Annotated in this window: 97 protein-coding genes and 15 pseudogenes; 65 read left to right on the plus strand and 47 right to left on the minus strand. The window is 61.8% G+C overall.

Annotated features, from left to right (window positions below):
• Window positions 1–70: 70 nt before the first annotated feature.
• The 12 genes from HALKA_RS0106265 (at window position 71) to HALKA_RS0106325 (ending at window position 11,728) form a co-directional block, all read left to right on the plus strand.
• The gene (locus HALKA_RS0106265; protein WP_018257174.1) at window positions 71–1,246 is read left to right on the plus strand and encodes an ABC transporter substrate-binding protein; all 1,176 of its coding nucleotides are present in this window, start codon (window positions 71–73) and stop codon (window positions 1,244–1,246) included.
• 2 nt (window positions 1,247–1,248) lie between these two features.
• On the plus strand, window positions 1,249–2,181 hold the full coding sequence (locus HALKA_RS0106270; protein ID WP_018257175.1) for an NAD(P)/FAD-dependent oxidoreductase: 933 nt from the start codon (window positions 1,249–1,251) through the stop codon (window positions 2,179–2,181).
• 1 nt (window position 2,182) lies between these two features.
• Entirely contained in the window at window positions 2,183–3,415 is a 1,233-nt protein-coding gene (locus HALKA_RS0106275) for an ABC transporter substrate-binding protein (protein ID WP_018257176.1), read from the plus strand.
• A gap of 2 nt (window positions 3,416–3,417) precedes the next feature.
• Window positions 3,418–4,635 (plus strand): ABC transporter substrate-binding protein, encoded by a 1,218-nt coding sequence (locus tag HALKA_RS0106280; protein ID WP_026190185.1) that lies wholly within the window; start codon window positions 3,418–3,420, stop codon window positions 4,633–4,635.
• A 2-nt stretch (window positions 4,636–4,637) separates the two neighbouring features.
• Window positions 4,638–5,894, plus strand: a complete 1,257-nt coding sequence (locus HALKA_RS0106285; RefSeq protein ID WP_018257178.1) for an ABC transporter substrate-binding protein — start codon at window positions 4,638–4,640, stop codon at window positions 5,892–5,894.
• Between the two features lie 2 nt (window positions 5,895–5,896).
• Window positions 5,897–7,102, plus strand: a complete 1,206-nt coding sequence (locus HALKA_RS0106290) for an ABC transporter substrate-binding protein (protein ID WP_018257179.1) — start codon at window positions 5,897–5,899, stop codon at window positions 7,100–7,102.
• Complete coding sequence (locus HALKA_RS19190; protein ID WP_018257180.1) at window positions 7,089–8,018, plus strand: NAD(P)/FAD-dependent oxidoreductase; 930 nt, start codon at window positions 7,089–7,091, stop codon at window positions 8,016–8,018. Before HALKA_RS0106290 ends, HALKA_RS19190 begins: the two co-directional genes overlap by 14 nt.
• The gene (locus HALKA_RS0106300) at window positions 8,008–8,739 is read left to right on the plus strand and encodes an NAD(P)/FAD-dependent oxidoreductase (RefSeq protein ID WP_018257181.1); all 732 of its coding nucleotides are present in this window, start codon (window positions 8,008–8,010) and stop codon (window positions 8,737–8,739) included. The genes HALKA_RS19190 and HALKA_RS0106300 overlap by 11 nt, the downstream gene beginning before the upstream one ends.
• A gap of 167 nt (window positions 8,740–8,906) precedes the next feature.
• Complete coding sequence (locus HALKA_RS0106305; protein WP_018257182.1) at window positions 8,907–9,854, plus strand: DUF7551 domain-containing protein; 948 nt, start codon at window positions 8,907–8,909, stop codon at window positions 9,852–9,854.
• A gap of 1 nt (window position 9,855) precedes the next feature.
• On the plus strand, window positions 9,856–10,656 hold the full coding sequence (locus HALKA_RS0106310; protein ID WP_018257183.1) for a DUF7260 family protein: 801 nt from the start codon (window positions 9,856–9,858) through the stop codon (window positions 10,654–10,656).
• 155 nt (window positions 10,657–10,811) lie between these two features.
• Window positions 10,812–11,222: a metal-dependent transcriptional regulator gene (locus tag HALKA_RS19195; protein WP_018257184.1), complete on the plus strand. Its 411-nt coding sequence runs from the start codon at window positions 10,812–10,814 to the stop codon at window positions 11,220–11,222.
• Between the two features lie 224 nt (window positions 11,223–11,446).
• Window positions 11,447–11,728 carry an amphi-Trp domain-containing protein gene (locus tag HALKA_RS0106325; protein ID WP_018257186.1) on the plus strand — a complete coding sequence of 94 codons (282 nt, stop codon included), beginning with the start codon at window positions 11,447–11,449 and terminating at the stop codon, window positions 11,726–11,728.
• A 413-nt stretch (window positions 11,729–12,141) separates the two neighbouring features.
• On the opposite strand, the gene HALKA_RS0106330 is transcribed toward HALKA_RS0106325, so the two are convergent.
• A complete protein-coding gene (locus HALKA_RS0106330; RefSeq protein WP_026190186.1) occupies window positions 12,142–13,338 on the minus strand; it encodes an ABC transporter substrate-binding protein in 1,197 nt (398 codons plus the stop codon).
• Window positions 13,339–13,535: 197 nt separating this feature from the next.
• Between HALKA_RS0106330 and HALKA_RS19200 the strand changes: the two are divergent.
• The 4 genes and pseudogenes from HALKA_RS19200 to HALKA_RS20815 form a co-directional block, all read left to right on the plus strand.
• Window positions 13,536–14,212, plus strand: a pseudogene (locus HALKA_RS19200) (transposase); the annotation flags it as partial.
• Between the two features lie 81 nt (window positions 14,213–14,293).
• The gene (locus tag HALKA_RS0106335; protein ID WP_018257189.1) at window positions 14,294–15,241 is read left to right on the plus strand and encodes an IS1595 family transposase; all 948 of its coding nucleotides are present in this window, start codon (window positions 14,294–14,296) and stop codon (window positions 15,239–15,241) included.
• A 7-nt stretch (window positions 15,242–15,248) separates the two neighbouring features.
• A pseudogene (locus tag HALKA_RS20240) lies at window positions 15,249–15,413 on the plus strand (IS5/IS1182 family transposase); the annotation flags it as partial.
• 29 nt (window positions 15,414–15,442) lie between these two features.
• Window positions 15,443–15,652: pseudogene (locus tag HALKA_RS20815) on the plus strand (IS701 family transposase); the annotation flags it as partial.
• Between the two features lie 76 nt (window positions 15,653–15,728).
• On the opposite strand, the gene HALKA_RS0106345 reads toward HALKA_RS20815, so the two are convergent.
• Genes HALKA_RS0106345 through HALKA_RS0106360 form a run of 4 tightly spaced genes read right to left on the minus strand, consistent with a single transcriptional unit; the run spans window position 15,729 to window position 17,879 of the window.
• Window positions 15,729–16,154, minus strand: coding sequence for an arsenate-mycothiol transferase ArsC (locus HALKA_RS0106345; RefSeq protein WP_018257191.1), 426 nt, complete (start codon window positions 16,152–16,154; stop codon window positions 15,729–15,731).
• The gene (locus HALKA_RS20820; protein WP_018257192.1) at window positions 16,151–16,294 is read right to left on the minus strand and encodes a hypothetical protein; all 144 of its coding nucleotides are present in this window, start codon (window positions 16,292–16,294) and stop codon (window positions 16,151–16,153) included. Before HALKA_RS20820 ends, HALKA_RS0106345 begins: the two co-directional genes overlap by 4 nt.
• A gap of 3 nt (window positions 16,295–16,297) precedes the next feature.
• Entirely contained in the window at window positions 16,298–17,485 is a 1,188-nt protein-coding gene (gene arsB / locus HALKA_RS0106355; protein WP_018257193.1) for an ACR3 family arsenite efflux transporter, read from the minus strand.
• Complete coding sequence (locus HALKA_RS0106360; RefSeq protein WP_018257194.1) at window positions 17,478–17,879, minus strand: ArsR/SmtB family transcription factor; 402 nt, start codon at window positions 17,877–17,879, stop codon at window positions 17,478–17,480. The genes arsB and HALKA_RS0106360 overlap by 8 nt, the downstream gene beginning before the upstream one ends.
• Window positions 17,880–18,105: 226 nt before the next feature.
• Here HALKA_RS0106360 and arsD point away from each other — a divergent pair, with 226 nt between their 5' ends.
• From arsD to HALKA_RS0106395, 6 genes are all read left to right on the plus strand, one after another.
• Window positions 18,106–18,435, plus strand: a complete 330-nt coding sequence (gene arsD, locus HALKA_RS0106365) for an arsenite efflux transporter metallochaperone ArsD (RefSeq protein ID WP_018257195.1) — start codon at window positions 18,106–18,108, stop codon at window positions 18,433–18,435.
• 3 nt (window positions 18,436–18,438) lie between these two features.
• Window positions 18,439–20,361, plus strand: coding sequence for an arsenical pump-driving ATPase (gene arsA / locus HALKA_RS0106370; protein WP_018257196.1), 1,923 nt, complete (start codon window positions 18,439–18,441; stop codon window positions 20,359–20,361).
• The gene (gene hcsL / locus HALKA_RS0106375; protein WP_018257197.1) at window positions 20,358–20,726 is read left to right on the plus strand and encodes a halo-CC-star protein HcsL; all 369 of its coding nucleotides are present in this window, start codon (window positions 20,358–20,360) and stop codon (window positions 20,724–20,726) included. Before arsA ends, hcsL begins: the two co-directional genes overlap by 4 nt.
• Window positions 20,717–20,905, plus strand: a complete 189-nt coding sequence (hcsS, locus tag HALKA_RS0106380) for a halo-CC-star protein HcsS (RefSeq protein WP_026190187.1) — start codon at window positions 20,717–20,719, stop codon at window positions 20,903–20,905. The genes hcsL and hcsS overlap by 10 nt, the downstream gene beginning before the upstream one ends.
• Before the next feature lie 167 nt (window positions 20,906–21,072).
• Entirely contained in the window at window positions 21,073–21,378 is a 306-nt protein-coding gene (locus HALKA_RS0106385; protein ID WP_018257199.1) for a SelT/SelW/SelH family protein, read from the plus strand.
• Window positions 21,379–21,731: 353 nt separating this feature from the next.
• Window positions 21,732–22,109 carry a winged helix-turn-helix transcriptional regulator gene (locus HALKA_RS0106395; RefSeq protein ID WP_018257201.1) on the plus strand — a complete coding sequence of 126 codons (378 nt, stop codon included), beginning with the start codon at window positions 21,732–21,734 and terminating at the stop codon, window positions 22,107–22,109.
• 110 nt (window positions 22,110–22,219) lie between these two features.
• Here the strand turns inward: HALKA_RS0106395 and HALKA_RS19205 are convergent.
• Window positions 22,220–23,064, minus strand: a pseudogene (locus HALKA_RS19205) (arsenite methyltransferase).
• Entirely contained in the window at window positions 23,057–23,416 is a 360-nt protein-coding gene (locus HALKA_RS0106405) for an ArsR/SmtB family transcription factor (protein ID WP_026190188.1), read from the minus strand. The pseudogene HALKA_RS19205 and the gene HALKA_RS0106405 overlap by 8 nt, the downstream one beginning before the upstream one ends.
• 116 nt (window positions 23,417–23,532) lie before the next feature.
• On the opposite strand from HALKA_RS0106405, the pseudogene HALKA_RS19210 reads away from it, so the two are divergent.
• Window positions 23,533–24,457 (plus strand): annotated as a pseudogene (locus tag HALKA_RS19210) (IS1595 family transposase).
• Window positions 24,458–24,470: 13 nt separating this feature from the next.
• Here HALKA_RS19210 and HALKA_RS0106415 read toward each other — a convergent pair.
• Together HALKA_RS0106415 and HALKA_RS21845 are read right to left on the minus strand one after the other, a co-directional pair.
• Window positions 24,471–24,977, minus strand: a complete 507-nt coding sequence (locus HALKA_RS0106415; RefSeq protein WP_245545339.1) for a transposase — start codon at window positions 24,975–24,977, stop codon at window positions 24,471–24,473.
• On the minus strand, window positions 24,910–25,389 hold the full coding sequence (locus tag HALKA_RS21845; RefSeq protein ID WP_245545341.1) for a helix-turn-helix domain-containing protein: 480 nt from the start codon (window positions 25,387–25,389) through the stop codon (window positions 24,910–24,912). Before HALKA_RS21845 ends, HALKA_RS0106415 begins: the two co-directional genes overlap by 68 nt.
• 731 nt (window positions 25,390–26,120) lie before the next feature.
• Between HALKA_RS21845 and HALKA_RS19220 the strand changes: the two are divergent.
• Both HALKA_RS19220 and HALKA_RS0106430 read left to right on the plus strand, forming a co-directional pair.
• A pseudogene (locus tag HALKA_RS19220) lies at window positions 26,121–27,185 on the plus strand (IS701 family transposase); the annotation flags it as partial.
• A 59-nt stretch (window positions 27,186–27,244) separates the two neighbouring features.
• Complete coding sequence (locus HALKA_RS0106430) at window positions 27,245–28,060, plus strand: hypothetical protein (RefSeq protein ID WP_018257208.1); 816 nt, start codon at window positions 27,245–27,247, stop codon at window positions 28,058–28,060.
• 13 nt (window positions 28,061–28,073) lie between these two features.
• On the opposite strand, the gene HALKA_RS0106435 is transcribed toward HALKA_RS0106430, so the two are convergent.
• Together HALKA_RS0106435 and HALKA_RS0106440 are read right to left on the minus strand one after the other, a co-directional pair.
• Complete coding sequence (locus HALKA_RS0106435; protein ID WP_026190190.1) at window positions 28,074–28,877, minus strand: DUF6036 family nucleotidyltransferase; 804 nt, start codon at window positions 28,875–28,877, stop codon at window positions 28,074–28,076.
• Entirely contained in the window at window positions 28,874–29,800 is a 927-nt protein-coding gene (locus tag HALKA_RS0106440; protein ID WP_018257210.1) for a helix-turn-helix transcriptional regulator, read from the minus strand. The genes HALKA_RS0106435 and HALKA_RS0106440 overlap by 4 nt, the downstream gene beginning before the upstream one ends.
• Before the next feature lie 138 nt (window positions 29,801–29,938).
• On the opposite strand from HALKA_RS0106440, the gene HALKA_RS0106445 reads away from it, so the two are divergent.
• Window positions 29,939–30,262, plus strand: coding sequence for a DUF6788 family protein (locus HALKA_RS0106445; RefSeq protein ID WP_026190191.1), 324 nt, complete (start codon window positions 29,939–29,941; stop codon window positions 30,260–30,262).
• A gap of 498 nt (window positions 30,263–30,760) precedes the next feature.
• Here HALKA_RS0106445 and HALKA_RS19225 read toward each other — a convergent pair.
• Window positions 30,761–31,527: pseudogene (locus HALKA_RS19225) on the minus strand (transposase).
• Window positions 31,528–31,637: 110 nt separating this feature from the next.
• Between HALKA_RS19225 and HALKA_RS0106455 the strand changes: the two are divergent.
• Window positions 31,638–31,838, plus strand: coding sequence for a ribbon-helix-helix domain-containing protein (locus tag HALKA_RS0106455; protein WP_018256768.1), 201 nt, complete (start codon window positions 31,638–31,640; stop codon window positions 31,836–31,838).
• A gap of 400 nt (window positions 31,839–32,238) precedes the next feature.
• Here HALKA_RS0106455 and HALKA_RS19230 read toward each other — a convergent pair.
• Window positions 32,239–33,383, minus strand: a pseudogene (locus HALKA_RS19230) (ISH3 family transposase).
• 46 nt (window positions 33,384–33,429) lie between these two features.
• On the opposite strand from HALKA_RS19230, the pseudogene HALKA_RS21850 reads away from it, so the two are divergent.
• Window positions 33,430–33,555, plus strand: a pseudogene (locus HALKA_RS21850) (IS5/IS1182 family transposase); the annotation flags it as partial.
• 545 nt (window positions 33,556–34,100) lie between these two features.
• Here HALKA_RS21850 and HALKA_RS0106465 read toward each other — a convergent pair.
• From HALKA_RS0106465 to alaS, 3 genes are read right to left on the minus strand one after another with little or no spacing between them, the layout of a single operon-like run.
• The gene (locus tag HALKA_RS0106465; protein WP_018257215.1) at window positions 34,101–34,880 is read right to left on the minus strand and encodes an alpha/beta fold hydrolase; all 780 of its coding nucleotides are present in this window, start codon (window positions 34,878–34,880) and stop codon (window positions 34,101–34,103) included.
• Window positions 34,881–34,919: 39 nt separating this feature from the next.
• Window positions 34,920–35,876 (minus strand): DUF4013 domain-containing protein, encoded by a 957-nt coding sequence (locus HALKA_RS0106470; protein WP_018257216.1) that lies wholly within the window; start codon window positions 35,874–35,876, stop codon window positions 34,920–34,922.
• Window positions 35,877–35,927: 51 nt separating this feature from the next.
• Window positions 35,928–38,702, minus strand: coding sequence for an alanine--tRNA ligase (alaS, locus tag HALKA_RS0106475; protein ID WP_018257217.1), 2,775 nt, complete (start codon window positions 38,700–38,702; stop codon window positions 35,928–35,930).
• Between the two features lie 167 nt (window positions 38,703–38,869).
• Here alaS and HALKA_RS0106480 point away from each other — a divergent pair, with 167 nt between their 5' ends.
• Window positions 38,870–39,343 carry a DUF6789 family protein gene (locus tag HALKA_RS0106480; protein WP_018257218.1) on the plus strand — a complete coding sequence of 158 codons (474 nt, stop codon included), beginning with the start codon at window positions 38,870–38,872 and terminating at the stop codon, window positions 39,341–39,343.
• An 83-nt stretch (window positions 39,344–39,426) separates the two neighbouring features.
• Here the strand turns inward: HALKA_RS0106480 and HALKA_RS21855 are convergent, their stop codons facing one another.
• Together HALKA_RS21855 and HALKA_RS0106490 are read right to left on the minus strand one after the other, a co-directional pair.
• Window positions 39,427–42,501: a replication factor C small subunit gene (locus HALKA_RS21855; protein ID WP_018257219.1), complete on the minus strand. Its 3,075-nt coding sequence runs from the start codon at window positions 42,499–42,501 to the stop codon at window positions 39,427–39,429.
• 25 nt (window positions 42,502–42,526) lie between these two features.
• Window positions 42,527–43,297 (minus strand): class I SAM-dependent methyltransferase, encoded by a 771-nt coding sequence (locus HALKA_RS0106490; protein ID WP_018257220.1) that lies wholly within the window; start codon window positions 43,295–43,297, stop codon window positions 42,527–42,529.
• 86 nt (window positions 43,298–43,383) lie between these two features.
• On the opposite strand from HALKA_RS0106490, the gene HALKA_RS0106495 reads away from it, so the two are divergent.
• The 4 genes from HALKA_RS0106495 (at window position 43,384) to HALKA_RS21315 (ending at window position 45,318) form a co-directional block, all read left to right on the plus strand.
• Window positions 43,384–43,818, plus strand: a complete 435-nt coding sequence (locus HALKA_RS0106495) for a DUF7534 family protein (RefSeq protein WP_018257221.1) — start codon at window positions 43,384–43,386, stop codon at window positions 43,816–43,818.
• 48 nt (window positions 43,819–43,866) lie between these two features.
• Window positions 43,867–44,307, plus strand: coding sequence for a DUF2391 family protein (locus tag HALKA_RS0106500; RefSeq protein ID WP_018257222.1), 441 nt, complete (start codon window positions 43,867–43,869; stop codon window positions 44,305–44,307).
• A gap of 95 nt (window positions 44,308–44,402) precedes the next feature.
• On the plus strand, window positions 44,403–44,981 hold the full coding sequence (locus HALKA_RS0106505; RefSeq protein ID WP_018257223.1) for a DUF7090 family protein: 579 nt from the start codon (window positions 44,403–44,405) through the stop codon (window positions 44,979–44,981).
• Between the two features lie 178 nt (window positions 44,982–45,159).
• On the plus strand, window positions 45,160–45,318 hold the full coding sequence (locus tag HALKA_RS21315; RefSeq protein WP_015762103.1) for a DUF7563 family protein: 159 nt from the start codon (window positions 45,160–45,162) through the stop codon (window positions 45,316–45,318).
• 195 nt (window positions 45,319–45,513) lie between these two features.
• Here the strand turns inward: HALKA_RS21315 and glmM are convergent, their stop codons facing one another.
• A complete protein-coding gene (gene glmM / locus HALKA_RS0106510) occupies window positions 45,514–46,827 on the minus strand; it encodes a phosphoglucosamine mutase (protein ID WP_018257224.1) in 1,314 nt (437 codons plus the stop codon).
• A 116-nt stretch (window positions 46,828–46,943) separates the two neighbouring features.
• Between glmM and rpiA the strand changes: the two genes are divergently transcribed.
• Window positions 46,944–47,624 carry a ribose-5-phosphate isomerase RpiA gene (gene rpiA / locus HALKA_RS0106515; protein WP_018257225.1) on the plus strand — a complete coding sequence of 227 codons (681 nt, stop codon included), beginning with the start codon at window positions 46,944–46,946 and terminating at the stop codon, window positions 47,622–47,624.
• A gap of 60 nt (window positions 47,625–47,684) precedes the next feature.
• Here the strand turns inward: rpiA and HALKA_RS0106520 are convergent, their stop codons facing one another.
• Window positions 47,685–47,852 carry a DNA-binding protein gene (locus HALKA_RS0106520; RefSeq protein ID WP_015762108.1) on the minus strand — a complete coding sequence of 56 codons (168 nt, stop codon included), beginning with the start codon at window positions 47,850–47,852 and terminating at the stop codon, window positions 47,685–47,687.
• 245 nt (window positions 47,853–48,097) lie between these two features.
• Here HALKA_RS0106520 and larB point away from each other — a divergent pair, with 245 nt between their 5' ends.
• The 4 genes from larB to HALKA_RS0106535 all read left to right on the plus strand — a co-directional run bounded on the left by larB (window position 48,098) and on the right by HALKA_RS0106535 (window position 51,018).
• Complete coding sequence (larB, locus tag HALKA_RS0106525) at window positions 48,098–48,865, plus strand: nickel pincer cofactor biosynthesis protein LarB (protein ID WP_018257226.1); 768 nt, start codon at window positions 48,098–48,100, stop codon at window positions 48,863–48,865.
• Between the two features lie 83 nt (window positions 48,866–48,948).
• Window positions 48,949–49,098 (plus strand): DUF7563 family protein, encoded by a 150-nt coding sequence (locus HALKA_RS22440; protein ID WP_015762110.1) that lies wholly within the window; start codon window positions 48,949–48,951, stop codon window positions 49,096–49,098.
• A gap of 88 nt (window positions 49,099–49,186) precedes the next feature.
• Entirely contained in the window at window positions 49,187–49,429 is a 243-nt protein-coding gene (locus tag HALKA_RS0106530) for a GIY-YIG nuclease family protein (RefSeq protein WP_018257227.1), read from the plus strand.
• A gap of 140 nt (window positions 49,430–49,569) precedes the next feature.
• A complete protein-coding gene (locus HALKA_RS0106535) occupies window positions 49,570–51,018 on the plus strand; it encodes a phosphoglucomutase/phosphomannomutase family protein (RefSeq protein ID WP_018257228.1) in 1,449 nt (482 codons plus the stop codon).
• Between the two features lie 81 nt (window positions 51,019–51,099).
• Here the strand turns inward: HALKA_RS0106535 and HALKA_RS0106540 are convergent, their stop codons facing one another.
• Genes HALKA_RS0106540 through HALKA_RS0106550 form a run of 3 tightly spaced genes read right to left on the minus strand, consistent with a single transcriptional unit; the run spans window position 51,100 to window position 52,856 of the window.
• Window positions 51,100–51,480 carry a GNAT family N-acetyltransferase gene (locus tag HALKA_RS0106540; RefSeq protein ID WP_018257229.1) on the minus strand — a complete coding sequence of 127 codons (381 nt, stop codon included), beginning with the start codon at window positions 51,478–51,480 and terminating at the stop codon, window positions 51,100–51,102.
• A gap of 57 nt (window positions 51,481–51,537) precedes the next feature.
• Complete coding sequence (samp2, locus tag HALKA_RS0106545; protein ID WP_018257230.1) at window positions 51,538–51,738, minus strand: ubiquitin-like small modifier protein SAMP2; 201 nt, start codon at window positions 51,736–51,738, stop codon at window positions 51,538–51,540.
• Between the two features lie 47 nt (window positions 51,739–51,785).
• Window positions 51,786–52,856 (minus strand): DUF8173 domain-containing protein, encoded by a 1,071-nt coding sequence (locus tag HALKA_RS0106550; RefSeq protein WP_018257231.1) that lies wholly within the window; start codon window positions 52,854–52,856, stop codon window positions 51,786–51,788.
• 124 nt (window positions 52,857–52,980) lie between these two features.
• Between HALKA_RS0106550 and HALKA_RS0106555 the strand changes: the two genes are divergently transcribed.
• Window positions 52,981–53,994 (plus strand): AI-2E family transporter, encoded by a 1,014-nt coding sequence (locus tag HALKA_RS0106555; protein ID WP_018257232.1) that lies wholly within the window; start codon window positions 52,981–52,983, stop codon window positions 53,992–53,994.
• Window positions 53,995–54,013: 19 nt separating this feature from the next.
• Here HALKA_RS0106555 and HALKA_RS0106560 read toward each other — a convergent pair whose 3' ends face one another.
• The gene (locus tag HALKA_RS0106560; RefSeq protein ID WP_018257233.1) at window positions 54,014–54,802 is read right to left on the minus strand and encodes a sulfurtransferase; all 789 of its coding nucleotides are present in this window, start codon (window positions 54,800–54,802) and stop codon (window positions 54,014–54,016) included.
• A gap of 258 nt (window positions 54,803–55,060) precedes the next feature.
• On the opposite strand from HALKA_RS0106560, the gene HALKA_RS0106565 reads away from it, so the two are divergent.
• The gene (locus HALKA_RS0106565) at window positions 55,061–55,921 is read left to right on the plus strand and encodes a sulfurtransferase (RefSeq protein ID WP_018257234.1); all 861 of its coding nucleotides are present in this window, start codon (window positions 55,061–55,063) and stop codon (window positions 55,919–55,921) included.
• Between the two features lie 282 nt (window positions 55,922–56,203).
• Here HALKA_RS0106565 and HALKA_RS0106570 read toward each other — a convergent pair whose 3' ends face one another.
• A complete protein-coding gene (locus tag HALKA_RS0106570) occupies window positions 56,204–56,680 on the minus strand; it encodes a hypothetical protein (protein WP_018257235.1) in 477 nt (158 codons plus the stop codon).
• A gap of 102 nt (window positions 56,681–56,782) precedes the next feature.
• A complete protein-coding gene (locus HALKA_RS0106575) occupies window positions 56,783–57,334 on the minus strand; it encodes an NADPH-dependent FMN reductase (RefSeq protein WP_018257236.1) in 552 nt (183 codons plus the stop codon).
• Window positions 57,335–57,443: 109 nt separating this feature from the next.
• On the opposite strand from HALKA_RS0106575, the gene HALKA_RS0106580 reads away from it, so the two are divergent.
• Together HALKA_RS0106580 and uvrB are read left to right on the plus strand one after the other, a co-directional pair.
• Window positions 57,444–58,034 carry a hypothetical protein gene (locus tag HALKA_RS0106580; protein WP_018257237.1) on the plus strand — a complete coding sequence of 197 codons (591 nt, stop codon included), beginning with the start codon at window positions 57,444–57,446 and terminating at the stop codon, window positions 58,032–58,034.
• A gap of 405 nt (window positions 58,035–58,439) precedes the next feature.
• Window positions 58,440–60,494 (plus strand): excinuclease ABC subunit UvrB, encoded by a 2,055-nt coding sequence (gene uvrB, locus HALKA_RS0106585; RefSeq protein ID WP_018257238.1) that lies wholly within the window; start codon window positions 58,440–58,442, stop codon window positions 60,492–60,494.
• A 329-nt stretch (window positions 60,495–60,823) separates the two neighbouring features.
• On the opposite strand, the gene HALKA_RS0106590 is transcribed toward uvrB, so the two are convergent.
• Window positions 60,824–61,486 carry an HD domain-containing protein gene (locus HALKA_RS0106590; protein ID WP_018257239.1) on the minus strand — a complete coding sequence of 221 codons (663 nt, stop codon included), beginning with the start codon at window positions 61,484–61,486 and terminating at the stop codon, window positions 60,824–60,826.
• 210 nt (window positions 61,487–61,696) lie between these two features.
• Between HALKA_RS0106590 and HALKA_RS0106595 the strand changes: the two genes are divergently transcribed.
• The gene (locus HALKA_RS0106595; RefSeq protein ID WP_018257240.1) at window positions 61,697–62,575 is read left to right on the plus strand and encodes an alpha/beta fold hydrolase; all 879 of its coding nucleotides are present in this window, start codon (window positions 61,697–61,699) and stop codon (window positions 62,573–62,575) included.
• A 723-nt stretch (window positions 62,576–63,298) separates the two neighbouring features.
• On the opposite strand, the pseudogene HALKA_RS20260 reads toward HALKA_RS0106595, so the two are convergent.
• Together HALKA_RS20260 and HALKA_RS0106600 are read right to left on the minus strand one after the other, a co-directional pair.
• Window positions 63,299–63,853 (minus strand): annotated as a pseudogene (locus HALKA_RS20260) (IS6 family transposase); the annotation flags it as partial.
• A 6-nt stretch (window positions 63,854–63,859) separates the two neighbouring features.
• Window positions 63,860–64,807, minus strand: a complete 948-nt coding sequence (locus tag HALKA_RS0106600; RefSeq protein WP_018257189.1) for an IS1595 family transposase — start codon at window positions 64,805–64,807, stop codon at window positions 63,860–63,862.
• Window positions 64,808–64,815: 8 nt separating this feature from the next.
• On the opposite strand from HALKA_RS0106600, the gene HALKA_RS19245 reads away from it, so the two are divergent.
• From HALKA_RS19245 to HALKA_RS0106615, 3 genes are read left to right on the plus strand one after another with little or no spacing between them, the layout of a single operon-like run.
• On the plus strand, window positions 64,816–65,136 hold the full coding sequence (locus tag HALKA_RS19245; protein WP_018257241.1) for a DUF7317 family protein: 321 nt from the start codon (window positions 64,816–64,818) through the stop codon (window positions 65,134–65,136).
• Window positions 65,133–65,639, plus strand: a complete 507-nt coding sequence (locus tag HALKA_RS0106610) for a PIN domain-containing protein (RefSeq protein ID WP_018257242.1) — start codon at window positions 65,133–65,135, stop codon at window positions 65,637–65,639. The genes HALKA_RS19245 and HALKA_RS0106610 overlap by 4 nt, the downstream gene beginning before the upstream one ends.
• 59 nt (window positions 65,640–65,698) lie before the next feature.
• Window positions 65,699–66,607, plus strand: a complete 909-nt coding sequence (locus HALKA_RS0106615; RefSeq protein ID WP_018257243.1) for a hypothetical protein — start codon at window positions 65,699–65,701, stop codon at window positions 66,605–66,607.
• A gap of 15 nt (window positions 66,608–66,622) precedes the next feature.
• Here HALKA_RS0106615 and HALKA_RS0106620 read toward each other — a convergent pair whose 3' ends face one another.
• Window positions 66,623–66,982 carry a hypothetical protein gene (locus tag HALKA_RS0106620; protein WP_018257244.1) on the minus strand — a complete coding sequence of 120 codons (360 nt, stop codon included), beginning with the start codon at window positions 66,980–66,982 and terminating at the stop codon, window positions 66,623–66,625.
• Between the two features lie 108 nt (window positions 66,983–67,090).
• Here HALKA_RS0106620 and HALKA_RS19250 point away from each other — a divergent pair.
• From HALKA_RS19250 to HALKA_RS20270, 9 genes and pseudogenes are all read left to right on the plus strand, one after another.
• A pseudogene (locus tag HALKA_RS19250) lies at window positions 67,091–68,056 on the plus strand (hypothetical protein).
• Window positions 68,057–68,058: 2 nt separating this feature from the next.
• Window positions 68,059–68,244: pseudogene (locus tag HALKA_RS19255) on the plus strand (IS1096 element passenger TnpR family protein); the annotation flags it as partial.
• Between the two features lie 56 nt (window positions 68,245–68,300).
• Window positions 68,301–69,293 carry a transposase gene (locus HALKA_RS0106650; protein WP_018257250.1) on the plus strand — a complete coding sequence of 331 codons (993 nt, stop codon included), beginning with the start codon at window positions 68,301–68,303 and terminating at the stop codon, window positions 69,291–69,293.
• Window positions 69,294–69,316: 23 nt separating this feature from the next.
• Window positions 69,317–70,024, plus strand: a pseudogene (locus HALKA_RS19260) (IS1096 element passenger TnpR family protein); the annotation flags it as partial.
• Window positions 70,025–70,087: 63 nt separating this feature from the next.
• Entirely contained in the window at window positions 70,088–71,764 is a 1,677-nt protein-coding gene (locus HALKA_RS0106660; protein ID WP_018257252.1) for a transposase, read from the plus strand.
• A gap of 492 nt (window positions 71,765–72,256) precedes the next feature.
• A complete protein-coding gene (locus HALKA_RS20265) occupies window positions 72,257–72,766 on the plus strand; it encodes a helix-turn-helix domain-containing protein (RefSeq protein WP_080505802.1) in 510 nt (169 codons plus the stop codon).
• A gap of 50 nt (window positions 72,767–72,816) precedes the next feature.
• Entirely contained in the window at window positions 72,817–73,068 is a 252-nt protein-coding gene (locus HALKA_RS19265) for a transposase (RefSeq protein ID WP_245545347.1), read from the plus strand.
• Window positions 73,069–73,092: 24 nt separating this feature from the next.
• Window positions 73,093–74,238 carry an ISH3 family transposase gene (locus tag HALKA_RS0106675; protein WP_018257255.1) on the plus strand — a complete coding sequence of 382 codons (1,146 nt, stop codon included), beginning with the start codon at window positions 73,093–73,095 and terminating at the stop codon, window positions 74,236–74,238.
• A 258-nt stretch (window positions 74,239–74,496) separates the two neighbouring features.
• Entirely contained in the window at window positions 74,497–74,709 is a 213-nt protein-coding gene (locus tag HALKA_RS20270; protein WP_245545349.1) for a transposase, read from the plus strand.
• 157 nt (window positions 74,710–74,866) lie between these two features.
• Here HALKA_RS20270 and HALKA_RS22245 read toward each other — a convergent pair.
• The 5 genes and pseudogenes from HALKA_RS22245 to HALKA_RS22110 all read right to left on the minus strand — a co-directional run.
• Window positions 74,867–75,033: pseudogene (locus HALKA_RS22245) on the minus strand (AAA family ATPase); the annotation flags it as partial.
• Window positions 75,034–75,245: 212 nt separating this feature from the next.
• Window positions 75,246–76,049 carry an ABC transporter ATP-binding protein gene (locus HALKA_RS0106680; protein WP_018257256.1) on the minus strand — a complete coding sequence of 268 codons (804 nt, stop codon included), beginning with the start codon at window positions 76,047–76,049 and terminating at the stop codon, window positions 75,246–75,248.
• Window positions 76,050–76,053: 4 nt separating this feature from the next.
• A complete protein-coding gene (locus tag HALKA_RS0106685) occupies window positions 76,054–76,851 on the minus strand; it encodes an ABC transporter permease (protein ID WP_018257257.1) in 798 nt (265 codons plus the stop codon).
• Window positions 76,838–77,893: an ABC transporter substrate-binding protein gene (locus HALKA_RS0106690; RefSeq protein ID WP_018257258.1), complete on the minus strand. Its 1,056-nt coding sequence runs from the start codon at window positions 77,891–77,893 to the stop codon at window positions 76,838–76,840. The genes HALKA_RS0106685 and HALKA_RS0106690 overlap by 14 nt, the downstream gene beginning before the upstream one ends.
• 83 nt (window positions 77,894–77,976) lie before the next feature.
• Window positions 77,977–78,102 (minus strand): hypothetical protein, encoded by a 126-nt coding sequence (locus HALKA_RS22110; RefSeq protein WP_018257259.1) that lies wholly within the window; start codon window positions 78,100–78,102, stop codon window positions 77,977–77,979.
• Window positions 78,103–78,280: 178 nt separating this feature from the next.
• Between HALKA_RS22110 and HALKA_RS0106700 the strand changes: the two genes are divergently transcribed.
• From HALKA_RS0106700 to HALKA_RS0106715, 5 genes are all read left to right on the plus strand, one after another.
• The gene (locus tag HALKA_RS0106700; RefSeq protein ID WP_018257260.1) at window positions 78,281–78,541 is read left to right on the plus strand and encodes a hypothetical protein; all 261 of its coding nucleotides are present in this window, start codon (window positions 78,281–78,283) and stop codon (window positions 78,539–78,541) included.
• Between the two features lie 66 nt (window positions 78,542–78,607).
• Complete coding sequence (locus HALKA_RS21860; RefSeq protein WP_245545350.1) at window positions 78,608–78,892, plus strand: hypothetical protein; 285 nt, start codon at window positions 78,608–78,610, stop codon at window positions 78,890–78,892.
• Window positions 78,889–79,230, plus strand: coding sequence for a hypothetical protein (locus HALKA_RS21865; protein WP_245545352.1), 342 nt, complete (start codon window positions 78,889–78,891; stop codon window positions 79,228–79,230). The genes HALKA_RS21860 and HALKA_RS21865 overlap by 4 nt, the downstream gene beginning before the upstream one ends.
• A gap of 86 nt (window positions 79,231–79,316) precedes the next feature.
• On the plus strand, window positions 79,317–79,700 hold the full coding sequence (locus HALKA_RS0106710) for a winged helix-turn-helix transcriptional regulator (RefSeq protein WP_018257261.1): 384 nt from the start codon (window positions 79,317–79,319) through the stop codon (window positions 79,698–79,700).
• Window positions 79,697–81,067 (plus strand): dihydrolipoyl dehydrogenase, encoded by a 1,371-nt coding sequence (locus tag HALKA_RS0106715; RefSeq protein ID WP_018257262.1) that lies wholly within the window; start codon window positions 79,697–79,699, stop codon window positions 81,065–81,067. Before HALKA_RS0106710 ends, HALKA_RS0106715 begins: the two co-directional genes overlap by 4 nt.
• A 16-nt stretch (window positions 81,068–81,083) precedes the next feature.
• Here the strand turns inward: HALKA_RS0106715 and HALKA_RS0106720 are convergent, their stop codons facing one another.
• Both HALKA_RS0106720 and HALKA_RS0106725 read right to left on the minus strand, forming a co-directional pair.
• Window positions 81,084–82,085 carry a patatin-like phospholipase family protein gene (locus HALKA_RS0106720; RefSeq protein WP_018257263.1) on the minus strand — a complete coding sequence of 334 codons (1,002 nt, stop codon included), beginning with the start codon at window positions 82,083–82,085 and terminating at the stop codon, window positions 81,084–81,086.
• A complete protein-coding gene (locus HALKA_RS0106725; protein WP_018257264.1) occupies window positions 82,078–82,941 on the minus strand; it encodes an SDR family oxidoreductase in 864 nt (287 codons plus the stop codon). The genes HALKA_RS0106720 and HALKA_RS0106725 overlap by 8 nt, the downstream gene beginning before the upstream one ends.
• 171 nt (window positions 82,942–83,112) lie before the next feature.
• Between HALKA_RS0106725 and HALKA_RS21320 the strand changes: the two genes are divergently transcribed.
• Window positions 83,113–83,289: a hypothetical protein gene (locus HALKA_RS21320; protein ID WP_018257265.1), complete on the plus strand. Its 177-nt coding sequence runs from the start codon at window positions 83,113–83,115 to the stop codon at window positions 83,287–83,289.
• A gap of 93 nt (window positions 83,290–83,382) precedes the next feature.
• Here the strand turns inward: HALKA_RS21320 and HALKA_RS0106735 are convergent, their stop codons facing one another.
• Window positions 83,383–84,336 carry a DUF3179 domain-containing protein gene (locus HALKA_RS0106735; RefSeq protein ID WP_018257266.1) on the minus strand — a complete coding sequence of 318 codons (954 nt, stop codon included), beginning with the start codon at window positions 84,334–84,336 and terminating at the stop codon, window positions 83,383–83,385.
• A 116-nt stretch (window positions 84,337–84,452) separates the two neighbouring features.
• Between HALKA_RS0106735 and HALKA_RS0106740 the strand changes: the two genes are divergently transcribed.
• Both HALKA_RS0106740 and HALKA_RS0106745 read left to right on the plus strand, forming a co-directional pair.
• Window positions 84,453–84,659 carry a hypothetical protein gene (locus HALKA_RS0106740; RefSeq protein ID WP_018257267.1) on the plus strand — a complete coding sequence of 69 codons (207 nt, stop codon included), beginning with the start codon at window positions 84,453–84,455 and terminating at the stop codon, window positions 84,657–84,659.
• Window positions 84,660–84,663: 4 nt separating this feature from the next.
• Window positions 84,664–85,380, plus strand: coding sequence for an NAD(P)H-hydrate epimerase (locus tag HALKA_RS0106745; protein ID WP_018257268.1), 717 nt, complete (start codon window positions 84,664–84,666; stop codon window positions 85,378–85,380).
• 296 nt (window positions 85,381–85,676) lie between these two features.
• Here HALKA_RS0106745 and HALKA_RS19280 read toward each other — a convergent pair whose 3' ends face one another.
• A complete protein-coding gene (locus tag HALKA_RS19280; RefSeq protein ID WP_018257269.1) occupies window positions 85,677–86,114 on the minus strand; it encodes a DsrE family protein in 438 nt (145 codons plus the stop codon).
• A 184-nt stretch (window positions 86,115–86,298) separates the two neighbouring features.
• On the opposite strand from HALKA_RS19280, the gene HALKA_RS0106755 reads away from it, so the two are divergent.
• Both HALKA_RS0106755 and HALKA_RS0106760 read left to right on the plus strand, forming a co-directional pair.
• Window positions 86,299–86,847, plus strand: coding sequence for a peroxiredoxin family protein (locus tag HALKA_RS0106755; protein ID WP_018257270.1), 549 nt, complete (start codon window positions 86,299–86,301; stop codon window positions 86,845–86,847).
• Window positions 86,848–87,073: 226 nt separating this feature from the next.
• On the plus strand, window positions 87,074–88,096 hold the full coding sequence (locus HALKA_RS0106760) for an NAD(P)/FAD-dependent oxidoreductase (RefSeq protein WP_018257271.1): 1,023 nt from the start codon (window positions 87,074–87,076) through the stop codon (window positions 88,094–88,096).
• Window positions 88,097–88,158: 62 nt separating this feature from the next.
• Here HALKA_RS0106760 and HALKA_RS0106765 read toward each other — a convergent pair whose 3' ends face one another.
• The 8 genes and pseudogenes from HALKA_RS0106765 to HALKA_RS19295 form a co-directional block, all read right to left on the minus strand.
• The gene (locus tag HALKA_RS0106765) at window positions 88,159–88,374 is read right to left on the minus strand and encodes a CDGSH iron-sulfur domain-containing protein (protein ID WP_018257272.1); all 216 of its coding nucleotides are present in this window, start codon (window positions 88,372–88,374) and stop codon (window positions 88,159–88,161) included.
• A 100-nt stretch (window positions 88,375–88,474) separates the two neighbouring features.
• Window positions 88,475–89,158 carry a haloacid dehalogenase type II gene (locus HALKA_RS0106770; protein WP_018257273.1) on the minus strand — a complete coding sequence of 228 codons (684 nt, stop codon included), beginning with the start codon at window positions 89,156–89,158 and terminating at the stop codon, window positions 88,475–88,477.
• Between the two features lie 262 nt (window positions 89,159–89,420).
• Window positions 89,421–90,566, minus strand: coding sequence for an ISH3 family transposase (locus tag HALKA_RS0106775; RefSeq protein WP_018257274.1), 1,146 nt, complete (start codon window positions 90,564–90,566; stop codon window positions 89,421–89,423).
• Window positions 90,567–90,590: 24 nt separating this feature from the next.
• Window positions 90,591–90,842, minus strand: a complete 252-nt coding sequence (locus HALKA_RS19285) for a transposase (RefSeq protein WP_245545347.1) — start codon at window positions 90,840–90,842, stop codon at window positions 90,591–90,593.
• A 50-nt stretch (window positions 90,843–90,892) separates the two neighbouring features.
• Entirely contained in the window at window positions 90,893–91,402 is a 510-nt protein-coding gene (locus HALKA_RS20280; protein ID WP_080505802.1) for a helix-turn-helix domain-containing protein, read from the minus strand.
• A gap of 492 nt (window positions 91,403–91,894) precedes the next feature.
• Complete coding sequence (locus HALKA_RS0106790; protein ID WP_018257252.1) at window positions 91,895–93,571, minus strand: transposase; 1,677 nt, start codon at window positions 93,569–93,571, stop codon at window positions 91,895–91,897.
• 63 nt (window positions 93,572–93,634) lie between these two features.
• Window positions 93,635–94,342: pseudogene (locus tag HALKA_RS19290) on the minus strand (IS1096 element passenger TnpR family protein); the annotation flags it as partial.
• 23 nt (window positions 94,343–94,365) lie between these two features.
• A partial coding sequence (locus HALKA_RS19295) for a transposase (protein WP_018257275.1) occupies window positions 94,366–94,658 on the minus strand: 293 nt, incomplete at its 5' end.

Raw genomic sequence — 94,658 nt, forward strand, 5'->3', positions numbered from 1 at the left:
GATTTGTACTGCGTCTAAACAAGGCCCCGAAAAGACAATACGACACGAGGCACCGACACGCAGAGACTACGTGAAGTACGGCGGGGCGGTCGTCGGCGGCGGGCTGCTCGCTGGATGTACTGGCGACAGCGGAAGCGACGGGTCCGGCGACAATGGAGGCGACGGATCCAGCGACAGTACGACCACCGAAGGGACGGACACTCCCGAGGACACGTCGTACTCGGTGACGATATCACCGATCGGAACCGTCGAATTTGAGGAGGTTCCAAATCGGGTACTCGCGTATAATAATCACTACGTAGACATGGCGGTCGCCTATGGACACGGTGAGGCGATCGAAGCGATGGGAGACAACTTCTATACCGGATACTACGAACAGCTCCCCGGAATCGAGTTCGACCCGTCGACGCGAGTAACAGTCGGCCACGACGACAAGGAAATCATCTACCAGGTCGATCCTGACCTCATCCTCCACGATCCGACGTGGTACTACGTGTATTCAGAGTATTTCGACTTTGGAGAGGATGACGTCGAAGAAATCACCGAAAATGTTGCCCCCTACTTTGGGAACCGGTTTTCGAGAGCACACACTGATACGGGTATCGAGGATTATGAGTATTACACTGCATGGGAGTTGTACGCAAAAGTCGCGCAGGTGTTCCGTGAGACAGAAAGGCTACAGAAATTGAAACAGGTTCGTGACGAACTTGTTGCTCACGTCGAGTCCAACCTCCCACCCGAAGAGGAACGTCCAACAGTCGGACTCGTCGTAATGAATGACTGGGCGGAGTTCTCACCATACAAAATAGACAACGAGGGCTTCGGTGTGTCCCATTATCGGCCGCTCGGTGTACGGGACGTATTCGCTGAGAGCGACCGCACGTACGAATCGGATGGAGGAACCTACGACCTCGAAGCGATGCTCGAACTCGATCCGGACGTTCTCATTCACAACTTTGGCACGGGCGGATTCGACGAACGGTACCAGTCGATGCTCGAACTCAAAGACGATTCGGTTGGCTCGGAGTTGAGCGCGGTGCAGAACGATCGGCTGTACGGTGGCGGTGATTCGATGCAGGGTCCAATTTGGAATCTGTTCCAGATAGAGATGGCGGCAAAGCAGATCTACCCTGAGCAGTTTGGAGCGTTCCCGACCTACAATGACGATGGGACCTACGATATCCCGGAAGACGAACAGCTGTTCGATCGCCAGCGCGTCGCCGACATCATCAACGGAGACATCTGAACGTGGACGAAGCCACCGTACAAGCCGGTACTGACTTCGACCACGATCTCGTCATCGTTGGTGGCGGCCCAGCGGGTTGCTCGGCCGGGATCTTTACTGCCCGGTACGGACTCGACACCGTCATCTTCGACCGGGGACGCTCTTCGCTCCAACGACTCGCCCACCTCGAGAACTACCCCGGCTTCCCAGCGGGAATCGATATCGAGACGTTCTACGATCTACTACACGACCACGCTGAGACGGCCGGCTGTACGATCGTCCCCGATCTGGTCGAAACGATCGAACAGGACGGATCAGGGTTCGCCATCGAACCCCAGGACGGAGAGCGTGTTACCGCCCGCCGGGTGATCGCCGCCACGCGCTACGACGCCGAGTACGTGCGCGGACTCGGAGACGATGAGGCGATGTTCGAGACGTACGAGCACGATGGCGAGGAACACGAACGCTTCGATCGCGAGTATCCCGAAATGGACGGGACGACCCCGGTCGACGGTCTCTACATCGCCTCGCCGTCGGAAGAGGCAGACGCACAGGTAATCATCGCCGCCGGACGGGGCGGACGGGTCGCAACACAACTCATCAGGAACGTTCGACTCGAAGACGAGGGATTCTGGGAGGAGGTCGTCGATCACCACCGCGATTGGGTGTTTCTCGAAGAGGGCTACGGAGACGACGACTGGGAAGAGAAGGTCCGAAAGCACTTCAGAGAGACGATTCCAGAGAACTCGGATCACAGCAATGCGAAACTCGACCTGCTAGAAGATCAGCACGTCGCTGAGAAGCTCTCACAGCTTATGAGCCGAGAAGAGCAGGACGAACGCCGGACCGAAGGGCAGCGGGCGCTTGCAACTCGGCTCGACGACGACGTACTACGTGCGGAACTCGAATCACGGGGACTACTCGGAGCGGTGGCGGACGAGAACAGCGGTGACTGAAATGAGTGATAACGACACTAACGACACGATTCGACGGGAGGCACCGACGCGGCGAGACACGATCAAGTACGGTGGCAGCGCCATCGGGGCGAGCCTGCTCGCGGGCTGTAGTGGAGATTCAGGCTCTGACGCGACGCCCGAAGACACACAGACGGAGATAAACACCTCGACAGAGGAGACCGAACCCGATGACGAGAGCTACTCGGTGACGATGGAACCTGTCGGGACCGTCGAGTTCGAGTCGGTTCCGGAGACGTGGATGGCGATCACGGGCCCATGGGCAGATATGGCGATTGCACTCGGACAGCGCGAGGGGTTCCTTCCGGCGGGCTGGTATCCACCGGGATACCTGTACGAGCGCGTCGGCGTCTCGATGCCGACGGACGTTCCGAATCCGCTCGCGGGAGGCGGTTGGGACCAGGAACTGTTCTACGAGCTCGATCCGGACGTCATCCTCTGTGACCCGAACTATCTACACGGTTCCGGGTTCGACAGCTCTTGGGACGAAACTGACACGGAGAGTATCGCGACGAACGTCGCACCCTTCTTCGGGAACAACATCGTCCGCCGTCGGGAGTTTCACGACTACGAACTCTACTCGATGTACGAGGCGTTCGATCGACTGGCTGATGTCTTCGACGAACGCGAACGGTACGAGGCGTTCGTCGAGGTTCACGACGACCTCCGCGCCGAAATCGATTCGAAACTGCCGCCCGAGAGCGAGCGCCCCGAAGTCGGACTGGTAAACTTCGGATCTGATCTCCAGGCTGGTGAGTTCGCCGCCATGACTACCGACTCCGAGGGGGCCGAAATGAAGCAGTATCGAGACCTCGGAGTCGAAAGCACGTTCAGCGAGGAACAGATTGACGGGATGCTCGATTACGAGTCGATGGCGGAGATCGATCCCGACATCATTGTTATCCATGGCGGGATCCGCCTGACCGACGACGACGGCGAGTTCTCGGCGGAGGGGTTCCGTGAGCAGTTCGTCACCCCACTAACCGAGCATTCCATCGGCAGCCAGCTTACCGCCGTTGAGAACGACGCGGTCTATCCCGGCCCGTACTTCCTACAGGGGCCGATCGCGAGCCTCTTCCAGACAGAGCTCGTCGCACGGCTGTTGTATCCGGATGCGTTCGGTACGTTCGACCCGGTACAGTTCCCAGATGTTCCGGCCGAGGAACAGCTGTTCGATCGCCAGCACGTTACGGACATCATCAACGGAGATATCTGACAATGAGTGACAATAATGTGAGTCGACGGGAAGCACCGACGCGGAGAGACACGATCAAGTACGGCGGTGCGGTCGTCGGTGGTGGACTACTTGCGGGCTGTACCGGTAACGCTGACGGCGACGCAGTCGAAGATAACGAGAACACTGGGGGCACATCCACCAACTCGACGACTGACGATGCGACCGAGAACGAGGACGGTCCCGAACCGTACACTGCATCGATGGAGCCGATAGGCGAGGTGACATTCGAGCAGCCGCCTGAGCGGTGGGTCGCGTACGACGGCGGCTACGCGGATATGGCGGTCGCACTCGGTCAGGGTGACGGCCTCACGGGTCTCGGCCACGCGCCGCGATACTATACGTACGTGTACGACCAGCTGCCCGGCGTCGGTGTCGACCGTGACACCGTTGAGGCGCATCCGGAGGTTCGGACGAAAGAGGAGTTCTACGAGCTGGACGCCGACATACACCTCTACGACCCGCGGATGCTCGTCAACTGGTTCGACTGGGACGACGACGACGACGTCGACGAGATCACCGAGAACGTCGCGCCGTTCTTCGGGAATCTGATCTTCCGACGTTCTGACGAGTGGCACGACTACCGCTACTACACGCTGTACGAGGCGTTCGAGCGAGTCGCAGCTGTATTCGACGAGACGGCGCGCTTCGAGGCGTTTGCCGCGCTTCACGACGAGTTCATCGCCGACCTGCAGACTCGGCTGCCTCCGGTCGACGAGCGGCCGAACGTGTTCCTCACCTTCGAGGGCACCGAGGAGCCGGAGACGTTCTCGCCGTACCGCCTGATCGACAAGGGCACGAGCAAGAAACAGTGGCGCGATCTGGGCGTTACCGACGCGCTTGCGGGCACCGACATCGAGAACCTCAGTACGACCAATCGCGGCGAACTCGACTACGAAAACCTCCTCAAGGTCGACCCGGACGTGCTCCTCATTCGGGGCCACGAGCGGAAATCGGCCCAAGAGTTCCGCGACACCGTCCTCGCGTACATGAAAGACCACTCGGTCGGCGGCGAACTTGCGGCCGTACAGAATGATCGCGTATACCGCGGCGGCTATCTCAACCAGGGACCGATTCACAACCTGTTCCTCACCGAACGGGCGGCCAAGCAGATCTACCCCGAAGAGTTCGGTGACGTGACCGGCAACGAACAGCTGTTCGACCGCCAGCGCGTCGCAGACATCATCAACGGAGACAGCTGAACGTGAACGAAGACAACACAAATCGAACGAACCCACTGACCCGGAGGACGGCGATCAAGTACGGCGGCGCACTCGCCGGTACGGGACTGCTCGCTGGCTGTACCGGACAGTCACAGGAAGAGCCGAGTTCGGAGTCGACACCGACCAACAAGTCGGGAGACGGGAGCGACGAGTCAGAGGAATCGACCGACGCCGAAGAGTCGACCGAGGAACCGACGTACACTGCCGAGCTGTCGCCGGTCGGCGAGGTCACACTCGAGGAGCCGCCAACGAACGTGTTCGCGCACTTCCCGTGGTTCGCCGACATGGCGACCGCACTCGACCGCGGCGAGAGCGTCAACAGCGTCTGGTGGGACGGTACCGCCTCGACGCTGGAGTACTTCACCGCCGGGCTCGACGACGTCGAGATCGCGTGGCGAGACAGAACTGGTGCGTACGGGTTCGAGAAAGAGCAGCTGTACGAGCTCGACAGCGACCTCCACCTCGTCGATCCCGCGTGGGTGACGACCCAGGACAACTGGGCCCGAGAGGACATCGACGAGATCGCCGAAAACGTCGGTCCGTGGCTCGGCAACTACTACAGCAGCTTCCACCAGTCGCCGCCCGACAAGTGGGCCGACGGCTACGAGTACCACCGGCTCTGGGACGTGTTCGAGCAGGTCGGGAACCTGTACGGCGAGCGGACCCGGTACGAGCAGCTGCGGGCCGTTCACGACGACCTCCTCGACACCATCGAGGCTGGGCTTCCGCCGGAGGACGAGCGCCCGACCGCGGCGTACCTCTCGATCTCGACGGATCTCTCCGCGATCTACGTGATCCGGCTCAACGCGCCGGGCTACTTCAACGCCCACACCCGGCCGCTCGGGGCGGTCGACGCCTTCGGCGGCGAGGAGTGGGACGGCGCGTTCAAGCAGGTCGACATGGAGGCCGTACTGGAGGCCGACCCCGACGCGATCCTCTCGCTGTGGACGGTCACGGACGCCGTCGACTTCGAGGAGCTGCGCCGGAACCTCGACGACGACCCTGTCGGCCGCGAGTTGGCGGCCGTCCAGAACGACCGAGTGACTGTCCAAGGGACGCGGTGGCAGGGGCCGCTGATGAACCTCTTCCAGCTGGAGATGACCGCCAAGCAGCTGTACTCTGACCAGTTCGGCGCGTGGCCCACGTACGAGAACGGCGACACGTACCCCGAGTTCACCGAGGAGGAACAGCTGTTCGACCACCAGCGAGTCGCGGATATCATCACCGGAGACGACTGACAATGAGCGACGACACCATCGACACTACCGACACGGCACACGAGGAACCGACGCGAAGAGACTACGTGAAGTATGGCGGCACAATCGTCACTGGTGGGCTGCTGGCCGGGTGTACCGGGGACAGTGCCGGTGGCGATAACACCGATACCGACAGTCCGACCACGGAAGAGTCGACGGGCGGGGAAACGGACGCTTCCGAAGAAAACGAAACTCCCGAAGATACGTCGTACTCGGTGACGATGGAGCCAGTTGGCACGTTGGAGTTCGAAGAACCTCCTGAGACGTGGTTCCCGTTCACCGGCGACTATGCGGACATGGGTGTCGCGCTCGGACAGGGGGACGGGCTCGAAGCGATCGGACTCGCCTCTCGGTTCGGCTCCCACCACTACGAGGAACTTTCCGGCGTCTCAGTCGGTGAGCTGACGCCGCTGTACGACGAGGGGACCGGTAAGGAGGTCTTCTACGAACTGGATGCGGACCTCCACGTAATCGATCCGAAGTTCATGGTCAACCGTCTCGGCTGGAGTGAGGCCGACGTCGAGGAGATCCGCGAGAACGTCGCGCCGTGGTTCGGGAACACGATCTTCACGCAGGTGTACGACTGGCACGACTACCGGCACTACTCGCTGTACGAGGCCTTCGAGAAGCTCGCGGCGGTCTTCCAGGAACGGGAGCGATACGAGGCGTTCGAGTCGTATCACGACGAGGTCCTCGACCGGGTACAGTCTCGGCTCCCGGAGGAAACGCCCGACATCGCCGTACTCGTTCCCGCCGGGGTTCCGCCGGAGTCGTACTACCCCTACCTCGTGGGAGAGGGAACCCAGTCGAAGCAGTGGCGCGACTTGGGGGTTCGCGACGCGCTGGCCGAAAACGACGTCGTGGATACCCAAGGCGGTGGCGGAACGATCGACTACGAGACGCTTCTCGACATCGACCCGGACGCGCTCGCCGTTCGGATTGAAGGAGACATTTCCGAGGAGTACTTCCGGACGAACGTCGTCGAGCACCTGCAGAACCACGACGTGGCGAGCGAACTCTCCGCGGTACAGGACGGTCGCGTGTTCTACGCGGGACAGACCTACCAGGGGCCGATCATTCACCTCTTCCAGTTGGAGATGGCCGCACGGGGAGTCTATCCGGACGAGTTCGACGACGAACAGCTATTCGACCGCCAGCGAGTCGCGGACATCGTCAATGGGAACGTCTGAACCGACGTCGGACCACGACGTCATCGTGGTGGGTGGCGGACCAGCGGGCTGTTCGGCGGGCGTGTTCACCGCACGCTACGGACTCGATACGGCCATCTTCGACAAGGGGAGCGCGGCCCTGCCGCGATGTGCCTACCTAGAGAACTATCTCGGATTCCCGGCCGGAATCGCTGTCAACGACTTTACCGCCCTCATGCACGCTCACGCCACCGAGGCGGGCTGTGACATCGTCGAGGAACGCGTGGAGACGGTCACGCAGGCGGACGCCGACGCGAAGTTCGTCGTCGAGACACAGACCGGAGCTGAACACGCCGCAACGTACGTCATCGCCGCAGCGTGGTACGACGGCTCGTATCTCCGCGGGCTGGGCGACGAGGACATGTTCGAGCGACAGGAGCACCACGGCGAAATCGAGGAACGCTTCGACCCGGAGTATCCCGACGAGGACGGTCGAACGGCCATCGACGGGCTGTACGTCGCCTCGCCGGCCGGCGATCGAAGCGCACAGGCCATCGTCGTCGCGGGGCACGGCGCGCACGTCGCCCGATGTCTGTTGGAAGACCGACGGAGTGAGCGCGGGTACTCGGGTGAGGTCGCACCCCACTACGATTGGCTCAGATCCGACGCGGAGTTCGCGGGAGAATGGGCCGAGCGCGAACGCTGGCGCACGTGGTTCGACAACGAGATCGAAGCCGATCTCTCCGAAGACCGACTGACGGACCTTCGTGAGGCCTACATCGATGAGGCGTTCGACACGCGTCGGACTGACCAGGAGGTCGAGGCGGCGACAGAGCGGGGTCTCCGACGACTGGTCGAGGTCCTCGGCCAGAATCGGCTACTCGACGTTATCGACAACGGTGAGATCCGAGAGCGGGCGAACGAACTCGAAGATACCGAGACCACTCATGCAAACTGAACGCTACGATACGACGATAGTCGGTGGCGGCGTCGCCGGGCTCTCGGCGGCGACGTTCACCGCCCGCCACGGGCTCGACACGCTCGTCGTCGACGCCGGCGGGTCGATCCTCCGACGCAACGCGCACTTGGAGAACTTCCCCGGCTTCCCGGCCGGCGTCAACGCCCGGCAGCTGCTCGACCTACTCGGCGAACAGGCCGAGGAGGCGGGCGCGACGCGCCACGAGGCGACCGTCACGGAGGTCACGCGAACCGACGACGGGTTCGCGGTCGAGACCGCGGCCGGCGACCGTTACCGCACCGAGTACGTCGTCGCGGCGACGAAGAACGAGGTCGGCTACCTCGACGGCGTCAACGGCGTTGGCGTCATCGAACGTGGGAAGGCCTTCGTCGACGTCGACGAGCGCGGTCGGACCGGAGTCGAGGGGCTGTACGCGGCGGGACGACTCGCCGAGAAGCCTCACCAGGCGATCGTCTGTGCCGGCCACGGCGCGGAGGTCGCGGTCGCGATCTTGGAGGACGACGACCGGCCGTTCTACCACGACTGGGTCGCCCCCGACGGCTACTTCACCGACCGCGGGCGGGACCTCCCACCCGGCTGTGAGGAGATCGACGCCGAGGAACGACGAGCGAGGGAAGACGCCTCGCTGGACGTGATGCGCGAGCGCTTCGCCGAGCCGCACCCCGACGAACAGGAGACGCACCCGAGTCTCGGAGAGTAACGACAACCCATGACCGAACAGACACCGTTCCCGATGCCAGCCGAACGACGAGCGGGCAGCAACCTACCCGTCGGTATCGGCAGTTCAGTCGCACCGGGAAGGAACGGTGCTCACCGTCGCCCGACCAGACTCCGCCCCTCCGCGCCAGCAGTACGAAGAACCCCTCCGTGATCGGCACGACACTCACCGAAATCCGAGACCACATCGAGTCGCTGGCCAGCGACAACGGCGAGTACTACCTCGTCTGTGCGCGATACGGTGACCGTCCCGTCCCCGCTTCGGAACTCCGGTTCGAGACGCGGGCGACCGCGAGAGCGGCCGCGCAGGCGACCACACAGTACCGACAGGCGCTCCGGCGGTACGACCCGCAGCTCCCGTACTACGACATCGTCGTGTGCCAGGCTGTGGGCGTCCAGACTCGGTGTGCGCGTATCGAGGCGCACCCTGACTCACAGTCCACGTATTCGGCAGCGCTCACCGAACCGGTCGTGAATCGCTCGTCGTTGAGCGGCCGCGAACTCGTCGAGTTCTGTCACCGCGTCGCCGCGGCGGTCTTCGAGACGCTCTCCGAGCACAGCTACGACGGCGTCGAATCCGCGATCATGGACGCCTACTTCGCACACGCAGAAGAGCTTGCTGACCCCGACGGGCTATGTATCCGGCTCTTGGAGAGCATGGCGGTCGAACTTGCCGATCGCCTTGATCCGTCCGACCAGGTCGCCTTCCTCTCGGCAGCAGCAGAACGACTGGAACACGAGCCGAGGGATGTGACCGACTCCCCGACGCGGTCCTCAGAAGCACAGTCCGTCGACGAATCGCTGTCTGCGCTTCAGGATATCGGTCTCTTTCGGCGGAGCGCCCAGACGATCGATACCGAGACGATGGACGGACAGATTACAGAACTCGTCGTCGAGCTCTCCGGATACGTACTCCGACCCCACGACGGACGGCTCCCGCTACTTCCGATCGCGCTTACCGTCCACAGATGTGCGGAGGCGTGGGTTCCGACTCGAATGAACGCCTCCGACGACGGCCAGCATATCGCGTTTCGATCTGTCAAGGACGCGGGAACGCTCGATCGCTCCGGTCAAGTTTTCGCTCCGGAGGTGTGCTGAAATGCCGATTGAGACGCACATCGACAGCGCGCTGACGCGCGTCGAGCGGGAACAGACGCACTTTGACGCGGAGCGTCGAGCCTACGAGCGCTTCCAATCGGGAGTCGCGTCGCTGTCGCCACAGCCGGCAACGGCGACCTCGACGAGCCAGTCGGCCGCTGGGGAGACTCTTTCAGTCGCAGGCGGATCACAGCATGATGCCGTGACTACCGACGCCGATCGCGTCCGTGAGCTGTTCACCGAGACCGTTCGTCCCCACAGTGTCGCCGATCTCGATACCGAGGAACCGTTGCTCGAAACGATTCGCGAAGAGCTCGGTGACTCTCTCGCGTTCGTTCTCGCACCAGAAACGGATACCGACATAACCCCACAGGTTCAAAACGCGATCTGTTCGAAGAGCCAGGAGCGGTTGCGAGAACTCACTGCGATGAGTAGTGCGCTCGATCGCGAGACTGAGTCGCTCCAAGCGGCTGCCCGGGACTGCCAGAGCGTTACCGGGTGGGTTGAAGATCACAATGAGACCTCGCTTCTCGGGTTGGGATTCTCCGAACTCCAGCGACGCCACGAACAGCTATCGGCTCACCGAGAACGGTGTGAGGAGCGACTTCTCGCCCGGCAGGAGACCATTCATTCGACGACGAGTCGGGATGCACAAGTCGGTCTCGAACACCGTTCGCTCCTGATGCTTCTCTATCAAGAGTTCCCAGTTTCGTACCCGATCTTGTCAACGGTAACGCGTCTCGACGCGCTGTTGGCGGACTGTCAGCGATCTGTTCGCGATCATCTGACACAGAGGGTATGACAGATGAGTAAACCACCTCGGTCTCAACGTGCTCAGGCCTGGGCATGGCTGTACGCCCAACTGTTTGGAACCCCTAGAGATGGCGACGACGATTTTAAACAGGCTCGCGAAGTGGGAGAACAGACGACTGAAGAGACCGCCGATAAGGAGTTCAAATGACCGCAGAATCAGACTACCTCCTCGCTTTGTTCATCGCCGAACAGCAGTCATCTCCACCCATATCGTCGGGACAGGTTGCAACGGCACTCGACCGCTCACAGGCCGCGACGACGGAGATGTTTCAGCGACTTGAGACAGAGGGACTCGTCGAATATGAATCGTACGAGGGAGCAAAATTGACAGCTTCGGGCCGTGAGCAGGCGGAAGCGTTACACGGGACATATGTGACCCTCTCGTGGTTTTTCCGCTCGGTGCTAGACCTCGATACACACGAACGCGAGGCGATGCAAATGGCCGGACTGGTTAGTCCGGAAGTCGCTGAGCGACTCGCAGAGACTCTTGTTCCAACTGATGAAGGTCCAGACGGGGGCACGACGTGTTCTGGTGACAAGATCGGTGAGTCGTAGGGCATGAGTGCGTCCGGATCCGAACTGTTTTACTTTAGGTCCACCTAAATATTAGTATGTCAATAGGGAGGCAGTCCGAAACGGGGCGAGCTGTCGAGTCATCCTCCGAAAATAAGCCCGAACTTTCTGTCTGTGAGAGCGCCCCCGGCAAAGCGGTGTTCATCGAATGTGAGAACAGCGACGGCTGGATCGCGATCAACGAGCCCGTCAAGGTGACACAATAGATGTCCGACGACGATGAACGACCGTCAATTCGATCGGGACGGAACTTCGAAGAGACGTATCGACTGGACGCAAGCGAGCCGGGCGAGTTCCTGATCGCGCTCGGCGAACAGCTTCGTGACGACGACGAGCTGACGATCGTCGGCGACGACTGGGAACTGCCCTTCGTGTTTGGGGAGCCGGTCGAGTTAGAAGTCGAGTATGAGGGCGTCGATGAACCGGAACTCGAGATCGAAGTTGAACTTCCGGGGCGGACCTACGAGAGTGGCCCCAAAATCAAGTAGTCTCCTAAGACGCCGATTCGAATACAAGTGTGTTGTAGTGGAAAAATATACGAAAAGGCTCTGTTAAACCCCCATTATTCAAATATATTCTCGCCTGAAACAGCTGATCGATGAGAACTGCGACTTGATCGACTACCATCGTATTTATAGCCTCATCGTAATGTAGAAAAAGAAATGGTCCTCAGCTTGGCGGCGTACGTTTATGCATCGATACGAACTGAAAATCACGAATTTAGCAGTGGATTTGCGTTCATTCTCCTCGTTGCTGATTCGATCATCGCGAGTTCTTTCGTTCCGACCTTGCCGACTTGAGGTCGATACGAGCATATCCTGTACTGAGTACTGGCCACCCCGTGAGATCCGTTCTATGATAGGCTTGTCTCTGTAGGAGTAAATTATACACTATCGCCGATTTATATTTCTCCGTTTATAATATCAACGACTCGATATCGATCAAATAACTGGAGTTCGGTGGGAACGTCACCAATAGAACCAGGCCACTCGCCAAACTCATTCGGATATAACTGCATCGCGACCGCCTCCGCAGAAAAGAGGTCAATAATCGGACCCATATTTGTCCCAGCTGACCGGACGAAATTCTCGTTTTGGACTGCAGTCAACTCACTCAACGTTTCGTGATTCTTGGCTGCTTGGAGAGTTTGCTGGAAGGACTCGTTATCTGCTGTCGTCAGATTATCGGTGAGTCCAATATATTCCGGGTCAACGTCAAGGAGCTTTTCGTAACCGATCTTCTTGTACCGGACGTAGCTATCCCCCTTGAACGCACTGTTGACACCCAGCTTTCGCAGGGTTCTGGTGTCGTTCCGGAATGCATAGATCTCCCCCGCGCGAAAGCTTTTGCTTTCAACATCGAAATCTATGATGAATGCGCCGACAGTCGGTTTGTTATCAGGCAGACGAGACTGTATCTCAGCAAACACCTCGTCTTTGAGAGCGACCCATGCATCGTACCGTTCTTGCCGCTGGAAGATTTTTGCGGCCTTCTCGAAGGCTTCATACAGTGTGTAGTACGGGTCACGATCGTATGGGAAACGGATCAACGATCCCAGTATCGGACCGACATTGCGCTCTATCTCTTCAATCTCAGCATTATCCCACCCAGAGTATCGCTTGAGAATCCGCGGGTCCATCAAGTGGACATCGGCATCAACCTCGTAGAACACTTCCTTGTCAAACCCTGAATTATTGGAAGCCATAAGCGTCTCTACAGAACCCAGATCAAACGTAATGTTCGGAAGTGCTTGATAGTATTTCAACTGCTCTTCCTCAAGAGACATCATCGCAGATGGCTTGATACCTAAGGCCATCGCGATATCCATCCAAGCTCCGGGAAAGCTTGCATACGTTTCAGGCACCGACTCGAACTGATGTGTGCCGGCTGGCTTGACCGTTACTTCGTACGGTGCCGGGTTGTCACGTTCTGTCGTTGACTGCTCATCTGGCAGCGCTGTGGTAGCGGTGTTATCTGACGATGAGTCGTCACTGATGCTGAGACAACCGGCAACTATTCCACCACCAACGATACTGCAGCCAGTTTTCAGTAGATCTCTTCGACAGGGACAGCAGTCTAATCGATTCTCATTCGCCATACTTTAGGTTGGCCTAAAATATATTTATGCGTTTCGACTTTCGTCCAGTACCGTTGGAAACACCTCCACAGGCTGGCGATTCACGATAACTTGCTCTGTTGAACGCAAGACACCGGCAATATCTGCTCTGTTGAATAGCGGTCTAATCGTATGATATCATGGAGTAGAAGGACGAAGCCGAGGAATTGACTCTGTCCATGGAAGTCGACATCCTCGACTTCGTTGAACAGTGTCGCTATCTAGCTAAACAAGCGTTAGGGAAGCACGCGGGCGAGCCCGCCAGCGGCGGGTTCGCCCGATGGATCCACGTCGTGTTACACTGTTTTCGGCTTGAAGAAGAGCACAGCTTCCGTGAAACGCGAATCGGCTGAAATACATGGCGGAACTCCGTGACATTCTCGATCTGGATCGAGACGATCTCCCGGATCACACGACGATCTACAAATCGTTTGATCGGCTCAAAATGTGGGTATGGCGGGCGTTGCTGCGCGTTTCAGCGCAGCAACACCCGCAGTCTGGTCACGTCGCACTTGACAGCACGTTCTTCGACCGACGCTCAGCCTCATCGTACTACCGACAGCGGTCTGGAAGCACTGTACAAACGCTGAAAGTGACGACATTAACCGATATAGAGTCACTAGCTGTGCTTGACGTTCATATCTCAGCGCGGTGGCAACACGATACGAAGACTGGACCGCAGGTCGTCCGCCGGAACGCGGACGACCTGCTGTCCGTCCCCGCCGACTCCGGTTTCCAGGACTGGCACACCGAATACGAGATTGCTGCACTGGATCTCGACTACCTTGTTCACTACCGCGGTTCATCACTGAACGCAACCGCAAATAACGCGCTTATCCGGTCACGCTCTTGCTCAAGCTAGCGAAAAGACTCCGTTGTATGGAAAGCATCCCGTCTCCTGCTATCAGCTGTGACCAAACAACCAGCATTCGGCGGGATGCTTCAGCAACTTGTATCGCTTGGCGCTTTGGAGTTTCGGCCCGAGCCGCTCGACGCCATCGTCGAGCGGCGTCTCAAGACCATCTGGGAACAGGCACCCTGTCCTGATTGTGGCGCGACAACCATCCGAACCTACGACGATCTCGACCGTATCTGGTGCCGTGGCTGCGGCTTCATGAGTACCTACACGCTCGGTACACCGTTCTACGACGCGGAACTCGCCCCCGGCGAGTTCCTCGTCGCCTTCGTCCTCTACGCTGATTCGTTGCTCAGTATCAATCAAATTGCTTCCCTACTTGATCGGGCGTACAACACGATTCACTCGGCGATTCGTGACGTGGAAGCCGCGTTCCAGCGCGGCTTCCCCGTCGTCTGGGATCGCATCGATCACACTCTCGACGGGCCAACGCAGGTCGATGAAACCCAGCAGGTCTGCTCTGGGTACAAGGGACGCGACCCACCGCGGGACGGTCTGTCCCGCGGCGGGTCGCCAGAGGGCGGTCGCACACGCTGGAGCGGTGAGCAGGGTGATGAACTGACGCTCGTCGCGGCCTGCCGCGACGTGCTTCGCGTGGTTTCTGCTGAGGAAGGAACGAAGTTCAAGGACGAACTCAAGCCAGTGATCGAAGAAGCTGAAGACCTCTCCCAGCGACTGGGAGAGGTCTGGACGGATGAGTACCCGCCGTATCAACAGATGGAGCACGACCACAGAACGGTGGTTCACGACGAAGCATACGTCTCAGATGCGGGTGTTCACACCAACCAAGCTGAGTGTCTCTGGTCGTTGTTGCAACCGTGGATCGAGAAATTCCGCGGCCTGTCCAAGCAGGGCTTGGAACAGGCCGCTCGTACCTACGGCTTCCTGCGGTCATTGAATCTCGCTGGCGCACCAATCCACGGACTCGTTGACTGCTTCGCTGCCGATATTTTTCGCCAGTCTACGTAAGAGCGTCCGGTCAAAAGGGTACGCTCAGCGCTGGATGGCTGAAACTTCGTATTCGACAACGAAGCGCTCGCTCGGCGATGCCGTGCGAGCGCTTGGCTGGTATCGACAGTTCCGTGAAATCGTCCTGATGTTCGCCATCACAAACATAGAACCGCTCTGTGAGCATCTCTAACCGTCACTCAGAATCTATTCAACAGAGCAGTTCGTCTTGATCCTGAATCGAGCGCCCTGGGGACGGTTCGCTCGAAAGCGTCATCGCTTCGAGCGAACCTTGAGTACTCCCTGAAAGGAGCCGTTTACAACCTCCTCTCGTGGGTTCGAGACAACAATGATCGTGGCGTCGATGACCTCATGGAGGAGATCGATCACCTCTTCGTTCACTCAACAGCTGACGCTAACGTTCAAAGCTGAGTGATATCCTTACCGCGGATACGGACTAGATTACACTTGCGAACGAACTTGACGTGGGGGGAGACGTGAGATTGTACTACGTCGATTCGATCTCGTCGAAGAGATCGCTCACGCAGCGTTCGATCTCGTCGCGAATTCGACCGACCTCGGCGGGTGGTTTCCCGTCCGGGTCGTCGAGGTCCCAATCGCGATTCTCGCCTTCCCATCCCGCAGGACAGACGTCGTCGGCTGAACAGCCCATTGTGATGACGTAATCGCTGTCCTGGGTCTCCTCGAACGTGATCTCTCGCGGGGTCCAGTCCGATATGTCGATTCCGACCGCGTGCATCGCTCGGACGACCTCCTCGTGGACGGTGTCGGCGGGACGCGTCCCACCGGTCAGTAAGTCGACGTGCTCCCGTAGCCCCCGATCAGCCACTTCACGCTGGGCGAACGCGTAGGCCATCTGGGACCGGCCAGCGTTCTGCACGCAGACGAAGGCGATTTGTAGCGACTCCGTCATCGAGAGTCCTCGTCTTCGTTCGCGACCGAGACGCAGTGGGCAGTGGTATCCCGCTGCTCGACGAGGCCGATTCCACAGGTTACGGCCGTCTCGGCCACGTTGTTACTGTCGGTCGGAATCCGAATCGTGTTGACAGTCATGATTCAGTCGTCCTCCGGAACCGGGTTCGAGTCGCTCTCGATGTCGCTCTCGGGCTTCGTGCTATCTAGCTGTCCCGTGGTGTGGCCCCGCCAGTTGATGTTCCGTTGCAGCCACAGCGCAGCGTACACCAGCGCGAGCAACACCGGCACTTCGATGAGCGGCCCAATGACGGTCGCGAAGGCGACGCCGGAGCCGACGCCGAAGACGGCGACCGCGACCGCGATCGCGAGCTCGAAGTTGTTCGAGGCCGCGGTGAAGCCGATCGCCGTCGTCGTCGAGTAGTCCGCGCCGATACGGTGGCCCATCCCGAAGCTCACGAAGAACATCACCACGAAATAGATAGTTAACGGGACCGCGACCAGAAGCACGTCAGTGGGCTCGCCGACGATGCGTTCGCCCTGCATCGCGAACATGACGATCACCGTAAAGAGGAGTGCGATCAGGGTCATCGGATCGATGGTCGGGACGAACGTCTCCTCGTACCACTCGGTCCCCTTCGTGCGCGTGCCGACGAATCGAGAGAGGATACCGGCTGCGAACGGAATGCCGAGGAAGATCGCGATCGCCTCGAACACCTGCATGACGGTGATATTGAACTCAGCGATACCGGCTGTCAGTGTCTCTAGACCGAGCGCCTCGGGAAGGAAGAGCGCGAAGAAGGTGATGTACACCCCGTAGGTCACGATCTGGAAGACGCTGTTGAACGCGACAAGCCCCGCGGCGTACTCGCTGGAGCCCTCCGCGAGGTCGTTCCAGACGAGCACCATCGCGATGCAGCGTGCCATGCCGATGAACACCAGCCCGAGGAAGAACTCGGGGCGGGCCGGCAGGCCGGGGACGACCCCGCCGAAAAAGATCAGCGCGAGCGTGACCATCAGCGTCGGGCCGATCAGCCAGTTCTGTATCAGGCTCAATCCGAGCACGCGCCACTGGGAGAACACCCGCGGCAGCTGGCCGTAGTTGACCTTCGCGAGCGGCGGGTACATCATCAGAATCAGCCCGATTTCGACGAGGTGGAGGTCCTGGATGGGCTGGGTGACCGAGGGGGCGACGTAGCCGAGGCCCACACCGATGGCCATCGCGCCGAAGATCCAGACGGTGAGGTACTTGTCGAGGAAGTCCATCGAGCGGGGGTCCCCGCAGTCCGGACAGTCGCATTTCGGGCCGTGTTCGTGGTCGAGGTCACTCATCGGTGTTCACGCTCCCTTCGAGGACGGTGACGAGTGCCGTCACGCGGTTGGTCGCTCGATACTTCTTCCAGCGGCCGTCCTTCCGGCTCTCGACGAGGCCGGCGTCGGCGAGCGCGGAGAGGGCGTGACTCAGCCCGCTCTCCGTGACGTCGACGACCGCCTGGAGCTCGCAGACACAGAGCTCCTCGCCGGCAGCGACGAGCACGCGTACGAGCGTGTATCGCGTCTCGCTGGAGAGCGCCGACAGCACGTCGAGTTCCGCCTTGGCCTGTGCCGTCCCGAGGCCAGCCTCGAGCGTGGAGAGCTCCTCGAGCCGGCGCTCGACGTCCTCGCTGCGGCACTCGCCGAGCTCGTCGTCGAGATACCGCTGTAATCGTTCAGTTGCTTGTGCCATCAGCGGATACTTGACTACTTGCTCAATTAACTGTTGCGGAACACTCCCGGAAAGAGAGGAGAGAATACGGATAATTATCATAAAACAGGCAGACCATATTCGAGAGGACCGATGCGTTTATTCGTATGTATGAGTAGAGATTCAATTGAATTGTGGCTAAATTAGCAGGAGTGGTTGATAACTGCACAGCTACCGACAGTCGGCACGGTATCCAAGGCATCCACGAATGATGGAACTCACACTGTACGAAGAAGCGATGTGTTGTTCGACTGGCGTCTGTGGCCCCGATCCCGACGACGAACTCGTCGAGGTCAGCGCCGCGCTCGACCAGCTCGAGGACGAATTCGACGTCGAGGTATCGAGAGCGAACATGCAACACGACATCGACCAGTTCCTCGAGACCCAGCAGATCGCGGATCTGGTCGACGAACACGGCACGTCGATCCTCCCGATACTCGTCCTCGACGACGAGGTAATCGCCACGTCGGAGTATCTCTCCTACGACGAACTCGCAGCCGAACTTCGGGAGACACAGAACGCACCACAGGAGGCCTAACTGATGGATACGACTATGACACCCCGAGACCTCGTCGAACCGAGCGGTGACGACACCGAGTTCGTCTTCTTCAGCGGGAAAGGCGGCGTCGGCAAGAGCACCGTCAGTTGCGCGACTGCGACGTGGCTCGCCGACAACGACTACGAGACGCTGCTCGTCACGACCGACCCTGCACCGAACCTCTCGGACATCTTCGACCAGGGAATCGGCCACGAAGTGACCGAAATCGAGGGCATCCAGAACCTCTCGGCCATCGAAATCGACCCGGACACGGCCGCCGAGGAGTACCGACAGGAGACAATCGAACCAATGCGCCAGCTGCTCGACGACGAAGAGATCCAAACCGTCGAGGAGCAGCTTAACAGCCCCTGCGTCGAGGAGATCGCTGCCTTCGACAACTTCGTCGACTTCATGGAGAGTCCGGAGTACGACGTGGTGGTCTTCGATACCGCCCCGACCGGCCACACCATCCGACTGATGGAGCTGCCAACCGACTGGAACGCAGAACTCGAGAAGGGCGGCTCGACGTGTATCGGGCCCGCGGCCTCGATGGAGGACAAGAAAGTCCAGTACGAGCGCGCAATCGATACGCTTCAGGACACCGAGCAGACGACGTTTGCGTTCGTCGGCAAGCCCGAGGACTCCTCGATCGACGAGATCGAACGCAGCGCGGGCGACCTCGCCGAACTCGGCATCGAATCGCAGCTGCTGATACTCAACGGCTACCTGCCCGAGTCGGTGTGTGAAGACCCCTTCTTCGCGGGGAAACGCGAGGACGAACAGGCCGTTATTGAGCGCGCCCATGAGGAGTTCGACGCCGACGCGACCGCGACGTACCCGCTCCAACCCGGCGAGATCACCGGTCTCGACCTGCTGTCCGACGTCGCCGGCGTCCTCTACGACGGCGCAGAAGCGACCGTCGACGTCGGCTCGGCGACCGATATCGAGACCGACCAGTCGGTCGATGTCGAGGCGCTGGCCGATCCGGCATCGATCGCCGACCGAGTGACGCCGAGCGACGACGAGACGCGGTATCTGTTCTTCACCGGGAAAGGCGGCGTCGGCAAGAGCACCATCGCCGCGACCTCGGCGACAAAGATCGCGGAGGCGGGCTACGAGACGCTCGTCGTGACGACGGACCCGGCGGCCCACCTCGAGGACATCTTCGGCGAGCCGGTCGGCCACGACCCGACGTCGGTGAGCCAGGCGAACCTCGACGCGGCCCGGATCGACCAGGAGAAGGCCCTCGAGGAGTACCGCACGCAGGTCCTCGACCACGTCACCAAGATGTACGAGGACAAGGAGGACACGGAGATCGATGTCGACGCCGCGATTGCGAACGTCGAGGAGGAACTGGAGTCGCCGTGTGCCGAGGAGATGGCGGCCCTCGAGAAGTTCGTCAGCTACTTCCAGGAAGACGGCTACGACGTGGTGGTCTTCGACACCGCGCCGACCGGCCACACGCTCCGCCTGCTGGAGCTGCCCTCCGACTGGAAGGGCTTCATGGACCTGGGTTCGCTGACCAAAGGAGCCGCCCCCGCGAAAGGCGACCAGTACGACGAGGTCATCGAGACGATGCAGGACCCCGAGCGGAGCTCGTTCGCGTTCGTCATGTATCCGGAGTACACGCCGATGATGGAGGCGTACCGGGCAGCCGAGGACCTCAACGACCAGGTCGGCATCGAGACGGCGTTCGTCGTCGCGAACTACCTGCTGCCCGAGGAGTACGGCGACAACGCCTTCTTCGCGAACCGCCGGGCACAGCAGGAGAACTATCTCGGCGAAATCAAGGACCGCTTCGAGACGCCGATGATGCTCGTGCCGCTGCGCCGGGACGAGCCGATCGGACTCGAAGAGCTGAGCGCCTTCGGCGACGAGATCACGGGCCTGTTCGAGATCAGCAAGGAGGAGGTGACCATCCAATGAGCCAGGAAGTATCCAACGAGCAGGCGATCGAGGAACGGCTCCAGACGTTCATAGAGACGGTCAAAGACTCTGAAACATACGAGGAGTTCGTCGCGGCCAACGAACGCCTCGAAGCGGACTCGGAGGCGAGGGCACTCCTAGAAGAGTACCAACAGAAAAAACGACAGCTGCAGCGGGGTGGCTCCGACGACGCGACGATGAGCGAACTCCGAGAACTTCGGACGGAGCTGGACGACAACGAGATCATCCAGGCCCACCAGGCGGCTCAGGAGGCGTTCGTGTCACTCCTCCAGGAGACCAACGACGTCATCAGCGAACAGATCGGTCGCGAGTTCGCTCAGTCACTGGGAGGTGGGTGCTGTTGAGCGCCTCCGAAGAGGACGTGCTGACGGCGGCCGAGGCCCTCGGCGAGGAACTTGCCGCGGCGGAGTCTGACGCCTCGGAGTTCCAGTTCACCACGATGCTGCGGCAGTGCAACGAGGCAATCTCCGAGGAGACTGGCGTCGAGTACGGCCAGGTCTGCGGTGCAGACGAGTGCTGCTGATACCCGCTAGTGTGGATATCAACGAGACACACAGACATACGTACCCGAGACTGACGACCAGTTCTGAGAGACTATCCGGCGGGTGGTTTCAGCGCTGAAAGGTACTCCCTACTGGGGTACTGGAATCTTATCAGGGTCGTCTCCGTAGTAGTTCTCGTGATGTTCAAATGACGAGCGTCGAAGTCGAATACTGTGACCCGTGTGGCTTCATCGACCGCGCGACCGAAACGCAGACGCAGATTCTCGAGTCGTGTGGCGAGACAGTAGACGGCGTCGAACTCGTCCCCGGCGAGGACGGCATCTTCGAAGTTCGCGTCGACGACAGTGTCGTCTTCGACGTCGACGAACTCGAGTACGACCTTACGACGATCATGGAGGGTGTGTGTGGACAGCTCTCTACGTGTGACTGTGACCCCAGCGAACTCGACGGCGAAGACACTGACTCGACTGATTGCAGTCCCGGGTGTTGCTGAGTCAACTCTCTATAGATGAGCAAAACTCGTGTCGATGATTTCGACCAAGCTATCTGCCGGGGAACTCACCCGGATGTCGAAACCCCATGTCCACACCTTGTAAACAGCCAGGACGAAACGGGTCGTACAGTCGTTGATCGACTCGCTCGACTCGAGACGAAAGCACTCGAAGCCGCGACTGGTGCCGAACAGTTCAAGTGTGAACACTGTGGCTGTCCACTCGCGAATCTGGAGGGAATGAATCTCGCACCCGATGCGTGTCCTCGTCTACAGATCTACGACAGGTGAGAGCGGTAGCTGGCGGCGGCTATCCCATTGACGGTACTTTAGTGTCTTCACGCCCGAGAGAAGGTATGGAGCCGACGGACGTGTCTGACTGGCAGGAGTCGTGGCATCAGTTGCGAGAGATCCTCGGCTCGAAGTGGGCGTTTCACGTCCTGCGATTGCTTTCGGATCGACAGTATGGGTTCAACGAGATGCAGCGCTCCATCGACGGCGTGACGGCGACGATGCTCTCGCGGCGGCTGAAAGAGCTACAGTGTCACGGCTTCGTCGAGAAACGCGTCGAGCCGACGACGCCACCCACGACGGCGTACGAACTGACCGAGAGTGGAGACGCATTCGTCGAACTCCTCGAAGAGATGGAAGGAATGATCGGTCTCGCGGAGTGCTCCGACGGGAGCGAGTGTGCGACCACGGACGAGTCGTCGAAATGCGCGACGGTCCAGTAGTTCAATATCGAGATTAGACGGTTCCCGATCGGTTTGATGATTCGTGAGGGTTCGGTGAACTCACCTGTAAGAATGCCTGAGTAGTCGAACCCAGTAGTACCCGAAGTGGGTTAGACGTCGCGAGGTGGTCTCTGGGCCTCGATGGTTGCAGACACGAGGTAGTCACCGAGGTCTCGGTCAGCGTCCCAGTCATTGATGAACTCGGTGCTCTCGTCCTCGGGCTCTATCTCGATTGCTTCGAAGCCAGCACTATCGAGCATCGCTTTGAGGGCATCGACGGTTGACGCACCAGCGACGCAGTTAGTTAGCGAGTCCGGATCCATCTTGACATCGTCCGGGAACGGCGCGGTTTGGACGACGTCTGAAATGGCAACGCGGCCGCCGGGCTTGAGGACCCGGTATGCGTCATCAAACACGCGCTGTTTTTCCGGGGCGAGATTGACGACGCAGTTCGAGATAACGACATCGACGGTCGCGTCGGCTACGGGGAGGTGACTGATTTCGCCGAGACGAAACTCGACGTTGTCGGCGTCGTTCTCTGTCACGTTCTCTCTCGCTTTCGAGACCATCTCCGGCGTCATGTCGACACCGATGACGTCCCCGTCCGGGCTGACCTCTTGTGCGGCGAGGAAGCAGTCGAAGCCCGCACCGGAGCCAAGGTCGAGTACTGTCTCGCCGGGCGTCATGTCGGCGAACGCCTTCGGGTTTCCACACCCGAGGCCGAGGTCCGCACCGTCGGCGACCGACGCGACGTCGTCCGCGTCGTAGCCGAGGCGTTCGCTCCCGGTCGCGTCCGCGTTACCGTCACAGCACCCACCGTCGTCGGTGACATCAATATCGACATCGCCACAGCAGTCTTGGCCATCCAAAGCGATAGTCCCGTACGTTCGCGCACCATCTCGCGGGTATCCTCGGGGTCGCGGTCACCGGTCGTTGTCTCAGTATCGTTACTCATAGGTTCCTCGGAGGTCGTCAAGCGTTTCGAGGATGGCCGAGGTCGTTGCAGTCGTTTCGTAGTACCGCCACGACCCCTCCTTGCGGCGCGTGACCAATTGAGCGGTGTACAACCGAGAGAGTGCTTGGCTGACGGCACTTTGACTGACACCGACTGCGGCTTCGAGATCACAGACGCAGACGCCGTCGTCGGCGTTCGCGATTCGGCGAAGCAGTTCGTATCGCGTGTCGTTCCCCATCGCGGTCAACACCTGGAGGTCCGTCGCCATCGCATCTGAGTCAACATCACCGGGCGGTGTACAGCAGGGAGCAGTCTCTTCCGCGGTTCCGTCAACGATCGCGTCCTCTGCTATATCAGGTTTAGATTATACAAGCACGCTCTTGCTCAAGCTAGCGAAAAGACTCCGTTGTATGGAAAGCATCCCGTCTCCTGCTATCAGCTGTGACCAAACAACCAGCATTCGGCGGGATGCTTCAGCAACTTGTATCGCTTGGCGCTTTGGAGTTTCGGCCGCGGCCGCTCGACGCCATCGTCGAGCGGCGTCTCAAGACCATCTGGGAACAGGCACCCTGTCCTGATTGTGGCGCGACAACCATCCGAACCTACGACGATCTCGACCGTATCTGGTGCCGTGGCTGCGGCTTCATGAGTACCGTGCTCCACTCGGTTCTACTCATCCGCGGAAACTCGCCCCCCGCGAGTTCCTCGTCGCCTTCGTCCTCTACGCTGATTCGTTGCTCAGCATCAATCAAATTGCTTCCCTACTTGATCGGGCATACAACACGATCCATCCTCGGCGATTTGTACGTGGAAGCCGCGTTCCAGCGCGGCTTCCCGTCGTCTGGGATCGCATCGATCACACTCTCGACGGGCCAACGCAGGTCGATGAAACCCAGCAGGTCTGCTCTGGGTCAAGGGACGCGACCCACCGCGGGACGGTCTGTCCCGCGGCGGGTCGCCAGAGGGCGGTCGCACACGCTGGAGCGGTGAGCAGGGTGATGAACTGACGCTCGTCGCGGCCTGCCGCGACGTGCTTCGCGTGGTTTCTGCTGAGGAAGGAACGAAGTTCAAGGACGAACTCAAGCCAGTGATCGAAGAAGCTGAAGACCTCTCCCAGCGACTGGGAGAGGTCTGGACGGATGAGTACCCGCCGTATCAACAGATGGAGCACGACCACAGAACGGTGGTTCACGACGAAGCATACGTCTCAGATGCGGGTGTTCACACCAACCAAGCTGAGTGTCTCTGGTCGTTGTTGCAACCGTGGATCGAGAAATTCCGCGGCCTGTCCAAGCAGGGCTTGGAACAGGCCGCTCGTACCTACGGCTTCCTGCGGTCATTGAATCTCGCTGGCGCACCAATCCACGGACTCGTTGATACGGTCGTGCATTAGTTTTTACTGGTAATTAACGACAGAGATACTTCCAGATATTCGGTTCATCAACAGTTGGAAGGCCTCGCTGGATTTGCTGTTTTAGCGTCGAAAGATCTGGGATGAGTCGATGCTTGAACCACTCGTTGAGACGATCCCAGCATCCTTCGACTGGATTGAGCTCCGGTAATTTTGGTGGGAAGTACCAGATATCGAGGTCGGTTTCCTTTTCCCCGCGCACGCACGCGACCGAACTGTCTCCGACAGTTTCGGTCGCGCGTTCACCGCTAACGTGTTCCCAGAGATCTCTGTTGTAGAAGTATCCAGCACGGTCGAGAAACACCACTAACTCCTCACCGAACCGCTCTTGGAGTGCACCGAGCAACCAGATCCCTTGTTTTGATGTGAGATTCTCCTCAGTCCAACAATAGAAGCTGTCACCGTCGTCGGTGACAGCGCCGAGCACGGTCACCTTATCCCAAGAGTTCGATGTCTCTATCGTTGGATTTGAGCCGATTGGGTACCAGCCACGTCGTTGCACTGTGCCGACGCGCTTGGTGAACTGATCGACGACAACAACGGTTTTGTTGGTCAGTTTCGGCCGTTTTTTTCGACTGTTTGTTGAAATTCGGCTTCTTGTTCTGGATCAGCCTCGTGATTTCGCGGCCGTGCTGTCCGGCAGGACAGCCCGGCTTTCCCAGGAGTTTCCGAGCGTGGCCTTCGCTGTATTCGACTCCGTACTCTTGTTTGACATGGTGAAGGAGCAGTTTCGGCGACCACGCTTGTTGCTCGTAGCCGAGTTCTGTCGGCGATTGTTGGAGCCGCTCGAAGAACTGTTTGCGTTCGTGTTTGTCGAGCTTCGAGGGGCGGCCTGGTCTGGATTCGTCGTAGGGAGCTTGCTCGATCGGTTCTTCAGTGAACCGATCGAGCCAGTTGCGGATCGTCTTCTCCACGACACCATGTCGTTCCTGCTAGTGTCTCGTGTTCATCGCCCTGCTTTCGGCCGATTGCAGCAAGAACACGTTCTCGAGGAACCTCACCCTCTGTTTGTTCACGGAGCTCCTGAAGCTCTTCCAGAGTGATATCGTCTAACCGTCCCATTACCGCAAATTGAGTCTACACTGGCAAATACTTTCGCACGACTGTATGAGAGGTGATCCGAAGCAGTTTCTGATCGCGGATTTGGTTGAAGCCACGCATCACAGGCTCGCTATCTCCGGTGTATTCTCAACATCTATATGGTGATGCAAGTTGAGACTGGCACTCTCAATGCATACGCATTCAGCACACATAATCCCGAGCGTTGATTTTACTTCAGACAGTTTCGTCGATGTACTCGTCTTTCTAGCGCACTAATTTGGGGTTTAGATCGGTGGTGTTGAGGCTGCAACGAGGGTCTAAGATGATTCCACAGTTGCGAATGGTTCCGTCGAGGAAAACATATTAGTACTCAGCTTTGAACGTTGAAGTTGGAGCGTGACATAGGCGGTAGCGAAGACGGATGATGCCGATTACGGACTTCTTGTCGTGTAGTGGGTCGACGATGTCGAGTCCGCGACCGCGCTGGCTTCGCTATCTCGCCGGACGCGTCCGTCGGAGGCAAGATCCGGCAGACTCCTTCAGGCCAGACCCGGAACCAGCCACCAGGGCAGACGGTATCGGCACGCCGAAGGTCTTCCAGCTGGGCGACCGCGCCCCTCAACAAGTTCCTCACCGAGTACGACTGGGACGAACAGCAATTCAACCACGAATGCCTCGAAGAACTCCAAAAACACGGTGAAACGCGCTGGTCGAAGGATGGCTACATCATCCTCGACGACACGATCACCGAGAAAGCGGGGACGACGTCCCCGGCGTCGGTCGCTTCTACGATCACGCCGAAGGCGACACTGTCTGGGGCCAAGACCTCATCTACGCCTTCTACGCTGACGACAAAACCGCCTATCCGCTCACTTTCCGCCTCTACGAAAAACAGGATGGAGACGGCCAAGACCACGACACTAAGTACGACCTCGCCCGCGATATCGTCACAGAACTCGAAGACGAGGTAGGTGTCCCGGCGGACACCTACCTCTTCGACTCGTGGTTCGCCCACGACTCCGGCCTTCCTGAACTCATCGAATCATACGACAAGGACTGGATTGGCCCGCTCCGGAGCAATCGACAGGTGACCTACGGCGGAGAAGTGATCCGCGTCGATGCGCTGGAAGAGCGCATCGACACGGTTGAGCGTAACGTTGAGGACGAAATCTACCACATCTGGACGAAGAAGCTTCCCGTCTCCCAGTTGGGAGACGTGAAGCTGGTCCTCGCTGAGAAAAAAACCGACAAAGAAGACGAAGAGAACCCGGTCAAGTACCTCGCTACGAACAAGATCGACGCACCGACCGAGCACATTATTCGCTCCTACGGGATGCGGTGGCGCATCGAGACGTTCTTCGAGGACTCGAAGCAGGATCTCGGCTTGGGAGACTGCGAGATGCAGACCGACGAAGGTGCCAGTCGGCACTGGCACCTTCTGATGGCTGCCTACAGTCTCGTTCGTCTTGATCCCGAATCGAGCGCCTTGGGGACGGTTCGCTCGAAAGCGTCATCGCTTCGAGCGAACCTTGAGCACTCCCTGAAAGAAGCCGTTTACAACCTCCTCTCGTGGGTTCGAGACAACAATGATCGTGGCGTCGATGACCTCATGGAGGAGATCGATCACCTCTTCGTTCACTCAACAGCCGACGCTAACGTTCAAAGCTGAGTTGGTTAAGTTTTTCTGCGCCCGCAGAGGGGCGGAGGCGCATTCTGACCTCCGCGAACATGACTGACGAATATCTTACAACGATCCTCGAGGAAGCCGAGCACGTCGCCGAGCAGCACGACCAGGTCGCCCGAACGACGGACAACCAAGCCCACGAGTACCTTCGTTACGCCGCCCTCCGGATACTCGAAGGGCAGACAGACCACCTCCCGACGGGCTGGATGCCGATCGACGGCGTCACGGTGGGCTACGGCAGCGACGACGCGATGTTCGACAGCTGGAGCGCCAGCGAAGACTGGTGGGAAACTGTCCCGCCCCAGGAGGCGTGTACGCGCTTTCGGGTGTTCTTCCCGGACGACCACGAGACAGTTCCACGCGATATCGTCGACGTGATGGCCGCGCTGGGTGCCTGGCGCGTCTGGACTGGGAGCGCAGCGGCGTGCGGTTCCTACGACCATCGCGAGCGCCGTGAGGTACACTACCTGTGGCCGGAGGGCCATCCGGTGGAAGAAGTACTCTATGAGCGCCTCAGTGGCCCTGCGGAAGCCGTCGCTCCCGACGGTGGCCGAACGGGCGACGTTCGCGACCGACTGGTCGTCGACGAGGACGCACAGTCGCAGGACGAACTTGAGCCCCGCACGAAGCGCGCCGTCAACGAATCGATGGACGTCTCGCTCCTCTCGAAAGGCGGTCGCTACGAGGTCCAGTCCGCGTCCGGAAATCGGTACGAGGTCGACGTTATCGACGAATCGTGTACCTGTCCCGACTGGCAGCAGCGTTCACCAGAAGGTGGCTGCAAGCATCTGCGTCGCGTCGATCACGAGATCAAACGGGGCCGTGTCCCCCGACCAGACGGCCGGCTTCCCACTGCGTAGGGGCGGAGGAGGACTATTCTCTCGGTCGAACAGTCCCGTCATCTCGACTGACCCGGTCGAACGTCGCGAGATACGCGATCCGGTCCCGAACCTCGTCGGTGTCTAGCTCCAATTCGGCAGCTAACTCGTCGACGGTCATCGGTTCGTCGAGTACCTGGAGGACTTCGAGCCCACGGTAGTATTGCTCCGACAGTTCTTGAACTCGCTCCTCGATGGGCGTGGTCACCCCGTACCGCTCCTCGAGCTCGACCAGGGCCTCGTTCGCGAACGTTGCGAACTGATCGTCGCCGAGCCGATCGATCTGGGCTTCGAGTTCCGCCTCGACGACGTCGTAATCGAGGCCGGCCTGCACGAGCATATTCATGTCCTCGATATCGTCGTCGCGGCCGGCGATCGCCTTGAACAGGAAGATATCCTCGTTGCTGACCAGCCGGACCGTCAGTCGATCCGTGTCGAGGAACGGCTCGCGGCGCTCTGCCATCCCGTCGGTTAGTACGAGCTTGTTCGCGACCTGCTGGTTGAAGATGTCGAGGCGACACCCATCGTCGTTCTCGACGCAGCTCGTCGCCCCCAGCGCCCGATAATCTGGACCCAACGACTGGACCTCCGCATACCCGAGGTCCATCAGGACGGCCCACAGCTGGCCGTACGCGTCGCCATCCGGGACGACCAAGTCGATATCTTTCGTCGCCCCCTTGAGGTCGCGTAGCGACATCGCGCCACCACCGATCAGGTAGACCGTAAGCGGTTCAGATAGTCCCTCCCCGATTCGCCGGAATTCGTTCTCGATGTACTCACGTCCGAATGTTGGTCTCATTGTGGTAGTGGCACCTCGTAGTCAGCCGCCAGCTCCTGGAACTCGTCCCACTCCGGGAGCCGAGCGTCGTCGACCTCGCCGTGCGTCTCGAGGTAGCGGAGCAAGGCGTCGATCTCGTCTTCGAGTCCATACTTCGCCGCCTGCGCTCGGAGGTCCTCTTCGTCGACGTCGACGTGGCTGAGCAGGAGAAGACTGTACGAACGGTGGCGGCTGCCGTCGTCGATCAACAGTGTGTGACAGCAGAGCTCCGCCGGCGAGACCTCGTCAAGAGTCTCGGAGTAGCGGTAGTAGCGATGGTCAGTGAGCAGGAACTGGAGATCGAAAGCCGCGAATCGAGCGAGCCCGGTTTCTTGGAACCCGTCTGCGTCGATTTCAGTCTCGGCTTGGGCGAGGAATTCGTCGTAGTTTTCCCAGAGAATCGTGCCCTTCGAGGCGACGGCTTCGAGGCGGTGGCGATGGAGATGGTGTGCGAGTTCCTGGGCGAACTCGTGGAGGCGGTCGAAATCGGCGTTGAAGTCATAGCGGCCGTCGTCCGTCCCAACGAGACCACGGTCGCGGAATCGCTTGAGGACGCGGTTGACCGTGTTGCGGTAGTTGTCGCTCCGGTCGGCGGTCTCGGCGACAGTTCGTGGCTGCTCGAGGTAGTACAGCACCTCGAGTGCCTTCCCGGTCAGCAGCTTGGGGAACTCGATGTGGGAGTGCTGGCGGACGAGGTCTCGATAGAGTTCGACGGCGCGAGCATCCGACGGAACGACTCGTTTTCGCCGGCCGTCGCGTTCCGTGTACACGAGTCCCTTCTCGACGAGGTCACTGACGGCACGGGAGAGGTAGCTCTCGCTGTGGTCGAGCTTCGTTGCGAGCTCGGAGATCGTGTCGCCGCGGTCGACCGTGGCGAGGACTTCGAGTTCGATACGCCGGAGCACGGTGTAACATAGTACAAAACTTGTATATAAAGAAGTTTCGAGTAGTGTTACAGGCAGAGAGGAACAAGAGCTTGCCCCATCGTCTTAACAACAAAACTATGGGTAGAGAGTCCGTGTTGGTTAACACGGAGAGAGTCGATATCCTACGAACCACCGTCCCCACCGGCGAACCTCCAGAAGGAGATCGTCGACGCCCTCAACGAAGCCACACCGGAGCATCTTCGGGACGCTGCCAGCTACGCCGAGGCGTTGGCTGAACACAAGGAGCGTAAAGCTCGTCTCGAGGAGGAAGCGGACGACGCCGACGTCGAGGAGCGCCCCGATGACCTCCCAGACGACGTGCCGGCGAAGGCGACGATCACGATCAAGGAGATCAACGACAACCGCTACTACTACTGGCAGTGGCGGGAAGGAGATTCGGTGAAGTCGAAGTACAAAGGGCCGGTGAATTCCGACGAGTAGACGAGATTGAACTGGAGCCAGATGTTCGTTTCAACGTGATTCGTAGCGTAGCAGATGACACCCCCCCCAGAGTGTGAATGGGATCGGTTTACCCGACACCCCTCGGTGTGAATGGTCCACCACCCAGGGTACCGCGATTAAGAAGCCCTTGACAGCAGAAGTCCTCACGCCGTAGGGAGGGTTCTTGCCTCAGTGGCGAACCTTCGGCACAAGGCCTTGCCTTTTAGAATACGTCTGCTCGAAGAGGTGTTTAGACCGTAGTATAATAAAGATAACTACAGCTGCGGTGCGGTGCAGTAGCGGATCGGGTCAGCTACCGTGGCAGAACGTGTAAGCCGCTCTTCGTGCCGTATTAGGTTCTTCAGACGAACCAGCCTGCTGCTCTATCTCTACAACCGTCGTATCTTATCGGGGACCATTCACACCGAGGGGTGGGGTGTCACCATCCCATCAACGTCTGGAGTTCTGCTCTATTGAAAATGCGGTACGGGAAGCGAATCATAGTGTCTTGGCGAGTTTCTTGATGTTGTTGAGCGCGAACAGAAGGACGATCTCACGAAACTGTCGGTACCAGAACCGCGAACGCAGGGCGGAGTCCTGCGTTCGCTTGACTGTCGAGTAGGATGTTTCTGCCATCCACCGTTGCATGTAGCCCTTCGCTCGGATGAGGGCGTTATTCGCAGTTGCGTTCAGCGACGAGCTACGGTAGTGAACGAGATATTCGATGTCTAGTGCAGCGATCTCGTACTCGGTGTGCCAGTCCTGGAAGCCGTTGTCGGCGGCCACGGCCCGCAGGTCGTCCGCGTTCCGCCGGACGACCCGCGGGCCAGCCTTCGTATCGTGTTCCCGCTCGATACAGCAATGCACGTCCAGCACCGCTAAGGACTCTGTATCGGTCAGCGTCGTCGCTTTGATCGTCTTGACGCTTCGGCCACACCGCTGGAGGTAGTGCTGTGAGGCCTGCTTGCGTTCGAAAAACGTGTATCGAGTGCGACGTGACCAGGGTGCGGGTGTTGCTGCGCAGAGATGCGCAGCAACGCCCGCCAGAGATACATCGCGTAGCGGTCGAAGGAGTGGTAGAATGTGGTCGGATCAGGTGGCGCGTCCGGGTGAACGCCGAGACGGTCGCAGATCGCTGGCATGAGACTCAGCCGATCAACGAGTTCGGCGTAGCTGTGCCCCTCTTCCTTACGAATACAGTGAGCGACGATGTGAGCCTCGCGGGCAAGCCCGCCGGAGTCGGGCTTGCCCGCTCTGTTCCCCAACGCTTGTTTAGCTACACGTAGGAGGGTGTCATAGAACGGTTCTCATGGTTTCGTTGACTTCCTCAAAACGCTGTACACTTGGTGCACGCCATTTTTAGTGGGTTATAGATATGGGCAAAGAGAAATTCGGCGTTGCTGTTGACGAAGAGATCGTACAAGAAGTGGACGAATTAGTTGCTGAGTGTGACGATCTCGGAGCCAGCCGCTCCGAGATCGTCGAGGCCATCCTCACAGCGTTCGTTCAATCCGAGTCAAATCACGCTGAACGAGTGAGAGAAATCATAATTCGGAAACGAAAAGGGATACTCTAAACATTTCAATGCACCGTGCACCAAGTGCACGGCTTTCTAAGCTAGTAACGCTCTATAATAATCACAATCTCGACCATAGTGTGTGAAGACTTCTATGACACCCTCACACGTAGTGCTGTCTCAACGAGGTCGAGCAATGCGACGCCTATAATCGCTTTCTCGACCTCATTTTCCCAAACCAATTACGGAGTAATCCTGTCGCTGTCTTCCATTTTCAGTCGATCACATCAAGAACTCTCTAATCGCTCCATTAGAGCGTGAATCTGCGTTTTCGATGCGTAGTTAGTTCTCAAAATGACACAGACGGAGAGTCTCGGTAATTCGGAGTCGCTGTCAGCGGCAAATCGCCGCCGACGCGACGGTGTTGCCACTCACGACCACTGTCCTGATCGGCGGACAGCTACCGGAAGAACCGGTCGTCGAGTGGTTGGTTTGCTGGAACTGTCCTGCGCACACCGAGCGCTGTCCAGGCTGCTCGCAGCACCATCTCACAGAATTCCGTGAATGACCACTGCCAGAGGCGGCGCCCCCCGCGGCGGCGCCGCCACGTACCTCCAGTGGAGATACCGCCAGCTGTTCTGGAGCAGCAGGCTCACCACAAACATCACCAGTCGCAGACCAGCATCCTCAGAACTGGTGAACGCGAGGCTCTGCTTGGCTAATCGGTAGCTCGATTCGATGCCGAAGCGCTTGCTGTAGTGCTCTCGTGCATCTCGTGGTGTGTCGATAAACGGCGCGTCAGCGGCGTAGCCGTGACGCGCCACCCCGTGTTCGTCGTATCGTCCTTGCTGGTAGACGCAGTCGATGAACACAGGGAACGTCACCTTGCCGGCGAGATCGTGTTCGATCTCGCGGCTCCAGCCGCTGCTAAGTTCGTTCTGAATCGTCTCACCCCACTTGACAATCGGCATGGCGAAAGCGTAGTTGTGCGCGTACAGCAGGCTGAGACAGGTGCTATTGTAGAATCCGCGATCCAGGTAGACGGCCTTGACGCCGAGGTCAAGGCCGTCGAGGAGTTCGAGAAACTCGGCGAGGACATCGCTGGTGGTGTCGCCAGCGACCAGCTGGCGAACCGCCAGCGTGTACCGTTTGTTGCGTACCCGCGCATAGAGCGTTGCATAGGCGTGAAACGTCGTTGTTCCGCGTTTCGCTTGAGACGAGTACAAACGCCTCTGTCTCATCTTCGTCGCCGTAGTAGGGATCGAGGTGGAGGTCGGCGACGACCTCCACCGATCGATCCGGCAGTGTTTCAAGAGCATCCCGTTGCAGGAGCGTGTCTCCGACCGCCTCAACAGAGTCAAGGTCGAACTGATCGGTGAGATATCCACGGACGGTATTGGCGTGCGGCGAGTCATCAGTCGTTTCGCAGACGTGGTTGATCGAGGTCCCGCCGGCGCTGGCGCCGGCGAGGACCTCGTACAACGTCTCCGTCGTGACCTCAACGTCTTCGCCGAGATCTAACGCAAGCTCCTCGTCGAGGCTGTTGACGACAAAATTAAGCAGGTGCTCTTCCTCTATCTCGCTGTCTGCTTGGGTAGGCTTCACACCGCATCCAAGCAGACACTTCCTCTAACCCGATGTGATCGACTGATCCTACTCGACAGTCAAGCGAACGCAGGACTCCGCCCTGCGTTCGCGGTTCTGGTACCGACAGTTTCGTGAGATCGTCCTTCTGTTCGCGCTCAACAACATCAAGAAACTCGCCAAGACACTATGATTCGCTTCCCGTACCGCATTTTCAATAGAGCAGAATGTACGGGTCTCTGTACTGGCTGTGCTGGCGCAGTTACCGCCTGTGCACTCTGTGCCCCAGCGTGTGCAAATCCCGTCGGCCCACTCACCTGCCCAATTTGCTTGTTCCCCGTCTGCCACGGCGTCTTGGTCGCTGCGTGTGCCGCCTGTGCTGTCTGTCTCGACAACCACCACTTCTAGAAGATCGCGAAACCACAGCGCCGAGAGGTACAAACCGGTTCGACATCTGTTTTTTATTGGGCGAGTAGATAGGTCCGACAGAACGGTATACGCACTCACCCGCCGCTGTCGTAGTTCACTGACGGTTCTTTTCGGTGAGAAGTTGCTTTTTATATTCTCATTCCCCCGGGCCAGCACCCAGTGCCACGCTCTTCATCGTTGAAATCGTGCACCCTGGCTCTGTGGCCGAGGGAAAGCAGCAATCCGTACCGCTACTCGCCACTGACAGTCTACGAGATGCTCGAGGCCTTCACCAGAGACGCACAGTCGTCAAGCCGAGTGCTCTTTCCGTCAGTCCTCACCTGACTGCTCGTCGAGCCAGCCCACCAGCGCGTCCGAGACGGCGGCACTCTCCTCGATGAAGGCCCAGTGGCCGCCCTCGACGGCGCGGTACTCCCCTCGCGGGAGGTCCGCGGCCAGGGACTCGCCGGCCGACGCCGGAACGATCTCGTCGTCGACGCCGTGCAGCACCAGCGTCGGCAGCGTGATCTCGTACAGCGATGGGGCCTCGAACGCCCGCATCGCGGCGGCCTGTGCGTCCCACGCCGCCGGCTCGGCGTCGTCGGTCTGTCGCCACTCGACCAGCTCCTCGCGGATGGTGGGGTGGTCGGTCAGATCCGATGCGAACGCGGTCTGCAGCGACGTTTCGAGCGCCGCGCGGTCGTCCAGCGGGGCACGGAGGTCGTCCAGCTTGTCGGTCACCGCGTCGCCGCTGGCGGCGGTCCCGAAGAGCGTCAGCGACGCCCCGCGGTCGTACTCGTGGGCGTAGGCCAGGGCGACCATCCCGCCCAGTCCCGCGCCGACGAGGTGGACCCGCGCGACGCCGGCATCGGCAAACACCGCCTCCAGATCGGCCGCGAGTCGGTCGACACTGTAGGGCCCCGGCGGCGCGTCCGAGCGCCCGGTCCCGCGGAGGTCCCACACGAGGCTCTCGTATGGGCCGGCGACGACGCCGTGTTGCCAGCTCCAGAGCCACGCGCCGGCCCCCACGTCGTTGACGAACGCCACTGTCTCGCCGTCACCCTCGCGCTCGTAGTGTACTGCGACGCCGTCGGCTGTCGCGGTCGGCATAGTCGAGCCGTGGCCCGCGAGCACGTTGTGCGTATCGGTTCACCGAACGGGCTCCTCGGGAGCCGGCGGGACGACGCCCTCGGCGGCGGCGCTGCGGTAGTAGTACCCCCACAGCGCGCCCAGCGAGTAGGTCCCCCAGGCCCGGACGACGACGGGGCCGACGAGCGTAATCACCGACAGCACCGCCGCGACGGCGACCGCGACGATCCCGGCGAGCCAGGCGAGCCACGCTCTGACGTACGTCCCCGAGGTCGCGAACCGACCGGTCGACGCCCGCGAGAACGCCGTTCGAAGCTCGCCGGTCGCGGCGTAGACCGTCAGCGACGCCGGGAACGGGTAGAGTCCCAGCACGCCGGTCGTCACGCCCAGTGCGATCCCGAGCGGTTCGTCGACGGTCCAGACCGCCGCTGTGGCCCCCCCACCGACTGCCAGGATCGACCCGTAGAGCCCCGCCACGAGCAGGCACTGGAGCCCGCCGACCAGCGACTCGCCGTAGTCGTCGAACGCCGGCCGCTCGCGCTGGCCCCGCGCGACCGCGCCACAGAGACGGAAGCCGTACCCGACGGTGACGAGCGAGAAGACGGGCAACACGAGCGCGAGCAGCTCCACGACCCCGCCGACGACCAGCGGCCGGTAGTCCTCCTCGACCGGATAGGTCGCTGCCACGCCGAACGACCAGCGACCGGCGAAGGGCGACGGCCCCGACGGGTCCGTCGACGGCGGGGCGTCTTCGTCGGCCCCGTCCCCGTTCTCACCGCTCGCGAGCGTGTCGTCGATCTCCGCCAGCGGCTTCGACTCCTCACCTCCGGCCCCGTTCGTGGCGTCGCCCCCATCGGAGTCGGCGTCGTCCCCCTCTTCCCAGGGGATCTCCGGCTCGGGCGGTTCAGGGAACGAATCGCCCGGCGGGTCGATCCGGTGCCTGACCGCCTGCTCGCAGGACGGACACGTCTGTGTCTCGAAATCCGTCTTCGTCCCGCAGGCCAGACAGTATGGCATCACTCGCCCATTCCGCGTCGAAATAAAAGTAGCTTGGTACTCCGGGAGCGGTTACGCGTTCGCGACCTGCCGGAGGATCTCCGGGGCCGCTTCGAGCGCGTCGTCGAGCCTGTCGGCGTCGGGACCGCCACCCTGTGCGAAGTCCGGCGGACCGCCGCCGCCGCCGCCGACGCGGCCGGCGAGTTCGCCGACGACCTCGCCGGCGTTGACCGCGACGCCGTCGGGGACGGCGACGACGAACTGCGCACCGCTGGCACCGGAGCCCAGCACGGCGATCGAGCCCTGTTCGACGACGGCGTTGGCCTGGGCCCGGAGTTCGTCCATGTCGGCGTCGATGCGCTGGACGACGGCGGTCGTGTCTGCGACCTCGATCTCTTCGCTGTCCCCGCCGCCGCTGGCGCGGGCCTCGGCGAGCTGTTCCTTGAGGTCCTCGATCTCCTTGCCGCGGGCCTTCCACTCGTCGAAGAAGCGTGCGGCGGTCTCGGGCACGTCCTCGTTGGCCACGTCGAACAGTTCGGCCGTCTCGTAGAGCGCGTCCTCGATCTCGTGTGTGGCGTCGATGGCCGCGTCACCGGCGGCGAAGGTGAGCCGGATGACGCCGTCCTGGATCCGCTCGGTGTTCAACAGCTTGATCGCCCCGATGTCGCCGGTCCGGCCGACGTGGGTGCCACCGCAGGCCTGCACGTCGTCGGCGACGTGAATCAGGCGGATCTGCTCGCCGGTCGGGATCCCGCCCTGGTAGAGGTCGAATCCGTGTGCCTTCTCGGCCTCGTGGCGATCTGGCCACTCCTGGGTGACGGCGGCGTTGTCCCTCACGATCTCGTTGGCGCGGTGCTCGATCTCCTTGACCTGTTCGCGACTGATCGACTCGTAGTGGCGGATGTCGATCCGCGAGGAGTCGGTCCCCTTCTGTGCGCCGGCCTGACGGACGTGCTCGCCCAGTACCTGCCGGGCGCTGTGGATGACGACGTGTGTCGCGGTGTGGTGGCGCATCAGCCGACGGCGACGGGTGGCGTCGACCTGCCCGCGGACGAACTCTCCGGTGCCCGGATCGGCGTCACAGGTGTGGACGATGACGCCGCCGTGGACCTGTACGTCGGTCACCTCGCCGGTGACGTCGTCGGTCGAGATGGTCCCGTGGTCCGGGGGCTGGCCCCCGCCTTCGGGGTAGAACATCGTCTGGTCGAGCACCACGTCGTAGTCGCCGTCCTCGCGGTCGAACACTTCGAGGACGACCGCCTCGAACTCCATGCGCTGTTGGTCCTCGTAGTAGAGCCGGTCGGTCTCTGGGAGTTCGTCGAGCCGTTTCTCGTGTGGGACCGTCGCCTCAACTTCTACGGCCTGGCCGCCGCCGTGGCGGTCAGCGACGAGTCCGTAGAAGTTGTCGGGCACGTCCACGTCGACGCCGCGCTCGGCGGCGATCTCCGCGACCATGTCCGGCTGGATGCCGTGGGAGTCGTACAGCTCGATCAGCTCGGTCACCGGGATCGGTTCGCCTCGCTCGGCGTAGTCGTCGGCCAGCTGGCGGACCTTCCGTCCGCCACGGTCCAGCGTCTCGCGGTACTTCTCGACCTCGGTCCGGACGATGTCGCGGACGGTGTCGCGGTTGTCGTAGCCCAGCCGGTCGGCCTGCATGTCGACGAGTTCGTCCAGGGGCGCGTCGACGCCGACCGTGTCGACGAGGCGCTTGGTGCGACGCAGCACCATCCGCGCGAGATAGCCCGTGCCGACGTTCGAGGGGACGATGCCGTCGCCGAGCATGTACGCGAGCGTCCGGGAGTGGTCGGCGATGGCGTAGATGTCTTCGAGGGGCTCCATCAGCTCGACGAGCCGCGCCGTCTCGACGCCCAGCTGCTCGGCCATGGTGTCGCGGGCCGCCTCGACGTCCTCGGCCTCGTCGATGTCCATGTGGCCGGCCAGCTTGGCCGCCCGAAAGACGATCTCGTCTTCCTCGTCGGTGTAGTCGAGCCCGGCGTTGTCCCGCAGGAACTCGATCATCTCGGGGTAGATCGCCTCGTAGACCGTCGGGGTCCCCTGGCTCATCCAGGTCCAGCGTTCGATCCCGTACCCCGTGTCGACGACCCGGCGGTCCATCTCCGAGTAGCTGTTGCCGTCTTTCATCTCGTAGTCGCCGTCGGGGTCCTGCTCGAACTGCATGAACACGAGCGTCGCGAGCTCCAGGCCCTGGTAGATCACCTCGAAGCACGGCCCGGCGTTGCCGCCGCCCACCCACACGTCCTCGATGAGGGTCAGCTCGCTGCTGTCGACGCCGAGCTCCTCGAACAGCTCGACGCAGTACCGGACGGTCTCTTCCTTCCAGTACACCTCGCCCTCGTAGGCGTAGCCCGCCCCCTCGTCGGCGTTGAACGCGTGGTGGCCGCCCATCTCGAAGGCCATCGTGTGACGCCCGGTCTTGCCGACGTTGTCGATGTCCTGCATCCGGATGCAGGGCTGGGAGACCACGAGCGGGTTCGACGGCGGCGGCGACTGGCCCGTCGTGACGTGGGGCTGGAAGTCGTAGATCGACGCCTGCGTCAACAGTACGTCGTCGCGCCAGCGGTTGGCGGCGACGGGATAGGGGTCGACCCGCCCGTGGTCGCGCTCTTCGAAGAAGGAGAGAAACGTCTCGCGCATCTCTTCGAGCGAGAGCGTCTCTTCGAAGCCGGGATCGTCGATGAAGCCGTACTCGGCACAGGGCGGCTCACCGCAGGTCTCGCGGGAGGCGTCGCGCGTCCAGAAGTGATCGCCACACGTCTCACACGTCAGCCGCTCGAACCCCTCCTCCTCGAAGTAGTCGAGTCGATATTCGTCGGCGAGGTCGCTCATTGGGATACTGTTGGCCCAGCAGCGGGTAAAACAGTTCCGAAGGCTCAATCCGTGACAGCCGGCGTGACGCGCCGTCTACCGCCGCCGGTCTTAAGCGTTGCCCGGTCGTGTCAGACGCGCCACGACCACCACACGAGTTTTATTTCCCCCTTCGATTCTCCGGCCGCATGTCAACAGAAAACGTCGACGCGCAGCGAACCGCGATCGGGACCGCCGACTGGAAGGCCGGCGTCCTCGGTGGCATCGCTGGCGCGCTCGCGATGGGTGTACTGGTGCTGGTGATGAACGACGCGACGCTCGCCGTCGCGATTCCGTCGCTGTACGGCCTCGCGCCGCCGCCCAACCCCGGCCTCGGGATGGCCGTCCACGTCTCTCACGGGGCCGTGCTGGGCGTCGGCTTCGCCGCGCTCGCACAGGCGCTCGACGTGCGAGAGACGAACCGTCTCGCTGGACTCGGCCTCGGCTGGGGCGTGCTCACATGGATCGGGCTGGCCGCGCTGGTGATGCCGGTCTGGCTGAGCGTCGTCGGGTCGCCGGCCTCGCCGCCGTTCCCGAACTTCGCGCCGCCGTCGCTGCTGTGGCACGCCGTCTACGGGCTGGTGCTTGGCGTCGTCGCGGCCGCGCTGCGAACCCGGCTCTGATCATACGGAAAGTTGTAGGTCTTTACCAGATCGACCGCACGCCGTCGTGCGGTCGACTGGGTAAACGCCTACAACCGTCCGTATCAGTCGTCCAGGCTCAGCGAGGCCAGCATCGCTTCGAGCTGGATCCGCTCGTTGGCCCCCTCGGTGATCCGGTAGTCCGTCTCGCCGACCCGGTCGAGGATGCGCACGGCCTGCTCGTCCGGCACGTCGAACTCCCAGATCGAGCGGTGGAGCTGGTCGATGATGTCGCCACCGGCGATCCCCTCGTCGGTGATGAGGTCGTCGAGCTGGGAGCGTGCGGCCGTGAAATCGCCGTCGATGGCGTCCTGCACCATCCCCTGGATGACCTCCGGCCGGGCCGTCGAGGTGATCGCGAAGACCGCTTCCTCGTCGACAACGTCGCCGGAGACCGACGCCGCCTGCAGGCCGTTGATCGCCTTGCGCATGTCGCCCCCGGCGGCGTAGACCAGGGCGTCGACGCCGTCGTCGGTGAGTTCGATCCCCTCCTCGTCGGCGATGTGGCGGATCTCCGCCTCGACGGCGGCCTCGCCCAGCGGCGAGAAGCGGAAGACGGCACACCGCGACTGGATCGGGTCGATAATCTGGCTGGAGTAATTGCAGGACATGACGAAGCGGACGTTGTTCGAGAACTGCTCCATCGTCCGGCGGAGTGCTGACTGGGCGTCGCTGGTAAGCGCGTCGGCCTCATCAAGGAATATTATTCTGTAGTCGACACCGCCGAAAGAAGTCCGTGCGAAGCTCTTGATCCGGTCTCGGACCACGTCGATGCCGCGCTCGTCGGAGGCGTTCAGTTCGAGGAAGTGCTCCTGCCAGTCGTCGCCGTACAGTTCCCGGGCGATGGCAGTCGCCGAGGTCGTGTTGTGCATCACAGTTGGAACCTGCCCAGCAACGTAGTTTCGATGGTCCGGAACCGTCAAATCGTACACATCGAGATTGTCCGATATCGGCTCTACAGTAGTCACTTCGTCGAAGTAGAGGTCAGCCTCGACCAGCGAGTCGAGTGTCGACAGACGTTCGAGTGTCGACATCGAGAGCATCTCGTCGGTGATCGTCTTGACGCGATCAGCAACCGTCGCAAACCGGGGCATCGAACTGACTTCCCAGTCGTCGTTCGTCAGTAGATTGGCGACATCAGTACCCAGCATCGACGTATTCTCCGCAACCCGATTGTACGATATATCGAGGCGTTCGATAGCGCTGTGCAATCTCTCCTGAACCAGACGGACATCCGGGAAGTCAACTCCCGATGCCTGTTCGAGGAGCCCCATCGTTCGGGTTGCATACGGGGTTCGTTCACCCACGGCATACTCTTCGATCCGACCTTTATTGATGCCAGTCACACCAGCAGCCGCTTCGAGGGTCTTGCCGTCTGCGAGCGCTGTTCTCTGTTCGCTCCACTGGATTGGTAACTGTGAGAGCGAACGGATTTTCGGCTCGATCTGGGTCAGTTCAGTGCGGACTGTCTGTGCCGTCTCCAGTTTCGAGGACGCTGCTTCGACTACTGACTCCACCGCGTCTGTGTAGGCGAGGCGCCCGGGGGACGTGGAATCGAGCGACGCAGGAACGGCCGAGGATTTGGTCAGTGCGAGACGCTCACAGAGGTCGTCGACAGCGTTCTGCACGGGTACCGTGTCGTGGTTGGGGTTCGCGGTTTTTTCAACGTGCGTTGCCAGCGCTTCTCGCTTGTGGTCGACCGAGAATCCGATCGAGTTCTGGAAACGCTGGATTGCAGGTGCCCCCGAAATGGAGAGTGTGTGATATGTCTGCTCGTCTCCCGTCCCGTTGCTCGCAGCTTTTCGTTCCGTCTTCCGTCGACTGGGAATCCCGACACCCGCGAGGAGGTACGACAGCAGCGAAACGAGCCGTCCGTCCTTTTGAGACAGTTCGATGAAGCCGTTCTTCGAAACGTGGGCTTCCGCGTCGAAGAAGGCACGAAGGAACGCCGAACGAGAGTGTGCATCAGCACTGACAAGCAGTGAACCGACAGCACCGGGATCGCCACCCGTTGCCGCCTCGAAGGTAGTCGAACAGCAGTTGAGGAATCTCGTGAGCGAGCGAGTGTTACACTTGACGAACGGAACGTCGTGCTGGATGCCGCGATCCGGATCGAGATCGAACAGCGTTCGTGCCGACTGCTCGAACCGGTCGAGAAGGTCCTCGTCGGTATTGTAAAACTTGATTCGACCGTTTTCGATCCGCGCCTCGCTGATCGCGAGACCGAGGAAGGATGCCAGTTCGGGGGTACATTCCCAGACTGGCTCGATCGGTGGCGATCGACTACCGTTCTCCGGAGAGACGTTCTGTATCGCCTCGATCGCTGTTCGAAGGCGGTCTCCAGAGATACCACAGTCTCTGAGATACGACAACGAACAGACGGTGCCGACATCGTCAAACGACTCGTCTGAAAGATCACGCGCGACCTGTGCGACGTATTTTGTCGTCGTATCGGCAGAAGCCGCTATTTCCTCGTTCGATCGCCCGTTCCTGAGTCCACAAACGATCTCTTTTTTCGTCCCGACAAACCCTTCTTCCAGCGGAATATCGTGCTCGTGAGCGAAAGCTTCCGAAACGTGTACGTGTGTTTTTTCGCCATCAAGCTCATCGATCCAGTCGATCGCGAGATCCGATTCCGGGAACGGGACATCGAGTGGTCGAACGATTCGATCACCGGATTCGAGATCGTCCGCACAACGCCACTCCAATCCGTCGTGTGTCAGGACGAGAACCCGATGTTCAGGTGTCGCTGTGATGCTATTACCATCCCGCGTTTCGATACGTACTCCATCGGATGTTGGCTTGGAGAACACGTGTGATGGGCGTGTGTACTCGAACTCACGGTCGTCGATCAGAGAGAGAACCTGCAGTGAGGGCGGTGCCTGTTCGAATCCATCAGCGTCGCCGACGAGGCGATTGATCCTCGCGACTCCGTCGCTCGTCAGCACGGGAGTCTCGCCTGTGACACATTTTCCCGTTCCGGCCGGCCCCGCGAACAACATGTGGCTCAGGTCGTTGCGATCGACGTAGCTCTGCAGGCGCTCGACGATCGTCTCGTGGCCCACCACGTCCGAAAGCGTCTGCGGGCGGTACTTCTCGATCCAGACTTCTTCCCGGCCCGAACGCTCGACCTCGCTCATGGGAGAGGGGAGGGCGGGGCCGGCCTTAACTGGTTTGAAACTGCGAGGTCGCTGGCGACGCCGTGTTGACGCCGACGGTCAGCAGCGTGCCGTACTCGCGGTACCGCTCGACCATCGCCTCGCGCGTCTCCCAGTCCTCGGTCGGGAACTCGCTCTCGGCGGGGATCTCCGTCTCCGTGTCGGGGATCCGGTCCTGGCTCGCGACGGCGAAGCCGGCCTCGCGGAACGCCTCGCGGTACTGGGCCTCGCTCCACAGCAACATCGGCACGCCGACCAGCTCCTCCCACTCGTGGGAGTGGACGTGCTCCTCCCAGCGATTCACGGCGCAGTAGAAGGTGCCGCCGGGGCGCAGGACGCGGCGGAGTTCGGCGAGCACGGCGTGTGGGTCCTGTGCGTAGTAGAACGCCTCCATCGAGAAGCAGTGGTCGATGCTGTCGTCGTCGAAGGGCAGGTGCTCGAAGTCACCGACAGCGAAGCCGACCCGCGGGTCGTCGGTGTAGGAGCTGGCGTTGTGGGCCATCTCCGGGGCGGCGTCGACGCCGTAGACGCGGCCCGCGCCCTTCGTCTCGCGCAGGGCGCGGCCGGCGTAGCCGCTGCCACAGCCCAGATCGAGGACGGTGTCGCCCTCGTCTCGCGGGTCGCTTCGCTCCTCGCTCGACTGTTCCGAGGCGCTGCGCGCCTCGCTCTCGACGGGCATTCGAGCCAGCGCGTGCTTGGCCGTGTGCCAGTGGCGTCGTTCCATGCCCTGATCCTTGCCCGAGCGGGCCCACTCGTCGAAGGCGTCGCTGACGCTCATAGGCGATCGAACGCGGGGACGGGACAAAACCGGTTCGGAAGATCGTGACCGAAACACTCATTTTCCGTTCTTCTGTAGGCAAAATTATGGCTGTCGAGCCCCCCGCTCTGACCCTCCTCCCGACCGACCCGCCACTGGCGCTCGTGGCCGTGCTCGGACTCGCCCCGCCCCTCTGTCTGGTGGCGTTGCTCGGCTACTGGCTCTATCGCGACGCCGAGGCCCACGGCACCCGCGCTCCGATTCTGCTGGTGCCCCTGGCCCTGTTCGCGCCGTTCGGACCGCTGCTCTATCTGTCCGCTCGGCGCGACTGGGAGCGAACTCGCACGAAGACCGAGCGAGATCGCCGCGTCGAGACGGTGCTCGTCGCCCTCTGTACGGCGTTCGTCCTCGGCGTGATACTGACGCCGCCGGACCCGGTCACACAGGCCATCGCACTGCCGGTGCTCACGCTCGTGGCGCTCCCGGTCGCCTACTTCTTCGTCTACCGCGACGGCTGGGCGCGCGTTCGGAGCGCGCTGTAGCCGGTGAGAAACGCCGGGGTTTTTCCTGGCTCAGGCAGGAGAGCACGTATGGCACGGCCCCCGCGATATCGGATCGCCGACACCGCCCAGCAACTGGTCGGCGGGTTCCTGCTGGCCGGTCCCTTCGTCGTCACCGAGGAGGTGTGGGTGCTGGCGGCCAACATGACCGGCTATCACGCCCTCCTCGTCGTCGCCATCGTCTTCGCGATCGGCTACGGCGCGCTGTACAAGGCCGACGACGACCGCGATCCCGACACCGAGGCGGAGGTCGCCGGAATCCCGATTCGGTTCGTCTCGCTGATGGGCGTGTCCTTTGGCTCCGTAGCGATTCTGGCAGTCGCATTCACTGCACCCCAGACGTTCCTCGTCGAGGCGGAGATCCTGGCGGAGCCGACCCAACGGACGGTGTTCTTGACCACGCTGAAGGCCGTCTCGGTGGGCGCGATCTTCAGCGTCGTCGGGGCCGCGACCGCCGACAGCGTGTTTTGAGCCCGCCTGACCTCTTGGCCGACCGGTGTGGTCACATCTCTCGTCGGGGGAAACGACCGATACTCTAAAGCGCGCCGGGTACGCTTTGGGACCACATGGAGTATTCCCTCGCCATCGAGAACACGCCCGAGTCGATCCCGGGCGGGACGGGCGTCCTCTTGTTGCATCCGAGCACCGGCGAGACGGACCGACTGGACACGGACTTTCTCAGTACCGACACCGACCACCTGCTGGTCGTCTCGACGCGGACGACGGCCCGCGAGGTCGAACAGAAACTGGAGTACTACGAGGTCGACGAGGACCGGGCGACGATCCTCGACACGCTGTCGGTCGAACGGGGCTACACGCGCCGCAAGTCCGACAACGTCCAGTACGTCTCCGCGCCGGACGACTGGGCGGCGATCGTCTCCCAGACCGAGCAGTTCCTCGCGGACCACGAGGGCAAGCGGCGGGTGACCTTCGACTCCGTGACGGAACTGATCTACTACGCCGACGAGGACCAGGCCGTCGAGGCGCTCGGCCAGCTGCTCGACCTGCTCGCCGAGTACGACGCCGTCGGGCTGTTCCACCTCGCCCGCGGCGTCCACGACGACGAGACGGTCGACCGCTTTCGCGACATCTTCGACGGCGTCGTCGAACTCGACGAGGACGGCTCGATCACCAGCCAGTTCTGATACGAATGGTTGTAGGCGTTTACCCAGTCGACCGCACGACGGCGTGCGGTCGATCTGGTAAAGACCTACAACTTTCCGTATGAGACGGCCCGGCCGTCGCCGTCCGCGCCGAACCGCGACCGGCGCTCGCATCGAGGAACGAACCATTAAGAGGCCAGATTTCCTTATCGAGAGACGTATGCCGGAATGCCAGAACTGCGGTAACTTCGTGACGGCTGACTACGCACGGGTCTTCACGCCCAACGGGGTCGATGCACCGCGGGTCTGTCCGCAGTGCGAGGACAAGATTCGCGACGGCGCGGGCGTTCGGGAGGCCCGGTCGACACGCCGCGGATAGTTTCCTCCGCCGCGCGGTGTCACAGACGCGCGAACGCTGGGTTTCTCTCGTCGCACGTCGTGCGACAGTCGAGTGCGCGTAGCGACCGCTCATACGGAAAGTTGTAGGTCTTTACCAGATCGACCGCACGCCGTCGTGCGGTCGACTGGGTAAACGCCTACAACCGTCCGTATCAATCGGGGAGTCTCGCCGCTCTCACTCGCGGGCCCCGGCGACGGCGTCGCGCGCGATCTCGAAGGCGTCTCTCGCCCGCTCCTCGTCTCGTGCCTCGGCGGTGATCCGGACCAGCGGCTGGGTCCCGCTGGCCCGGACCAGGAACCACGCGTCTCCGAGGTCGACCCGAACGCCGTCGAGCGTCGCCACGTCGTCGTACTCGGCCGTGATCCGGTCGGCCAGGCGATCCACGACGGCGCGCTTGTCCTCGACGGCGATACTCTCGCGGCGGATCGGATAGTCGGGCACCGCGGCGACGCGTTCCCGAAGCGACTCCTCGGCGTGGAGCGCCACGAGCCGGCAGGCCGCGAGGGGGCCATCGGGACACAGCGTCTGGCCTGGCCAGATCCAGGCCCCGCTGGGCTCGCCGCCGAAGGCGACGCCCGGCCGGCTCGCTCGCTCGGCCACGTACACGTCGCCGACGGGCGTGTACGTCACCGCCACGTCGGCCTCTGCGAGGAAGTCCGCGACCGCGAGACTCGTGTCGACCGGCACCGCGACGGTGTCGCCGGGCGACGCCGCTTCGCGGGCGAAGACGGCCAGCAGTTCGTCTCCGGAGACGAAGCTTCCGTCGGCCGTCGCCGCTCGCAGGCGGTCGGCGTCGCCGTCGTGTGCCACGCCGAGCTCGGCGTCCGTGTTCGCGACCAGCGCCGACAGGGACGCGCAGTTGTCCGCGGTCGGTTCGCTGGGACGGCCCGGAAACGAGCCGTCCGGCTGGACGTTCAGCGTCTCGACCCCACAGCCCAGCTCCTGGAGCGCGTCGACGCTCACGCCGCCCGCGCCGTTACCGAGATCGACGGCCACCGGCGGTGCGTCCGCCGGAGCGAGCGAGACGGCGTCCGCGATCGTCCGCGCGTGGCGCTCGCGGCCGTTCGCCGTCGTCCGCGTGCCGAGCCCGTCCCACGCTTCCAGATCGGCGACGCCGTCGCGGACCCGCTCGGCGATCCGCTCGCGGCCGGTCTCGTCGAACGCCTGCCCGGAGGGCTGCCAGAGCTTGATCCCGTTGTCTGGCGCGGGGTTGTGCGAGGCCGTGATCACTACGCCGGCGTCGGCGTCGCGCCACCCGACCGAACGGGCGACCGTCGGCGTCGCCGCCACTCCGAGGTCGATCACGTCGGTCCCGGACTCGCGCAGTCCCGCCGCCAGCGCGTCGGTCAGTAGCTCGCCGGACTCGCGCGGGTCGCGACCGACCACCACCCGATCGGCCTCGACGCCCAGCGCCCGACCCGCGTCGAGGGCGAGCGCCGCCGTCACGTCCTCGCCGACTGGTCCCCGGATGCCGCTCGTGCCGAACATACCGACAGGTCGCGAGAGCGTGACAAAAAGTATGCGTCGTCTAGTCGCCGACGCTCGGTGTCTCGACCTCGCTCGGGAGAACAAACGTTTTGTCCGCGTCCGTGGACCCTCCGGGCATGAAACAGGGCGGGAGCGACGACGCGAAGCGCGCGGCGGGAGCATCGGCCGCCGAGGCCGTCGAAGACGGGATGGTGGTCGGGCTCGGGACCGGCTCCACCGCGGCCCACGCGATACGGGCCATCGGCGCGGCCGTCGACGCCGGGCTGGACGTGACCGGGGTTCCGACCTCGTTTCAGTCCCGCGAACTCGCGCGGGAAGCGGGGATCCCGTTGACCGACCTCGACGCCGCCGAGATCGATCTCGCGATCGACGGCGCGGATCAGGTCGCTGGCGGGTGTCTCGTCAAGGGCGGCGGCGCGGCCCACGCCCGCGAGAAGATCGTCGACACGGCGGCCGACCGGCTCCTCGTCGTCGTCGATCCGACCAAGGAGGCGGACGTGCTCGACCACCCGGTCCCACTCGAACTGCTGCCGGCCGCCAGACGGCCCGTCGCGGCGGCCGTCGAGCGACTCGGCGGGGAGCCGGCGCTTCGCCGCGCCGAGCGCAAGGACGGGCCGGTGGTGACCGACAACGGCAACCTCGTGTTCGACTGTGCGTTCGGTGCGATCGCCGACCCCGCCGCGCTGGCGGCGGACCTCGCGACGATCCCCGGCGTCGTCGAGCACGGCCTGTTCGTCGACGTGGCCGACGAGATCCACTGCGGGACGGCTGACGGCGTCACCGTTACCGAACTGTAGCCACCGATAGCGCCACGGCTGGTCGGTTCGCGTCGAAAAAATCGATCGAGGGTGTCGGCCTTACAGGTCGCGCGGCTGGACGGTCTTCCGGTCGTTGGCCTCGGCTCGGCGGGCGGCGTCTGCGAGCAGCTCCTCGACCTCGTCGTCGAGGGCTGTGTAGAAGTCGGAGGCAACGTTCATGTCATCGAGCTCTTCCTTCACGGCTGCTTTGACGATTAGGTCTGCCATACAGAGAACGTGTTCCAGGTGCCATGTTAAATACTTTCCTGAATCATGGCCCTCTCGCCGGTATTGACGGGGGTTTGAGCCACTTTGACACTCGACACCCCATATAAATATGGCCGATCCGGCTCGCTTCGAGGTGGCCTCGACCACCGAAACCGCCGCTGGCGACCGCTGGTGTGTCGCTCGCGCGCGAACGCGGCGGGCGAACAGTTGGAAAGAGTCGAGTGTGCGCGCTCCAGAGAGTGGGTATGCGCGAACTACTCGACGCCGTCGCCGCGGGCGAGGTCACGCCCGCCGAGGCCGAGGCGGAACTCGCCGGCTACGCCACGGGTGAGGCCGGTCGATTCGACGCGACCCGGGAGCAACGCTCCGGCGTCCCGGAGGCGGTGCTGGCGGACGGAAAGACACCGACGGAGGTCGCACAGCTGGCCGCGACCGCGCTGTCGACGACCGGTCGAGCGATCGTCACCCGGGCCGACGAGGCCCAGGCCGGTGCGGTCCGAGAGCGCCTCGACGACGTGGCACCGGCGGCGACGCTGTCCTGGTCCGAGCGGTCCCGCTGGCTCGTGGCCCACGGTCCGGAGTACGAACGACCCGACCTCGACGCCAGCGTCGGCGTCGTCACTGCCGGCACCTCCGACGCGGTCCCGGCGGGCGAGGCGGCGATGATCGTCCGCGAGATGGGGGTCGACGTGGAGCGCGTCGACGACGTCGGCGTCGCCAGCCTCGTCCGCGTCGTCGACCAGCTCCCGGCCCTGCGCGAGCAGGACGTGTTGATCGTCGCCGCCGGTCGCGAGGGGGCGCTGCCGACGGTCGTCGCCGGCCTCGTCGACGTGCCGGTGATCGGGCTCCCGGTCTCGACCGGCTACGGCCACGCTGGCGAGGGCGAAGCGGCGCTGTCCGGCATGCTCCAGTCCTGTACCGCCCTCTCGACGGTCAACGTCGACGCCGGCTTCACGGCCGGCACGCAGGCCGGGCTGATCGCCCGCCAGATCGACGATGCGAGCGGCGCGTAACGCCCTAACTGTGTTGGCATGTGAGGCTATGGAACTGGCTCCCATACGTGTGAGTGCCGGACGCCGAGAGACCGGCCCCAACCATGCCAGAGTGCGATCACTGCGGCGCGCACGTGTCGGATCGTTTCGCTCGAGTGTTCGCGGACAAGAGCGGCAACGTCCGCGCCTGCCCGAGCTGTTCGGCGAACGCTGGAATCGCCGAAGTTGCCCGAGAGCGCGCCCACAAGGTGTGAGGCCCGACTGGGCCACCCGTACCGTGGTACTAGTACCACGCGACGCCCTGTTCTGTCGACGAACTCCCCAGCCCCGGGCACGCGACCGATGAGCGACCACTACGTCTACGTCCTGCGCTGTGCCGACGACACGCTGTACACGGGCTACACGACGGACGTACAGCGCCGAGTGGCCGAACACGACGCGGGCGAGGGCGCGAAGTACACCCGCGGTCGGACGCCCGTCGAGCTGGTCCACGTCGAGTCCTTCGAGAGCCGCTCGGCCGCGATGCGCCGCGAGTACGAGATCAAGCAGTACTCGCGGGGGCGCAAAGAGCGACTGATCGAGTGATATAGTAACAATTGAAACGATTTACACACCGATCGAACTGCTGTCGTGCGATCGGGTGTACATTGATTTTCGATGGCTACTATACTGCCGGCGGGAGCGAGGACGGGAGCTTTTTGCCGGCCGGGGTCGCACTGCCAGCCATGACAGACGCAGACGCCGAGGCCATCGCCTTCGGTACCGACGGCTGGCGGGCGACGCTCGACGAGTTCACCGACGAGCGGGTCCGCATGGTGGGCCAGGGGATCGCGACCCACCTCCGCGAGGCGGGCCACGACGGTGAGACGGTCGCCGTGGGCTACGACGCACGCTCTCACTCCCGAGGGTTCGCCGAGGAACTGGCCCGCGTGCTGTGTGCGAACGGCTTCGACGTGGTGGTGCCCGACCGAGACACGCCGACGCCGGTCGTCGCGTGGACGGTCGAGTCCCGCGGGCTGGCCGGCGCGCTGATGGTGACGGCGTCGCACAACCCGCCGGAGTACAACGGCGTGAAGTTCGTGCCCGCCGGGGGCCAACCGGCGCTGGCCGACGCGACCGACGCCGTCGAGGCGGCGCTTGCCCGACCGGACCCGCTGCCAGAGCCCGAGCGGGGGAGCGTCGAGGAGACGGACCTGCTGGCGGCGTACCTCGACCACGCGGTCGAGTTCGCCGGAGAGAGCCGCGACGAGCCGGTCGATCTCGACGGGCTGACGGTCGCCTACGACGCGATGCACGGCAGCGGCCGCGGCGTCACCGACCGCCTGTTAGAGCGGGCCGGGGCCGACCTCGTTCGCCTGCGCTGTGAGCGGGACGCCGACTTCGGCGGTGGCGCACCGGAGCCCGTCGCCGAGCGCGTCGAGGCGCTGATCGAGCGGGTCCGAGACGGCGACGCGGCCCTCGGGATCGTCAACGACGGCGACGCCGACCGGATCGGCGTCGTGACGCCCGACCGCGGGTTCCTCGATCCGAACCTCTTCTTCGCCGCGGTGTACGACGACCTGCTGACGGCACACGACGGCGAGCGACCGGACGGCGCTGGATCGGCCGGCGTCGTGCGGACCGTCTCGACCAGTTCGATCGTCGACCGCGTCGCCGCGGCCCACGGCGAGTCGGTCCACGAGACCGCCGTCGGCTTCAAGCACGTCGCCGCGGCGATGGCCGAACACGACGCCCTGATGGGCGGCGAGGAGTCGGGCGGGTTCGGGCTCACCGCACACCTCCGCAACAAGGACGGCGTCCTGCTGGCGCTGCTGGCCGCCGCGGCCGCACACGATCGGCCGCTCGACGAGCGCGTCGACGCCTTGCTCGCCGAGCACGGCGAGATCCACCAGGGCCGGATCAGCGTCGACTGTCCGGACGACCGCAAGGAGCGCGTGCTCGGGGCCCTGGAGTCGTCGCTCCCGGACAGCGTGGCCGGGCGCTCGGTCGACTCGGTCTCGACGGTCGACGGCTTCAAGATGACGCTGGCAGACGGCACCTGGCTCCTCGTTCGCCCCTCCGGCACCGAGCCCAAGCTCCGGGTGTACGCCGAGGCGACGAGCCGCGAGCGGGTCGACGAACTGCTCGCCGCCGGTCGCGAGATCGTCACGCCCCTCGTCGCCAGCGCGGAGTGATCCCGTCGCCTGTCAGTTCGTGACGATATCCGCTACGCCGGTGGTCACAGATGGCCAGCCGACGGTACGAGCCCCGAGACGCTACGCACTCTCCAGGCGACCGCGATAGCGCGACTCGTCGCCGTCGACCGGCTCGATCGCGAACCCGAGCGTCTCGTAGAACGGCCGGACCCGCTCGTCGAACGTCGCCACGAGCCGCCCACGTTCGGCCAGCGCCCGCTCGACCAGTGTCGAACCGATCCCCTGCCCGCGTCGGCGACGGCGGACGGCGACGCTGACGATCCGGTCGCCGTCCAGTACGAGCGCTCCCAGCACGCGCTCGCCGTCGTCGGCGACCGCGAGCAGCGTCTCGCCGCGCCGGAGACTCGCTTTCAGCCGGGCGGGCTCGGTCTCCAGGGCCGCCCCGTCGAGGACGTTCGCGACGGCGGCCCGGTCGGCCGGCGTCGCCTCGTGGACCCGCATCGTCTCGTACTGGCGACTCCCGTCAGAAAGTATTTGACTCTCGGAACGGCACCACGCTCACCCGCCTTTGACCAGCCGGACCACGCGGACGTGGTCCGTCTCGACGGGCTGATCTTCCGGGACGGGCGTGCCGTCGACCAGGATCGAGACCGTGTGGGGGCTGAGGTCGGTCGGAGCCAGCAGGTCGACGTAGCTGTCCCCCACCGCGACCTCAACCTCGCGGGTCTCGCCCCCGACGATCTCGACTGTCACGCGCATACGGTCCGATTCGGACGGTCGCCCTTGAGCGTGTCGCCGGGCGGCCCTCAAGCCGACGGCTCGGCGTCGCCAGCGACCGGCTCGGGGGTGGGGTCGGGATCGTTCTCGTCGCCCTGGTAGCGATCGGACATGCCGAGGACGAGCGCGCCGAGCCCGACCAGCACGGCGACGGCCTCGACGAGGTCGCCGAGGATCGGTACGAACTTCACCGCAGCGACTCCGAGGACACCGACGAGCAGCGCGAGCCACCGACTGTCTCGGTCGATCCGTCGGAGGAGCCAGCGGCCGAGGGCGAACCGGCCGTACAGTGCGCCAGCCCACACGAGGAAGACGTACGCGACCATGCCGGCGATCGACAGCGGGATGCCGACCAGCGTCGCGAACAGCAGCACACAGACCAGGGGACCGCCGACGAGCGCGAGCAGTCCGAACGCCCCCATCCGCAGGGGATCGTCGGTCACGCCGTCGGCGACGCTCGTCGAGAAGCGGGGAAACGCCACCACGAGGACGGCCCCCGCGACGAGGTTCGCGACGACGCCGTAGGCGGTGAAGGTCCCGGTCGGCAAGGCGAACGACGGGCCGCTGGGGCTGACGGTCACGTTGTCGGTCCGCTCGACTGTTCCGCCGACGGTCGCGCCGTCCGCGCGGTTCAGGTTGCCGTCGTAGGTCAGGTCGCCGCGGATGTCGGCGGTCGGCCCGAGCGTGATCTCTTCGGTACCGATCTCGACGGTGCCGTCGATCCGTCCGTCGACGGTGGCCGAGCCGGCTCCGGCGGTCAGGTTGCCGCCGATCCGAGCGCCCTCGTCGACCGTCACGGAACCACCCGCGCCCTCGACGTCGCCGCCGACGGTCCCGCCGATGTCGAGGGTGCCGGCAGCCGCTTCGACGTCGCCCTCGACGGTGCCGTCGACGATAACGGTGCCGCCGGTGGCTTCGAGGTCTCCCGTGACGGTCCCTTCGACGACGACCGTGCCGCCGACCGCTTCGAGGTCGTCGTCGATCGTCTCGCCCGGGCCGACCGTGACTGTCCCGCCGGTCCGACTGGCCGCGGCCGCCGTCCCGGGGAGCGCTCCGACGACGAGGACTACTACGAGCAGTGCGCAGAGTGTGCGTCGCATATCCGACCTTCACCGTCCGACGACATAAAACGGAACTCGGAGTTTCTCGGTGGGAAGCTGTGACCGAGATCGCCCGCGTTCCCGGCGGGGAACGCTTTTGAGATCGGGGAGAATGTACTGTGGCATGCGAAGTCGACAGGGAGTGCTCGTCGGACTGGTCGCCGCGACGGGGCTGTTGACGGTCGTGCTACTCTGGAGCGTCGTGACGACCGTCTTCTTCGCCATCACGGTCGCGTACGTGCTCTATCCGCTGCGCCGGCTGCTCGTCGAGCGAGGGGTCCATCGTCGGATCGCCGCCGCCGCGGCGACCAGCGTCGCGTTCCTCGCTGTCGCGGCGCTGATCGGCCCGCTGCTGTGGTCGCTGTACCGCCGTCGTGGAACGCTGTTGGCGTATCTCAGGGAGCTCCCGACCGCCTTCGAGTTCGAGATTCTGGGGATGCCGTTTGGCTTCGAAGTGGGATCGCTGGCCGCGACGGCTCGTGTCGCGATCACCAACCTCGCCGTCGACGTGGCCGGGAGCGCGCCGATCATCGGCCTGAAGCTGTTTCTCTTCACTCTGCTCGTGTACGCGCTCCTGTTGCGGCCCAGCGCCGCGCCGGCGGTCGTCTTCCGCGCGGTCCCCGACCAGTTCCACTCGCTCGTCCGCACGATGCACGCGCGGACCAAAAACACCCTGTACGCGATCTACGTCCTCCAGGGAGCGACGGCACTCGGCACGTTCCTCATCGCCTACGTCGTCTTCGCCGGTCTTGGCTACTCCGGTGCCTTCGGACTGGCGGCCGTGGCCGGCATCCTCCAGTTCGTTCCGGTCGTCGGCCCGAGCATCCTGATCGCGGTGGTCGCCGCGACGGACGTGGTCGCCGGGGATCTGACCGGGGCGGCCACGCTGCTGGTGATCGGACTGGTCTTCGTCGGCTTCCTCCCCGACGCGATCATCCGGCCACAGCTCGCTCCCTATACCGCAGACATTCCCGCGAGCCTCTATTTCATCGGCTTTACCGGCGGCGTGCTCTCGATCGGGATCGTCGGGTTCATCGCCGGCCCGCTCGTCGTCGCGCTGTTCGTCGAAGCCGTCGAGTTGCTCACGAACGATCGGCCGGCGGTCCAGCGCCAACTGGACCACGAACAGACGGAGTAGGTCGTCGACCGCCAGACGGTCAGTTCTCGCCGGTCTCCAGGGGACGGTCCTGTGCCGTCCACTCGGTGAGACTGCCCTCGTAGAAGGCCAGGTCGTCGTAGCCGAGGTGACACAGGACGACGTAAGTGTGGCTGATCCGGCGCGCCGTGTTACAGTAGAGGACGATCCGCGTGTCGGGGACGATCCCGCGGGATTCGAGCAGCTCCCGGACCTCCGTCTCGGGGCGCAGGCCGCGGCTCTCGTCGTCGACCAGTTCGCGCCAGTCCAGCTGGACTGCACCGGGGATGTGCCCCTCCTCGTACTCCCAGCCCTCTCGGGTGTCGACGATCACGGCGTCGCCGTCGACGGCTTCGGCGACCGCGTCGGCGTCGACCAGCGGCGTCTCGGCCGGCGGCTCGATCGCGTACTCCGTCGGCGTCGGCGCGGGCGTCTCGCCGGTCGTCTCGCGTTCGAGTTGCCACGCCGAGAAGTCCCCGTCGAGCAGGTGCAGCGTTGCGGGGTCGTGGCCGTACAGCGCCGCCGTCACGAGAAAGCGCGCGGCGAAGACCCCGTGCGTGTCGTCGTAGGCGACGATCTCGTCGCCGTTGGCGATTCCCGCCTCCGAGAGCAGCGCCGCGAAGTGCGCTCGCCCGGGGAGCATCCCCTCGTCGTGCTCGCCGCTCTCGTCGGCGCGAAACGCGTCGAAGGGGACGTTGACCGCGCCCGGGAGGTGACCGATGCCGTCGTACTCCCAGGCGTCGCGCACGTCGACCACCCAAACGTCGTCCAGACGCTCTGCGAGCCAGGACTGGGACACGATATCTGTCATTGCCCGTCCGTTTCGGACGCGACGGCTTGAAACCGTCCGTCTCGGCCGCTCGAAGATAGCGGAGATATTTTCCAGCCCGCGGCTCGCCGTCCGAACCGAACCGCCGGCAGTCGGGGGAGCGCCGCCGGAACCGTGCGAAATATCCGCATACTAATACGTCCGACAAGGGGCAGAAACTGCCGCCAGAGGGGAGGAGTGGCGGGCTATGCCGAGAGAGGGTGGGGTTATATGGACGGGGTGCATATTTTGGTCTGTATTATGAGCGACTACGCAAACGACGTTCTCGTGACGGCGGAGTGGGTCGAGGACAACCTCGACTCGTTCCAGAGTGACGATCCCGACCACCGACTGGTCGAGGTCGACGTAGACACGGAAGCGTACGACGAGGCCCACGCGCCCGGCGCGATCGGCTTCAACTGGGAGACACAGCTCCAGGACCAGACGACCCGAGACATCCTCTCGAAGGAAGACTTCGAGGACCTGCTCGGGAGCCACGGCATCAGCGAGGACTCGACGGTCGTCCTCTACGGTGACAACTCCAACTGGTTCGCCGCCTACACCTACTGGCAGTTCAGGTACTACGGCCACGACGACGTTCGGCTCCTCGACGGCGGCCGCGAGTACTGGCTCGACAACGACTACTCGACGACAGACGAGGTCCCCGAGTTCTCCGCAGTCGAGTACGAGGCGTCCGGCCCGCGCGAGTCCATCCGCGCGTACCGCGACGACGTCGAGAACGCCATCGAGAAGAACCTCCCGCTCGTGGACGTTCGCTCCCCCGAAGAGTTCTCCGGCGAGGTGCTGGCACCTCCGGGCCTGCAGGAGACCGCACAGCGTGGCGGCCACGTCCCCGGTGCGAAGAACATCTCCTGGGCGGCCGTGACCAACGACGACGGCCGGTTCAAGGACTTCGACGAGCTCCAGGAGCTGTACGCCGACGAAGACATCGACGGCGACGAGACGACCGTCGCCTACTGCCGCATCGGCGAGCGCTCCTCGGTCGCCTGGTTCGCGCTCCACGAACTGCTGGGCTACGACGACGCCGTCAACTACGACGGCTCCTGGACCGAGTGGGGCAACCTCGTCGGCGCGCCGATCGAGAAGGGCGAGGCCGAGTAAGGTACGAACGAGGCCTCGAATCGGAACGGGGAGCGGTAGCGACCCGTGGAGAAGGGCAACTGAACGGCCGAGCGTTTCATCGCGAGACAGCAGTTCGCTTCTCGCAGAGAAAGGCGAAGCGGACGACTGAGCACCGCGAGGGAGTTCGCTTCGAATCGGAACGGGGAGGCCCTGGGCCGACCCGCGAAGAAGGGCAACTGAACTGATTCGACTCGTTTTTTTTCGAGCGCTGACCCGGAAGCGACGGGTACGGCACCGCGGGGCAGCGACAGAACTTCGCGACTAGCCGGTCAGCCAGTACCGGGTCTGATCGACGGTCGTCGAGAGCCACTGGCCGTGGACGCGGCCCGGTCCGGGCTCGAACACCGCGTCGAAGACGAGGTCCCGGCCGTCGATACGCAGTTCTCGGAGCGCGAGCGTGCGCTCGCTGGCCCAGGTCGCGAGGCGCGCGTCGCCACACTCGTCGAGTTCGAAGTAGGTCGCTGGCGTCCGATCGGTCGTGAACGTGTACTCCCGGTCGCCGTAGGAGAGCGTCTCTTCGACGATCTCGCCGAAGGCGAAGGCGATCCGGCACTGTGCGCGCGGCTCGTCGGCTCGGTCGCTGTCGACGCGGCGACGGCGGTCGACGTCGTAGCCCCACTTGCGCGCCCACCCTTCGAGGAGGCGCACGTCGATCCGCGGGTCCGACCTCGACCGGCCGCCGTCCCACAGGACGTGATACTGGGACGGTCGCTCGTCGCCGAGGTGCTGGTCGAACATGGTGGTGGGATTCGGCTGAGCCACCATATATCTGCAGGTCCGTTCACCGACGCTGCCGGCGACCGATATCGCTTCAGACTTCGATAATCGGGTGAGGACCCGCTATACTGCGGCTTTCGGTTCGGTCGCGGCGTTGGCCGCGACCATCCGGCCGAGCGTTCGCACGCGGGCCTCGATGTCGGCGTCGACGAAGGCTCCGTCGTCGTCGAAGGCGTCGGACGCGTTGCGGATCCCGACCTCGTGGGGGAGCGTCCAGCCGTGGACCGTCCGGACGCCGGTCCGGAGGTGTTCCAGCGCCGGGCCGTAGGAGCCACCGCCGGCAGTCGCCAGCAGTCCGACCGTCGTGTCCCTGAACTCGTCGCGCCCCAGGTAGTCGAGCGCGTTCTTCAGCGCCGACGACACCATACCGTGGTACACCGGCGTTCCGAGCACCACCGCGTCGGCGTCGGCGAGCAGCGCCCGCAACGCCTCGGCGTCGCCCCGGTCGCGGTCGTCGGGATCGAACAGCGGTAGTTCCCACTCGCGGAGGTCTACCAGTTCCGTCGCCGCGCCGGCCGTCTCTGCGGCCGACAGCGCGTGTTCCAGTGCCAGACACGTCGTGCTCGTCTCGCGCAGACTACCGCTGATGGCGACGACGAGCGGGGACTCGCTCATGACAGCGTGTCTGGACGCCGACGGGCTTAACCCCCGTGGTGGCACCTCGACGAGGTGCTCGTCTGTCGGATCCCGGCAGTTACAAGCCCTGGCGACCGTAGCGACCAGTATGGACGCTCAGGAATTCGTCGACACGGTCAGTTCCGAGAACAAGACGGCGCTCTCGCGGCTCGGCTCCTCGAAGGCGCTGTACGCGCTCACCGGCGGCGAGATGGACGAGGGACCGATCCTATCAGGTGCGGCCGACCGCGCGCACTACGCTGGCGAGACCGTCGACGGGTGGGCGGGAGAGACCTTCGAGGCGGCCGCCGACACCGCCAGCGACCACTACGAGACGATCGTCGACAAACTCGGCGACCACGAACCGGGCGAGCGGCCGGCCATGTTCGAGACGCTGGCCCGACAGGACGAGACGGCCGCCCGTCTCGGCGGACTCGTCGGCTGGACGCTCGTCGCCAAGAAGACCGACGAACAGCTCACGGGCTTTTTCGTTGGACAGGCCGACCCCCAGACCTCGCAGGTGTTTCGCGACCTGGGTGGCGACATCGAAGCCCTCCGCGAGCAGGCCCTCGACGCGCTGGCCGAGGACGGCGACTGGAACGCCGCCGAGGCCGCAGCGAGCGCGGTCGTCCAGGCCGCCTACGACGACTACTTCGAGACGCTCGAAGACCTCGGCGTGAACCCCAAGCCGGTGTGCTGACTTCCTTCTCGCGCACACCTGAACACGTCTCGGAGCTTCCGTGTCCCGAGCCGTCCCAGCAGCTTCGCCGGCCCGCGCTTTGGCGCGTCGGCGAGCACGTTCCGGAGTGAGGGCGGCTCGGACGTTCCGAGCCCGCACGCTCTCGCCGGTCTCGTCGCTGGTGCTCGGCGTAACGCCGGCAAGCCCGACGACGCTTCCCAGATGCGGCGTCGAACTCCCTGTCGCCAACGCTCCGTCGTCGACCGCGGGTAGCCGCCACCTACTACATTCGATATAGCGTACAGTAGTTTATCACTTCGCGATCCACATTCTGACTCTCTCCGCAAAACACGGCCGAAAGCGCGGAGAGCCGGCGAATTCGCCCAAAGCACACCGCTCAAGTCGATCGAGCCCTACTGTCGGACAATGAGCGACTCCGGCCCACTGTCTCCGGACCGACCGGACGCCGAGACGGCGTTTCGCGTCGACGCACCGTTCGAGCCAGCCGGCGACCAGCCAGACGCCATCGAGCAGCTCGTCGACGGATATCGGCGGGGAATGGACAAACAGACCCTGCTGGGCGTCACTGGGTCGGGCAAGACCAACACCGTCTCGTGGGCGATCGAGGAGCTCCAGCAGCCGACGCTGGTCATCGCCCACAACAAGACGCTGGCGGCCCAGCTCTACGAGGAGTTTCGGAGTCTCTTCCCCGACAACGCCGTCGAGTACTTCGTCTCGTACTACGACTACTACCAGCCCGAGGCCTACGTCGAGCAGACCGACACCTACATCGACAAGGACGCCTCGATCAACGACGAGATCGACCGCCTCAGGCACTCTGCAACTCGCTCGCTGCTGACCCGCGACGACGTGATCGTCGTCGCCTCGGTGTCGGCGATCTACGGGCTGGGTGATCCGCGCAACTACGTCGACATGAGCCTCCGGCTGGAAGAGGGCCAGCAGATCGAGCGCGACGAACTCCTGGGCCAGCTCGTCGACCTGAACTACGAGCGCAACGACGTGGATTTCACCCAGGGGACCTTTCGCGTGCGGGGCGACACCGTCGAGATTTACCCGATGTACGGCCGCTACGCCGTCCGGGTGGACATGTGGGGCGACGAGATCGACCGGCTCGTGAAGATGGACCCGCTGGAGGGCGAGGTCGTCAGCCAGGAGCCCGCCGTCTTGCTCCACCCGGCAGAGCACTACTCGATCCCCGAACAGCGCCTCCAGCGAGCGATCGAGGAGATCGAGGACATGCTGGCGGATCGAATCCGCTACTTCGAACGGCAGGGCGACGCCGTCGCGGCCCAGCGCATCGAGGAGCGGACTACGTTCGATTTGGAGATGATGAAAGAGACCGGCTACTGCTCGGGGATCGAGAACTACTCGGTCCACCTCTCGGACCGCGAGAGCGGCGAAGCGCCCTACACCCTGCTGGACTACTTCCCCGACGACTTCCTCACCGTCGTCGACGAGTCCCACCAGACGATCCCCCAGATCAGAGGCCAGTTCGAGGGCGACAAGTCGCGCAAGGAGAGTCTGGTGGAGAACGGCTTCCGCCTGCCGACCGCCTTCGACAACCGCCCGCTGACCTTCGAGGAGTTCGAGGAAAAGACAGACCGGACGCTGTACGTCTCGGCGACGCCGGGCGACTACGAGCGCGAGGAGAGCGGCCAGGTCGCCGAACAGATCGTCCGTCCGACCCACCTCGTCGATCCCGCGATCGAGGTCGCAGACGCCAGCGGCCAGGTCCAGGACCTGCTCGAACGGATCGAATCGATGCCCGACGAGGAGCGCGTGCTGGTGACGACGCTCACCAAACGCATGGCTGAGGACCTCACCGAGTATCTCGAAGAGAGCGGCGTCGACGTGGCCTACATGCACGACGAGACCGACACGCTGGAGCGCCACGAACTGATCCGGTCGCTGCGGCTGGGCGAGATCCAGGTGCTCGTCGGCATCAACCTCCTGCGGGAGGGACTGGACATCCCCGAAGTGAGCCTCGTCGCGATTCTCGACGCCGACCAGGAGGGGTTCCTGCGGTCGGAGACGACGCTCGTTCAGACGATGGGGCGGGCCGCCCGCAACGTCAACGGCGAGGTCGTACTCTACGCCGACGACACGAGCGACGCGATGCGGTCGGCCATCGAGGAGACCCAGCGCCGCCGCCAGATCCAGCAGGCGTACAACGAGGAACACGGCTTCGAGCCGACCACCATCGAGAAGGAGATCGGCGAGTCCTCGCTTCCGGGTGCCGAGACGGACACCAGCGACGTGGCCGGTGACGGTCCGGCCGACGCCGACGAGGCCGCCCGACAGATCGACCGGCTCGAAGCCAGGATGGCCGAGGCGGCCGACAACCTGGAGTTCGAACTCGCTGCGGACATCCGCGATCGGATCCGGGAGCTACGCGAGGAGTTCGAGCTCGACGGTGGCGACGACGGTGGCGTGCCGGCCCCGGGTCCGAGTGAGTTCTGATACTGTCGGCTGTCTATTTGTGACGATTCCGCCACCCTGGGGTGGCGAATACCTCCACGAGGTTACGGCAAGTTTGCGGCCCGACCTCTGCTTCGAGACGGACTCGTCTCTCGTATCCGTCGCCACGACACAGCTGACGCCGTGCACCGGCCGTTTGTGGCCGTGTCGACTGTTCCAGGGACACACGTCTGGTCACGTCATAAATCATTATTCGCGATATCAAAGTGGCGTCGAGACAGATTCGCCGAGCTCGCGGCGACGGCAATAGCGACCGCTCTCGTGTGCCGATGCGTGATCCGGACACCGGGATCGAGATCGTCGACGATCGATCAGGCGTCGGCTCGCACGCCGATTTCGCTCTCGAACTGCTCGAAGAACGCCTCCATGAAACGCCATCGCGATCTGCCGAGCTGCCGGGCCGGTGGCGTGTGCAGTTGCTCCAGTCGTTCGCGCGCCCACTCTCGGAGGAGCGAAACGTCGGGGCGGTCGGTCGTCGCTTCGTGTGTCGAGGCGTCGTCGAGGTGTGCGTACTGGGTCCCCGTTCGGCCCGATCGTTCGCCGACGACACACGCGAGTCGGACGATCCCGACCGCACCGGTCGCATCGAGCTTGTCGGCGTCGAACAGGAGCTTCGCTTCCGGGCTCTCGGGCTCTGGTGAACTCGATCGGATGCTGTGGGTCCACAGGCAGTGTGCGATCGCATCGATTCGGTCGGCGGCGACGCCTTCGTCGGCCAGCAACTCCCTGGTTTCGGCGGTGGCCCACTCGTCGTGGTCGTCGATTTCGCCGACTCGCTCCAGCGGGCGGCCGATGTCGTGGAGCCACGCGGCCGCGGACAACACGTCTCGATCGACAGTGCGGTCCCACCTCTCGGCGAGTCGCACGGAGAGATCGCGGACCCGTTTCGCGTGGAACCGATCGTGCGCGGGGAGGGCGAGGTCGTAGTACGGCATCGCCAGCGATCGTGCGAGCGAATCGAGTGTGGAGGGCATCGCTCGGGGCGTCGTCGACCGGTACAAAAGCGATTGTGGAACACGACGCCGTTCCCGAAGCGCCGGTTCGCGGACCGACCCATTCTCTATCGCGGATAGTACTTTATGACTCGTCTCGTCGGGACGGAGTTGTACCCGACGAGTAGACTGATGAGACGCCGTTGGGCGGGTAGCGCGTGGATTTTTGCTGCCAGCGGTCGTCGTCCCTGTATGCCGATCAGTGAGACGGTCATCGCCGACGGTCTGGCGATCCACTTCCTCGAAACCGGCGATCCGGCGGCTCCGACGATCGTCCTCCTGCACGGCGGGATCATCGACGCGGCCCGCGTGTCCTGGGGCGAGGTGATCGAGCCGCTGGCCGCGGACTGTCACGTCGTCGCGCCGGATCTCCTGGGGTACGGCCGGAGCGGCGTCGACAGCGAGGGCACGGACGGCCGGACGGTTCTCCCACCGGGCTCCTACCCGGTCGGCCGGCACATCGACGCTATGACGGGGTTTCTCGATGAACTGGCTGTCGACACGTTCTCCATCGCCGGGCTCTCGCTGGGCGGTGCCGTCGGACTCGGCCTGGCACTCCGCCGTCCCGCTCTCGTCGACGATCTGCTGTTGATCGACAGCTACGGACTGGGACGGGCGCTGCCAAACGGGCGACTCTCCTACGGCCTCGCACGTGTGCAGCTGTTCAATCGAATCGCTATCGCTCTGTTCCGCCGGAGTCGTCGACTCACGAGGGCGAGTCTCGGCGGGATCGTCGCGGATCTCGACGGCCTCTCCGAGGCGGCGGTCGACGCAGTTTACGAGGAAGTCCAGCGACCCACTGCCGGGGTCGCGTTCCGCCGCTTCCGCGGGGCCGAAGTGACGCGCTCGGGATACCGGACCGTCTACGTCGACGAGCTACCGGAGCTTGCGGTCCCGACACGACTCCTCCACGGCCGCCACGACGAGGTGGTCCCGCTATCCTGGGCCGAGCGGGCGGCCGATCGCATTCCGGACGGTGAGCTGGTGGTTCTCGACTCGTGTGCTCACTGGCCGCCTCGCGAGGTCCCGTCGACCGTGGTCGAGCACGCCCGCGAAATTGCGGTTCGCTGAGCGCTCTCGCGGACGGTCTGGTCGCTTCGGAAGCTGTCACAGCGTGACCTGCACCCTCGGCGATATACCGATATTCGCGATACGAAAGCGCGGAGTTACCCCTGGCCGATTCGGTTCTGCGCGTCGGTCTGCGATCGCAGCCCTCTCAGGCGTCCGATCTCGCTGTTCGCGTTCGTCGCAGAAAGCCCAACGGGGATTCGAACCCGATGCCAGACCCCCGCTCTGCCCGGTCCGTCGTGATTCAAATCACGGTTACGACGCCAGCGATTTCAGCAGTTGCTCGGCGACAGAACGCCTCGTAGAAGTGAAAACCGACAAGCCTAGGCCGGGATTGAACCCGGGCTCTCGTCCTTACCAAGGACTTGCTTTACCGAGGTGGCCTTCGGCCCTAAAAGCGGCTATCTTTGCTGCAAATTCCTACTTTGCGTGCTTCTCATCTCTCTATCAGCAACTCTATTTATAAAAGAACCGGGGACTCGACCCCGTATGCCGTCTGTAGACGCAAGAAATCGACAACCGTGTTCGAGTGAGCGTTGCCCTACTTGGCACATTAGAATTCTGTGGGGTTCGAGTGGTTCAGTTGGATGGCTCCCTTCATCGAGTCGGATAGCTCTGTTGGAACCCTCTTAGTTCGATACCTGTCCGACTGAACAGCCAATAGGTAGACGTGCGTAGTTAACTATTCAGCTCTCTGTTAAGAAGTAGCCGCCGACCGGGTAGTGTTCAGATAAGCTGATTCCATGCGAAGCTGAAGGATCTGAGCCAGTCGTCAGCTGTATCTGGATCGACGTGACTAAAACAGTTTGAGAACGAAGAGGTTCGTCGCTTTACTTCTCGAAAGACACGTTCGACACTGTTCCGATTTCCATGTTTTTGGTATTTGAAATCGAGATCATGCCGTGAACACGCGTCTTTCAACGGAGTCGCACCGTCAATGAGAAACACGGCATCGTCGACATCGTGTTTTTCGCGTAGCTCGGCAAAGAATGCGTGAGAAATAATGTTTGTACGCGTTGTCTCAAGCTTTGTATAGAGCAATTCGTTTGAATCTGGATCGACGGCGGCGTACAGCCAATACTGCTCGTCATCGATTCGGATCACCGTTTCGTCAACCGCAACCTGATCCGGAGATCGGCCAGACTCTGGCTGTAGCTCGGCCTTGTGAACCCAGTTATGAACGGTGGATCGAGCACGTTCGACACCAAATATATCAAGAACTGAAACAGTATTAGAAAGCGACAATCCAGCGAGATGCAACTGAATACTGAATTTCATCAGATGCTCTTACGTAGACTGGCGAAAAATATCGGCAGCGAAGCAGTCAACGAGTCCGTGGATTGGTGCGCCAGCGAGATTCAATGACCGCAGGAAGCCGTAGGTACGAGCGGCCTGTTCCAAGCCCTGCTTGGACAGGCCGCGGAATTTCTCGATCCACGGTTGCAACAACGACCAGAGACACTCAGCTTGGTTGGTGTGAACACCCGCATCTGAGACGTATGCTTCGTCGTGAACCACCGTTCTGTGGTCGTGCTCCATCTGTTGATACGGTGGGTACTCATCCGTCCAGACCTCTCCCAGTCGCTGGGAGAGGTCTTCAGCTTCTTCGATCACTGGCTTGAGTTCGTCCTTGAACTTCGTTCCTTCCTCAGCAGAAACCACGCGAAGCACGTCGCGGCAGGCCGCGACGAGCGTCAGTTCATCACCCTGCTCACCGCTCCAGCGTGTGCGACCGCCCTCTGGCGACCCGCCGCGGGACAGACCGTCCCGCGGTGGGTCGCGTCCCTTGTACCCAGAGCAGACCTGCTGGGTTTCATCGACCTGCGTTGGCCCGTCGAGAGTGTGATCGATGCGATCCCAGACGACGGGGAAGCCGCGCTGGAACGCGGCTTCCACGTCACGAATCGCCGAGTGAATCGTGTTGTATGCCCGATCAAGTAGGGAAGCAATTTGATTGATGCTGAGCAACGAATCAGCGTAGAGGACGAAGGCGACGAGGAACTCGCCGGGGGCGAGTTCCGCGTCGTAGAACGGTGTACCGAGCGTGTAGGTACTCATGAAGCCGCAGCCACGGCACCAGATACGGTCGAGATCGTCGTAGGTTCGGATGGTTGTCGCGCCACAATCAGGACAGGGGGCCTGTTCCCAGATGGTCTTGAGACGCCGCTCGACGATGGCGTCGAGCGGCTCGGGCCGAAACTCCAAAGCGCCAAGCGATACAAGTTGCTGAAGCATCCCGCCGAATGCTGGTTGTTTGGTCACAGCTGATAGCAGGAGACGGGATGCTTTCCATACAACGGAGTCTTTTCGCTAGCTTGAGCAAGAGCGACGAGCGTATTGCAGCTGCGGTTGCCCTCTACAAGCGCGAGCGGATCACACTCGGTGACGCTGCGAGACTCGCCGGTGTCGACCGCTGGACGATGCGTGATATCCTCCGTGAGCACGGCGTCAAACTCCGTCTTGGACTCGTTGACGAAGATGACGCAGCCTATGAGGGAGAGGCAGCAAGCGAACTCGGATTCGATGATGAGGACTCGGACGACGAGGAGCCACGCGCGAAATGACAGGTGACGATATTCCAGCCAATCCGAGCGTTCTGAACGCGACCGTCCTCTCGAATTTTGCGTATACCGACCAGTTGTGGGTCGTTACAGGACTCTCTAGAATCTGTGCGGTTCCAGTCGTCCGCAAGGAGCTCGAAGACGGCGTCAACGATCATCCGTATCTTCAGTCAGCGCTCGATACACTCGACGACGAGATTCCAGTCGCGACAATTTCGGATACCGTCGCTAATAGAGAGGCCGTTGTTGGTGGTCATCTCGATCTCGGCGAGGCCCAGGCGTTCGCCTTGGCGGACGCAGCGGACGGTCGCCTACTGACCGATGACGGGGATGCCCGGTCGTTTGCGAAAGATCAGGGCGTGACTGTTGTCGGGTCGGTCGGAGTTCTGTTGGCTGCCATCGATGCCGGGAAGATCGATGAAACGACTGCTGACGAGTGGCTGTCGACGTGGATCGACGAGATCGGGTACTACGTGCCGTATCGGACGATCTCGGAGTATCGATGAGGAACTCGCTCGAAGTTCGAAACGCCTGATTAGTGTGACCGTGAATACGTCTATTACCAATGAGTGAAGCCGACAGACGACTGTCCGAAGAGAGCGAACAACGGTTTCTGGATCTGTACGCCCATCTGTTGGTGTACGTCAACGATCGATTCGATGTCATCGAAGAGATCGAATCGGTCGCAGATCTGGAACAGCACTACACTGACGAGCTTCTCCCGCTCCGAAACACGCTGTATAACGAGTCAACGACGGATCTGATAGAGGACTTCGTTGAACAGAATCCGGCTGATTTGTCGGACGCTGATCTCGAACAGGTCGCAGCGTGGACTGACTTCGTCACCGGAGAGTTCGTCGTCGTTCGCTATCGAGAGGACGATGCGATCTTTCTCGATTGGGCAGAACCACCGAAGGCATACGCAGTCCGCCCAGCTCGGCTTCCGTTCGCCGAATTATGGGATGAATCCGCACTTCCAGTCCCAGTTTCGAGTGTCGCTCTGCTGCCGTTCGAAGGCGAAATCGTCTACGATGGATGGGTCGGAGTCAAGAATATCATCTTCGGAGGGTCACTCAGTACCGACATCGACGACGAGTACGAGGAGGCCAAACATCGCTTCGGCATAATCGACTCGCTTCCAGCACCCGAGGAAGACGAAAAGACGGACGCTGAAGAGTTGCGCTTCTACATGAAGAACAAGCGTAATCGAGAGCGATACGCGTCGGAGATTGAGCAGTTGCGGCAGAAAAGCGACGAACTGGAGCGGATTTACCATCAAGAGATGGGAAAGGCCCGTGCTCGAAGCTTGGGTCGGGAACTGCGTGAATTAGGACTTAACGAGGCCTATGTGGCGATCTACGACGACCGGATTATCACCAGTGCTCCCTCCGAATCCGAGGTTCGCGAGCTCCTCGAAGAGATTATGCCGACGGGGAAGGCTACCCACCCATACATCTATCATTTCGATCCCTGATCGATAGTCTGCAGCCTACGACTGGAGTTGCGTGACAGTCGACGCGATTTCGCTTTTCGTCGGTTCACCGGAGAACTCGAACACTCTGTCCCCGACACCGAAGGCGTACCTCTGGTAGGAAACGTTGACGTGAATCCAGTATTCGACATCGCTGTCTGTCGCGTCATACTCGGCTTCACCTGTATTCTCTCCGTGCTTCAGCACATCGAGTAGGTATTCTTCGATACGTGACGCATTCACGATTCGTAAGAGATGATCGGCAGCGATGTTGTCCAACACGTCTGCGGGGGTTTCGTATTCTTTTCCGACGAGATAGAATTCGCCGTAGTACTCGTGTGACTCGATCTGAACACGGAGTGCGTACGTCTCAGTCATATCGGTAGTTCCGAAGAGATACGTATCAGAGTGTCTGTTACGGCAGACTACCCGCCGGTGGCCGTGTTGTGAACAAGATTTAGTCGGAATGGCACGCAACTACAGTATATATCTTTCACCGCCAGCTGGCACACGCTTCTCGATAAACTCGACGACCTTCCCGAGAATGCGACGCTCATCACGCCGCTCTCCCATCACCGATTTCGTATTACTGAGGTGCAGGACGCTCGCGTCATCATCTACTTCGAAGACAGGGACGAGACGCGGCCGCTTCAGCGAGACCAGTTCGAAACGCTCTATCGCCGGGTTCAGGATGCCCCGGACGGGTTTGATCTTGATCGTCTCCCGGTAGATGCCGATCCGTATCCTGTGGTGTGGAGTGTCCATCCACGATTCGAGGTTGATGAGAATGCTGGTGTCATCACCCAATCAGAGATCGCGACGGCGACACAGGTAGTCGACGCGGAACAGGAACCTACGGACGAGGACCGAATTGAACCCAACGGACTGGATGTCTACTCGGACACGCTCCTCCTCATCGATGCACTCGAACGTCACGATGTGACTGATCTCCCTGAATTGGAGACGAACGCGCTAGTGAATCTCTACACACTTCTTTCGGATGTCCAGCGAGATGCTAACGACTTCCGGTAGGAAGTCGCAGATGTCCTTCTCGCTCGACTCCATCACGACCGTCCGGTCTCTGGGCAGTATGGCTCTGTCCAGCGGACGAGTCGACGCAATCGATCGCTCAAAGGCGACGAAGAGGTGGTGGAACGCCTTGTAAACGCTGGCATCGACCGTGAACGTGTGCTGAGTGTCGACCGCTCGAAAGTCGATGAAGCACTCGAAGTGACCACTCTCTCTGAATCGGATGTCTACGACATCCAGGAAAGCGAGTACGTCCGGAAGGCAGAGGTCGATGAAGACGTGAAAGAATCTCGGCTCCAGGGGTTGAAAGACCGCCTCGCGGCAAGTGACGACGACGAAGCTGAACAACTTCGAGACGAGATCGAAGACCTAGAGCAGCGTATCGACGACCTCACGAGCTTCCGCACGGGTACGGAGATGTAAGGATGACTGCCTACCGATTTCGCGTGAAGTTCGACCCGGACCCGACATCGCTGTGGCGGGATATCGTCGTCGGGGCGGATAGGACAATCGCTGAATTCCAATCAGCAATCAACCGCGTATTCGGGCTCGATCAGGGCCATCTCTGGTTTGCCGGTGATGACGAGGACTACTGGGATAGCAATGTCAAATGAGGGTGTCATAGAACGATTAGCACACCAAAGAGCAGGGTGAACGCTGAGGTGGTATGAGCCCAGCGACCCTGCAAGATCACCCTTCGGTAGACTCGTTCTTCAATGTCGCGGAGACAGAGACGTTAGCGTTGTTTGAGCACCTCTCCTTCGAGTTTCTCGAAGAGTTCGACGTGTTCGCCCCGGCGGAGACGGGGCGAACACGAGATCACGAACCACCAGAACTGATGCGGGGCTTCCTCCACTGCTACTACCACGACATCTACGGCATTCGTCCAGTTGAGCGGGAGCTTCGGAACACAGTTGTCTGGCTGAGCTGTGGCTTCGATCGACCTCCGTCCAGAGATGCAGTCGATCGCTTTCTGACTGATCTTGGACACATCGTTGACGATGTCTTTGACCGACTCGTCGAGCAGGCCGCCCGTCGCGGCCTGCTCGACTTGACCTACTGCATCGATTCGACCGATGTGAGGGCAATGCCCGCCGATCAAGACGCCTCAAAGTGCTACGATCCAACCGACGACGAGTACTACCACGGCTACGGTTGCACAATCGTCTCGACCGGGCAAAAGATCCCGATTGCAGCCGAGTTCACCGAGAGCAAACAAGCACCAGAGGAGACGGCGATGCGCGTCACACGTGACGCGCTCGCCATCAGGCAACCGATCTGGATGGTTGGTGACAGCGCCTACGACACGCTCGACTGGCACGACCACCTGCTGGCCGCAGGGGTCGTGCCAGTCGCTCCGTACAACGCACGGAACGCTGATGATCCGAAAGACATCGAGTACAGGGTCGAAGACCGCATCGAAAAACACAGCGAGGACGTCCAGATGAAGCAATCAACGTTAGACGAGACGTATAACCGCCGTACGGGAGTAGAGCGAACCAACGAATCAGTGAAGGACTGCGGCCTCGGGCGAACGCACGCCCGAGGCCGCGTCCACGCACGAGCGCAGGTGTTTCTTGCTCTGTGCCTTCGCCTCGTCGTCGCTATCACCAACTACGAACGTGGAGACAACCCGGGAAGCACGATCATCACGGTGTGAGAAGAGTTCTATGACAGCCTCATGTCAAATACCAGTGCCCGCAGGAGTATGAGGAGTCGCTTGGTGGCGATCCGGTATTACGTACGGAACGGATCGAGAACGCAGGAGACGTGACGATCGGTGAGATGACTCGTCAGCTCGGTCTTGAACAGTACGACCGCATCTGCTATCTCTACGACTACGGCGACGAGTAGCGCTTCTACGGCATCCTGAAAGAGGCTCTCAGCGAGGAACCGAGTGACACAGAGCCAGCAGTCGTGAACGAGAAGGGCGCCCCGATCGACGCCCAGTACGAGTCGTCAGGGGTCGATGAGAGCGACCCTCCTCTGCCTGATCCACTCTATTCAGTGCTTCCAGAGACTGCTGTGCCCGTCGCGGATCTTCGTGCACTGGAGGAGTGTGATGAGATCGTTCACGTCATCCCGTTACTCAGCATCGAAACCGGGTTTGGAGCGGTCTGCGAGCGGTTCGCGATTCAGTTCGAGGAGACAGGATACGTCCTCGAAAACTTCCAGCCAGGATGGCAGATCGTCGAGGAGGTCGACGGAGCAAACAAGACCGAAGAGGAACTTCTCGCCGCGCTTGCGGACGCAGTACGCGAGTGGCACGCTGAGATCGCGGAGGTCTCGGGAGCGATGACGGGACAGCACTTCGACGAGGAGACTGTCGAAGCGATGCATGTCGAACTGGAAGCCGAACTCGAACGCAAAGGGTACGGCCACCTGTTGTAGTAGTCGTCCAGCACTCTGTCGATCTGGACGAATTCTTGTGTGCGTCCTCCTGATTCTCCCGTAGTGGCTTCGACTCCCGTCTCTCGTCGAACGGTCTTTCGAGGAATCGCTCAACGATCGTACGTCGAGTGGCCGGCGTATGAGTCGACACCACTGTACGATCGAACGTCGCTTGCGGGACTGGAATCGGATGTTCGGACGGTTTCGGGCGCGTGGTTCGCCCACGAGATCCACGACTCAATCGGGCAGTTCGTGTGTTCGCTACCGCTGGCCTACTTCAGATTCGAGTCCCACGACCGCTACTCGAAGTCGACCCGGTACGGGATGGACTCCCTCTTTCGAGTGTTCGTGCTGAAAGAGATCCACGGATGGAATCACGAGACGGCACTCGTCGAATACCTCGATAGCCACCCTGAACTTTGTAAGCAACTCGAGTTTGAGGCCGTTCCGAACCAGTCAACACTGTGGCGGAGTTGGCACGAGCGTTTCACCGCCGATTTGCGGGAAACAGTCGAGACTGCCGCACAAACGATTCTCATTACCGCTCAGAACGAAGGTGTCACTGTTCCACGTCATCCGGAGCGGAAGCCCCCACAGCGAGAGAACGAAGGCAGGGAATCCGATCCCGACGACCGGGCCGTCTTGGAACGGGCGGAACAAATAATCGACCACGTCGGCCACGTCGTCTTCCCGGTGTTCTCGTTAGACCGTGGTGAGGGCTGTGAGATTCACGAGAACGCCTACTGGGGGTTACAGACCTATCTCGGGTTGCGTGAGAATCTCGCTGCTAACGAGGGCGCTCGGAGCTTCATCCATGAGTCGACACGTGATCGGACACCGCTTGGTCACGCCCACCGCGACCAGATTCGTGACTTCTCTATCGCGGAGATCCGAGAAATGTACCGACAGGCAGTCACCCGGCTACTGGATGAGGTCGGCCGAACAGAGGAGTTCCTCCGGGCGGGAATTATCGCGATCGACATCACCGAAGCTGACCCGTTTACTGGCGATAGGACGGGCCACGAAGACGAGATCATCGGCACGAAGGAGAAGACCGACGAATACGCGTACCAGTGGGCGACGGTTCAGTTAGTCGGGAACGCTGTCCCGATTGTACTCGATGCGCGACCTGTGCGGCGGGGTGAATCACGGAAGGAGATTGTTGAGGATCTCTTGGACTCTGCTGAAGCAGCCGTTCACGTCGACAACGTCCTGATGGACCGAGAGTTCGACAGCCAACACGTTCTGGAGATGATCGGCCAGCGGGGACTGTCGTATGTCGTGCCCAAGCGGATGCAGACCAGCGAGAAAGCCCAGGCAAAGCGGTTGCTTCGACGTGATCAAGATCGGTACGAAACCGACAGGAAGCTCCACCTCGGGAAGAACGAATGGCACGAGACGACGCTGATCTACCGCCGGAAGGAGAACTCCGTGCACGACGATCACCGACAGTATTCGGTGTTCATGACGAATCGAGGGAGCGGGCACCTCACGGAGTACGGCTACCGCTGGGAAATCGAGAGTGGCTACAAATCGATCAAGCGATTCATGGCCGCGACGACCTCGAAGGATTTTGGGCTCCGGTTCTTCTACTTCGCGTTCGCCTGCCTGCTGTACTCGATCTGGCGGGCCGCCGATCTACTCGTCCAAGTCGAGGTAACTGGCGAGTATGAGCACTCACCGGTGATTACAGCGGACAACACGCTGACGCTGCTGAAGAAGGAAACTGGAATCGGGTAGAGAGACACTCTGTCTGGGTTAGCGCGCCGTCTGAGTGGCTACACTATTGGACATCTGAAAAACTTGTCCACAAGGTTGGTGGTTTGGCAAGAATGGCCGCTTGGAGAGTGATCTGGAGCAGTTTCCGCTGACCGAATCGGTCAAATTCACGCATCACAGGCCCTCTATACCCGCTGTAGTCTCAACTTCCATCGGACCCCCTTTTTGAACCGTCTTACCATTTATGGCTGGTTTAATGGTTCAAAGACAGCGTGTCATAGAACTCTTCACGTACTACAGTCAGTCTAGTTACTGTTTCAGATCGTTACCGCAGTAGAGAGGCGTGCACGCGGTGCACGTTGTTTAGAACCGTTCAGAGACCGCCGTTTTATTCTCAAATACCGATATTTCTTAGGTGGTCCGCGTGGTTCAGATCAGCTTCGGTGATTCCTACAACAACGTATTCATACGGTCATGCGAAAATATTTGCCAGCGTAGACCCAATTTGGGGTAATGGGACGGTTAGACGATATCACTCTGGAAGAACTTCAGCAACTCCGTGAACGAACCGAGGGAGAGATTCCTCGAGAACGTGTTCTTGCTGCAATCGGCCGAAAGCAGGGCGATGAACTGGAGACACTGGCTGAACGGCATGGTGTCGTAGAGAAGACGATCCGCAACTGGCTCGATCGGTTCGCTGAGGAACCGATCGAGCAAGCCCCCTATGACGATCCCAGACCAGGCCGTCCCTCGAAGCTCGACGAACACGAACGCAAACAGTTCTTTGAACAACTTCAGCAGCCACCGACCGAACTCGGCTATGAGCAACAAGCGTGGTCGCCGAAACTACTGCTTCACCACGTCAACGAAGAGTACGGAGTCGAATACAGCGAGGGCCACGCTCGGAAACTCCTCGGAAAGGCCGGGCTGTCCTGCCGGACAGCACGGCCGCGCAATCATGAGGCTGATTCAGAACAAGAAGCTGAGTTTCAACAGATGGTCGAAAAAAACGGCCGAAACTAACCGAGAAAACCGTCGTTGTCGTCGATCAGTTTACCAAGCGCGTTGGCACAGTGCAACGACATGGCTGGTACCCTATCGGGTCAAATCCAACGATAGAGACATCGAACTCCTGGGATAAGGTGACAGTGCTGGGCGCTGTCACCGACGACGGTGACAGCTTCTACTGCTGGACCGAAGAGAATCTCACCTCACAGCAAGGAATCTGGCTGCTCGGGGCGCTCCAAGAACGGTTTGGAGAAGAGTTGGTAGTGTTTCTTGACCGTGCTGGGTACTTCTACAACCAGTCGATCATATCGGATTAGAGTGAGTATCTGCTTGGAGAAGATGTGCAACAACCCCAAGCAGACAGCGAGATAGAGGAAGAGCACTTGCTTAATTTTGTCGTCAACAGTCTCGACGAGGAGCTTTTGTTAGATCTCGGCGAGAACGTCGAAGTCAGCACAGAGAAGCTCTACGAGGTCCTCGCCGGCGCCAGCGCCGGTGGGACCTCGATCAACCATGTCTGCGAAACGACCAACGACTCGCCGCACGCCAACACCGTCCGTGGCCATCTCACCGATCAGTTCGAGCTTGACTCGGTTGAGGCGGTTGGAGACACGCTTCTCCAACGAGATGCTCTTGAAACACTGCCGGATCGGCCGGTGGAGGTCGTCGCCGACCTCCACCTTGATCCCTACTACGGCGACGAAGACGAGACAGAGGCGCTGTACTCCTCGCAAGCGAAACGTGGAACGACGACGTTTCACGCATACGCCACGCTCTATGCGCGGGTACACAACAAGCGGTACACGCTAGCGGTTCGCCAGCTGGTTGCTGGCGAAACTACCAGCGATGTCCTTGCCGAGTTTCTCGAACTCCTCGACGGCCTTGACCTCGGCGTCAAGGCCGTTTACCTTGACCGTGGATTCTACAACAGCACCTGCCTCACACTGCTGTACGCGCACAACTACGCCTACGTCATGCCAATCGTCAAGTGGGGCAAGACGATTCAGGACGAACTCAACAGTGGCTGGAGCCGCGAGATCGAACACGATCTCGCCGGCAAGGTGACGTTCCCTGTGTTCATCGACTGCGTCTACCAGCAAGGACAATACGACGAACACGGGGTGGCGCGTCACGGCTACGCCGCTGACGCGCCGTTCATCGACACGCCACGAGATGCCCGAGAGCACTACAGCAAGCGATTCGGCATCGAATCGAGCTACCGATTAGCCAAGCAAAGCCTCGCGTTCACCAGTTCTCAGGACGCTGGTCTGCGACTGGTGATGTTTGTAGTGAGCCTCCTGCTCCAGAACAGCTGGCGGTATCTCCACTGGATGTACGTGGCGGCGCCCCGCCGAGGGGGGCGCCGCCTCTGGCGATGGCCGTTCACGGAGTTCTGTGAGATGGTGCTGCGGGCAGCCTGGACAGCGCTTGGTGTGCGCAGGTCTGTGCCAGCAAACCAACCACTCGACGACCGATTCTTCCGGTAGCTATCCCCCGAAAGGGGCGGCGGTCGTGAGTGGCAACGCCGTCGCGTCGGCGGCAGTCCGCCGCCGACAGCGACTCCTCACCGTCGTAATCGCCGTCCATGTCATTTCGAGAACTGACCACGCATCGAAAACGCAGATCCAGACTCTACTGGAGGAGTTAGAGAAGTCTCGATGTGATCGACTGACAACAGAGATCTCTGGGAGCACGTCAGTGGCGGGCGCGCGACCGAAACTGTCGGAGACAGTTCGGTCGCGTGCGTGCACGGAGATGAAGAAGGGGAGGAGCACCTCGATGTCTGGTACTTTCCGCCGAAGTTACCGGAACTCAACGCGGTAGAAGGCTGCTGGGATCGACTCAACGAATGGTTCAAGTACCGGCTTATTCCTGACCTGTCGTCGCTGAAAGAGCAGATTCAACGAGGACTCCGCACGGTTGATGAACCGAACATCTGGAACTATCTCTGTCTATAACTACTGGTAAAAACTAACGCACGACCGTATCAGCGGCTATGGAGCTGGTAACTCTACATACATCGATAAGCATGCGAACAGTTCTATGACACCCTCTCAAAAGAGACAAAAGTCTTGGTACGAAGAGATACAGCGTTCCCGGAGCTGTCTCGACCCATCACACCGGCGACGTACCTGCCGAATCGACGAGCGAATACTGTCGGTCCGACTTGTACCTTCTGCTTCAAGAAGGTTGTACTGGGTCATTTTGGAGAGATAAGTCCGGATGGTCCGTTTCATCCGTGGGTTGTCGACCTCCTCTGTGTAGTGGTCGTGAATCTCGCTCTTATATGGAGCTACGGAGAGACTCTGTAGTTACACTGAGCCGGTCACAATCTATGAGTGTATTTTTTGTCCAGCTAGCGTTCGGCGGCTGATTGAGCTAGGTGTCGTCGAAATCAACACGGAGCCGCTCAATGCGGGCATCAGGTGGCGATTTAAGCAATTCTGGGAGAATACGTCTTGGACTGTTTGTTCGCTGATTGCTGAAAACTCCATCACTCCGCTTCTTCGTCCTCGAAGTACGAGAGCACCTGCCCCTTGATATCGGTGAATGCTTCGCCGGTCCGATTTCGCGGCCTGTCAATGTCGACGGAGACGATATTGAGGACGGTCCCCGGCGCTCCGGAGAAGACGACGATCCGGTCGGAGAGGTACACCGCCTCCTCGATGTCGTGGGTGACGAAACAGATCGTCTTCCTGGTCTCCGTCCAGATGTTCAGGAGCCCCCGGTGGAGGGAGGCCTTCGTCCGGGCGTCGACGCTGCCGAAGGGTTCGTCCATCAGGAGGATCGGCGGATCGACCGCCAGCGCCCGCGCGATCCCGACCCGCTGGCGCTGTCCGCCGGAGAGCTCTTTCGGGTACGCGTCGGCCTTGTCCGGCAAGTCCACGAGGTCGAGGCAGTACTCGACGCGCTCCGCGACCGTGTACCCGTCGGGAGCCCCGACCTCCTCCAGTCCGTAGGCGACGTTCTCGGCGACGGTCCGCCAGGGGAACAGCGCGTCGTCCTGGAACACCATTCCGCGGTCCGGGCCCGGTTCGGTGACCGGCTCGCCGTCGACGAACACCGCGCCTTCGGTCGCGGCTTCGAGACCGGCGACGATCCGAAATATCGTCGATTTCCCGGAGCCCGAGGGCCCGACGATCGAGACGAACTCGCCACGCTCAACGCCGAAGCTCACGTCCCGCAGGGCCTCGACGGGGCTGGTTTCGCTGCTGTATACCTTCGAGACATCGTCGATCGAGATCTGTGCGGTGTCGGTCCCGGATTCGGCGTCGCCGGGTGTCTCTGTCGAGTTCATGGTGTCACCGCCACGCGAGCGCCCGCGCTTCGAATACCTTGATGAGGCGATCCGACAGCAGGAAGAGCAGGCCGATCACGAGCATGTAAGCGATCACGACCTGCATCTGGAGGAAGTTTGCCGCGTCCCAGAGGTGCTTGCCGATCCCCGGCACGCCCAGCAGCTCGGCCGCGACCATGACCATCCACGCCTGTCCGGCCGCGGTCCGAAAGCCGGTGAACAGATCCGGCTTCGCGGAGGGAATCACGACGCGCCTGATCAGCCCGAGATTGGACTTCGTGCCGAGTGACTGGGCGACCTCGAGGAGCTGGTCGTCGACGCCGCCGACACCGCCCTCCGCGTTGTAGTAGTTGATCCAGAAGGCGACGATGGCGATGATGAAGGCCGCCCCGCGGTCGTTGAGCCCGAACCAGATGATCGCGAAGGGAATCCACGCCAGCGGCGGCACCGGCCGGAGCACGCCCGCGACCGTCCCGACCGTGAGATCGATCCGCTCGGACCAGCCGACGGCGATCCCGACGGCCATTCCGAGGGCAGAGCCGATCAGCAGACCGGGGACATAGTGGCGCAGACTCTGCCAGATCAGCTCGAACACGAGTCCGGAGGCGGTGTCGGCGACCAGGACCCCGAGGACCGTCGGCGGCAGCGGGAGCAGGTTCCGCGGCGTCACGAGCGCGACGCCCCACCAGACGACCACGAACGCCGCGAGTGCGCCGAGCTGGAGGCCGAGCGACTCGCCCCGTCTGAAGCCGAGGCGCTCGGGCTCGAGCCCAACGGTCTCCGATTCGTTACGACCCGCCACTGGAGACCTCCTCGTAGAAGCTGTGGTCGAACACGTCCGCTTCCGAGAGGTCGGTGTCGACCGATCCCAGCTGCTGGTGGAAGTCGTTGTAGACGAGGGACTTCTCGACGATCTCGTGGGGATCGGAGATGAAGTTCGAGGCCGGGGAGTTGATCGCAGTCCGTGCGATCTCGACCGGGAGCACGTCGCTGCCGACCACCTCGCTGGCCATTTCGGCCGCCTGATCCCGATTTTCCCGGATGAAGTCGGTCGCCCGGACGTGAGTCGAGACCAGTTCTCGGACAAAATCGGGGTTCTCGTCGACCAGCGACTCGGAGGGCTGGAGGACCGCCCCGGGCTGGCCGGGCATGATGTCGCCGGCGTACCGGAACGGCTCCATGTCGCTGTCCTCGTTCGCCTGGAGGAGCGTCGGCACCGGTTCGATCGCGCTGCCCGCGTCGGCGTTGGCCGTCGACAGCGTCGACTGGAGCGCGCTCGGGCTCTGACCGACGATCTCGACCACGTCCAGATCGAGGCCGAGTACCTCCGTGATCCAGTACCGCAGGAACACGTCCGGCGTCGAGCCGGCCGGGAGCGTCGCGAACCGCGGCTTGCGACCCTTGTCGGCCCTGAACCGCTCGAAGGCGTCGGCCCCGTGGTCGTCCCAGTAGGACCGGAACTCGCTGTCCCCGACCATCACGTTCGGCTCCAGCACGTTCGCCGCGACGACCTTCGAACTGACGCCGTTGGCGATCGCCACCAGTCCGGGGCTGATGCCGACGTACGCCAGGTCCAGTTCCCCAGAGGCGTAGGCCTGCACCAGCGGCGGGCCACCGCCGAAGGTCTGGACCTCGACGTCCGGGCCCAGCTCGTCGTACCACCCCTGTTGCTCGATGACGAAGTACTGCATCATCGGGAAGACGTTGAGCGTCCCCAGTGTCAGCGTGTCCGGCTTCGATCCGCCGGTGAGGCCTTGACAGCCGGCGATACTCGTCGCAGCGCCCGCCGCAGTCGCTCCGAGCCCGCGGAGCAGGTCGCGACGTGACGCCCGTATCTCTCTCATATGTTATATTTATCAACCAAAGTCATTAGTCGCACGATACCGCGCGACACTTACCGGTGTCTATGACAGGCCGCTCGGACCTGTCACGCCTCGTCGATCGCCGCTTCTGACAGACGATTGGCTGCCTCCAGGACCGTCTCGGGTGCGAGCGACCTGACGAACAGTTCGACACGGCGTTCGCCGTCCGGGCCAGTCTCCGGATCGATCACGGATATCTCGGGTTCCTTCCGAGAGATCTCGGTCTCGTATGCCGTCGCATACGGTAGCGTCCTGGTGGATCTGTATAAACGTCCGGTGAAGCCCATGTAACGGGGTAGTCTCCGGGTAAGTAAGCTACTTGTTCGCGGTCGACATCGATCCAAAATACCGGACACTCACGTGACCCCGATGGCACTCAGCTCCCAGGACGTGCTCGACGCGGTGCTGGCAGAGTACGACAGCACCGACGGCCCCACGAGTGTCCGGACCGTCGCCGCGTCGCTCGACGAACCGGCGTCGCGCGTCCGCCCGGTTCTCACGTCGCTGTGTCGCCGTGAGTTCCTCAAATCGGTCGAGGGCGGGTATCGGCCCACGGTGACGGCGCGGGAGTTTCTCGAACTCGACCTGACGTTCGACGATGTCGTCGCGATCGAGCTCGTCGACGAGTGACAGCCACGATTGCGGGAGACTGTACTGTTTTGACTGTGCCGTGAGCAGTTCGACACAAGACACGGTATGGCCGACGAGGATCCCAGCAACGAGTCGTCCGAGCTGACGACCGACGCCGACGGCCGGTGCGAGATCGACCTCCCGGACCGAGAGTACCGTATCTACCGCTGTGTCGACTGCGATAACGTCGTGTTGACGCTGCGAGACTGCGGCGGCGGGATGACCTGTCACGGGGAGACGATGGAGCGCGTGACCGAGGCCCCGCTATCGATCAGGCCCCCGACATCAGGCAGGTCCTCCTCGACGCGTTCGGCCTCCCCAAGGCCGGACTGGACATCTGTCTGTGTGTGATCGGCGAGGGGCCGCTCTCCCCGGCGGAACTGGCCGAGCGACTGGACTACGAGGAGGGTACCGTCCGGACGTACCTCGACGAACTCTTCGAGTTCGACCTGCTCGAGAAGTCACAGCTCAACCGGGAGACGGGCGGTTTCGTCAACGTCTACCACTCGGTCGACCTCGACGAGATGCGCGAGAAGACGCTGGTCGGCTTCTACACCTGGGCCGGCGAGGCGGCCTCACTCATCGAAGAGGCGAACCTCACGAAGGAAGACTACCGCGACGCCGACGTGGAGAACGCCCTCAACGAAGTGTTCTGGGAGCAGTTCACCGAAGAGCGCTCGGACGATTGAGACGTGGTATATAAAACTGGCGGTGACCTGCGTCCCGATTGCTCGTCTGAACCACATTAAGTATCGTTCCGCGTATCCGATGGTGTATGAGTTCGGAATCACGGTCGCTTCACCGGGATGACGCCCGCTTGACCGATCGATCGCACTTCGTCGATCCCGACAGCGTGTTCCGCAACGTCAACGAGATCCTCGGGCGCAAGTGGCACCTACGGATCGTCTACCACCTACTCACGGACGGTCCGATGGGTTTTAGCGCACTGAAAGGATCACTCAAGGGGATTTCCTCGAAGATGCTCTCCGAGAGCCTCTCGTCGCTGGAAGATCGGGAACTGGTCGCCCGGGAGATCGTCAGCGACCAGCCGGTTCGGGTCGAGTACTCGCTGACCGAGCGCGGTCGGGCGCTCGAACCGATCCTCGACGAAATCGTCCGCTGGGACGCCGAACACGGACCGGTGACGGAGTCGGGATGACGACCCACTACGACGTTCTCGTGATCGGCGGGGGCACCGGTAACAACGTCGCGGCGGCGGCCGCCGACGCCGGGCTGGAGACGGCGCTGATCGAACCCGGCCCGCTGGGCGGCACCTGTCTCAACCGCGGCTGTAACCCCTCGAAGATGCTGATCCAGGCCGCGAACGCCGCCGAGCACGTCCGTGACTCCCAGAAGTTCTTCCTCGACGCGTCGCTGGAGAATATCGACTACGCCGCGATCGTCGACGACATGGAGGAGACGCTGTCGCCGCTGGCCGAGGGCATGGAGGCCAGCTACCGCGAGAAAGCGAACCTGACGCTGTACGACGACACGGCGACGTTCGTCGACGACCGCACCGTCGAGGTCGGCGACGAACAGCTCAGCGCGGAGAAAGTCGTCGTCGCGGCGGGGAGTCGACCGCTCGTCCCGCCGATCGACGGACTGGACGAGGTCGAGTACATGACCAGTCAAGAGGCCCTGTACCGCCGCGACCAGCCCGACTCCCTCGTGATCCTCGGCGGCGGCTACATCGCCGTCGAGCTGGGATACTTCTTCCAATCGCTGGGCACGGACGTGACGATCGTCGAGATGATGGATACGCTCGTCCCCCGGGAGGACTCGGACGTGGCGGCGGCGTTCACCGAGATCGCCGCCGAGCGCCACGACGTGTATACCGGCCACCGCGCGACCGCCGTCGAGAACGAGGTCGACGGCGTGACCGTCCACGCGGAGACTGAGGACGGCGACGCGGTCGCCGTCTCGGGCGAGGCGCTGCTCGTGGCGCTCGGCCGGCGACCGAACTCCGACACGCTCGACGTCGAGGCCGCGGGCATCGAGACCGACGACGACGGCTTCGTCGTCACTGACGACCACCTCGCGACCTCGGCCGAGGGCGTCTGGGCCCAGGGCGACATCGCCGACAACGCGATGTTCAAGCACTCCGGGGACTATGAGACCGAGATCACGATCGAGAACGCCGTCCACGGCGGCGAGGCGACCGCCGACTTCACCGCGATGCCCCACGCCATCTTCACCGAGCCCCAGATGGCCGGCGTCGGAGCCACGGAGGACGAACTCGGAGACGAAGGCCGCGAGTACGTCGTTGGCCACGAGGAACTCCCGGACACGCCGATGGGCCGGGCCAAGAAACTTGACCACGGGTTCGTGAAGGTGCTGGCCGCGCCCGATGGCGAGATTCTGGGCTGTCATGCGCTGGGCCACGAGGCGTCAACGATGATCCACGAGGTCGTCGTCGCGATGCGTGCGGGCTCGGGACGGGTCTCCGACATCACCGACACCATCCACGCTCACCCGACGTTAAACAAGGTCGTCGAGTACGCCTTCGACGACGTCAACCTGAACTAGTCGCCGCCGCCGATTGCTACTCCTCGCGTTCGTTGAGGAACTCACGAGCCCGCTGTGCGCCGAGTTCGCGGAGTTCGTCGATGAAGGCCGGGTCGCGGTCGACCTTCGTCGAGCAGTGATACTGTCTGCCCATCTGGATGCGGTGGATCTCCGTCCTCGTGAACTCGTCGGCCGGGAGCTTGCCGGTCTCGACCCACTCGTTGACCCGTTCGATGAACCCCAGCTCCTGGTTCAGCGAGATGTTGCCCGACAGTTCGTTGCGCCGATCCGCGATGACCTCGCTCATCGTCGGCTCGCCCTCGAAGCCCTGCGGGTTGACCTGGATTACCCACAGCTCCTCCGGCTTGCGCTCGGGCGGCTGACTCATCAGATCGCCGACCGGCGGATTCTGTGAGAAGAGCCCGTCCCAGTGGTAATGGCCGTCGATCTCGACCGCCTCGAAGAGGTTCGGGACGGCTGCCGAGGCCAGCACTGCTTCGACGGTCACGTCCTCGTTGGTGAACGTCTCGAAGACGCCGTCGTTGACGTTGACCGTCCCGACGACGAGCTCGGGGGCGTCGCGCCGGCACAGCGCCGGAATCTCCTCGAAGTCGATGTACCGCTCCAGCACGGTCCGGATCTTCCGTTTCCCGACCTCGGGCATCGGAAGCTGCGAGGGACTCACCGACGGGACCGGGAAGCCAGCGCTCTCCATGCGGGAGATACTGGTCACCATACTGTTGAGCCACCGGTCCTGTGGACCGTCGACGGCCATGTCGTCCCAGATGCCGTCGAGGAGCTCCCGAGCCAGCTCCGCGTCTCCCTCCAGGAGGCCGTACCACATCGCCAGCGCGTTGAACGCGCCGCCGGAGGAACCGCTGACCCCGACGAGTTCGTACTGCTCCTCGTCCCAGTGTTCGAGGACCGTCCGCAGGACGCCGCAGGTGAAGGCGGTGTGGCTGCCCCCGCCCTGACAGGCGATCGCGACCCGGGTCGGCCCGTCGTCGACTTCGTCGTCCGCCGTCGCTGTCTCACTCATACGTGTGGGTGTAGCCGCCGTCGAAGAGGAGGTCCGCCCCGTTCAGGTGCTTGGCGTGACTGGAGAAGCCGAACGTGAAGAGATTCGCCACTTCCGCCGGTGTCATCATCTCCTTGGTGCGTGCCTGTCCGAGCATGACGTTCTCGACGACTTCCTCCTTCGAGAGACCGCGCTCCTCGGCGGTGTCCTCAATCTGATCCACCATCAGCGGCGTAAGGACGTAGCCGACGCTGACGGTGAACCCCCGGAGCGTGCCACCACCCTCCGCGGCGATCGCGCGGGTCAGTCCCGTCAGGCCGTGTTTGGCGGTGATATACGTGGGCTTGTCCTTCGTGGCGTAGTGGCCGTGAACCGAGGACATATTGGCGATCGCGCCGACGCCGTCGTCGGTCGCCTCAATGTGCGGGATCGCCGCCTGTGCCATCTTGAATGGCGACCGGAGCATCACGTCAGTCAGCAGATCGTACTTTTCCATGGGGAAATCGGCGATGGAGGCGATGTGTTGCATCCCGGCGATGTTGGCGACGAAGCGCAGGTTTCCCTCCTCGGCCGCCGCCGTGACGATGGCCTCGACGTCGTCGTCACTGGTGAGGTCGGTCTCGACCCCGTGGTACTCGGCGTCCGCGTCGAAACGCTCGATCGTCTCGGCGGTCTCGTCGAGTCCCTCGACGTCGATGTCCGCACCGACGACGGTGAGGCCGTTGACCGCCAGTGCGGCGGCCGTCGCCTGGCCGATGCCCGATGCCGCGCCGGTAACGATCGCGACGCTGTCGGGCTCGAAGTGCGGGTCGTCGATCCGCAGGAAGTCCTCCCGGGTCAGTTCCGGTGCGGTCAGTTCGGTCTCTGAGTCTGGCATGACGTTCGTCTTGGACGACGGCGGCCAGTCGTAAAGTCCCGACTCACGTCGGAGTAACGTCGTTCGACAGCGCCGGGTCCGTGAGTGTCCGGTAACCGTGTTACTCTGCCGTTGCCGGGACACTATATGTAACCGGATTGTAGGTAGAAACACAGGAAAGGTGTGTTACCAATGAGTACGAAATCGACCGACACGGCCGTCAGGTATCCCACGCAGGGCCCGAGCCCCAGCGCGTACGACCGATACACGTACGTTACCGCCGGCGATCACGTCATCATCTACGACGACAAGTACGAGGATGCCTGGGTCCAGGCGAGAGTGTCACTCGATCTTGACGAATGGCGGTGATGACGGCCGCGTTCGCCACGTCGAGACCGGAGCCAGAACCGATGACAAGGAAGTCGAACCCTTCCATATCGTCGACATCGAAGCCTCGCCAAATCAACGTTCTCCAACACTGGCATAAAACGAGTCGGGGCCGTACGCGTCTTGCCAAGCAAACGCGAACAGGCGGCGGGAAGGGATCCGTGTGAGTCTGCGGCCGTCGTCACTTTTACCGGTCGTTACGTCCCACGGGGCACCGTCTGCAAAGAGTTCACCGTCCCGGATCTCGAAGCGTAGGCCCGTGTCTTCGAAGGCGTGCATCCCGTCATCAATCGCCACGACGACAATCGAGTCACCGCCAACGGTGTCGGTCACGGCACCACCAGCCGCTGCGACGCGTGGGCGTGGGTAGCCGACCGCGTCGCCACCGCGTTCGACCCCGAGGACGAGCGTCTTGGGGTCGAGATCCGACCGGTCCCACGATCGCTTCGCTCCGGTCCCGCGCATCCCGTAGAGACCGAACTCGTCGCTCGCCGCGTAGCGGTCGTAGGGGTTCATGTCGTACGTGTCCCGCAGTGCGCTTTCGGTACCGTCTCCAGGCCCTCTCGCCGCCTGGAGGACGACGCCGTTGGGATACCGCGTGCGGAACTGCTCCCACGAGATGATCGGCGCAGAGAGCGCCTCGAGTTGCCGGCCCGCGAGCTCGCCAGTGATCGCCATACCTGTCGGCTGTTTCCACTCCGAATCCGTCTCTTGATCGTACAGCACCAGGGCGTCGTCGGCGAGCTTGCCCGAGACGCCGAACGTCAGCGTCTGTCCGTCAATACGCCTGTCGTAGACCACGGCACTCCAGCAGATCGGACACCACGTCACGGCGATCGGCCGGCCGTCGACGGTGTCGTTGACGATCTCGTGGTAGCTGAGGATCCGTATCGGGTAGGCTCTGGCTGCCCCATTGTCGCTCTCAACGACGACGACCTCGTCCTCCGGTTCGCCGAAGTACGACGCAGCGAACGACGGGTCGTCGACGCTCGGAATCGCGTCTCGTGGGAGAACATCTTGGATCTCCATCGCTCGTATCGGTGGCTTTGAGCGCTGCCTATTTTTGTCTTGTTCGGATAACCGTTCCCACTGTCGGCACTGGGCACGGGAGAACATTCAGAAGCCAGCGGATTCTACGATCACTCATGTCCGCGACCATCGAGACACCGGACCGAGACCAGTCCTGTGCCTGCTGCAGATCAGCGATCTTCGATCACGATCCGATCTACGTTCGGGAGTGCACTGACGACTGTGGCTTGTCGTCGTATTTTTGCAACTACGCCTGTCTCTCGTCGTTTATCGACGAGCGAGATCTGACCGTCGGCGACGCCTGCGAGTGGTCCCCGGAGTAGCGCAATGGACTCCGACGCCTTCCAAACCCCGGCAGGTCACTCCGTGACCGCTGTCACAGCCGACGAGATGCGTGCTGTCGACGACGCCGCAGTCGACGACTTTGGCATCTCGCTGCTTCAGATGATGGAGCACGCCGGACGAACCCTCGCCTGGCACGTGCGGGACTGTAAGCCCGAGTCCGTGACCGTTCTCGCCGGCGCTGGTGGGAACGGTGGTGGTGGACTCTGCGCGGCACGACACCTGGCGAACCGCGACGTGGCGGTCTCGGTCGTCCTCGATCGGCCCCCGGCAGACCTCGCCGGCGCGGCCCGCACCCAGTACGAGACGCTCGCGGCGATGGGCGTCCCGGTCAAGTACGGTGTAGCTCCAGTCGCCGACCGAAACCCAGGTTTGCTCGTCGACGCACTCGTCGGGTACGGCCTGGACGGACCACTGCACGGGACTGCGGGCAACCTGGTCGAGCAGACGACTGGACTAGACGCCACCGTCGTCTCGCTCGACATTCCCTCAGGGGTGGACGCGACGACAGGCAACTGTCCTGGCCCGGTGATCCACCCGGATCGGGTCGTGACCCTCGCACTCCCCAAGACAGGGCTGACGAGCATCGATGCCGAGTGCTTTCTGGCCGACATCGGGCTCCCGGAAGCACTCTACGAATCCCTCGACATCCCGTACGCCACGCCGTTCGGAGAGGCATACTGGGTCGCACTGTCGGCGTAGCCAGTGTGCACTGCTCGCTCGCGTTCGGGACGATTACCATCGGCAGTGTCGGTGCCATCGTGACCGGGTCGGCGGCGGACCGCTTCGGTCGAACCACAGTGACGTGCGCGAGTATGGTCGTCAGCGGACTGGCCTGTCTCGGTACCGGCCCCGTCTTCGGCCGCTCGCTGGTCGTAGTCGCCCCTTCGTCCTCGTATGGAGCGTCAACATCGGAACAGTCGTAATGGTCAAACTCCGACGCTCGCCCGACGCTACGCGACTTGGGGGCGGCCGCGGATAGTTTGTGAGGGGCGCGATTAGCCGATGGTCAGGATCTCGAAGTCGTCGTCCGCCAGCTGTGCGATCTCGGGCGCGTGATCGGTCGCGTCGCTCAGCAGATCGGCCTCAGCGTCGTCGTAGGCGTCGGCCACGTCGAAGGCGTTGGCACAGTATCCACAGGCGCCGGCGAGGATTCCGGACTGCACGATCCGCCCCCACTCGTCGTGGAACGGGTGGTCGGGGTTCTCGGCGTAGGCGGCCGGCCACTTCGTCGCCTCCCCGTCCAGGTAGAGCTCGACCTCGTACCCAGCGGACGCGAGCTCGGTCGCGTAGTTGAACCCGTTCCCCGCAACCGGTGTCCTGTCTGGTCCCGCGTTCAGTAGGACCGCGTACCTTCGTTCCTCGTCTCGAGCAGTTGTTTGCTCGGTCACCTGTTCTCTACTCCCACCACGGAAGATGCTATCCAGAAATCCCATCTGTGTATCCAAATGGACTTCTATCCGAATATATATTAATTATAACTGGCCGTGCGCCGGTCACGGGAAACCGACAATTCGATGCTCGTGCGTCGTTACAATTGTGTATCCTGATATCCAAATAGTACCCACGTTACGCCAATATTACAGGAGGTTGAAACGCCGGCGATCCGTCGTTGGGGCCATGACGTCGACTGGTTCCCATGACGAACTGGTGGTGGCTCCAGAGTTCGAACTCCCCAACGTGGGGGTGGGGCCGGACCCACTCTCGCTGGATCGGCTCGTCGACCGTGTCGACTTCGCCGTGCTCCTCTTTCTCCGAGACTACCACTGTCCGAAATGCAAACAGCAGGTCCAGACCCTCGCCGAGGAAGCGAGGCAATTTGCAGAACTCGACGCCGCTGTACTACCAATTCTCCCCGAACCGGTCGAGCGCGCTGGAGAGTGGCAATCCCAGTTCGATTTGCCGTTCCCGTTGCTGGCGGATCCCGAGAAAGATGTCGCCGACGAGTACGACCAGCCGACTCGCTACGGCAAACTCGGCGAGATCCACGATCTGATCGGCCGACTACCGGAGAGCGTGATCCTCGACACCCGCGGCGACGAGGCTGAGATCGTCTACACTTACCAGGGTGATGATCTAGGCGATCGCCCAGACATCGAGACGCTGGTCGCCGAAATCGACACACTTCAGGAGACGTTCGTCTTCGACTGCTCGTTAGTCGACTGCTGAGACGGAACGGTGTCGTTGCGCACCGGTGTCCACTATTGGGGAAAACAATCATCGGTAAATTATAACAGCCGTCAACATGAGGGCAAGCCACACGGACCCGTATAGACTTGGTGACGAAATTGGCGGGAGACCTCGTGGTTCGTCCCCGAAATGCTAGCTGTGAGATCGAGGTAACCCGGCTTCCGGCGAGCCTAGCTATTTTGTACACCCCCGCCTCTTCGATAGTATGAGTCAGGAGACAGATGTCCACAAGTACGAGGTGGTCGTCGTCGGTGGCGGCCCCGCCGGTATGACGGCAGCACTATACGGCACGCGGCTAGGTCACAACACGGCAGTCGTCACTCGCGGCGGTGGACGCGCGGCGATGATGCAGGAAGTCCACAATCTGCTCGGTGTCCGTGAGGAGACCAGCGGCGGGGAGTTCCTTGGAATCGGACAGGAACAGCTCGAATCTTACGGCTGTGACATCCACCGCGATATGGTCTCCTCGTGTGACCGTCCGTCTGAGGGCGCATTCCGGCTCTCGGGCAACAGCGCCGACTACGAGGCGGAGATGGTCGTCCTCGCGACGGGATTCAACGACGTACGGCCGGAGCCCCCGCTTCCACGGACCGGACAGGGGCTCCACTACTGCCTGCACTGCGACGCCCACATGTTCGTCGACGAGTCGACCTACGTGATGGGTCACGCCGAGAGCGCAGCCCACGTCGCCGGGATCCTGCTGAATTTCACTGACGATGTTGATCTGCTGACCCGAGGAGAAGAGCCCGAGTGGAGCGACGAGACCGCTGCGATGCTCGACCGGCACCCGGTCGAGGTGTTTCACGAAGACGTGTCTGGGGTCCAGAACGGCGAGGACGGGTGGCTGAAAGCGTTGGAATTCGAGGACGGCACAGTGCGGGAGTACAAAGGTGGGTTCGCGATGTACGGCGCGGAGTACAACAACGGCCTCGCGCGCGAACTGGGCTGTGAAATCAACGACGACGGGACCATCGAGGTTGGCAACCACGGCCAGACGTCCGTCGAGAACGTCTACGCCGTCGGGGACTGCACGCCCGGCCACAACCAGATCCCGGTCGCACTCGGTCAGGGCGCGAAAGCCGGGATCGATGTCCACTTCCAGTTGCGGGATTTCCCCCGCGAACCGGAGCAGCTGGCGGAACTCGGTCCGGTCCGCTCCGAAGAAGTCCCCGACATCCCGGACGAACTCCTCGAACAGGCCGTCGACTTCCACACCTACGGTGAGTAGGGTCGACGGGAGAGTGAGAGTCGATATGTCCGGAACCGAGCACAAAAAGAGAAACTCCGACTTCACTCGTCGACGACGGTTCGCTCGCCTTCGTCGTCGCCCTGGTACTCGTAGACGACGTCGTCTTCGTCAGCAACGGCCTGATGGGAGCCGTCACAATGTGGTTTGTTAGCTGAGAGCCCACATCGACAGACGGCGACAGTTCCGCCCTGTTCTTCTAGCTCGTCCTCGTCGATGACGTACGGTCCTTCTGCATCGTGAGTGATTTTCCGTGACACAATAGTACCAAAGCGTGTGAGATAATAACAACCAGGTGGTACTAGTGTCACCTAGAAACCACTTGCCGACGACGCCTCACCGGTCAGGAGACCAGTTGTCTCAGACGTCGAGTTCCGCAGCGAGTTCGGAGATAGTTTCGATGGTAAAATCTGGATCGGGTCCAAACGGTTCCCATGGCGTCGATTTACGATCGATCCACGCAGTCTGCATCCCGGCGTGATCTGCACCCATGACGTCGAACCAGCCCGCAGTCACGTGGACGATCTCGTCGATCGGCGTGCCGGTTCGTGCGGCGGCGTGGCGGTAGATCTCGGCGGCTGGTTTGAACGTCCGGACTTCGTCGGCGCTAATCGTATCTTCCAAGAGATCCCCGATGTCGGCGTGTTCGACCATCGAGTCCAGCATCGCGGGGTTCCCGTTCGAGACCACGTAGCAGTCGTATCCACCGTCCCGGAGCCGCTTGACGCCGGTCTTCACGTCGTCAAAGACATCGAGCTCGTGGTAGACTGCGAGGATCTCGTCACGTCCCTCGGTCGTGACGTCAGCACCGTAGACATTGAGGGCGTACTGGAGCGCGTCGCGGTTCATCTCGTAGAACGGCTGGTACGCGTCGATCGCGTTCGCGACGAAAGTGTACTCGAGTGACCGGGCTCGCCAGAGCCGCGAGACAGGCTCTGGTTCCGCGACACGCTCTGTAAGTGCCTTCTCTGCAGCGTCTACGTCCACGAGTGTGCTGTACGAGTCGAACGTGATCGTCGACACCTGCTCTGGATCGAATGCCATGTGAGGTCACCTGTCGGCTCTCAATAATAATGCCCCGGGCCGAAGTCCGGTCATGTCACCGTCAGGGGATACAGGATCAGTCGATCACATCAAGAACTCTCTAATCGCTCCATTAGAGCGTGAATCTGCGTTTTCGATGCGTAGTTAGTTCTCAAAATGACACAGACGGAGAGTCTCGGTAATTCGGAGTCGCTGTCGGCGGCAAATCGCCGCCGACGCGACGGTGTTGCCACTCACGACCACTGTCCTGATCGGCGGACAGCTACCGGAAGAACCGGTCGTCGAGTGGTTGGTTTGCTGGAACTGTCCTGCNCACACCGAGCGCTGTCCAGGCTGCTCGCAGCACCATCTCACAGAATTCCGTGAATGACCACTGCCAGAGGCGGCGCCCCCCNCGGCGGGGCGCCGCCACGTACATCCAGTGGAGATACCGCCAGCTGTTCTGGAGCAGGAGGCTCACTACAAACATCACCAGTCGCAGACCAGCGTCCTGAGAACTGGTGAACGCGAGGCTTTGCTTGGCTAATCGGTAGCTCGATTCGATGCCGAANCGCTTGCTGTAGTGCTCTCGNGCATCTCGTGGNGTGTCGATNAACGGCGCGTCAGCGGCGTAGCCGTGACGCGCCACCCCGTGTTCGTCGTATCGTCCTTGCTGGTAGACGCAGTCGATGAACACAGGGAACGTCACCTTGCCGGCGAGATCGTGTTCGATCTCGCGGCTCCAGCCACTGTTGAGTTCGTCCTGAATCGTCTTGCCCCACTTGACGATTGGCATGACGTAGGCGTAGTTGTGCGCGTACAGCAGGCTGAGACAGGTGCTATTGTAGAATCCGCGATCCAGGTAGACGGCCTTGACGCCGAGGTCAAGGCCGTCGAGGAGTTCGAGAAACTCGGCAAGGACATCGCTGGTAGTTTCGCCAGCAACCAGCTGGCGAACCGCTAGCGTGTACCGCTTGTTGTGTACCCGCGCATAGAGCGTGGCGTATGCGTGAAACGTCGTCGTTCCACGTTTCGCTTGCGAGGAGTACAGCGCCTCTGTCTCGTCTTCGTCGCCGTAGTAGGGATCAAGGTGGAGGTCGGCGACGACCTCCACCGGCCGATCCGGCAGTGTTTCAAGAGCATCTCGTTGGAGAAGCGTGTCTCCAACCGCCTCAACCGAGTCAAGCTCGAACTGATCGGTGAGATGGCCACGGACGGTGTTGGCGTGCGGCGAGTCGTTGGTCGTTTCGCAGACATGGTTGATCGAGGTCCCACCGGCGCTGGCGCCGGCGAGGACCTCGTAGAGCTTCTCTGTGCTGACTTCGACGTTCTCGCCGAGATCTAACAAAAGCTCCTCGTCGAGACTGTTGACGACAAAATTAAGCAAGTGCTCTTCCTCTATCTCGCTGTCTGCTTGGGGTTGTTGCACATCTTCTCCAAGCAGATACTCACTCTAATCCGATATGATCGACTGGTTGTAGAAGTACCCAGCACGGTCAAGAAACACTACCAACTCTTCTCCAAACCGTTCTTGGAGCGCCCCGAGCAGCCAGATTCCTTGCTGTGAGGTGAGATTCTCTTCGGTCCAGCAGTAGAAGCTGTCACCGTCGTCGGTGACAGCGCCCAGCACTGTCACCTTATCCCAGGAGTTCGATGTCTCTATCGTTGGATTTGACCCGATAGGGTACCAGCCATGTCGTTGCACTGTGCCAACGCGCTTGGTAAACTGATCGACGACAACGACGGTTTTCTCGGTTAGTTTCGGCCGTTTTTTTCGACCATCTGTTGAAACTCAGCTTCTTGTTCTGAATCAGCCTCATGATTGCGCGGCCGTGCTGTCCGGCAGGACAGCCCGGCCTTTCCGAGGAGTTTCCGAGCGTGGCCCTCGCTGTATTCGACTCCGTACTCTTCGTTGACGTGGTGAAGCAGTAGTTTCGGCGACCACGCTTGTTGCTCATAGCCGAGTTCGGTCGGTGGCTGCTGAAGTTGTTCAAAGAACTGTTTGCGTTCGTGTTCGTCGAGCTTCGAGGGACGGCCTGGTCTGGGATCGTCATAGGGGGCTTGCTCGATCGGTTCCTCAGCGAACCGATCGAGCCAGTTGCGGATCGTCTTCTCTACGACACCATGCCGTTCAGCCAGTGTCTCCAGTTCATCGCCCTGCTTTCGGCCGATTGCAGCAAGAACACGTTCTCGAGGAATCTCTCCCTCGGTTCGTTCACGGAGTTGCTGAAGTTCTTCCAGAGTGATATCGTCTAACCGTCCCATTACCCCAAATTGGGTCTACGCTGGCAAATATTTTCGCATGACCGTATGAATACGTTGTTGTAGGAATCACCGAAGCTGATCTGAACCACGCGGACCACCTAAGAAATATCGGTATTTGAGAATAAAACGGCGGTCTCTGAACGGTTCTAAACAACGTGCACCGCGTGCACGCCTCTCTACTGCGGTAACGATCTGAAACAGTAACTAGACTGACTGTAGTACGTGAAGAGTTCTATGACACGCTGTCTTTGAACCATTAAACCAGCCATAAATGGTAAGACGGTTCAAAAAGGGGGTCCGATGGAAGTTGAGACTACAGCGGGTATAGAGGGCCTGTGATGCGTGAATTTGACCGATTCGGTCAGCGGAAACTGCTCCAGATCACTCTCCAAGCGGCCATTCTTGCCAAACCACCAACCTTGTGGACAAGTTTTTCAGATGTCCAATAGTGTAGCCACTCAGACGGCGCGCTAACCCAGACAGAGTGTCTCTCTACCCGATTCCAGTTTCCTTCTTCAGCAGCGTCAGCGTGTTGTCCGCTGTAATCACCGGTGAGTGCTCATACTCGCCAGTTACCTCGACTTGGACGAGTAGATCGGCGGCCCGCCAGATCGAGTACAGCAGGCAGGCGAACGCGAAGTAGAAGAACCGGAGCCCAAAATCCTTCGAGGTCGTCGCGGCCATGAATCGCTTGATCGATTTGTAGCCACTCTCGATTTCCCAGCGGTAGCCGTACTCCGTGAGGTGCCCGCTCCCTCGATTCGTCATGAACACCGAATACTGTCGGTGATCGTCGTGCACGGAGTTCTCCTTCCGGCGGTAGATCAGCGTCGTCTCGTGCCATTCGTTCTTCCCGAGGTGGAGCTTCCTGTCGGTTTCGTACCGATCTTGATCACGTCGAAGCAACCGCTTTGCCTGGGCTTTCTCGCTGGTCTGCATCCGCTTGGGCACGACATACGACAGTCCCCGCTGGCCGATCATCTCCAGAACGTGTTGGCTGTCGAACTCTCGGTCCATCAGGACGTTGTCGACGTGAACGGCTGCTTCAGCAGAGTCCAAGAGATCCTCAACAATCTCCTTCCGTGATTCACCCCGCCGCACAGGTCGCGCATCGAGTACAATCGGGACAGCGTTCCCGACTAACTGAACCGTCGCCCACTGGTACGCGTATTCGTCGGTCTTCTCCTTCGTGCCGATGATCTCGTCTTCGTGGCCCGTCCTATCGCCAGTAAACGGGTCAGCTTCGGTGATGTCGATCGCGATAATTCCCGCCCGGAGGAACTCCTCTGTTCGGCCGACCTCATCCAGTAGCCGGGTGACTGCCTGTCGGTACATTTCTCGGATCTCCGCGATAGAGAAGTCACGAATCTGGTCGCGGTGGGCGTGACCAAGCGGTGTCCGATCACGTGTCGACTCATGGATGAAGCTCCGAGCGCCCTCGTTAGCAGCGAGATTCTCACGCAACCCGAGATAGGTCTGTAACCCCCAGTAGGCGTTCTCGTGAATCTCACAGCCCTCACCACGGTCTAACGAGAACACCGGGAAGACGACGTGGCCGACGTGGTCGATTATTTGTTCCGCCCGTTCCAAGACGGCCCGGTCGTCGGGATCGGATTCCCTGCCTTCGTTCTCTCGCTGTGGGGGCTTCCGCTCCGGATGACGTGGAACAGTGACACCTTCGTTCTGAGCGGTAATGAGAATCGTTTGTGCGGCAGTCTCGACTGTTTCCCGCAAATCGGCGGTGAAACGCTCGTGCCAACTCCGCCACAGTGTTGACTGGTTCGGAACGGCCTCAAACTCGAGTTGCTTACAAAGTTCAGGGTGGCTATCGAGGTATTCGACGAGTGCCGTCTCGTGATTCCATCCGTGGATCTCTTTCAGCACGAACACTCGAAAGAGGGAGTCCATCCCGTACCGGGTCGACTTCGAGTAGCGGTCGTGGGACTCGAATCTGAAGTAGGCCAGCGGTAGCGAACACACGAACTGCCCGATTGAGTCGTGGATCTCGTGGGCGAACCACGCGCCCGAAACCGTCCGAACATCCGATTCCAGTCCCGCAAGCGACGTTCGATCGTACAGTGGTGTCGACTCATACGCCGGCCACTCGACGTACGATCGTTGAGCGATTCCTCGAAAGACCGTTCGACGAGAGACGGGAGTCGAAGCCACTACGGGAGAATCAGGAGGACGCACACAAGAATTCGTCCAGATCGACAGAGTGCTGGACGACTACTACAACAGGTGGCCGTACCCTTTGCGTTCGAGTTCGGCTTCCAGTTCGACATGCATCGCTTCGACAGTCTCCTCGTCGAAGTGCTGTCCCGTCATCGCTCCCGAGACCTCCGCGATCTCAGCGTGCCACTCGCGTACTGCGTCCGCAAGCGCGGCGAGAAGTTCCTCTTCGGTCTTGTTTGCTCCGTCGACCTCCTCGACGATCTGCCATCCTGGCTGGAAGTTTTCGAGGACGTATCCTGTCTCCTCGAACTGAATCGCGAACCGCTCGCAGACCGCTCCAAACCCGGTTTCGATGCTGAGTAACGGGATGACGTGAACGATCTCATCACACTCCTCCAGTGCACGAAGATCCGCGACGGGCACAGCAGTCTCTGGAAGCACTGAATAGAGTGGATCAGGCAGAGGAGGGTCGCTCTCATCGACCCCTGACGACTCGTACTGGGCGTCGATCGGGGCGCCCTTCTCGTTCACGACTGCTGGCTCTGTGTCACTCGGTTCCTCGCTGAGAGCCTCTTTCAGGATGCCGTAGAAGCGCTACTCGTCGCCGTAGTCGTAGAGATAGCAGATGCGGTCGTACTGTTCAAGACCGAGCTGACGAGTCATCTCACCGATCGTCACGTCTCCTGCGTTCTCGATCCGTTCCGTACGTAATACCGGATCGCCACCAAGCGACTCCTCATACTCCTGCGGGCACTGGTATTTGACATGAGGCTGTCATAGAACTCTTCTCACACCGTGATGATCGTGCTTCCCGGGTTGTCTCCACGTTCGTAGTTGGTGATAGCGACGACGAGGCGAAGGCACAGAGCAAGAAACACCTGCGCTCGTGCGTGGACGCGGCCTCGGGCGTGCGTTCGCCCGAGGCCGCAGTCCTTCACTGATTCGTTGGTTCGCTCTACTCCCGTACGGCGGTTATACGTCTCGTCTAACGTTGATTGCTTCATCTGGACGTCCTCGCTGTGTTTTTCGATGCGGTCTTCGACCCTGTACTCGATGTCTTTCGGATCATCAGCGTTCCGTG

The organism is Halomicrobium katesii DSM 19301 (assembly GCF_000379085.1).
Taxonomy (GTDB): domain Archaea; phylum Halobacteriota; class Halobacteria; order Halobacteriales; family Haloarculaceae; genus Halomicrobium; species Halomicrobium katesii.

Excerpts from the sequence above, each read along its gene's own strand:
- HALKA_RS0106760 (WP_018257271.1), top strand. The coding sequence starts at position 87,074 with ATGAGTCAGGAGACAGATGTCCACAAGTACGAGGTGGTCGTCGTCGGT.
- HALKA_RS0106715 (WP_018257262.1), top strand. The coding sequence starts at position 79,697 with ATGACGACCCACTACGACGTTCTCGTGATCGGCGGGGGCACCGGTAAC.
- samp2 (WP_018257230.1), bottom strand. The coding sequence starts at position 51,738 with ATGCGCGTGACAGTCGAGATCGTCGGGGGCGAGACCCGCGAGGTTGAG.
- HALKA_RS0106590 (WP_018257239.1), bottom strand. The coding sequence starts at position 61,486 with ATGCCCTCCACACTCGATTCGCTCGCACGATCGCTGGCGATGCCGTAC.
- HALKA_RS0106620 (WP_018257244.1), bottom strand. The coding sequence starts at position 66,982 with ATGACTGAGACGTACGCACTCCGTGTTCAGATCGAGTCACACGAGTAC.
- HALKA_RS0106395 (WP_018257201.1), top strand. The coding sequence starts at position 21,732 with ATGGAGCCGACGGACGTGTCTGACTGGCAGGAGTCGTGGCATCAGTTG.
- HALKA_RS0106465 (WP_018257215.1), bottom strand. The coding sequence starts at position 34,880 with ATGCCGACCGCGACAGCCGACGGCGTCGCAGTACACTACGAGCGCGAG.
- HALKA_RS0106505 (WP_018257223.1), top strand. The coding sequence starts at position 44,403 with ATGGAGTATTCCCTCGCCATCGAGAACACGCCCGAGTCGATCCCGGGC.
- HALKA_RS0106650 (WP_018257250.1), top strand. The coding sequence starts at position 68,301 with ATGAGCCCAGCGACCCTGCAAGATCACCCTTCGGTAGACTCGTTCTTC.
- HALKA_RS0106535 (WP_018257228.1), top strand. The coding sequence starts at position 49,570 with ATGACAGACGCAGACGCCGAGGCCATCGCCTTCGGTACCGACGGCTGG.
- HALKA_RS0106580 (WP_018257237.1), top strand. The coding sequence starts at position 57,444 with ATGGACGCTCAGGAATTCGTCGACACGGTCAGTTCCGAGAACAAGACG.
- HALKA_RS0106710 (WP_018257261.1), top strand. The coding sequence starts at position 79,317 with ATGAGTTCGGAATCACGGTCGCTTCACCGGGATGACGCCCGCTTGACC.
- hcsL (WP_018257197.1), top strand. The coding sequence starts at position 20,358 with ATGAGCCAGGAAGTATCCAACGAGCAGGCGATCGAGGAACGGCTCCAG.
- HALKA_RS0106520 (WP_015762108.1), bottom strand. The coding sequence starts at position 47,852 with ATGGCAGACCTAATCGTCAAAGCAGCCGTGAAGGAAGAGCTCGATGAC.
- HALKA_RS0106770 (WP_018257273.1), bottom strand. The coding sequence starts at position 89,158 with ATGGCATTCGATCCAGAGCAGGTGTCGACGATCACGTTCGACTCGTAC.
- arsB (WP_018257193.1), bottom strand. The coding sequence starts at position 17,485 with ATGAGTGACCTCGACCACGAACACGGCCCGAAATGCGACTGTCCGGAC.
- HALKA_RS0106755 (WP_018257270.1), top strand. The coding sequence starts at position 86,299 with ATGACGTCGACTGGTTCCCATGACGAACTGGTGGTGGCTCCAGAGTTC.
- HALKA_RS0106435 (WP_026190190.1), bottom strand. The coding sequence starts at position 28,877 with ATGAGACCAACATTCGGACGTGAGTACATCGAGAACGAATTCCGGCGA.
- HALKA_RS19190 (WP_018257180.1), top strand. The coding sequence starts at position 7,089 with ATGGGAACGTCTGAACCGACGTCGGACCACGACGTCATCGTGGTGGGT.
- HALKA_RS0106725 (WP_018257264.1), bottom strand. The coding sequence starts at position 82,941 with ATGCCAGACTCAGAGACCGAACTGACCGCACCGGAACTGACCCGGGAG.
- glmM (WP_018257224.1), bottom strand. The coding sequence starts at position 46,827 with ATGTTCGGCACGAGCGGCATCCGGGGACCAGTCGGCGAGGACGTGACG.
- HALKA_RS0106325 (WP_018257186.1), top strand. The coding sequence starts at position 11,447 with ATGTCCGACGACGATGAACGACCGTCAATTCGATCGGGACGGAACTTC.
- arsD (WP_018257195.1), top strand. The coding sequence starts at position 18,106 with ATGATGGAACTCACACTGTACGAAGAAGCGATGTGTTGTTCGACTGGC.
- HALKA_RS0106300 (WP_018257181.1), top strand. The coding sequence starts at position 8,008 with ATGCAAACTGAACGCTACGATACGACGATAGTCGGTGGCGGCGTCGCC.
- HALKA_RS21320 (WP_018257265.1), top strand. The coding sequence starts at position 83,113 with ATGAGTACGAAATCGACCGACACGGCCGTCAGGTATCCCACGCAGGGC.
- HALKA_RS0106490 (WP_018257220.1), bottom strand. The coding sequence starts at position 43,297 with ATGAGCGTCAGCGACGCCTTCGACGAGTGGGCCCGCTCGGGCAAGGAT.
- HALKA_RS0106470 (WP_018257216.1), bottom strand. The coding sequence starts at position 35,876 with ATGCCATACTGTCTGGCCTGCGGGACGAAGACGGATTTCGAGACACAG.
- HALKA_RS0106310 (WP_018257183.1), top strand. The coding sequence starts at position 9,856 with ATGCCGATTGAGACGCACATCGACAGCGCGCTGACGCGCGTCGAGCGG.
- HALKA_RS22440 (WP_015762110.1), top strand. The coding sequence starts at position 48,949 with ATGCCAGAGTGCGATCACTGCGGCGCGCACGTGTCGGATCGTTTCGCT.
- HALKA_RS0106570 (WP_018257235.1), bottom strand. The coding sequence starts at position 56,680 with ATGTTCGACCAGCACCTCGGCGACGAGCGACCGTCCCAGTATCACGTC.
- HALKA_RS0106610 (WP_018257242.1), top strand. The coding sequence starts at position 65,133 with ATGACAGGTGACGATATTCCAGCCAATCCGAGCGTTCTGAACGCGACC.
- HALKA_RS0106540 (WP_018257229.1), bottom strand. The coding sequence starts at position 51,480 with ATGCGGGTCCACGAGGCGACGCCGGCCGACCGGGCCGCCGTCGCGAAC.
- HALKA_RS0106530 (WP_018257227.1), top strand. The coding sequence starts at position 49,187 with ATGAGCGACCACTACGTCTACGTCCTGCGCTGTGCCGACGACACGCTG.
- HALKA_RS19245 (WP_018257241.1), top strand. The coding sequence starts at position 64,816 with ATGCTGGTTGTTTGGTCACAGCTGATAGCAGGAGACGGGATGCTTTCC.
- HALKA_RS20820 (WP_018257192.1), bottom strand. The coding sequence starts at position 16,294 with ATGACTGTCAACACGATTCGGATTCCGACCGACAGTAACAACGTGGCC.
- HALKA_RS0106330 (WP_026190186.1), bottom strand. The coding sequence starts at position 13,338 with ATGGCGAATGAGAATCGATTAGACTGCTGTCCCTGTCGAAGAGATCTA.
- HALKA_RS0106555 (WP_018257232.1), top strand. The coding sequence starts at position 52,981 with ATGCGAAGTCGACAGGGAGTGCTCGTCGGACTGGTCGCCGCGACGGGG.
- HALKA_RS0106495 (WP_018257221.1), top strand. The coding sequence starts at position 43,384 with ATGGCTGTCGAGCCCCCCGCTCTGACCCTCCTCCCGACCGACCCGCCA.
- HALKA_RS21860 (WP_245545350.1), top strand. The coding sequence starts at position 78,608 with ATGGCCGACGAGGATCCCAGCAACGAGTCGTCCGAGCTGACGACCGAC.
- HALKA_RS19280 (WP_018257269.1), bottom strand. The coding sequence starts at position 86,114 with ATGGGATTTCTGGATAGCATCTTCCGTGGTGGGAGTAGAGAACAGGTG.
- HALKA_RS0106455 (WP_018256768.1), top strand. The coding sequence starts at position 31,638 with ATGGGCAAAGAGAAATTCGGCGTTGCTGTTGACGAAGAGATCGTACAA.
- rpiA (WP_018257225.1), top strand. The coding sequence starts at position 46,944 with ATGAAACAGGGCGGGAGCGACGACGCGAAGCGCGCGGCGGGAGCATCG.
- HALKA_RS0106385 (WP_018257199.1), top strand. The coding sequence starts at position 21,073 with ATGACGAGCGTCGAAGTCGAATACTGTGACCCGTGTGGCTTCATCGAC.
- HALKA_RS0106690 (WP_018257258.1), bottom strand. The coding sequence starts at position 77,893 with ATGAGAGAGATACGGGCGTCACGTCGCGACCTGCTCCGCGGGCTCGGA.
- HALKA_RS0106500 (WP_018257222.1), top strand. The coding sequence starts at position 43,867 with ATGGCACGGCCCCCGCGATATCGGATCGCCGACACCGCCCAGCAACTG.
- HALKA_RS0106735 (WP_018257266.1), bottom strand. The coding sequence starts at position 84,336 with ATGGAGATCCAAGATGTTCTCCCACGAGACGCGATTCCGAGCGTCGAC.
- HALKA_RS0106745 (WP_018257268.1), top strand. The coding sequence starts at position 84,664 with ATGGACTCCGACGCCTTCCAAACCCCGGCAGGTCACTCCGTGACCGCT.
- uvrB (WP_018257238.1), top strand. The coding sequence starts at position 58,440 with ATGAGCGACTCCGGCCCACTGTCTCCGGACCGACCGGACGCCGAGACG.
- HALKA_RS21315 (WP_015762103.1), top strand. The coding sequence starts at position 45,160 with ATGCCGGAATGCCAGAACTGCGGTAACTTCGTGACGGCTGACTACGCA.
- HALKA_RS0106600 (WP_018257189.1), bottom strand. The coding sequence starts at position 64,807 with ATGCTTCAGCAACTTGTATCGCTTGGCGCTTTGGAGTTTCGGCCCGAG.
- HALKA_RS0106615 (WP_018257243.1), top strand. The coding sequence starts at position 65,699 with ATGAGTGAAGCCGACAGACGACTGTCCGAAGAGAGCGAACAACGGTTT.
- HALKA_RS0106680 (WP_018257256.1), bottom strand. The coding sequence starts at position 76,049 with ATGAACTCGACAGAGACACCCGGCGACGCCGAATCCGGGACCGACACC.
- HALKA_RS21855 (WP_018257219.1), bottom strand. The coding sequence starts at position 42,501 with ATGAGCGAGGTCGAGCGTTCGGGCCGGGAAGAAGTCTGGATCGAGAAG.
- HALKA_RS20280 (WP_080505802.1), bottom strand. The coding sequence starts at position 91,402 with ATGGGACGGTTAGACGATATCACTCTGGAAGAACTTCAGCAACTCCGT.
- HALKA_RS0106740 (WP_018257267.1), top strand. The coding sequence starts at position 84,453 with ATGTCCGCGACCATCGAGACACCGGACCGAGACCAGTCCTGTGCCTGC.
- arsA (WP_018257196.1), top strand. The coding sequence starts at position 18,439 with ATGGATACGACTATGACACCCCGAGACCTCGTCGAACCGAGCGGTGAC.
- HALKA_RS0106550 (WP_018257231.1), bottom strand. The coding sequence starts at position 52,856 with ATGCGACGCACACTCTGCGCACTGCTCGTAGTAGTCCTCGTCGTCGGA.
- HALKA_RS0106480 (WP_018257218.1), top strand. The coding sequence starts at position 38,870 with ATGTCAACAGAAAACGTCGACGCGCAGCGAACCGCGATCGGGACCGCC.
- HALKA_RS0106560 (WP_018257233.1), bottom strand. The coding sequence starts at position 54,802 with ATGACAGATATCGTGTCCCAGTCCTGGCTCGCAGAGCGTCTGGACGAC.
- HALKA_RS0106565 (WP_018257234.1), top strand. The coding sequence starts at position 55,061 with ATGAGCGACTACGCAAACGACGTTCTCGTGACGGCGGAGTGGGTCGAG.
- HALKA_RS0106275 (WP_018257176.1), top strand. The coding sequence starts at position 2,183 with ATGAGTGATAACGACACTAACGACACGATTCGACGGGAGGCACCGACG.
- HALKA_RS0106360 (WP_018257194.1), bottom strand. The coding sequence starts at position 17,879 with ATGGCACAAGCAACTGAACGATTACAGCGGTATCTCGACGACGAGCTC.
- HALKA_RS0106595 (WP_018257240.1), top strand. The coding sequence starts at position 61,697 with ATGCCGATCAGTGAGACGGTCATCGCCGACGGTCTGGCGATCCACTTC.
- HALKA_RS0106345 (WP_018257191.1), bottom strand. The coding sequence starts at position 16,154 with ATGACGGAGTCGCTACAAATCGCCTTCGTCTGCGTGCAGAACGCTGGC.
- HALKA_RS0106280 (WP_026190185.1), top strand. The coding sequence starts at position 3,418 with ATGAGTGACAATAATGTGAGTCGACGGGAAGCACCGACGCGGAGAGAC.
- HALKA_RS0106575 (WP_018257236.1), bottom strand. The coding sequence starts at position 57,334 with ATGAGCGAGTCCCCGCTCGTCGTCGCCATCAGCGGTAGTCTGCGCGAG.
- HALKA_RS0106335 (WP_018257189.1), top strand. The coding sequence starts at position 14,294 with ATGCTTCAGCAACTTGTATCGCTTGGCGCTTTGGAGTTTCGGCCCGAG.
- larB (WP_018257226.1), top strand. The coding sequence starts at position 48,098 with ATGCGCGAACTACTCGACGCCGTCGCCGCGGGCGAGGTCACGCCCGCC.
- HALKA_RS0106720 (WP_018257263.1), bottom strand. The coding sequence starts at position 82,085 with ATGAGTGAGACAGCGACGGCGGACGACGAAGTCGACGACGGGCCGACC.
- HALKA_RS20265 (WP_080505802.1), top strand. The coding sequence starts at position 72,257 with ATGGGACGGTTAGACGATATCACTCTGGAAGAACTTCAGCAACTCCGT.
- alaS (WP_018257217.1), bottom strand. The coding sequence starts at position 38,702 with ATGAGCGACCTCGCCGACGAATATCGACTCGACTACTTCGAGGAGGAG.
- HALKA_RS19195 (WP_018257184.1), top strand. The coding sequence starts at position 10,812 with ATGACCGCAGAATCAGACTACCTCCTCGCTTTGTTCATCGCCGAACAG.
- HALKA_RS0106700 (WP_018257260.1), top strand. The coding sequence starts at position 78,281 with ATGGCACTCAGCTCCCAGGACGTGCTCGACGCGGTGCTGGCAGAGTAC.
- HALKA_RS0106430 (WP_018257208.1), top strand. The coding sequence starts at position 27,245 with ATGACTGACGAATATCTTACAACGATCCTCGAGGAAGCCGAGCACGTC.
- HALKA_RS0106290 (WP_018257179.1), top strand. The coding sequence starts at position 5,897 with ATGAGCGACGACACCATCGACACTACCGACACGGCACACGAGGAACCG.